Annotated in this window: 115 protein-coding genes, 4 tRNA genes and 2 pseudogenes (2 of these 121 only partly in view); 40 read left to right on the top strand and 81 right to left on the bottom strand. The window is 64.7% G+C overall.

Annotation, left to right across the window (positions count from 1 at the left end; translation table 11 throughout):
* The 19 genes from rpmD to rpsJ form a co-directional block, all read right to left on the bottom strand.
* Positions 1–65, bottom strand: the 5' end (the start) of a protein-coding gene (gene rpmD, locus QFZ36_RS06395) for a 50S ribosomal protein L30 (RefSeq protein ID WP_306634836.1). Its footprint begins 142 nt before the window's first position; only the first 65 of its 207 coding nucleotides appear in the window; it begins with the start codon at positions 63–65; the stop codon falls past the left edge of the window.
* Between the two features lie 2 nt (positions 66–67).
* On the bottom strand, positions 68–790 hold the full coding sequence (rpsE, locus tag QFZ36_RS06400; protein ID WP_306634838.1) for a 30S ribosomal protein S5: 723 nt from the start codon (positions 788–790) through the stop codon (positions 68–70).
* The gene (rplR, locus tag QFZ36_RS06405) at positions 787–1170 is read right to left on the bottom strand and encodes a 50S ribosomal protein L18 (RefSeq protein ID WP_079596676.1); all 384 of its coding nucleotides are present in this window, start codon (positions 1168–1170) and stop codon (positions 787–789) included. The genes rpsE and rplR overlap by 4 nt, the downstream gene beginning before the upstream one ends.
* A gap of 2 nt (positions 1171–1172) precedes the next feature.
* Complete coding sequence (rplF, locus tag QFZ36_RS06410; RefSeq protein ID WP_306634839.1) at positions 1173–1709, bottom strand: 50S ribosomal protein L6; 537 nt, start codon at positions 1707–1709, stop codon at positions 1173–1175.
* An 18-nt stretch (positions 1710–1727) separates the two neighbouring features.
* Positions 1728–2126, bottom strand: coding sequence for a 30S ribosomal protein S8 (rpsH, locus tag QFZ36_RS06415; protein WP_104042534.1), 399 nt, complete (start codon positions 2124–2126; stop codon positions 1728–1730).
* Positions 2127–2211: 85 nt separating this feature from the next.
* On the bottom strand, positions 2212–2793 hold the full coding sequence (rplE, locus tag QFZ36_RS06420; RefSeq protein WP_163161901.1) for a 50S ribosomal protein L5: 582 nt from the start codon (positions 2791–2793) through the stop codon (positions 2212–2214).
* Positions 2793–3155, bottom strand: a complete 363-nt coding sequence (rplX, locus tag QFZ36_RS06425) for a 50S ribosomal protein L24 (RefSeq protein ID WP_013601824.1) — start codon at positions 3153–3155, stop codon at positions 2793–2795. Before rplX ends, rplE begins: the two co-directional genes overlap by 1 nt.
* A 3-nt stretch (positions 3156–3158) precedes the next feature.
* Complete coding sequence (gene rplN / locus QFZ36_RS06430) at positions 3159–3527, bottom strand: 50S ribosomal protein L14 (RefSeq protein ID WP_024366126.1); 369 nt, start codon at positions 3525–3527, stop codon at positions 3159–3161.
* A 1071-nt stretch (positions 3528–4598) separates the two neighbouring features.
* A complete protein-coding gene (gene rpsQ, locus QFZ36_RS06435) occupies positions 4599–4904 on the bottom strand; it encodes a 30S ribosomal protein S17 (RefSeq protein ID WP_091415064.1) in 306 nt (101 codons plus the stop codon).
* Complete coding sequence (gene rpmC / locus QFZ36_RS06440; RefSeq protein ID WP_018760452.1) at positions 4901–5230, bottom strand: 50S ribosomal protein L29; 330 nt, start codon at positions 5228–5230, stop codon at positions 4901–4903. Before rpmC ends, rpsQ begins: the two co-directional genes overlap by 4 nt.
* A gap of 2 nt (positions 5231–5232) precedes the next feature.
* Positions 5233–5649, bottom strand: coding sequence for a 50S ribosomal protein L16 (rplP, locus tag QFZ36_RS06445; protein WP_013601829.1), 417 nt, complete (start codon positions 5647–5649; stop codon positions 5233–5235).
* On the bottom strand, positions 5650–6483 hold the full coding sequence (gene rpsC, locus QFZ36_RS06450; RefSeq protein WP_306634842.1) for a 30S ribosomal protein S3: 834 nt from the start codon (positions 6481–6483) through the stop codon (positions 5650–5652).
* Entirely contained in the window at positions 6484–6849 is a 366-nt protein-coding gene (gene rplV, locus QFZ36_RS06455) for a 50S ribosomal protein L22 (RefSeq protein WP_306634843.1), read from the bottom strand.
* A gap of 38 nt (positions 6850–6887) precedes the next feature.
* Positions 6888–7169 (bottom strand): 30S ribosomal protein S19, encoded by a 282-nt coding sequence (rpsS, locus tag QFZ36_RS06460; protein ID WP_011692805.1) that lies wholly within the window; start codon positions 7167–7169, stop codon positions 6888–6890.
* 12 nt (positions 7170–7181) lie between these two features.
* The gene (rplB, locus tag QFZ36_RS06465; RefSeq protein ID WP_066293289.1) at positions 7182–8021 is read right to left on the bottom strand and encodes a 50S ribosomal protein L2; all 840 of its coding nucleotides are present in this window, start codon (positions 8019–8021) and stop codon (positions 7182–7184) included.
* Positions 8022–8050: 29 nt separating this feature from the next.
* The gene (gene rplW, locus QFZ36_RS06470; RefSeq protein WP_011692807.1) at positions 8051–8356 is read right to left on the bottom strand and encodes a 50S ribosomal protein L23; all 306 of its coding nucleotides are present in this window, start codon (positions 8354–8356) and stop codon (positions 8051–8053) included.
* A complete protein-coding gene (rplD, locus tag QFZ36_RS06475) occupies positions 8353–8976 on the bottom strand; it encodes a 50S ribosomal protein L4 (protein WP_306634846.1) in 624 nt (207 codons plus the stop codon). The genes rplW and rplD overlap by 4 nt, the downstream gene beginning before the upstream one ends.
* A gap of 4 nt (positions 8977–8980) precedes the next feature.
* A complete protein-coding gene (gene rplC / locus QFZ36_RS06480; protein ID WP_013601833.1) occupies positions 8981–9631 on the bottom strand; it encodes a 50S ribosomal protein L3 in 651 nt (216 codons plus the stop codon).
* Between the two features lie 17 nt (positions 9632–9648).
* Positions 9649–9957 carry a 30S ribosomal protein S10 gene (gene rpsJ / locus QFZ36_RS06485; protein WP_043119398.1) on the bottom strand — a complete coding sequence of 103 codons (309 nt, stop codon included), beginning with the start codon at positions 9955–9957 and terminating at the stop codon, positions 9649–9651.
* A 383-nt stretch (positions 9958–10340) separates the two neighbouring features.
* Here rpsJ and QFZ36_RS06490 point away from each other — a divergent pair, with 383 nt between their 5' ends.
* Positions 10341–11777: a GH1 family beta-glucosidase gene (locus tag QFZ36_RS06490; protein ID WP_306634848.1), complete on the top strand. Its 1437-nt coding sequence runs from the start codon at positions 10341–10343 to the stop codon at positions 11775–11777.
* 9 nt (positions 11778–11786) lie between these two features.
* On the opposite strand, the gene QFZ36_RS06495 is transcribed toward QFZ36_RS06490, so the two are convergent.
* The 8 genes from QFZ36_RS06495 to QFZ36_RS06530 all read right to left on the bottom strand — a co-directional run bounded on the left by QFZ36_RS06495 (position 11787) and on the right by QFZ36_RS06530 (position 25152).
* Positions 11787–11912 (bottom strand): hypothetical protein, encoded by a 126-nt coding sequence (locus tag QFZ36_RS06495; protein WP_255470686.1) that lies wholly within the window; start codon positions 11910–11912, stop codon positions 11787–11789.
* A gap of 102 nt (positions 11913–12014) precedes the next feature.
* Complete coding sequence (tuf, locus tag QFZ36_RS06500) at positions 12015–13205, bottom strand: elongation factor Tu (protein WP_104042541.1); 1191 nt, start codon at positions 13203–13205, stop codon at positions 12015–12017.
* A gap of 263 nt (positions 13206–13468) precedes the next feature.
* Positions 13469–15583, bottom strand: a complete 2115-nt coding sequence (gene fusA, locus QFZ36_RS06505) for an elongation factor G (RefSeq protein WP_306634851.1) — start codon at positions 15581–15583, stop codon at positions 13469–13471.
* A gap of 69 nt (positions 15584–15652) precedes the next feature.
* Positions 15653–16123, bottom strand: coding sequence for a 30S ribosomal protein S7 (gene rpsG, locus QFZ36_RS06510; RefSeq protein WP_026531948.1), 471 nt, complete (start codon positions 16121–16123; stop codon positions 15653–15655).
* A gap of 1 nt (position 16124) precedes the next feature.
* The gene (gene rpsL, locus QFZ36_RS06515; protein ID WP_306634852.1) at positions 16125–16499 is read right to left on the bottom strand and encodes a 30S ribosomal protein S12; all 375 of its coding nucleotides are present in this window, start codon (positions 16497–16499) and stop codon (positions 16125–16127) included.
* Between the two features lie 333 nt (positions 16500–16832).
* Positions 16833–20732: a DNA-directed RNA polymerase subunit beta' gene (locus QFZ36_RS06520; protein WP_306634853.1), complete on the bottom strand. Its 3900-nt coding sequence runs from the start codon at positions 20730–20732 to the stop codon at positions 16833–16835.
* 142 nt (positions 20733–20874) lie between these two features.
* The gene (gene rpoB, locus QFZ36_RS06525; protein ID WP_306634854.1) at positions 20875–24384 is read right to left on the bottom strand and encodes a DNA-directed RNA polymerase subunit beta; all 3510 of its coding nucleotides are present in this window, start codon (positions 24382–24384) and stop codon (positions 20875–20877) included.
* Positions 24385–24690: 306 nt separating this feature from the next.
* Complete coding sequence (locus QFZ36_RS06530) at positions 24691–25152, bottom strand: hypothetical protein (RefSeq protein ID WP_306634855.1); 462 nt, start codon at positions 25150–25152, stop codon at positions 24691–24693.
* A 238-nt stretch (positions 25153–25390) separates the two neighbouring features.
* Here QFZ36_RS06530 and QFZ36_RS06535 point away from each other — a divergent pair, with 238 nt between their 5' ends.
* Both QFZ36_RS06535 and QFZ36_RS06540 read left to right on the top strand, forming a co-directional pair.
* Positions 25391–26590 carry an acetyl-CoA C-acetyltransferase gene (locus QFZ36_RS06535; RefSeq protein ID WP_306639126.1) on the top strand — a complete coding sequence of 400 codons (1200 nt, stop codon included), beginning with the start codon at positions 25391–25393 and terminating at the stop codon, positions 26588–26590.
* Positions 26590–27075, top strand: a complete 486-nt coding sequence (locus QFZ36_RS06540) for an aminoacyl-tRNA deacylase (protein ID WP_306634856.1) — start codon at positions 26590–26592, stop codon at positions 27073–27075. Before QFZ36_RS06535 ends, QFZ36_RS06540 begins: the two co-directional genes overlap by 1 nt.
* 78 nt (positions 27076–27153) lie before the next feature.
* Here the strand turns inward: QFZ36_RS06540 and rplL are convergent, their stop codons facing one another.
* The 9 genes from rplL to QFZ36_RS06585 form a co-directional block, all read right to left on the bottom strand.
* Positions 27154–27528, bottom strand: coding sequence for a 50S ribosomal protein L7/L12 (gene rplL, locus QFZ36_RS06545; protein ID WP_306634857.1), 375 nt, complete (start codon positions 27526–27528; stop codon positions 27154–27156).
* 77 nt (positions 27529–27605) lie between these two features.
* Positions 27606–28190, bottom strand: coding sequence for a 50S ribosomal protein L10 (gene rplJ, locus QFZ36_RS06550; RefSeq protein WP_306634858.1), 585 nt, complete (start codon positions 28188–28190; stop codon positions 27606–27608).
* Positions 28191–28485: 295 nt separating this feature from the next.
* Positions 28486–29604, bottom strand: coding sequence for a GNAT family N-acetyltransferase (locus QFZ36_RS06555; RefSeq protein WP_306634859.1), 1119 nt, complete (start codon positions 29602–29604; stop codon positions 28486–28488).
* A 7-nt stretch (positions 29605–29611) separates the two neighbouring features.
* Positions 29612–30745, bottom strand: a complete 1134-nt coding sequence (locus tag QFZ36_RS06560; RefSeq protein ID WP_306634860.1) for a GNAT family N-acetyltransferase — start codon at positions 30743–30745, stop codon at positions 29612–29614.
* Between the two features lie 151 nt (positions 30746–30896).
* Complete coding sequence (gene rplA, locus QFZ36_RS06565) at positions 30897–31604, bottom strand: 50S ribosomal protein L1 (RefSeq protein ID WP_306634861.1); 708 nt, start codon at positions 31602–31604, stop codon at positions 30897–30899.
* A 130-nt stretch (positions 31605–31734) separates the two neighbouring features.
* Complete coding sequence (gene rplK / locus QFZ36_RS06570; protein ID WP_018773647.1) at positions 31735–32166, bottom strand: 50S ribosomal protein L11; 432 nt, start codon at positions 32164–32166, stop codon at positions 31735–31737.
* 129 nt (positions 32167–32295) lie between these two features.
* Positions 32296–33120 (bottom strand): transcription termination/antitermination protein NusG, encoded by an 825-nt coding sequence (gene nusG / locus QFZ36_RS06575; protein ID WP_306634863.1) that lies wholly within the window; start codon positions 33118–33120, stop codon positions 32296–32298.
* Between the two features lie 113 nt (positions 33121–33233).
* The gene (gene secE, locus QFZ36_RS06580) at positions 33234–33518 is read right to left on the bottom strand and encodes a preprotein translocase subunit SecE (protein ID WP_306634864.1); all 285 of its coding nucleotides are present in this window, start codon (positions 33516–33518) and stop codon (positions 33234–33236) included.
* A gap of 81 nt (positions 33519–33599) precedes the next feature.
* A tRNA-Trp gene (locus QFZ36_RS06585) sits at positions 33600–33672 on the bottom strand.
* Between the two features lie 278 nt (positions 33673–33950).
* Here QFZ36_RS06585 and QFZ36_RS06590 point away from each other — a divergent pair.
* Complete coding sequence (locus QFZ36_RS06590) at positions 33951–35168, top strand: pyridoxal phosphate-dependent aminotransferase (protein ID WP_306634865.1); 1218 nt, start codon at positions 33951–33953, stop codon at positions 35166–35168.
* 143 nt (positions 35169–35311) lie between these two features.
* On the opposite strand, the gene QFZ36_RS06595 is transcribed toward QFZ36_RS06590, so the two are convergent.
* Complete coding sequence (locus QFZ36_RS06595) at positions 35312–36001, bottom strand: LuxR C-terminal-related transcriptional regulator (RefSeq protein WP_306634867.1); 690 nt, start codon at positions 35999–36001, stop codon at positions 35312–35314.
* Complete coding sequence (locus QFZ36_RS06600) at positions 35998–37437, bottom strand: ATP-binding protein (protein ID WP_306634869.1); 1440 nt, start codon at positions 37435–37437, stop codon at positions 35998–36000. Before QFZ36_RS06600 ends, QFZ36_RS06595 begins: the two co-directional genes overlap by 4 nt.
* Positions 37438–37561: 124 nt before the next feature.
* Between QFZ36_RS06600 and QFZ36_RS06605 the strand changes: the two genes are divergently transcribed.
* From QFZ36_RS06605 to QFZ36_RS06625, 5 genes are all read left to right on the top strand, one after another.
* Complete coding sequence (locus QFZ36_RS06605; protein WP_306634871.1) at positions 37562–39184, top strand: PspC domain-containing protein; 1623 nt, start codon at positions 37562–37564, stop codon at positions 39182–39184.
* A gap of 1 nt (position 39185) precedes the next feature.
* Positions 39186–39485 carry a hypothetical protein gene (locus QFZ36_RS06610; RefSeq protein WP_306634872.1) on the top strand — a complete coding sequence of 100 codons (300 nt, stop codon included), beginning with the start codon at positions 39186–39188 and terminating at the stop codon, positions 39483–39485.
* A gap of 3 nt (positions 39486–39488) precedes the next feature.
* Entirely contained in the window at positions 39489–39746 is a 258-nt protein-coding gene (locus QFZ36_RS06615; protein WP_306634873.1) for a PspC domain-containing protein, read from the top strand.
* Between the two features lie 183 nt (positions 39747–39929).
* Positions 39930–40955: an ATP-dependent 6-phosphofructokinase gene (locus QFZ36_RS06620; RefSeq protein ID WP_306634875.1), complete on the top strand. Its 1026-nt coding sequence runs from the start codon at positions 39930–39932 to the stop codon at positions 40953–40955.
* Positions 40956–41000: 45 nt separating this feature from the next.
* Entirely contained in the window at positions 41001–41717 is a 717-nt protein-coding gene (locus QFZ36_RS06625) for a GNAT family N-acetyltransferase (RefSeq protein ID WP_306634876.1), read from the top strand.
* Here QFZ36_RS06625 and QFZ36_RS06630 read toward each other — a convergent pair.
* The 6 genes from QFZ36_RS06630 to QFZ36_RS06655 all read right to left on the bottom strand — a co-directional run bounded on the left by QFZ36_RS06630 (position 41679) and on the right by QFZ36_RS06655 (position 47185).
* The gene (locus tag QFZ36_RS06630; RefSeq protein ID WP_306634877.1) at positions 41679–43187 is read right to left on the bottom strand and encodes a DHA2 family efflux MFS transporter permease subunit; all 1509 of its coding nucleotides are present in this window, start codon (positions 43185–43187) and stop codon (positions 41679–41681) included. The two genes, QFZ36_RS06625 and QFZ36_RS06630, sit on opposite strands and share 39 nt — an antisense overlap.
* Before the next feature lie 49 nt (positions 43188–43236).
* Entirely contained in the window at positions 43237–43662 is a 426-nt protein-coding gene (locus QFZ36_RS06635; RefSeq protein WP_306634878.1) for an ankyrin repeat domain-containing protein, read from the bottom strand.
* Positions 43662–44744, bottom strand: coding sequence for a CAF17-like 4Fe-4S cluster assembly/insertion protein YgfZ (gene ygfZ / locus QFZ36_RS06640; protein WP_306634880.1), 1083 nt, complete (start codon positions 44742–44744; stop codon positions 43662–43664). The genes QFZ36_RS06635 and ygfZ overlap by 1 nt, the downstream gene beginning before the upstream one ends.
* 101 nt (positions 44745–44845) lie before the next feature.
* Positions 44846–45601: a flavodoxin family protein gene (locus QFZ36_RS06645; protein ID WP_306634883.1), complete on the bottom strand. Its 756-nt coding sequence runs from the start codon at positions 45599–45601 to the stop codon at positions 44846–44848.
* 39 nt (positions 45602–45640) lie between these two features.
* On the bottom strand, positions 45641–46249 hold the full coding sequence (locus QFZ36_RS06650; RefSeq protein WP_306634885.1) for an FABP family protein: 609 nt from the start codon (positions 46247–46249) through the stop codon (positions 45641–45643).
* Between the two features lie 168 nt (positions 46250–46417).
* The gene (locus QFZ36_RS06655) at positions 46418–47185 is read right to left on the bottom strand and encodes a permease (RefSeq protein ID WP_306634887.1); all 768 of its coding nucleotides are present in this window, start codon (positions 47183–47185) and stop codon (positions 46418–46420) included.
* 339 nt (positions 47186–47524) lie between these two features.
* Between QFZ36_RS06655 and QFZ36_RS06660 the strand changes: the two genes are divergently transcribed.
* From QFZ36_RS06660 to asd, 14 genes are all read left to right on the top strand, one after another.
* Entirely contained in the window at positions 47525–48223 is a 699-nt protein-coding gene (locus QFZ36_RS06660; protein WP_163161846.1) for a winged helix-turn-helix transcriptional regulator, read from the top strand.
* A gap of 49 nt (positions 48224–48272) precedes the next feature.
* Positions 48273–49241 carry a mycothiol synthase gene (gene mshD, locus QFZ36_RS06665; protein WP_306634890.1) on the top strand — a complete coding sequence of 323 codons (969 nt, stop codon included), beginning with the start codon at positions 48273–48275 and terminating at the stop codon, positions 49239–49241.
* A gap of 130 nt (positions 49242–49371) precedes the next feature.
* Complete coding sequence (locus tag QFZ36_RS06670; protein ID WP_306634893.1) at positions 49372–51621, top strand: RNA degradosome polyphosphate kinase; 2250 nt, start codon at positions 49372–49374, stop codon at positions 51619–51621.
* Positions 51622–51632: 11 nt separating this feature from the next.
* Complete coding sequence (locus QFZ36_RS06675) at positions 51633–52601, top strand: NUDIX hydrolase (protein WP_306634895.1); 969 nt, start codon at positions 51633–51635, stop codon at positions 52599–52601.
* Positions 52602–52650: 49 nt separating this feature from the next.
* Entirely contained in the window at positions 52651–53454 is an 804-nt protein-coding gene (locus QFZ36_RS06680) for a thymidylate synthase (protein WP_306634896.1), read from the top strand.
* Complete coding sequence (locus QFZ36_RS06685) at positions 53451–54035, top strand: dihydrofolate reductase (protein ID WP_306634898.1); 585 nt, start codon at positions 53451–53453, stop codon at positions 54033–54035. Before QFZ36_RS06680 ends, QFZ36_RS06685 begins: the two co-directional genes overlap by 4 nt.
* Positions 54036–54037: 2 nt before the next feature.
* Positions 54038–54256, top strand: coding sequence for an NF038396 family protein (locus tag QFZ36_RS06690; RefSeq protein ID WP_306634900.1), 219 nt, complete (start codon positions 54038–54040; stop codon positions 54254–54256).
* 111 nt (positions 54257–54367) lie between these two features.
* Entirely contained in the window at positions 54368–55411 is a 1044-nt protein-coding gene (locus QFZ36_RS06695; RefSeq protein ID WP_306634903.1) for a WXG100 family type VII secretion target, read from the top strand.
* Positions 55412–55435: 24 nt separating this feature from the next.
* Positions 55436–56077 (top strand): hypothetical protein, encoded by a 642-nt coding sequence (locus tag QFZ36_RS06700; protein ID WP_306634904.1) that lies wholly within the window; start codon positions 55436–55438, stop codon positions 56075–56077.
* A complete protein-coding gene (locus tag QFZ36_RS06705) occupies positions 56074–56484 on the top strand; it encodes a hypothetical protein (protein ID WP_306634906.1) in 411 nt (136 codons plus the stop codon). Before QFZ36_RS06700 ends, QFZ36_RS06705 begins: the two co-directional genes overlap by 4 nt.
* 86 nt (positions 56485–56570) lie before the next feature.
* Positions 56571–57014 carry a hypothetical protein gene (locus QFZ36_RS06710; protein ID WP_306634908.1) on the top strand — a complete coding sequence of 148 codons (444 nt, stop codon included), beginning with the start codon at positions 56571–56573 and terminating at the stop codon, positions 57012–57014.
* Positions 57015–57017: 3 nt separating this feature from the next.
* On the top strand, positions 57018–57449 hold the full coding sequence (locus QFZ36_RS06715) for a hypothetical protein (protein ID WP_306634910.1): 432 nt from the start codon (positions 57018–57020) through the stop codon (positions 57447–57449).
* A 9-nt stretch (positions 57450–57458) separates the two neighbouring features.
* Entirely contained in the window at positions 57459–57878 is a 420-nt protein-coding gene (locus tag QFZ36_RS06720; RefSeq protein WP_306634911.1) for a hypothetical protein, read from the top strand.
* An 89-nt stretch (positions 57879–57967) separates the two neighbouring features.
* Positions 57968–59098: an aspartate-semialdehyde dehydrogenase gene (asd, locus tag QFZ36_RS06725; RefSeq protein ID WP_306634912.1), complete on the top strand. Its 1131-nt coding sequence runs from the start codon at positions 57968–57970 to the stop codon at positions 59096–59098.
* 84 nt (positions 59099–59182) lie between these two features.
* Here asd and QFZ36_RS06730 read toward each other — a convergent pair whose 3' ends face one another.
* The 9 genes from QFZ36_RS06730 to QFZ36_RS06770 all read right to left on the bottom strand — a co-directional run bounded on the left by QFZ36_RS06730 (position 59183) and on the right by QFZ36_RS06770 (position 66251).
* Positions 59183–60313: a winged helix DNA-binding domain-containing protein gene (locus QFZ36_RS06730; RefSeq protein WP_306634914.1), complete on the bottom strand. Its 1131-nt coding sequence runs from the start codon at positions 60311–60313 to the stop codon at positions 59183–59185.
* Between the two features lie 26 nt (positions 60314–60339).
* Positions 60340–61407 carry a UDP-N-acetylmuramate dehydrogenase gene (locus tag QFZ36_RS06735; protein ID WP_306634916.1) on the bottom strand — a complete coding sequence of 356 codons (1068 nt, stop codon included), beginning with the start codon at positions 61405–61407 and terminating at the stop codon, positions 60340–60342.
* A 39-nt stretch (positions 61408–61446) separates the two neighbouring features.
* Entirely contained in the window at positions 61447–61884 is a 438-nt protein-coding gene (locus QFZ36_RS06740) for a MaoC family dehydratase (protein WP_306634918.1), read from the bottom strand.
* Between the two features lie 2 nt (positions 61885–61886).
* A complete protein-coding gene (locus QFZ36_RS06745) occupies positions 61887–62348 on the bottom strand; it encodes an FAS1-like dehydratase domain-containing protein (protein WP_306634920.1) in 462 nt (153 codons plus the stop codon).
* 55 nt (positions 62349–62403) lie between these two features.
* Positions 62404–62628: a DUF3188 domain-containing protein gene (locus tag QFZ36_RS06750; RefSeq protein ID WP_306634922.1), complete on the bottom strand. Its 225-nt coding sequence runs from the start codon at positions 62626–62628 to the stop codon at positions 62404–62406.
* A gap of 75 nt (positions 62629–62703) precedes the next feature.
* Positions 62704–63642, bottom strand: coding sequence for a DUF2797 domain-containing protein (locus QFZ36_RS06755; RefSeq protein ID WP_306634924.1), 939 nt, complete (start codon positions 63640–63642; stop codon positions 62704–62706).
* Positions 63643–63671: 29 nt separating this feature from the next.
* Complete coding sequence (locus tag QFZ36_RS06760) at positions 63672–64535, bottom strand: HpcH/HpaI aldolase/citrate lyase family protein (RefSeq protein ID WP_306634925.1); 864 nt, start codon at positions 64533–64535, stop codon at positions 63672–63674.
* A gap of 96 nt (positions 64536–64631) precedes the next feature.
* Positions 64632–65726 (bottom strand): HoxN/HupN/NixA family nickel/cobalt transporter, encoded by a 1095-nt coding sequence (locus QFZ36_RS06765; protein ID WP_306634927.1) that lies wholly within the window; start codon positions 65724–65726, stop codon positions 64632–64634.
* A 12-nt stretch (positions 65727–65738) separates the two neighbouring features.
* Entirely contained in the window at positions 65739–66251 is a 513-nt protein-coding gene (locus QFZ36_RS06770; RefSeq protein ID WP_306634928.1) for a cupin domain-containing protein, read from the bottom strand.
* A gap of 78 nt (positions 66252–66329) precedes the next feature.
* Here QFZ36_RS06770 and QFZ36_RS06775 point away from each other — a divergent pair, with 78 nt between their 5' ends.
* Entirely contained in the window at positions 66330–66971 is a 642-nt protein-coding gene (locus QFZ36_RS06775; protein ID WP_306634930.1) for a TetR/AcrR family transcriptional regulator, read from the top strand.
* Between the two features lie 66 nt (positions 66972–67037).
* Here the strand turns inward: QFZ36_RS06775 and QFZ36_RS06780 are convergent, their stop codons facing one another.
* The gene (locus tag QFZ36_RS06780; protein ID WP_306634932.1) at positions 67038–67979 is read right to left on the bottom strand and encodes an aldo/keto reductase; all 942 of its coding nucleotides are present in this window, start codon (positions 67977–67979) and stop codon (positions 67038–67040) included.
* 31 nt (positions 67980–68010) lie between these two features.
* Positions 68011–69723, bottom strand: coding sequence for a glycoside hydrolase family 13 protein (locus QFZ36_RS06785; RefSeq protein WP_306634935.1), 1713 nt, complete (start codon positions 69721–69723; stop codon positions 68011–68013).
* Positions 69724–69819: 96 nt separating this feature from the next.
* Here QFZ36_RS06785 and QFZ36_RS06790 point away from each other — a divergent pair, with 96 nt between their 5' ends.
* A complete protein-coding gene (locus QFZ36_RS06790) occupies positions 69820–71022 on the top strand; it encodes an ROK family transcriptional regulator (protein ID WP_306634937.1) in 1203 nt (400 codons plus the stop codon).
* Here the strand turns inward: QFZ36_RS06790 and QFZ36_RS06795 are convergent.
* The 7 genes and pseudogenes from QFZ36_RS06795 to QFZ36_RS06825 all read right to left on the bottom strand — a co-directional run bounded on the left by QFZ36_RS06795 (position 71015) and on the right by QFZ36_RS06825 (position 77110).
* On the bottom strand, positions 71015–71671 hold the full coding sequence (locus tag QFZ36_RS06795) for an SDR family oxidoreductase (RefSeq protein ID WP_306634939.1): 657 nt from the start codon (positions 71669–71671) through the stop codon (positions 71015–71017). The genes QFZ36_RS06790 and QFZ36_RS06795 overlap by 8 nt on opposite strands.
* A gap of 83 nt (positions 71672–71754) precedes the next feature.
* Positions 71755–72312, bottom strand: a complete 558-nt coding sequence (locus tag QFZ36_RS06800) for a dihydrofolate reductase family protein (RefSeq protein WP_306634943.1) — start codon at positions 72310–72312, stop codon at positions 71755–71757.
* 54 nt (positions 72313–72366) lie between these two features.
* A pseudogene (yidC, locus tag QFZ36_RS06805) lies at positions 72367–73182 on the bottom strand (membrane protein insertase YidC); the annotation flags it as partial.
* Positions 73183–73300: 118 nt separating this feature from the next.
* Positions 73301–73374, bottom strand: a tRNA-Met gene (locus QFZ36_RS06810).
* 61 nt (positions 73375–73435) lie between these two features.
* Positions 73436–73507, bottom strand: a tRNA-Thr gene (locus QFZ36_RS06815).
* Positions 73508–73900: 393 nt separating this feature from the next.
* Positions 73901–76048: a DEAD/DEAH box helicase gene (locus QFZ36_RS06820; RefSeq protein ID WP_306634947.1), complete on the bottom strand. Its 2148-nt coding sequence runs from the start codon at positions 76046–76048 to the stop codon at positions 73901–73903.
* A gap of 405 nt (positions 76049–76453) precedes the next feature.
* A complete protein-coding gene (locus tag QFZ36_RS06825; protein WP_306634948.1) occupies positions 76454–77110 on the bottom strand; it encodes an MOSC domain-containing protein in 657 nt (218 codons plus the stop codon).
* Between the two features lie 198 nt (positions 77111–77308).
* Here QFZ36_RS06825 and QFZ36_RS06830 point away from each other — a divergent pair, with 198 nt between their 5' ends.
* The 4 genes and pseudogenes from QFZ36_RS06830 to QFZ36_RS06845 all read left to right on the top strand — a co-directional run bounded on the left by QFZ36_RS06830 (position 77309) and on the right by QFZ36_RS06845 (position 81892).
* Positions 77309–77971 carry a Tat pathway signal protein gene (locus tag QFZ36_RS06830; protein ID WP_306634949.1) on the top strand — a complete coding sequence of 221 codons (663 nt, stop codon included), beginning with the start codon at positions 77309–77311 and terminating at the stop codon, positions 77969–77971.
* Positions 77972–77973: 2 nt separating this feature from the next.
* A pseudogene (locus QFZ36_RS06835) lies at positions 77974–79183 on the top strand (glutathionylspermidine synthase family protein).
* Between the two features lie 31 nt (positions 79184–79214).
* Positions 79215–80720, top strand: coding sequence for an APC family permease (locus tag QFZ36_RS06840; protein WP_306634951.1), 1506 nt, complete (start codon positions 79215–79217; stop codon positions 80718–80720).
* Positions 80717–81892: an acyl-CoA dehydrogenase family protein gene (locus QFZ36_RS06845; RefSeq protein WP_306634954.1), complete on the top strand. Its 1176-nt coding sequence runs from the start codon at positions 80717–80719 to the stop codon at positions 81890–81892. The genes QFZ36_RS06840 and QFZ36_RS06845 overlap by 4 nt, the downstream gene beginning before the upstream one ends.
* Before the next feature lie 77 nt (positions 81893–81969).
* On the opposite strand, the gene QFZ36_RS06850 is transcribed toward QFZ36_RS06845, so the two are convergent.
* The 6 genes from QFZ36_RS06850 to QFZ36_RS06875 form a co-directional block, all read right to left on the bottom strand.
* On the bottom strand, positions 81970–82740 hold the full coding sequence (locus QFZ36_RS06850; protein WP_306634958.1) for an SDR family oxidoreductase: 771 nt from the start codon (positions 82738–82740) through the stop codon (positions 81970–81972).
* A 35-nt stretch (positions 82741–82775) separates the two neighbouring features.
* Entirely contained in the window at positions 82776–84086 is a 1311-nt protein-coding gene (locus QFZ36_RS06855; protein WP_306639127.1) for an MFS transporter, read from the bottom strand.
* A gap of 122 nt (positions 84087–84208) precedes the next feature.
* Positions 84209–84718 (bottom strand): winged helix-turn-helix transcriptional regulator, encoded by a 510-nt coding sequence (locus QFZ36_RS06860; RefSeq protein WP_306634961.1) that lies wholly within the window; start codon positions 84716–84718, stop codon positions 84209–84211.
* A 47-nt stretch (positions 84719–84765) separates the two neighbouring features.
* Positions 84766–85929 (bottom strand): cystathionine gamma-synthase, encoded by a 1164-nt coding sequence (locus tag QFZ36_RS06865; RefSeq protein WP_306634963.1) that lies wholly within the window; start codon positions 85927–85929, stop codon positions 84766–84768.
* Positions 85930–86001: 72 nt separating this feature from the next.
* Positions 86002–87387, bottom strand: a complete 1386-nt coding sequence (locus QFZ36_RS06870; RefSeq protein WP_306634965.1) for a cystathionine beta-synthase — start codon at positions 87385–87387, stop codon at positions 86002–86004.
* 20 nt (positions 87388–87407) lie between these two features.
* Positions 87408–87812 (bottom strand): VOC family protein, encoded by a 405-nt coding sequence (locus QFZ36_RS06875; protein WP_306639128.1) that lies wholly within the window; start codon positions 87810–87812, stop codon positions 87408–87410.
* Positions 87813–87966: 154 nt separating this feature from the next.
* Between QFZ36_RS06875 and QFZ36_RS06880 the strand changes: the two genes are divergently transcribed.
* The gene (locus QFZ36_RS06880) at positions 87967–88950 is read left to right on the top strand and encodes a DNA-3-methyladenine glycosylase family protein (protein WP_306634967.1); all 984 of its coding nucleotides are present in this window, start codon (positions 87967–87969) and stop codon (positions 88948–88950) included.
* 46 nt (positions 88951–88996) lie between these two features.
* Here the strand turns inward: QFZ36_RS06880 and QFZ36_RS06885 are convergent, their stop codons facing one another.
* A complete protein-coding gene (locus QFZ36_RS06885; protein WP_306634968.1) occupies positions 88997–89704 on the bottom strand; it encodes a response regulator transcription factor in 708 nt (235 codons plus the stop codon).
* Entirely contained in the window at positions 89697–91733 is a 2037-nt protein-coding gene (locus QFZ36_RS06890; RefSeq protein WP_306634970.1) for a sensor histidine kinase, read from the bottom strand. The genes QFZ36_RS06885 and QFZ36_RS06890 overlap by 8 nt, the downstream gene beginning before the upstream one ends.
* Positions 91734–91911: 178 nt before the next feature.
* Here QFZ36_RS06890 and QFZ36_RS06895 point away from each other — a divergent pair, with 178 nt between their 5' ends.
* Both QFZ36_RS06895 and QFZ36_RS06900 read left to right on the top strand, forming a co-directional pair.
* Positions 91912–92379, top strand: a complete 468-nt coding sequence (locus QFZ36_RS06895; RefSeq protein WP_306634973.1) for a hypothetical protein — start codon at positions 91912–91914, stop codon at positions 92377–92379.
* Positions 92363–93832: a multicopper oxidase family protein gene (locus tag QFZ36_RS06900; protein WP_306634975.1), complete on the top strand. Its 1470-nt coding sequence runs from the start codon at positions 92363–92365 to the stop codon at positions 93830–93832. The genes QFZ36_RS06895 and QFZ36_RS06900 overlap by 17 nt, the downstream gene beginning before the upstream one ends.
* Here QFZ36_RS06900 and QFZ36_RS06905 read toward each other — a convergent pair.
* Positions 93820–95553 carry an AMP-binding protein gene (locus QFZ36_RS06905; RefSeq protein ID WP_306634976.1) on the bottom strand — a complete coding sequence of 578 codons (1734 nt, stop codon included), beginning with the start codon at positions 95551–95553 and terminating at the stop codon, positions 93820–93822. The genes QFZ36_RS06900 and QFZ36_RS06905 overlap by 13 nt on opposite strands.
* Positions 95554–95667: 114 nt before the next feature.
* Here QFZ36_RS06905 and QFZ36_RS06910 point away from each other — a divergent pair, with 114 nt between their 5' ends.
* Complete coding sequence (locus QFZ36_RS06910) at positions 95668–95946, top strand: putative quinol monooxygenase (protein WP_306634977.1); 279 nt, start codon at positions 95668–95670, stop codon at positions 95944–95946.
* Between the two features lie 81 nt (positions 95947–96027).
* On the opposite strand, the gene QFZ36_RS06915 is transcribed toward QFZ36_RS06910, so the two are convergent.
* Complete coding sequence (locus QFZ36_RS06915) at positions 96028–96444, bottom strand: thioredoxin family protein (RefSeq protein WP_306634978.1); 417 nt, start codon at positions 96442–96444, stop codon at positions 96028–96030.
* Between the two features lie 156 nt (positions 96445–96600).
* Here QFZ36_RS06915 and QFZ36_RS06920 point away from each other — a divergent pair, with 156 nt between their 5' ends.
* Both QFZ36_RS06920 and QFZ36_RS06925 read left to right on the top strand, forming a co-directional pair.
* Positions 96601–97524 (top strand): ABC transporter ATP-binding protein, encoded by a 924-nt coding sequence (locus QFZ36_RS06920; RefSeq protein WP_306634979.1) that lies wholly within the window; start codon positions 96601–96603, stop codon positions 97522–97524.
* Positions 97521–98321, top strand: a complete 801-nt coding sequence (locus tag QFZ36_RS06925; RefSeq protein ID WP_306634981.1) for an ABC transporter permease subunit — start codon at positions 97521–97523, stop codon at positions 98319–98321. Before QFZ36_RS06920 ends, QFZ36_RS06925 begins: the two co-directional genes overlap by 4 nt.
* Positions 98322–98349: 28 nt before the next feature.
* Here the strand turns inward: QFZ36_RS06925 and QFZ36_RS06930 are convergent, their stop codons facing one another.
* Entirely contained in the window at positions 98350–98895 is a 546-nt protein-coding gene (locus tag QFZ36_RS06930; protein ID WP_306634983.1) for an acyl-CoA thioesterase, read from the bottom strand.
* Positions 98896–99309: 414 nt separating this feature from the next.
* Here QFZ36_RS06930 and QFZ36_RS06935 point away from each other — a divergent pair, with 414 nt between their 5' ends.
* A complete protein-coding gene (locus QFZ36_RS06935; RefSeq protein ID WP_306634985.1) occupies positions 99310–100299 on the top strand; it encodes a LysM peptidoglycan-binding domain-containing protein in 990 nt (329 codons plus the stop codon).
* 147 nt (positions 100300–100446) lie between these two features.
* Here the strand turns inward: QFZ36_RS06935 and QFZ36_RS06940 are convergent, their stop codons facing one another.
* The 3 genes from QFZ36_RS06940 to QFZ36_RS06950 all read right to left on the bottom strand — a co-directional run bounded on the left by QFZ36_RS06940 (position 100447) and on the right by QFZ36_RS06950 (position 101579).
* The gene (locus QFZ36_RS06940) at positions 100447–100878 is read right to left on the bottom strand and encodes a CBS domain-containing protein (RefSeq protein ID WP_306634987.1); all 432 of its coding nucleotides are present in this window, start codon (positions 100876–100878) and stop codon (positions 100447–100449) included.
* A 186-nt stretch (positions 100879–101064) separates the two neighbouring features.
* A tRNA-Tyr gene (locus QFZ36_RS06945) sits at positions 101065–101146 on the bottom strand.
* 178 nt (positions 101147–101324) lie between these two features.
* The gene (locus QFZ36_RS06950) at positions 101325–101579 is read right to left on the bottom strand and encodes a hypothetical protein (protein WP_306634988.1); all 255 of its coding nucleotides are present in this window, start codon (positions 101577–101579) and stop codon (positions 101325–101327) included.
* A gap of 185 nt (positions 101580–101764) precedes the next feature.
* Here QFZ36_RS06950 and QFZ36_RS06955 point away from each other — a divergent pair, with 185 nt between their 5' ends.
* Positions 101765–102256 carry a YajQ family cyclic di-GMP-binding protein gene (locus QFZ36_RS06955; RefSeq protein ID WP_050054209.1) on the top strand — a complete coding sequence of 164 codons (492 nt, stop codon included), beginning with the start codon at positions 101765–101767 and terminating at the stop codon, positions 102254–102256.
* Between the two features lie 112 nt (positions 102257–102368).
* Here QFZ36_RS06955 and htpX read toward each other — a convergent pair whose 3' ends face one another.
* Together htpX and QFZ36_RS06965 are read right to left on the bottom strand one after the other, a co-directional pair.
* Positions 102369–103238: a zinc metalloprotease HtpX gene (gene htpX, locus QFZ36_RS06960; RefSeq protein WP_306634990.1), complete on the bottom strand. Its 870-nt coding sequence runs from the start codon at positions 103236–103238 to the stop codon at positions 102369–102371.
* Between the two features lie 33 nt (positions 103239–103271).
* Positions 103272–104543 (bottom strand): MFS transporter, encoded by a 1272-nt coding sequence (locus QFZ36_RS06965; protein ID WP_306634991.1) that lies wholly within the window; start codon positions 104541–104543, stop codon positions 103272–103274.
* Positions 104544–104636: 93 nt separating this feature from the next.
* Here QFZ36_RS06965 and QFZ36_RS06970 point away from each other — a divergent pair, with 93 nt between their 5' ends.
* The 3 genes from QFZ36_RS06970 (at position 104637) to QFZ36_RS06980 (ending at position 107372) form a co-directional block, all read left to right on the top strand.
* Complete coding sequence (locus tag QFZ36_RS06970; RefSeq protein WP_306634993.1) at positions 104637–105122, top strand: Fur family transcriptional regulator; 486 nt, start codon at positions 104637–104639, stop codon at positions 105120–105122.
* 7 nt (positions 105123–105129) lie between these two features.
* Positions 105130–106611 carry a catalase gene (locus QFZ36_RS06975; protein ID WP_306634994.1) on the top strand — a complete coding sequence of 494 codons (1482 nt, stop codon included), beginning with the start codon at positions 105130–105132 and terminating at the stop codon, positions 106609–106611.
* A gap of 125 nt (positions 106612–106736) precedes the next feature.
* Positions 106737–107372, top strand: a complete 636-nt coding sequence (locus QFZ36_RS06980) for a DUF2461 domain-containing protein (RefSeq protein WP_306634996.1) — start codon at positions 106737–106739, stop codon at positions 107370–107372.
* Between the two features lie 21 nt (positions 107373–107393).
* Here QFZ36_RS06980 and QFZ36_RS06985 read toward each other — a convergent pair whose 3' ends face one another.
* The 3 genes from QFZ36_RS06985 to exaC all read right to left on the bottom strand — a co-directional run.
* Positions 107394–108959, bottom strand: coding sequence for an amino acid permease (locus QFZ36_RS06985; RefSeq protein ID WP_306634998.1), 1566 nt, complete (start codon positions 108957–108959; stop codon positions 107394–107396).
* Positions 108960–109107: 148 nt separating this feature from the next.
* Positions 109108–109518, bottom strand: coding sequence for a DUF779 domain-containing protein (locus tag QFZ36_RS06990; RefSeq protein WP_306635000.1), 411 nt, complete (start codon positions 109516–109518; stop codon positions 109108–109110).
* A 3-nt stretch (positions 109519–109521) separates the two neighbouring features.
* Positions 109522–110680, bottom strand: the 3' portion of a protein-coding gene (exaC, locus tag QFZ36_RS06995) for an acetaldehyde dehydrogenase ExaC (RefSeq protein WP_306635001.1). The gene runs 365 nt beyond the window's last position; only the last 1159 of its 1524 coding nucleotides appear in the window; the start codon falls outside the window, past its right edge; its stop codon occupies positions 109522–109524.

A 110680-nucleotide genomic window follows, 5' to 3' on the forward strand; every position in this document is an offset into this window, starting at 1 on the left:
CCAATGGCGGACTTGATCTGAGTGATCTCCAACTGGGCGTCGGAGGGAATCAGGTTCTTAGCCATAACTAGGCACCTGCCTTCGGGCTCAGGAGTGCCTTCACCATTGCCGCCGGAGCGATCTCGTCGAGGGGCAGGCCGCGGCGTGCTGCCACTGCTGCCGGCTCTTCGAGGCGCTTGAGGGCATCAACGGTCGCGTGAACGATGTTGATGGCGTTGGAGGAACCGAGCGACTTGGAGAGGATGTCGTGGATGCCCACGCACTCCAGTACTGCACGGACCGGGCCACCGGCGATAACACCGGTACCGGCGGAAGCCGGACGCAGCATGACGACGCCTGCGGCGGCCTCACCCTGAACGCGGTGCGGGATGGTGTTGCCAATGCGGGGAACGCGGAAGAAGGACTTCTTGGCCTCTTCTACGCCCTTCGCGATTGCGGCAGGAACTTCCTTAGCCTTGCCGTAGCCAACGCCGACCATGCCGTTGCCGTCACCGACGACGACCAGGGCGGTGAAGCTGAAGCGACGACCACCCTTGACCACCTTGGAGACGCGGTTGATGGTGACAACGCGCTCTACGAACTGGCTCTTCTCGGCTTCACGGCCGCCGTCACGGCCGCCACGGCCACCACGGTCGCCGCGGCCCTGGCCACGGTCGCCACGCTCGCCGCGACGAGCGCCGCCACGGCGGTCGTCGGCAGCTGCGGGGGCAGTGGTCTCAGCGGCAGCTACGGCTTCAGTAGCCTTCTGATCTGCAGACACAGTGTCCTTTTCCTTGTTTGCTTCCGTCACAGTGACAGCCCACCTTCACGTGCACCGTCAGCGACGGCGGCGATCCGGCCGTGGTACTTGTTACCACCGCGGTCGAAGACAACAGCTTCGATACCGGCAGCCTTGGCACGCTCTGCGACGAGTTCGCCAACGCGCTTGGCCTTGGCAGTCTTGTCACCGTCGAATGCACGAAGGTCGGCTTCCAGAGTGGAGGCGCTCGCTACGGTCAGGCCCTTGGTGTCATCGACAACCTGGACGAATACGTGGCGTGCGGAACGGTTGACGACCAGGCGAGGACGTACAGCCGTACCGGAGATGCGCTTACGGATACGAAGCTGGCGGCGGCTGCGCGAAGCAGACTTGCTCTTGTTCGTACGCTTCTTGTTAATTGAGATGGCCATGGTTACTTACCAGCCTTTCCGACCTTGCGGCGGATGACTTCGCCGGCGTAACGGATGCCCTTGCCCTTATAGGGGTCCGGTTTCCGAAGCTTGCGAATGTTGGCAGCAACCTCGCCGACCTGCTGCTTGTTGATACCTGAAACAGAGAGCTTGGTCGGGGTCTCAACTGCAAAGGTGATGCCCTCCGGTGCGGAGACATTTACCGGGTGGCTGAAACCAAGAGCGAACTCAAGGTCAGATCCCTTGGCCTGAACGCGGTAACCGGTACCGACGATTTCAAGCTTCTTCTCGTAGCCCTTGGTAACGCCCTCGATCATGTTGGAGATCAGGGTGCGGGTCAGGCCGTGGAGTGAACGGGAGGCGCGCTCGTCGTTCGGGCGGGCGACAGTCAGGGTGTCTGCATCCAGGGAGACCTCGATCGGGCTGGCCACAGTGTGGTTCAGCTCGCCCTTGGTGCCCTTGACGCTGACGACAGAGCCGTCAACCTTGACCTCAACGCCGGCAGGAACGGTGATGGGGAGACGTCCAATACGTGACATTATTCTCTTCCTTTCCCGTTACCAGACGTAAGCGAGGACTTCGCCGCCCACGCCCTTCTTGCCGGCCTGCTTGTCAGTCAGGAGGCCGGAAGAGGTGGACAGGATTGCGACACCCAGGCCACCCAGCACGTGCGGCAGGTTGGTGGACTTTGCGTAAACACGCAGGCCCGGCTTGGAAATACGGCGAACGCCAGCGATTGAACGCTCGCGGTTCGGTCCGAACTTGAGCTCGATGGTCAGCTTCTTGCCAACCTCAGCGTCTTCTTCCTTCCAGCTGGCGATGAAGCCTTCTGCCTTAAGGATGTCAGCAACGCGTGCCTTGAGCTTGCTGTACGGCATGGACACGGAATCGTGGTATGCCGAGTTTGCATTGCGCAGACGCGTAAGCATATCTGCGACAGGATCTGTCATTGTCATGGTGGGCTCTTGCCCTTCCTCATAACGGTTTCCGCGGGCTGGCTTCGGTGTGAAGCCGTACCGCCGGACCTTTTATGTAGTTGGTTTAGTCTTCGGCCTTGAACGGGAAACCAAGCGCCTTGAGCAGCGCGCGGCCTTCGTCATCGGTCTTGGCAGTGGTGACAACCGTGATGTCCATACCGCGGACGCGGTCGATCTTGTCCTGGTCGATCTCGTGGAACATAACCTGTTCGGTCAGACCGAAGGTGTAGTTGCCGTTACCGTCGAACTGCTTGCCGGAGAGACCACGGAAGTCCCTGATGCGGGGCAGTGCGAGGGTCACGAGGCGGTCCAGGAATTCCCACATACGGTCGCCACGGAGGGTAGCGTGTGCACCGATGGGCATGCCTTCGCGCAGCTTGAACTGTGCGATGGACTTGCGGGCCTTGGTTACCTGCGGCTTCTGGCCGGTGATCTGGGTCAGGTCGCGGACAGCGCCGTCGATCAGCTTGGAGTCCTTGGCGGCATCTCCAACACCCATGTTCACAACGACCTTCACCAGGCGGGGAACCTGGTTGACGTTTTCGTACTTGAATTCCTCAATGAGCGTGCTCTTGATGGAATCGGCGTACTTGGTCTTCAGACGAGGAACGATCTTCGTTGCCGGAGTCTCGAGAGTCTCAGTCATTAGATGTCCTTCCCTGAGCTCTTGGCCACGCGGATGCGCACTTCGCGCTGCTTGCCGTTGCGCTCAACGGTCTCAGTGCGGAAGCCGACGCGGGTGGGCTTCTTGGTGGACGGGTCTACCAGAGCCACGTTGGAGATGTGGATCGGAGCTTCAACAACCTCGATGCCACCGGTCTTGGTGCCGCGCTGCGACTGACCGACCTTGGTGTGCTTGGTGACGCGGTTGATGCCTTCAACCAACACGCGGTTGGTGTCGGTGAACACGCGCAGGACCTTGCCCTGCTTGCCGCGGTCGCCGCCGCGCTCAGCCTTGGCGCCAGTGATGACCTGAACGAGGTCACCCTTCTTGATCTTTGCAGCCATGGACTAGAGCACCTCCGGAGCCAGAGAAACGATCTTCATGAACTTCTTGTCACGGAGTTCACGACCAACCGGTCCGAAGATACGGGTACCGCGGGGGTCACCGTCAGCCTTCAGGATCACAGCTGCGTTCTCGTCAAACTTGATGTAGGAACCATCCGCACGGCGGCGTTCCTTCTTGGTACGGACGATGACTGCCTTAACAACATCGCCCTTCTTTACGTTGCCGCCCGGGATTGCGTCCTTGACGGTTGCGACAATGACGTCGCCAATGCCTGCGTAGCGACGGCCAGATCCACCGAGAACGCGAATGGTAAGGATTTCCTTAGCACCCGTGTTGTCGGCGACCTTGAGTCGCGACTCCTGCTGAATCACTATTTACTCCTTGCGTCGCGCCGGTTCTCAGACCGAAAATCTTCCTACGGAATGAGCCTTGCGGAACGGTTGATCGGGGTGTCTCTTGACCTGCCTGGATTTTGCCAGACCAGGCCTAAACGCCCGTGCCAGAAGCAGTTGCTCCCATCCGGTCCAGGACAGGTCCTGGGCGCAAGGGGGCACTATGCCGTGGCACGCTTGTTTACGAGGTTGATGACGGCGCGCGAAAGGCGCCATACAAACTCAATATCCTAGCACGTTTTCCGCTCATCCCCATATCACCGCCAGGGCTCCCCCGCAAGACGGATGACGGCGTCCCGCACGGCAACCTTCTAGCCCACTTTTGGTGCCGCTTCCCACGGAAAGACGCCCCCGCCGCCGTCGTCCGCCCCGCAAAAGTGGCCCACCCCGACACCGTCAGACGCGCCATCACCACCTGCAGGGTTACCCGCCACGCACCATCACCACGTGCAGGATCTCCGCCCACGCACCATCACCTCCAGCCGAAGACATTGAGATGCTCTCTCACTCGATGCGCCTTTTCTGCTGGCGCTCGCTCACTTTCCTTAGCGAAGTGAGAGAGCGTTGGCCAAAATCCGGTGTTAAGTGAGAGAGCGTTGCGGGGCGGGACGGACGACGGCGTCACGCACGGCAACCTTCTAGCCCACTTTTGGTGCCGCTCCCCCCGGAAGGACGCCCCGCCGCCGTCGTCCGTCCCGCAAAAGTGGCGCCATCCTGACCGTCAGACGCGCCATCACCTCCTGCAGGATTTCCCGCCACGCACCATCACCTCCTGCCGCCCCAAAGAGGTGATGGCGCGTTCTTCAAAGGGCGACGGGAAGTGATGGGGCGTCCCGTAAAACACGACGGGAGGTGATGGGGGGTTGGGGCGGGACGGACGACGGCGTCACGCACGGCAACCCTTTGGCCCACTTTTGGTGCCACTCCCCCCGGAAAAACGCCCCGCCGCCGTCGTCCGTCCCGCAAAAGTGGGCCATCGTGACGGCAACCCGGTTAAACGAGGAAGCCCCCGCTCCAAGGGAGCAGGGGCTTCCGGCTAAGCAGCAGGTGCTACTTGGCCTTCTCGAGGATTTCCACGAGCCGCCAGTTCTTGGTGGCGGACAGCGGACGGGTCTCGGCGATGACAACGAGGTCGCCGATGCCGGCGGTGTTCTCTTCGTCGTGTGCCTTGACCTTGGAGGTACGGCGGATGACCTTGCCGTACAGTGCGTGCTTCACGCGGTCTTCAACCTGGACAACGATGGTCTTTTCCATCTTGTCCGAGACCACATAGCCGCGACGCGTCTTGCGGTAACCGCGCTGCTCAGCCGTGGCTGCGGTAGCAGTTTCGGTCACGTTCTGGTCCTTTTCACTCACTTGGCATCCTCCTCGGTCTCAACCGTTTCAGCCTTCTCGGCCTTCTTGGTTGCAGCCTTCTTGGACTTCTTCTCTTCTTTGGCTTCCACAACAGGTGCGGCAACCTCAGCACGAATGCCCAGCTCGCGCTCACGGAGAACGGTGTAGATGCGGGCGATGTCCTTCTTTACCGCGCGCAGCCGACCGTGGTTCTCCAGCTGTCCGGTGGCGGACTGGAAACGCAGGTTGAACAGCTCTTCCTTGGCCTTGCGGAGTTCTTCAACGAGACGCTCGTTGTCGAAACCGTCCAGCTGTGCGGGAGCCAGATCCTTGGATCCTACTGCCATTTCTATTCACCACCTTCGCGACGCAGAATGCGTGCCTTCAACGGGAGCTTGTGGATTGCCAGGCGCAGTGCCTCGCGAGCTACCGATTCTTCGACGCCGGAGATCTCAAAGAGAACGCGACCCGGCTTGACGTTTGCGACCCACCATTCCGGTGAACCCTTACCGGAACCCATGCGGGTTTCGGCAGGCTTCTTGGTGAGGGGACGGTCCGGGTAGATGTTGATCCAGACCTTACCGCCACGCTTGATGTGGCGGGTCATCGCGATACGGGCAGACTCGATCTGACGGTTCGTGACGTATGCCGGGCTCAGGGCCTGGATGCCGTACTCACCGAAGGAGACCTTGGTGCCGCCCGTAGCAGCGCCGGAACGACCCGGGTGGTGCTGCTTACGGTGCTTGACTCGACGTGGGATAAGCATTTAAGCCTGTCCTCCTTCTACTGCCGGAGCAGCAGCTTCAGCGGCCGGAGCCTCTGCAGCAGGAGCTGCGTCAGCGGCCGGACGGTCGTTGCGACGGCGGCGGTCACCACGGTCAGCGCCACCCGGGCGGCCCGGGCGATCGCTGGGGCCACGTCCACGGGACGGGGCGGAAGCGGCCTGCTGGGCCAGTTCCTTGGCGGTGACGTCGCCCTTGTAGATCCAGACCTTCACGCCAATGCGGCCGAAGGTGGTCTTGGCTTCGTAGAAGCCGTAGTCGATGTTCGCGCGGAGGGTGTGCAGGGGCACACGGCCTTCGCGGTAGAACTCCGAGCGGGACATTTCAGCGCCACCCAGTCGACCCGAGCAGGCGATACGGATGCCCTTGGCACCTGCACGCTGTGCGGACTGCATGGCCTTCTTCATAGCGCGGCGGAATGCCACACGTGAAGTCAGCTGCTCAGCAACGCCCTGGGCAACAAGCTGTGCTTCCATCTCGGGGTTCTTGACCTCGAGGATGTTCAGCTGGACCTGCTTGCCGGTGAGCTTTTCGAGCTCGCCGCGGATGCGGTCTGCTTCTGCTCCACGGCGGCCGATGACGATGCCCGGGCGGGCCGTGTGGATGTCCACGCGGACACGGTCACGGGTGCGCTCGATCTCAACCTTGGCGATACCGGCGCGCTCCATGCCCGTGGACATGAGCTGGCGGATGCGGATGTCTTCGCGAACGAAGTCCTTGTACCGCTGGCCGGCCTTGGTGCTGTCAGCGAACCAGTGCGATACGTGATCGGTGGTGATGCCGAGTCGGAACCCGTGCGGGTTTACTTTCTGTCCCACTTAGCGAGCCTCCTCTTTCTCCGGGGTAGCGACTACCACGGTGATGTGGCTGGTGCGCTTCTTGATCTGAAATGCACGACCCTGGGCACGCGGCTGGAACCGCTTCATGGTCGGGCCTTCATCAACAAACGCTGCGCTGATGATGAGGTCGCCTTCGTCAAACGCCACGCCGTCGCGGTCCGCGAGGACCCGGGCGTTGGAGATTGCCGACTGAACTACCTTGAATACCGGCTCCGAAGCTGCCTGCGGGGCAAACTTCAGAATTGCCAGAGCCTCATTCGCTTGCAAACCACGAACAAGGTTGACGACGCGCCGGGCCTTCATAGGCGTTACGCGGATGTGGCGCGCAATTGCCTTGGCTTCCATTGCTTTCCTTCTCTCGTCTTTGACGTAAGTGCAGGCGCCTAGCGGCGCTTGCCCTTACGGTCGTCCTTGACATGGCCGCGGAATGTCCGCGTGGGAGCGAATTCGCCGAGCTTGTGCCCGACCATCGACTCAGTGACAAACACCGGGATGTGCTTGCGTCCGTCGTGTACGGCGATCGTGTGCCCGAGCATGTCGGGGATGATCATCGAACGGCGGGACCAGGTCTTGATGACGTTCTTGGTGCCCTTTTCGTTTTCCCTGTCCACCTTCACAAAGAGGTGCTGGTCAACGAAAGGACCTTTTTTCAGGCTGCGTGGCATGTGTCCAGGCTCCTATCGCTTGTTCTTGCCAGTACGACGGCGACGAACAATTAGCTTGTCGCTCTCTTTGTTGGGGCGGCGCGTGCGGCCTTCCCGCTTACCGTTCGGGTTGACGGGGTTACGTCCACCGGACGTCTTACCCTCGCCACCACCGTGCGGGTGGTCAACCGGGTTCATGGCGACACCACGGACGGTCGGGCGGACGCCCTTCCAGCGCATACGGCCGGCCTTGCCCCAGTTGATGTTCGACTGCTCGGCGTTGCCCACCTCGCCGACGGTTGCGCGGCAGCGCACGTCAACGTTGCGGATTTCACCGGAAGGCAGACGCAGCTGGGCGAAGCGGCCTTCCTTGGCGACGAGCTGGATGGATGCACCGGCGGAGCGGCCCATCTTGGCGCCGCCACCCGGACGCAGTTCAACTGCGTGGATAACGGTACCCACCGGGATGTTGCGCAGGGGCAGGTTGTTGCCAGGCTTGATGTCAGCGTTGGCACCTGCCTCTACGAAGTCACCCTGGGACAGCTTGTTCGGGGCGATGATGTAACGCTTGGTGCCATCAACGTAGTGCAGGAGGGCGATGCGAGCCGTGCGGTTCGGATCGTACTCGATTTCAGCAACGCGGGCGTCAACGCCGTCCTTGTCGTGGCGACGGAAGTCGATCAGACGGTACTGGCGCTTGTGTCCGCCACCCTTGTGACGGGTGGTGATCTTACCGGTGTTGTTACGGCCGCCCTTTTTGGGCAGCGGACGTACCAACGACTTTTCCGGCGTCGACCGCGTAATTTCGGTGAAGTCCGCTACGCTCGAGCCACGACGGCCCGGGGTAGTCGGCTTGTATTTACGGATTCCCATAATTTATTTCCTCGTTAAAGTGGTCTCCGCTACGCGAGCGGACCGCCGAAGATGTCGATAGTGCCTTCTTTGAGGGTGACAATCGCACGCTTGGTGTTCTTGCGGGTACCCCATCCGAATTTGGTGCGCTTGCGCTTACCGGCACGGTTGATGGTGTTGATCGATTCGACCTTGACGGAGAAAATCTTCTCCACGGCCAGCTTGATCTCGGTCTTGTTCGAACGGGGGTCCACCAGGAAGGTGTACTTGCCCTCGTCGATCAGGCCGTAGCTCTTTTCCGACACGACGGGTGCAAGCACGACGTCGCGGGGATCCTTGATGGTGGCTGCACTCACTTGGCATCCTCCTCGTTCTTTGCCACTGCCTTGCCCGCAACGAATGCTTCGTAGGCAGCCTTGGTGAAGACAACGTCATCAGACACGAGAACGTCGTAGGTGTTCAGCTGGTCTGAGTACAGAACGTGAACACCGGCGAGGTTGCGCACGGACAGTGCAGCAACGTCGTTGGCGCGCTCGATGACAACCAGCAGGTTCTTGCGGTCGGAAACGCCGCGCAGCGTTGCGAGTGCAGTCTTGGCGGACGGCTTGGTGCCCTCAACCAGTTCGGCAACAACGTGGATGCGTCCGTTGCGCGCCCGGTCAGACAGTGCGCCGCGCAGTGCAGCAGCAATCATCTTCTTGGGGGTGCGCTGGCTGTAGTCACGCGGGGTGGGACCGTGGACAACGCCACCGCCGGTCATGTGCGGAGCACGGATGGAACCCTGACGGGCGCGGCCGGTGCCCTTCTGCTTGAACGGCTTACGTCCTGCACCGGAAACTTCAGCGCGGGTCTTGGTCTTGTGGGTACCCTGGCGAGCAGCAGCGAGCTGGGCAACGACAACCTGGTGCAGCAGCGGCACGTTGGTCTGAACGTCGAAGATCTCTGCAGGCAGGTTGACCTGGACAGTGTTAGCCATTGAACTAGGCTCCCTTCACGGCGGTGCGTACGAGGACGACCTGGCCGCGGGCGCCGGGAACGGCACCCTTGATAAGGAGCAGCGACTTCTCGACGTCAACCGCGTGAACCGTGAGGTTCAGCGTGGTGTGACGAACGGCGCCCATGCGGCCGGCCATTTTCATGCCCTTGAAGACGCGGCTCGGGGTGGATGCGCCACCGATTGAACCGGGCTTACGGTGGTTCTTGTGGGCACCGTGGGAAGCTCCAACGCCGTGGAAGCCGTGACGCTTCATAACACCGGCGAAGCCCTTACCCTTGGTGGTGCCGATGACGTCGATCTTCTGGCCCGCTTCGAAGACCTCTACGGAGAGCTCCTGGCCCAGCTCGTACTCGGCAGCATCTGCGGTACGAAGTTCGACGACGTGGCGGCGAGGCGTGACGCCTGCCTTCTCAAAGTGACCAGCCAGCGGCTTGGTGACCTTGCGGGGATCGATCTGGCCGTAGCCGATCTGAACGGCTACGTAGCCATCAGCTTCTGCGTTGCGCAGCTGGGTGATGACGTTCGAATCTGCCTGGACCACAGTGACGGGGATGAGCTTGTTGTTCTCGTCCCAGACCTGGGTCATGCCGAGCTTCGTGCCCAGCAGGCCCTTTACGTTACGGGTTGCGGTCATAGTCTCTCAGCACCTCCCTACAGCTTGATTTCGATGTTCACGTCTGCCGGCAGGTCGAGACGCATGAGCGAGTCGACAGCCTTCGGCGTGGGATCGATGATGTCGATAAGACGCTTGTGCGTGCGCATTTCAAAGTGCTCGCGGCTGTCCTTGTACTTGTGCGGAGAGCGGATCACGCAGTACACGTTTTTCTCCGTAGGCAGCGGCACGGGGCCCACTACCGTTGCGCCTGCGCGCGTGACCGTCTCAACGATCTTCCGTGCTGAAGTGTCAATGACCTCGTGGTCGTATGACTTCAGCCGGATGCGGATTTTTTGTCCCGCCATGTCGCCTGACTCTCTTTCAGTAAATGCTGCTCTGTTTACTTACGTGTTGTATGGCTGCCGAAGCATTTGAAGTCGTAACCACCACCCGCCGCACAAACTGAATCCGGATGAATCCGGGTTCCTCACCTTGCCGGCGCAACCGACCCCCGCGGTCGGGCGTGTCGCGCTTGGCACGCATACAAATCCGCTAATCCATGGGGAGTGGGTTATGTTTGGTCTTCCACTTGGACCCTGACACCCGGCATTATCCGGATCGGGACGCGAAGAAGCGCTTGAACAACTCATCTAGTATGCCGGATATTGGCTCCAGAAGCGAATCGGCCCTATCGGCAGCCGATGGCGGGAACATTGCCAACGGCAACGCCGGAACGGATGATAGGGGCATGACGCTGGAAAGCACCGAATCCGTGACGGAACTGGCCAGCCGCATGCCGCCGTCGTTCACTTTGGGGGTGGCCGCAGCCGCCTTCCAGATCGAAGGAGCGCTGAGCGCCGGAGGCCGGGGACCGTCCGGCTGGGACGCCTTCGCGGAGAAGCCCGGGAGCATTATGGACGGGCACTCCCCCGCCGTGGCCTGCGACCACTACAACCGCCTCCCGGAGGACATCGCCCTGCTGCAGGAGCTGGGCGTGGACTCCTACCGCTTCTCCTTGTCCTGGCCGAGGATTCAGCCGGAGGGCCGGGGAAGCTTCAACGCCGAGGGGCTGGATTTCTATGACCGGCTGATCGACCAGCTGCTGGAGGCCGGGATCTCCCCCATGGCCACGCTGTATCACTGGGACACTCCCCTGCCGCTGGAACACCGCGGCGGCTGGATGAACCGCGAAACAGCCGAACGGTTCGGTGAGTATGCCGCTGCGGCGGGGCAACGCTACGGGGACCGCGTGGCCCAGTGGGTCACGCTCAACGAACCGGTCTCGGTCACGCTGAACGGTTACGCCCTGGGCGTCCACGCCCCGGGCCATACGCTCATGTTTGACGCCCTGCCGTCCATCCACCACCAGCTTCTTGCGCATGGACTCGGGGCGCAGGCGCTGCGCGCTGCCGGCGTCAAGGGGGATGTGGGTGTCACCAACCTGCACTCGCCGATCCGTGCAGCCTCGCAGAAGCCCGGGGACAGGCTGGTGGCACGGATGTACGACCTGCTGATGAACAGGATCTACGCCGATCCCGTCCTGCTGGGCCGCTATCCCAGCCTGCCGCTGTATGCCAGGCCGTGGCTTCGGTCCATTGGCCGGATCTCCGATGCAGACATGCGCACCATCCACCAGCCGCTGGATTTCTACGGCCTCAATTACTACTTTCCGGTGAAGGTGGCTCTGGGCCGCGGCGTGACCCCTATTCCGGCCAATACGCACAAGGCCGTGGCCCGGCTCCCCTTCCACGAAGTGGGGTATCCCGAGTACAGCAGCACCGGGTTCGGGTGGCCAGTGGCCCCTGACCACCTGGGCGTCCTGCTGAAAGAGCTGAAGGACCGGTACGGGGAAGCGCTGCCGCCGGTGTACATCACAGAAGGCGGAGCGAGTTTCCCCGAACCTGACCAGGTGTCCGGCCCCCTTCAGGATGAGGACCGGGCGCACTACATCTCATCGCACCTGCGGGCTGCGCTGGATGCGACTTCTCCCGGCGGCCCCGCGTCAGACGTGGACCTACGGGGCTACTACGTGTGGACCCTGATGGACAATTTCGAATGGGCCGCAGGGTACTCCCAACGATTCGGGTTAATTCACGTCGACTTTGAGACGCAGGAGAGAACCCCGAAACAGTCGTTCTACTGGTACCAGGAGTTGAGCAAGGCCCGGCGGGCCCTTCAGGGTTAGCGTCCCTGCCTACTGGTTTTTGTTCGCCCGGTTGATCCGCTTGGCGCGGTCAATCTCGTGGCGGAAGTGCTTCTTGGCCCAGAACACACCGGCCACCACCGCAACCGCGATGATCAGGAAAATAAGCCATCCCATGATGAACTCCTTTCGGTCCAGCAACAGTATCAGGGGACTGCTTAAACAAAAGGAACGGCCCCGCTGCATAAGCAACGGGGCCGTCCTTCAGTTCAGCAAGAATTACTTGTTGATCTTGGTAACGCGTCCTGAACCAACGGTGCGGCCGCCTTCGCGGATTGCGAAGCCGAGGCCCTCTTCCATAGCGATGGGCTGGATGAGCGCAACGGTCATCTCAGTGTTGTCGCCAGGCATAACCATTTCCGTGCCCTCGGGCAGGGTGATAACGCCGGTTACGTCCGTGGTACGGAAGTAGAACTGCGGGCGGTAGTTGGAGTAGAACGGGTTGTGACGCCCGCCTTCGTCCTTGGAGAGGATGTAGACGTTAGCCTCGAAGTCGGTGTGCGGGGTGATGGAACCCGGCTTGACGACAACCTGGCCACGCTCGACATCGTCGCGCTTCAGACCGCGGAGCAGGAGGCCACAGTTCTCGCCGGCCCATGCTTCGTCGAGCTGCTTGTGGAACATCTCGATACCGGTAACCGTGGTCTTCTGGACCGGGCGGATGCCGACGATCTCGACCTCGGAGTTGATGGCGAGGGTTCCACGCTCGGCGCGGCCCGTAACAACGGTGCCGCGGCCGGTGATGGTGAAGACGTCTTCGATCGGCATCAGGAAGGGCTTGTCGCGGTCGCGGATGGGGTCCGGAACGGACTCATCCACAGCTGCCATCAGGTCCTCAACGGACTTGACCCACTCGGGGTCGCCTTCCAGGGCCTTCAGGCCGGAAACGCGGACAACCGGTGCTTCGTCGCCATCGAAGCCCTGCGAGCTCAGGAGCTCACGAACTTCCATTTCAACGAGGTCCAGCAGTTCCTCATCGTCAACCATGTCGGACTTGTTCAGCGCGACCAGCAGGTAGGGAACACCAACCTGGCGGGCGAGCAGAACGTGCTCGCGGGTCTGTGCCATCGGGCCGTCAGTGGCGGCAACCACGAGGATTGCACCGTCCATCTGGGCAGCACCGGTGATCATGTTCTTGATGTAGTCAGCGTGACCCGGAGCGTCTACGTGTGCGTAGTGGCGCTTCTCGGTCTGGTACTCAACGTGGGAGATGTTGATGGTAATGCCGCGCTGACGCTCTTCGGGAGCAGAGTCGATCGACGCGAAGTCACGCTTCTCGTTGAGAGTCGGGTACTTGTCGTACAGCACCTTGGAAATGGCGGCCGTCAACGTCGTCTTACCGTGGTCAACGTGACCAATGGTGCCGATGTTAACGTGCGGCTTAGTCCGCTCGAACTTTGCCTTTGCCACAGGTTCCTCCTAGAACGTTTTCAAATGACATACCCTTCAACCGCGCTTGTCGCGGCAGAAACTCAGGTAAGTCTACTTGGGGGGCTTTGGATTGGTGAAATTGCAGATTCAGGAACTAATACTAGTCCCTAGAGCCTGTTCGTGCAGATGGCCGGGAACCGGCTTGACCGGATGGATCCGACCGTACCCGGCCACCTGCACCGGCTGTGCTTTCCGTTACCGGCAAGCGCACCCGAATTTGTTCGCTGCTAGAGTCCGAAAGACTATTCGCCGCGGTTCTTCTGGATGATCTCGTCGGCGAATGCCTTCGGGACCTCGGCGTAGCTGTGGAACGTCATGGAGTACACAGCGCGGCCCTGGGTCTTCGAACGCAGGTCGCCGATGTAGCCGAACATGCCGGACAGCGGGACGTGCGCACGGATGACCTTGACACCCTGTGCATCTTCCATGGACTGCATCTGGCCACGGCGGGAGTTGAGGTCACCGATAACTTCACCCATGTATTCCTCAGGGGTGCGGACCTCGACATCCATCAGCGGTTCGAGCAGGACAGGGTTCGCCTTGCGGGCGGCTTCCTTGAAAGCCATCCGGCCGGCGATCTTGAACGCCATTTCCGAGGAGTCAACATCGTGGTAAGCGCCGTCAATCAGCGTTGCCTTGATGCCGACAACCGGGTAACCGGCCAGGACGCCGTCGTTCAGTGCATCCTGGATACCGGCGTCGACGGACGGGATGTATTCGCGCGGAATACGACCACCGGTCACCTTGTTCTCGAACTCGTAAAGCTCGCCTTCGGAAGTATCCAGCGGCCCAATGGCGATCTGGATCTTTGCGAATTGGCCCGAACCACCGGTCTGCTTCTTGTGCGTGTAGTCGTGACGCGCAACAACATTCTTGATGGTTTCGCGGTAAGCAACCTGCGGCTTGCCAACGTTTGCCTCGACCTTGAATTCGCGGCGCATGCGGTCCACCAGGATGTCCAGGTGGAGTTCGCCCATGCCGGCGATGATGGTCTGGCCGGTGTCTTCGTTGAGGGACACCTGGAAGGTGGGGTCCTCAGCGGAGAGCTTCTGGATGGCCGTGGAGAGCTTCTCCTGGTCACCCTTGGTGTTCGGCTCGATGGCGACCGAGATCACGGGCTCCGGGAAGCTCATGGACTCGAGCACGATCTGGTTGGCTGCATCACACAGGGTGTCACCCGTGGTGGTGTCCTTCAGACCGATGGCTGCGTAGATGTGGCCGGCCGTAGCGCCCTCAACGGGCATTTCCTTGTTGGCGTGCATCTGGAACAGCTTGCCGATGCGCTCCTTCTTGCCCTTGGTGGAGTTGACCACCTGGGCGCCTGCTTCAACGTGACCGGAGTACACGCGGACGAAGGTGAGCTGGCCGAAGAAGGGGTGCGCTGCAATCTTGAACGCGAGGGCCGAGAATGGCTCTTCGGAAGACGGTTTGCGGGTCAGTTCCTTCTCTTCGTCGCGCGGATCGTGACCGATCATCGGCGGGACGTCGAGCGGGTTCGGCAGGTAATCGATGACAGCATCGAGCATCGGCTGAACGCCACGGTTCTTGAACGCGGAGCCACAGAACACCGGGTACAGCTCGGAGTTGATGGTCATCTTGCGGATGCCGGCCTTGAGCTCGTCAATCGAGATCTCTTCGCCTTCGAGGTACTTCTCCATGAGCTCTTCGGAGGACTCTGCAACGGCTTCAACGAGCGCTGCGCGGTACTCTTCAGCCTTTGCCTGCAGGTCAGCCGGGATCTCCTGGATCTCGTACTTGGCACCCATGGTGACGTCACCCTTGGCATCGCCGGGCCACACCAGTGCACGCATGTAGAGCAGGTCCACGACGCCGATGAAGTCGTTCTCGGCACCGATGGGCAGCTGCATAACGAGCGGCTTGGCACCCAAGCGGCTGATGATGGTGTCTACGGTGAAGTAGAAGTCGGCACCGAGCTTGTCCATCTTGTTGACGAAGCAGATGCGCGGAACGTTGTACTTGTCAGCCTGGCGCCAAACGGTCTCAGACTGGGGCTCCACGCCTTCCTTGCCATCGAAGACGGCGACGGCACCGTCGAGGACGCGCAGGGAGCGCTCAACCTCAACGGTGAAGTCAACGTGGCCGGGGGTGTCGATGATGTTGATCTGGTTGTTTTCCCAGAAGCAGGTCACGGCGGCAGACGTGATGGTGATGCCGCGTTCCTTTTCCTGTTCCATCCAGTCAGTCGTCGAAGCGCCGTCGTGCGTTTCGCCGATCTTGTGGTTCACACCCGTGTAGAACAGGATGCGCTCGGTGGTGGTGGTCTTGCCGGCATCAATGTGGGCCATGATGCCGATATTGCGGACCTTACTAAGGTCGGTAAGCACGTCCTGTGCCACGGTGTCTCCCTTTCGGATGGACTACACGTTCGCCGCCGGCCCGTGAGAGCCGGCGGCGTCCGGGAAGTATTACCAGCGGTAGTGTGCGAAGGCCTTGTTGGACTCGGCCATCTTGTGGGTGTCTTCGCGACGCTTCACAGCGGCACCGAGACCGTTGGAGGCATCCAGGATTTCGTTCTGGAGGCGCTCGGTCATCGTCTTTTCGCGGCGGGCCTTGGAGTAGCCAACCAGCCAGCGCAGGGCGAGTGCGGTGGAGCGGCCCGGCTTGACCTCGACCGGAACCTGGTAGGTGGCGCCACCGACGCGGCGTGAGCGGACCTCGAGGGAAGGCTTGACGTTGTCCATGGCCTTCTTGAGGGCTGCTACGGGGTCGCCGCCGGACTTGGCGCGTGCGCCTTCGAGGGCACCGTAGACGATGCGCTCTGCGGTGGACTTCTTGCCGTCAACGAGCACCTTGTTGATGAGCTGGGTAACCAGCGGGGAGCCGTAAACGGGATCTAGTACGAGCGGCCGCTTGGGGGCCGGACCCTTGCGAGGCATATTACTTCTTCTCCATCTTTGCGCCGTAGCGGCTGCGGGCCTGCTTACGGTTCTTCACACCCTGGGTATCGAGGGCGCCACGGACGATCTTGTAGCGGACACCCGGGAGGTCCTTCACACGACCACCGCGGACGAGCACAATGGAGTGCTCCTGCAGGTTGTGGCCAACACCGGGGATGTAGGCGGTTACTTCAATGCCGCCGTTGAGGCGCACACGGGCCACCTTACGCAGAGCCGAGTTCGGCTTCTTCGGGGTGGTGGTGTAGACGCGGGTGCAAACACCGCGGCGCATCGGGCTGCCGGCAAGCGCGGGAGCCTTGGTCTTTTTGACCTTCGGCGTGCGGCCCTTGCGGACCAGCTGGTTAATCGTAGGCACTCTCGTGTTCTCCGTTGGTTTGATCTCTACCGGCGCATCGAGGCGTCAACCGTCACTGCACCGATTTTGGCGTTGTTCCTGCAGCCTGGATGTCTAGGATTGAACTTAGGCGTGCAAAAGCGTGGCATTCGTTGCGCACCTAGCCCGCAACCCGGAAACAAGCTCACACCCAACATCATGAGAACAAAACCAAAATGATGCTGCGGCGGCCTTCATCCACTGCCACACAAACAATTACATAAATTCTAGCACGGCTTGATCCTGCGGCTTAATTGGGTGTATACGAAAGGCCCCGCCCCCACCAGAGTGGGGACGGGGCCTTCCTAGGGACGCTTAGCGGAAGTCGTTGCCCAGGTCGTAGTCATCCAACGGGATGGCGTGGAACTCAGGAGCTCCGTCGCCGCCCAGGGTGTCGTACGAGAAGTCACTGAACGCGCTGGGGCCGGTGAACAGGTTGGCCTTCGCTTCTTCAGTGGGCTCCACGGTGACCTCGGTGTAGCGCGGGAGGCCCGTGCCGGCCGGGATCAGCTTACCGATGATGACGTTCTCCTTGAGGCCGAGCAGCGGGTCGCTCTTGCCTTCCATGGCCGCCTGCGTCAGGACGCGGGTGGTCTCCTGGAAGGAAGCTGCCGACAGCCAGGACTCGGTGGCCAGGGACGCCTTGGTGATACCCATGAGCTCAGGACGTCCGGAAGCCGGAGTCTTGCCCTCGGACACAACGCGGCGGTTGGCCTCCTCGAAGCGGCTGCGCTCGGCGAGCTCGCCGGGCAGCAGGTCCGATTCGCCGGACTCGATGACCGTGACGCGGCGCAGCATCTGGCGCACGATAACCTCGACGTGCTTGTCGTGGATACCGATGCCCTGGCTCCGGTACACGCCCTGGACCTCGTCCACCAGGAACTTCTGTGCCGCACGCGGACCCATGATGCGCAGGACCTGCTTGGGATCGACCGGTCCGTTGATCAGCTTCTGGCCGACGGTGACGTGGTCGCCATCTTCGATCAGCAGGCGTGAACGGCGCAGGACCGGGTAGGCGATCTCTTCGGTTCCGTCATCGGGGGTGATGACCAGGCGCATCTGGCGCTCGGACTCTTCGATGGCGATGCGGCCGGCTGCTTCTGCAATCGGTGCAACACCCTTCGGAGTACGTGCTTCGAAAAGCTCCTGGATACGGGGCAGACCCTGGGTGATGTCGTCGCCGCCACTGGCGGAAACAGCACCACCGGTGTGGAACGTACGCATGGTCAGCTGGGTACCGGGCTCACCGATGGACTGTGCGGCGATGATGCCCACGGCCTCGCCGATGTCCACGGTCTTGCCGGTGGCCAGCGAACGGCCGTAGCACAGGGCACAGGTGCCGACGCTGGACTCACAGGTGAGTACGGAACGGACCTTGACCTCGGTGATGCCGGCCTTGAACAGTTCATCGATCACCACGTCGCCGCAGTCGGTGCCGGCAGCAGCGAGGACCTTGCCCTCGGAGTCCACGACGTCGACGGCGAGCGTACGTGCGTAGGCACTGTTCTCGACGTTCTCGTCCAGGACCAGCTCACCGTTCGAATCGGCGACGGCGATGGGCGTGACCAGGCCACGCTCGGTGCCGCAGTCCTCTTCGCGGACGATGACGTCCTGCGACACGTCCACCAGGCGACGGGTCAGGTAACCCGAGTTGGCGGTACGCAGCGCGGTGTCAGCCAGGCCCTTACGGGCACCGTGGGTGGCGATGAAGTATTCCAGAACCGACAGGCCCTCACGGTAGGAGGACTTGATGGGACGGGGAATAATTTCACCCTTCGGGTTGGCCACCAGGCCACGGATACCCGCGATCTGGCGGACCTGCATCCAGTTACCACGTGCACCGGAGGACACCATGCGGTTGATGGTGTTCATCGGCGACAGGCTGTCACGCATCGCCTGGGCGATTTCGTTGGTTGCCTTGTTCCAGATTTCGATCAGTTCCTGGCGACGCTCGTCGTCGTCGATCAGGCCCTTGTCGTACTGGCCCTGGATCTTGGCAGCCCGCTCCTCGTAACCGGCCAGGATCTGCGGCTTGGCCTTAGGCACCTCAATATCCGAGATCGCAACGGTGACGCCTGAGCGGGTGGCCCAGTAGAAACCGGCATCCTTCAGGTTGTCCAGCGTTGCCGCCGTGACCACCTTCGGGTAGCGCTCGGCGAGATCGTTGACGATCGTGGACAGTTCGCCCTTGTCCGCAACGTTCTCAACCCACGGGTAGTCGGCCGGCAGGGTCTCGTTGAAGAGCACCTGTCCGAGGGAGGTCTCGACCAGCGCGGGCTGACCCTGCTCCCAGCCTTCCGGAGCTTCCCATCCGGCGTAAGGGACAAAGCCCTCAAGACGGATTTTGACCTTGGAGTTCAAGTGCAGCTCGTGCAGGTCGTAGGCCATGATGGCCTCGGCTACCGAGCCGAAGACCCGGCCTTCGCCAGCTGAACCGACACGCTTGGTGGTCAGGTGGTAGAGGCCGATGATCATATCCTGCGAGGGCAGGGTGACCGGGCGTCCGTCAGAGGGCTTCAGGATGTTGTTCGAGGACAGCATCAGGATGCGGGCCTCAGCCTGGGCCTCGGGGCTCAGCGGCAGGTGGACTGCCATCTGGTCGCCGTCGAAGTCAGCGTTGAAGGCGCCACACACCAGCGGGTGAAGCTGGATGGCCTTGCCTTCCACAAGCTGCGGCTCGAACGCCTGGATGCCGAGGCGGTGCAGGGTAGGTGCACGGTTGAGCAGCACCGGGTGTTCGGTGATGATCTCTTCGAGCACGTCCCAGACCTGCGGACGGTAACGCTCCACCATGCGCTTGGCCGACTTGATGTTCTGGGCGTGGTTGAGGTCAACCAGGCGCTTCATCACGAACGGCTTGAAGAGCTCCAGCGCCATCTGCTTGGGCAGGCCGCACTGGTGCAGCTTCAGCTGCGGGCCGACCACGATGACCGAACGGCCGGAGTAGTCCACGCGCTTGCCAAGGAGGTTCTGGCGGAAACGGCCCTGCTTGCCCTTGAGCATGTCGCTCAGGGACTTCAGGGGGCGGTTGCCCGGCCCGGTGACCGGACGGCCGCGGCGGCCGTTGTCGAAGAGGCTGTCAACAGCTTCCTGAAGCATGCGCTTCTCGTTGTTGACGATGATCTCCGGAGCACCCAGGTCAAGCAGGCGCTTGAGGCGGTTGTTGCGGTTGATCACACGGCGGTACAGGTCGTTGAGGTCGGAGGTCGCGAAGCGGCCACCGTCCAGCTGGACCATGGGGCGCAGTTCCGGCGGGATCACCGGGACGGCGTCCAGGACCATGCCAAGCGGGCTGTTGTTGGTGGTCAGGAACGCGTTGACCACCTTGAGGCGCTTGAGGGCACGGGTCTTGCGCTGGCCCTTGCCGGTGGCAATGATCTCGCGCAGCAGGTCGGACTCGGCCTGCATGTCGAAGCCTTCAAGGCGCTTCTTGATGGCTTCGGCACCCATGGAGCCTTCGAAGTACATGCCGTAGCGGTCGCGCAGCTCGCGGTACAGACCTTCGTCACCTTCGAGGTCGGCGACCTTGAGGTTCTTGAAGCGGTCCCAGACCTGCTCGAGGCGCTCGATGTCGGCGTCGGCGCGCTTGCGCACGTTGGCCATCTGGCGGTCGGCGGAGTCGCGGGCCTTCTTCTTGTCGGCAGCCTTGGCGCCTTCACCTTCAAGGCGGGCAATCTCGCCTTCAAGGTCGCGGGCGATGGCAGCGATGTCGCCGTCGCGGTTGTCGATCAGCTGCTTCTTCTCGATGTCGTGCTCAACCTGCAGGTTGGGCAGTTCCTCGTGGCGGGCAGCCTCGTCAACGCTGGTGATCATGTAGGCAGCGAAGTAGATGACCTTTTCGAGGTCCTTCGGCGCCAGGTCAAGGAGGTAGCCCAGGCGGGAGGGAACACCCTTGAAGTACCAGATGTGCGTGACGGGAGCGGCCAGCTCAATGTGGCCCATGCGTTCGCGGCGTACCTTTGCGCGGGTGACTTCAACGCCACAACGCTCACAGATGATGCCCTTGAAGCGCACGCGCTTGTACTTGCCGCAGTAGCATTCCCAGTCCCGGGACGGGCCGAAGATCTTCTCGCAGAAGAGGCCGTCCTTCTCGGGCTTGAGCGTGCGGTAGTTGATGGTTTCCGGCTTCTTAACCTCGCCGTAAGACCAGCCGCGGATGTCTTCCGCGGTGGCGAGGCCGATCTGCATGAGGCCGAAGGAGGATTCGCTGGACATATGGTCCCTGTTCTCTCTTGTTCTCTAAATTCTGAAGTCTTTGCGGCACCGGGGTTTCGACAAGCTCAACCACCGGCCGTTTAGGTGCGGGATGAGGAAGGTGAGGTACGACGGCGGGGCTCACCCGCCGTCGTACGCCTCCTTAGACCTCTTCTACGGAACTGGGCTCTGCACGGGACAGATCGATACCCAGTTCCTCCGCAGCCGTGAAGACTGCGTCATCAGAGTCACGCATTTCAATTGTGGTTCCGTCCGTGGAGAGGACTTCCACGTTCAGGCACAGTGACTGCATTTCCTTGATCAAGACCTTGAAGGACTCGGGAACGCCCGGCTCGGGGATGTTCTCGCCCTTGACGATGGCTTCGTAGACCTTCACACGACCGTGGATGTCATCGGACTTGATCGTGAGGAGTTCCTGGAGGGTGTAGGCGGCGCCGTAAGCTTCGAGCGCCCACACTTCCATTTCGCCGAAGCGCTGGCCACCGAACTGTGCCTTACCACCCAGCGGCTGCTGCGTGATCATGGAGTACGGGCCGGTGGAGCGCGCGTGGATCTTGTCGTCCACCAGGTGGTGGAGCTTCAGGATGTACATGTAGCCGACCGAGATCGGATCCGGGAACGGCTCGCCGGAGCGGCCGTCGAACAGGCGGGTCTTGCCGGAGGAGTTGATCAGGCGTTCGCCGTCGCGGGTCGGGTTGGTGGAGTCCAGCAGGCCCGTGATTTCCTCTTCGCGGGCACCGTCGAACACCGGCGTGGCAACAGTGGTCTGGCCACTCTCGCGCGGCAGGTTCGGCAGCTGCTTGACCCACTCGGGCTCGCCTTCGATCTTCCAACCGGTCTTGGCAACCCAGCCGAGGTGCGTTTCGAGCACCTGGCCCACGTTCATACGGCCCGGGACACCCAGCGGGTTCAGGACGATATCAACAGGGGTGCCGTCGGCAAGGAAGGGCATGTCCTCGATCGGGAGGATCTTGGAGATAACACCCTTGTTGCCGTGGCGGCCGGCGAGCTTGTCGCCGTCGGTGATCTTGCGCTTGGCGGCCACGTAGACGCGGACCAGCTGGTTCACGCCCGGGGGCAGCTCGTCGTCGTTGTCGCGGTCGAAGACGCGCACGCCTATGACAGTGCCGGACTCGCCGTGGGGCACCTTCAGGGAGGTGTCGCGGACTTCGCGGGACTTCTCACCGAAGATGGCGCGCAGCAGGCGCTCTTCCGGGGTCAGCTCGGTTTCACCCTTCGGGGTGACCTTTCCGACCAGGATGTCTCCTGCTTCAACCTCGGCACCGATGTGGATGATGCCGCGCTCGTCCAGGCCTGCCAGGACTTCCTCGGACACGTTGGGGATGTCACGGGTGATTTCCTCGGCACCAAGCTTGGTGTCGCGGGCATCGATCTCGTGCTCCTCGATGTGGATGGAGGAAAGAACGTCCTCGGCAACAATGCGCTGCGAGAGGATGATGGCGTCCTCGAAGTTGTGGCCTTCCCATGACATGAATGCCACGAGCAGGTTCTTGCCGAGGGCGAGTTCGCCCTGGTCCGTTGCCGGGCCGTCGGCGATGATGCCGCCAACTTCCAGGCGCTGGCCTTCGTTCACCAGGACGCGGTTGTTGTAGCAGTTGCCCTGGTTGGAGCGTGCGAACTTGTTGATGCGGTAGTTGGTTTCCGTGCCGTCGTCGTTGAGCATGATGACGAGCTCGGCGGAAACCTCGGTGACCACACCGGCCTTCTTCGCGATGGTGACATCACCGGCGTCGACGGCTGCGGCGCGTTCCATGCCGGTGCCCACGAACGGAGCCTCGGAACGGACCAGCGGCACGGCCTGGCGCTGCATGTTGGCACCCATGAGTGCACGGTTGGCATCGTCATGCTCGAGGAACGGGATCAGGGCGGTAGCCACGGACACCATCTGGCGCGGGGAAACGTCCATGAACTCGACGTCGCCGGCGGGAACCAGAACCGGCTCGCCTCCACCACCACGGGCACGCACGAGGACGGTGTCCTCGGCGAACTTCTTGTTCTCGTCCAGCGGCGCGTTGGCCTGGGCGATCAGGACCTCAGCCTCGTCGTCGGCCGTCAGGTACTGGACGTCGTCGGAAACCACGCCCTCCTTGACCAGGCGGTACGGGGTCTCGATGAAGCCGAACGGGTTGATGCGTCCGTAGGATGCCAGCGAACCGATCAGGCCAATGTTCGGGCCTTCAGGAGTTTCGATGGGGCACATACGTCCGTAGTGGGACGGGTGCACGTCACGGACTTCCATGCCGGCACGGTCACGGGACAGACCACCGGGGCCAAGAGCCGACAGGCGGCGCTTGTGGGTCAGGCCCGAGAGCGGGTTGTTCTGGTCCATGAACTGCGACAGCTGGGAGGTTCCGAAGAACTCCTTGATGGCTGCAACCACGGGGCGGATGTTGATCAGGGTCTGCGGCGTGATGGCCTCGACGTCCTGGGTGGTCATACGCTCGCGGACAACGCGCTCCATGCGGGACAGGCCGGTGCGGACCTGGTTCTCGATGAGCTCGCCGACGGCGCGGATGCGGCGGTTGCCGAAGTGGTCGATGTCGTCGATCTCGACGCGCAGGTCAACTTCCTGGCCGTCGCGGGTGCCCTTGATGGTCTTCTCGCCGGCGTGCAGCGCAACGAGGAACTTGATCATGGCGACGATGTCTTCAACGTGCAGGACCGAAGCTTCCTTGTCGCCAAGGGAGCGGTCGATGCCAAGCTTGCGGTTGATCTTGTAACGGCCAACCTTGGCCAGATCGTAGCGCTTGGAGTTGAAGTACAGGTTGTCCAGCAGCGACTGGGCAGCCTCGACGGTGGGGGGCTCGCCCGGGCGCAGCTTCCGGTAGATGTCCAGCAACGCGTCTTCGCGGGTCTCGGTGGCGTCCTTCTCCAGGGTTGCCCGCATGGAGTCGTACTGGCCGAACTCTTCGAGGATCTGGCCTTCGGTCCAGCCGAGGGCCTTCAGCAGTACGGTGACGGACTGCTTGCGCTTGCGGTCAAGGCGGACGCCGACCTGGTCGCGCTTGTCGATCTCGAGCTCGAACCAGGCGCCGCGGGACGGGATGATCTTCGCGGTGAAGATGTCCTTGTCGCTGGTCTTGTCGGCGGCGCGCTCAAAGTAGGCGCCCGGGGAACGGACCAGCTGGGAGACGACGACACGCTCGGTGCCGTTGACGACGAAGGTGCCCTTCTCGGTCATCAGCGGGAAGTCGCCCATGAACACGGTCTGCTGCTTGATTTCGCCCGTGTTGTTGTTCATGAACTCGGCCTTGACGTACAGCGGAGCCGAGTACGTAGCGTCCCGGTCCTTGCACTCGGCCATGGTGTACTTCGGGTCGGCGAACTCCGGATCGGAGAAGCTCAGGGACATGGTGCCCTGGAAGTCCTCGATCGGGGAGATCTCTTCGAAGATGTCCGAGAGACCGGACGTGGTGGCGACGCTAAGATCGTTTTCTTCAACAGCTTTCGCTACGCGTGCCTGCCAGCGCTCGTTTCCGACCAGCCAGTCGAAGCTGTCGGTCTGGAGGGCAAGCAGATTCGGAACGTCAAGAGGTTCGTGAATCTTTGCGAATGAAAGCCGGCGAGTGGCACCATCAGTGCTGTCGGCGGTGTTAGCGGTTTCGTTATTAGAGGTGCTCGAGGCGACCAAGAGGGATCCTTCCACAGACCTTCAGGCGTTTTCAGATCTCCCCCGCTGTGCACCCTGCGGAATGACTCCGCAGTGCTACCATCCGGTTCCGCTATATGACCCGGGGCCGGTGCTGACCATGCTGTGACGTTGTTGACGGCACGTTGATTGCCAGCTGCCAGGCGAAAGCCCACCGCTATATGAAGGCTGAAGGTAAACAGGGAAGACGCAAATATCTACGATACGGCAAAATAACCTACATGTCTATCCCACATCCGGCCCGATTGCAAGCACTGGTTTTCCCGCCTGCTTCCGGCGGTGGTGTGGCTAGAGAGGGAGGGTGACGCCTTCCGCGGTGCAGGTCCCGGCATTGGCGAAGACAGCATCCCGGACGGCATCCTTGGATTCCTGCCCCGGCGTTCCGCCGGCTTCCGCTGCCGCAGAGTGGTCGATGGCGAGCAGGCTCAGGGAAGCAAAAAGTCCCTTCAGGTCACCGGGGACAGTGTCCTTGGCGTCTTCAGCCTGCAGGTAGATGTCCTCAAAACCGTCCGCGTCGCGGGCCGGGACCGCCTGGTAGTCCGCGAGGAGGGCGTTGAAGAGTTCGCACGCTTCCCTGGTTCCGCCGGCGGAGGGAGCGGCAGGGGGTTGGCCCGCAGAGGCAGCCCTTGAGGAGGAGGACGACGGCGGCACGGCCGTTCCGCTGCCGGCGGCGGGATCGGGGGTGGAGACGGAGCAGGCGGTGAGTCCCGCGATGCCGGCGGCCGCTGCCACGGCCAGGATTTTTTCCACGATGCTGCTCCAACCGTCCCGGGGCCTGGACCTGCTGCCCCCTGCAAAACTGTCCGCCGTCCAGCCTACGCAGCCCGCCGCCGTCGTGCATCCCGCGGAGATGGGGACAACTACCCTGTGCCAGGTGGCACAGGCCCGTGCTGGAATGCCTGTGCCGTCCATAACGTTGAATAATTGGGTGAGCAGCGTCACGGTAGCCTTGGTGGCCTACCACCGGACTAGATCGGGAGAGATAAACATGGGCAACTCCGCGGACAACACTGACGTTGTCATTCTCGCAGCAGCACGTACGCCACAGGGCCGGATCAACGGGCAACTGGCGAGCTTCACCGCCGTCGAACTCGGCGCGCACGCCATCAGGGCCGCTCTCGATGCGAGCGGCGTGGACGCTGGCCAGGTGGAGGCCGTCATTATGGGCCAGGTGCTCCAGGCCGGTGCCGGGCAGAACCCGGCACGCCAGAGCTCAATCGGCGCCGGCATCGGCTGGAACGTCCCGGCCGTGACCGTGAACAAGGTCTGCCTTTCGGGGCTGACGGCCGTGATCGACGCAGCCCGGATGATCCGCGGCGGCGAGGCATCCGTGGTGGTGGCCGGCGGCCAGGAATCCATGACCCGGGCACCGCATCTGCTGCCCGGCTCGCGGCAGGGCTGGACCTATGGTTCCATCCAGGCGCTCGACGCCGCAGCCCACGACGGACTGACGGACGCCTTCGACGGCCAGTCGATGGGCCTCTCCACCGAAACCCGCAATCTCGCGCTCGGCATCGACAGGCCGTCCCAGGACAACGTGGCTGCACATTCCCATCAGCGGGCGGCGCTGGCAGCCAAGAACGGAACCTTCGACGACGAAATTGTGCCCATCAGCGTCAAGCAGCGCAAGGGCGATCCAATCGTGGTCTCCACCGACGAGGGCGTCCGGCCCAACGCCTCAGTGGAATCAATGGCGGGGCTGCGCGCAGCCTTCGTCACTGACGGCACCATCACCGCGGGCAACTCCTCTCCTCTGTCCGACGGAGCGGCCGCCCTGATCCTCTCCTCCCGGGCCTTCGCCGAAGAACACGGCCTGGAATACCTGGCGGTAGTGGGCAAGCCCGGGCAGGTTGCAGGGCCGGACAACTCGCTGCACTCCCAGCCGTCCAACGCCATCCAGAACGCCCTGGGACGTGCCGGCTGGACCACCGCAGACCTTGACTTCATCGAAATCAACGAAGCATTCGGCTCCGTTGCGGTTCAGTCGCTGAAGGACCTGGACTACCCCTTGGAGAAGTGCAACATCCACGGCGGAGCCATCGCCCTGGGCCATCCGATCGGGGCATCCGGGGCGCGTCTGGCAGGCCATGCGGCGCACGAACTCAAGCGGCGCGGCAAGGGCAAGGCCGCAGTGTCCCTGTGCGGCGGCGGCGGGCAGGGCGAAGCGCTCCTGCTGTACCGCGACTGATGGCGGACGCAGTAACCGGCGCCGGCAGGGACAGGTTCCTTGCCGACGCCGCGGCGCGCGGGCTGCAGGTGGACGTCGTGGAAAGGCCCGCCGCCAAGAGCCTGGAAGAGGCGGCCGGCATCCTGGGGATCACGCCAGCGGACATCGTGAAGTCGCTGGTGGTCAAGCATAAGGACGGCTCGTTCCTGTTCGCACTGATCCCGGGTGACCGCCAGATTTCCTGGCCAAAGCTCCGCAGCCTTGTAGGCGTCAACAAACTGTCCCTGCCTCCCGCTGACGTGGCGCTCGATGCCACCGGCTACGAGCGGGGCACCATCACACCGCTGGGCAGCACCAACAGCTGGCCGGTCTACGCGGACGCCACCATCACCGGGCGTCGGATTTCCATGGGCGCCGGCGCGCACGGCTACAGCGCCTTCGTGGACGCCGACGCCCTCACCGGCGCGCTCGGTGCCGTGGTCGCGGATATCAGCGACCCCGCCTGACCCGCCGCAAGACCTGCCTGGGCAAGCAAAAAGCCCCGCCCACAAACGTGGACGGGGCTTTCTGAGGAAAAGGCGTTGTTACTTGAGGGTAACGGTGGCGCCTGCAGCCTCGAGCTGCTCCTTGGCCTTCTCGGCAGCTTCCTTGGTGGCGCCTTCGAGAACAGCCTTGGGTGCGCTGTCAACCAGGTCCTTGGCTTCCTTGAGGCCGAGGGAGGTGATGGCGCGAACTTCCTTGATCACTGCGATCTTCTTTTCGCCAGCGGATTCGAGGACGACGTCGAAGTCGGTCTTCTCTTCAACCTCTTCTGCAGCAGCGCCGGCGGGGCCAGCAACAGCAACAGCAGCAGCGGTTACTTCGAAGGTCTCTTCGAAGAGCTTGACGAACTCGGAGAGCTCGATGATGGTCAGTTCCTTGAAAGCTTCAATGAGCTCTTCGTTGGTGAGCTTCGCCATGGTAGGCGTCCTTCCTGTTGTGGTGCTCAGCGGCACTGGGCCGTGCGTCGCACCGGAGTCTGGTGGGGTAAAGAGAATTAGTTCTCTTCGGCAGCAGGAGCTTCAGCTGCGGGAGCTTCGGCTTCGGCGGCGGGAGCTTCTTCAGCGGCAGGCGCTTCGGCAGCTGCCGGTGCACTGTTCTCTTCTTCAAGCTTGAGGCGCAGTGCGTCGATGATGCGTGCAGCGGCGGCGGCGGGTGCCTTGAGGACACCTGCAACCTTGGCGAGCTGCAGCTCGCGGGACTCGAGTGCTGCCAGTGCGGCAACCTCGCTGGCGTTCAGTGCCTTGCCCTCGAAGTAACCGGTCTTGATGACCAGCTGCTTGTTGGTCTTGGCGAAATCCGTCAGGCTCTTGGCAGCGGCAACTGCGTCACCCTTGATGAACGCGATTGCAGTGGGGCCGGCAAGCTGGCCGTCGAATGCTTCGACGCCGGCTTCCTTGGCTGCAATGGCGGTCAGGGTGTTCTTGACGACCGAGAACTTGGTGTCCTGGCCGAGAGAAACACGCAGCTGCTTGATCTGTGCAACGGTGAGCCCACGGTATTCGGTCAGGACAGCGGCGTTCGATTCCTTGAAATCGTTAGTGATTTCAGCTACTGCTGAAACCTTTGCAGGCGTTGCCATAACCCTCCTTCCGGGGATAGTGCCGGTATGCGACGGTCCCCGCTCAAGAGAGCTAAAACTAAAAACGCCCCGCGCAGATGCACGGGGCTTGGCTCAACGCGGATTATTCCGTGGAGCTTTGCTTCGTTCACCTGCGCTGGCCGCCCTATGTTAGGGTCCTTCGTCCAGAAATCCACTGCTTCCCCCGCGCACAACTGCAGAATTGAGCGATGCTCGGGAGAGTGGATTTCCAACAACCGACGGTCTTTGGTCCTTCAAGTCTACGGGAGAGCCTTCAGTGCGCCAAATCGGGGCGTTAGCTGGTGCTGGTGTGCAGGTGCGGGAGCTCCTTTTGCCAGATTCCTGTGACCCCGGCCGTCTGGAAGCCCAGCTGCTGGTTGACGGTCAGGAGGTACCGGTTTTCCGGGGCGTTCCACGTGTAGATGATCCGCGCGTCGGGAAACTGCTCGGTGAGCCGCTCCATGTTGGCCACCTTGATGAGCAATCCGAGCTTATTGCCGCGGTGTTCCTGCAGAACCAGGGTGTCGTCCTGGAAAACGACGTCGGCACGGTGCGCCAACACGGTGATGGTGGTCAGGCCCACCAGCGTTCCGGTGGCGAGGTGTTCGACGGCGGTGACCACTGTCCGCCGGCCCTGCGCAATGGCAACCTCTTCGGCCTTACGGAGGATGGCGCCGTCGAACACCATCTCCTGCTCAACGGGCGCATCCAGGGCGGGATCGACGTCGGCCCCCGCCTGGTTCTCCAAGGCTGCGACGGCCTCCAGCCAGCGGTCCGGGCAGGTGTCCGTCCAGTGGTGCAGCCGGTAGCGCCCGTTGTTGGCCTCGTCCGCTTCTGCCTGCAGGTCGGCCACGAGCTTCGAGTCCAGCGGGAGCGCGCACGAGCTGAACTGTTCGATGTGCTGCAGCGTGTACCCGGTGCGCTGGGCGAACTCGACTTCGCGGCTTTCCAGGGGCACGAAGCCCTGCCCCGTACCGGGAACCAGCTGGGCTCGTTCGAATTCATGCAGGGACGCGCCGGGGTGGTTGGTGTCCACGAGGATCATGGTGCGGCCCTCCTCCCGGGCCAGCTGCTCCGCTGCCTGCAGCAGCCGCCGGCCCACCCCCTGGCGCTGGAACTCGGGCAGGATGTCAAGGGTGAACTCCGCCAGGTCCAGGTTGTCGGTGAGGGGCAGGGCGATATCAACGGTGCCTACGATCTCCCCTTCCACCTTGGCGACGAGAATGAGCTGCCGTTCGTAAGGGTCCTGGAACTCGAGCAGCTTCTCCAGGGGACCATAGGCGAGGTCGTCACTGCCCCAGGTCTGCATGCGGACTTTCCGTCCAACTTCGACGGCGGCAAGGAAGTCCGCTGCGTCCGGCGCGTCCAGCGAGTCGGGAATCCAAAGCTGCTCGATCTTCACGTCTTTTGCCATAGGCGCATCATCCCAGCCGTTTCTGCCACTCGCCTTCAGAACCTGCAGGCTTGAAGCCAAGCGCGATATTTATGGCCAGCATATGTTGGTTTTCGTTGGCATTCCATGTCAGGACCGATCGGGCTGCCGGCCATCTGGCTTGTGCCCGCCGCAGGTTGGCTACTTTGATGAGCATGCCCAGGCGCCGGCCGCGGTGTTCCGACTCCACCAGGGTGTCCTGCTGCGCGATCGAATCCGGGACGCCAGCGCGCCAGTTCAGGACCGTGTAGGCCACCAGTTGGCCAGTACTCGTGTGGACGGCACCTGTCAAGGCAGACTGAACCCCGCCGCGTATCAATGCCTGTTCCTCCTCCTGGACCCGGGCTGCGTCCCAGTCCTCGCGTTCCCAGTCCAGCCCGGCAACGGGAACGTCAGTGCTCATCGTTTCCTTGAGGCGTGCGTAAGCCTGCACCAGGTCCTCAGGGCAGGTGTCATCCCAGCCGGTAATGGTGTAATCCGCGGCGCGGGGTGCGGCATCGGCCTCCAACCGGTCCAGCACGTCCGGCGGCACGGGCAGTTCAAGGCGGCTGGAGCGCTCAACCTGCTCCAGCTCGTAGCCAGCAGCAACAGCGAAGGCGACAGCCGGCTCGTCCAGCGGCAGTCCCCCTGCCCCGGATTTGGCCGGAAGCAGGGCACTCCCCTCCGTCTCCCTCAGCGGCACCTCGTGGTAGGCGTCCAGGGAGGTCCTGCCCCGGTTCCGGGCAACTGCTTCCGCATGGTCCAGGAGCGCATGGCCCAGGCCCTGCCGGCGGTGGGCGGGGGCGGTCAGGACATCAATTCCGGCGGTGTGGAAGTTCTCGCGCAATGGGAGCGTCACCGAACACATGCCCACGGTTTCCGATCCGAGCCTGGCCAGGTAGAGGTGCCGTTCCTCGTACTCATTGCCCCGCCAATACTCCAGCGCTTCGGGCAGGGTGGGGCACCGGTCCAGGTTGCCCCATACGGCCAGCTCGTGGGCCACCTGCAGGGCATGGCACTCCCGGAAGTCTGCACCGGCATGCCCTGCCCCGGAGGCAGCGCCGCTCACCGGCGGGACCTCGACGGCGGCTATTGACAGCCCTGCATTTCCACCCGCGGATGGATCCGGATCCGGTTCGGCCATTTCTACAGCTTAGGCAGGAACCGGGCCCTTCCGGGATAGCTGCCATTAGTTAAAGCAAGGCCGCCCGGCTAAAACAAAACCGCCCGGCGCGGACGCCGGGCGGTTTTAGTTTGCGGAGGACTGATCCTCCGCGGAAGCTTCAGACGAGGATTTAGGCCTCGGTCAGAACCTTGGTGACGTTCGGGTCAACGGAGATGCCGGGACCGAACGTGGTGGCAACCGTGGCCTTCTGGATGTAGCGGCCCTTGGAAGCGGACGGCTTCAGGCGAAGCACCTCTTCCAGTGCTGCTGCGTAGTTCTCAGCCAGCTTGATGACGTCGAAGGACACCTTGCCGATGATGAAGTGCAGGTTGGAGTGCTTGTCGACGCGGAAGTCGATCTTTCCACCCTTGATGTCGTTGACGGCCTTGGTGACGTCGGGGGTCACGGTGCCCGTCTTCGGGTTCGGCATCAGGTTACGCGGACCCAGGACCTTACCGAGGCGGCCAACCTTGCCCATGAGGTCAGGGGTGGCAACGGCGGCGTCGAAGTCGGTCCAGCCGCCGGCGATCTTTTCGATCAGGTCGTCGGAACCAACGAAGTCGGCGCCGGCAGCGATTGCTGCCTCAGCCTTGTCGCCCGTGGCGAAAACCAGGACGCGGGCGGTCTTACCCGTGCCGTGGGGCAGGTTGACCGTGCCGCGGACCATCTGGTCAGCCTTACGGGGATCGACGCCGAGGCGGAATGCAACCTCAACGGTGGCGTCGAACTTGGACGGGTTGGTGTCCTTGGCCAGCGTTACTGCCTCGAACGGCGCGTAGAACTTCTCCGCGTCGATCTTGGCGGCTGCTGCCTCATATGCTTTGCTGCGCTTTGCCATGCTGCTTATTTCTCCTTGTGCAGTTGTGGTCTGCGGACCGCGCTGGGCCCTGCCACAGTCGAGGATCCAGTAAGGATCCTGCGACAATCAATGTTTCTGTTACCGGTTGCCCGGTGGTGGAAGGCTGTTATTAGCCTTCGACCGTGATGCCCATGGAGCGGGCAGTGCCGGCGATGATCTTCGCTGCGCCTTCGAGGCTGGTGGCGTTGAGGTCTTCCATCTTGGTGGTGGCGATCTCGTTGACCTGGGCCTGGGTCAGCTTGGCAACCTTGACGGTGTGCGGGGTAGCTGAACCCTTGGCGACGCCTGCAGCCTTCTTGATGAGCTCTGCAGCCGGCGGGGTCTTGGTGATGAACGTGAAGGAACGGTCCTCGTAGACCGTGATTTCCACGGGGATGACGTTTCCGCGCTGGGCTTCCGTCGCAGCGTTGTACGCCTTGCAGAATTCCATGATGTTGACACCGTGCTGGCCAAGCGCAGGACCGATCGGCGGAGCCGGGTTAGCGGCACCTGCCTGGATCTGCAGCTTGATGAGGCCGGTGACCTTCTTCTTGGGAGCCAATGTAGGGTCCTTCTCTCAATAACGTCCTGGGGCACAGGAGCGTGCCTCAGGTTTTTGGCCGCCATGGCGAGGCGGCCGGCCGTTCCGGCGCTGCTAAGCGGGCAGCGCCGGGACGAATTCTTTGGGTTGTCAGATCTTGGTGACCTGGTTGAACGCCAGGGTGACAGGCGTTTCGCGTTCGAAGATGGAAACCAGCACCACGAGGGTCTGGGACTCGACCTTGATCTCGGAGATGGTGGCGGGAAGGGTTTCGAACGGGCCTTCCTTGACGATGACGGACTCGCCAACTTCGAAGTCGACGTCCACCGGGGCCTGGTGCTGCTTGTTGACCGGCTTGCCCTTCTCGGCCTGCTCTTCTTCGAAGACCGGGGCGAGCATGGAGAAGACCTCGTCCAGGCGCAACGGCACGGGGTTGTGGGCGTTGCCCACGAAGCCGGTGACGCCGGGGGTGTGCCGGACGGCGCCCCAGGAGGCATCTGTCAGGTCCATGCGGACCAGGACGTAGCCGGGGATGCGGACGCGGTTGATGACCTTGCGCTGGGCGTTCTTGATCTCAACGACTTCTTCCATGGGCACCTGGATTTCGAAGATGTAATCTTCCATGTCCAGGGTCTGGATGCGGGTCTCCAGGTTTGCCTTCACGCGGTTTTCGTAACCAGCGTAGGAGTGAATGACGTACCAGTCGCCTTCCTGGCGGCGCAGCTTGGCCTTGAACTCCTCGGCGGGGTCGACGTCGGCCTTGGCGGCGGCAGCGGCGAGGGCGTCGGCGGACTCTTCCTCGGACCCGGCGTCGTCCGCCTCCGCGTCATCATCGGAATCGGCGTCGTCATCGGATTCGGCGTCGCTGGCTTCGGGCGCGGAGGACTCAACCTCAGACTCGTCACCGGCTTCTGCCGTGATGTCCGCGGACTCTTCCAGCTCAGTCTCGGTTACCTCGAGCTCCTGCTCAGACACTTGGTCTCCTGCTTCCTCATTGCCTAACATGCCTATTTAAATGGCTCAATTCCGCACACCGGTGTTTCCCTCCGGTTTCCCGGATGGAACACGCAGCTGCGGATGGTTCAGCCTTAGCTGTCCTTGGGGCCGGTACCGCCGAAGATCCAACCGACAGCACTTCCGAAACCGATGTCCAGCAGGCTGACGATGACCATCATGATGGCCACGAATACCAGCACCACGAGCGTGTAATTGATCAGTTCCTTGCGGGTTGGTGCAACAACTTTCTTGAGTTCGCCGATGATCTGGCGGACAAAGAGCGCAATGCGGGCGAAGAAGTTTGCCTTGGCTTCCTTCTTAGCTGGGCGGCCCTTGGAGCTGCTGGCAGCTGTTTCGGTCACCTGGTCCTCGCTCATCTTTGCAATGTTGGATTACCCGGCCCTGATCAGAACCATGGTTGCTGCGCTTGCCCCGGATTTTCACCGGGGCAACTTGCGCAGGGCAGACAGGACTCGAACCTGCAACCTGCGGTTTTGGAGACCGCTGCGCTACCAATTGCGCCACTACCCTATGGATTGAATTTCACCCTGACCGCGACGAACCGCCAGTTTGCACTGGGGCGCACGCCATCATCCGTGTTTTCAACACCGGTGAACCAGTCTACGCAACAACTTCGCGTTCGTCGAACCGGCCCGTTTCCGGCCCTTCATGTTGCCCAGACGGAACGTTCACTGCGTGGCAGTCACATTCAAAACCGGCAACCCGGAGGGTCCGGTGAACAGCATAGAGTAGAACTCGTCGAATCCCACATTCCAGCCTTCGGGCTGCAAGCGAAGAACGGACCTGCCATGTCTGCCGCCCGCGTTTCCCAGCGCATATCCGCAATTGCCGAATCCGCAACCCTTGCCGTTGACGCCAAGGCGAAGGCGCTGAAGGCAGCTGGCCGGCCGGTTATTGGGTTCGGCGCGGGCGAACCGGACTTTCCCACTCCGGACTACATCGTGCAGGCGGCCATCGAGGCGGCCAGCCAGCCGAAGTACCACAGGTACTCCCCCGCCGGCGGGCTGCCCGAGCTGAAGAAAGCCATTGCCGAGAAGACCCTGCGGGACTCTGGCTACGCCGTCGACGCCTCCCAGGTCCTGGTGACCAACGGCGGGAAGCAGGCCGTCTACAACACCTTCGCCACCCTGGTGGACCCGGGCGACGAGGTCATCGTCCCCACCCCGTTCTGGACCACGTACCCGGAAGCCATCCGGCTCGCCGGCGGTGTGCCTGTTGAGGTTTTCGCCGGCCCCGAGCAGGACTACCTGGTCAGCATCGAGCAGCTTGAGGCGGCCGTTACCGACAAGACGAAGATCCTGCTGTTCGTCTCGCCGTCGAACCCCACCGGTTCGGTTTACTCGCCGGAACAGGTGGCAGAGATCGGCAAGTGGGCCGCTGCCAAGGGCCTGTGGGTGGTGACCGATGAGATCTACGAGCACCTGACCTACGACGGCGTTCCCTTCACCTCCATCGCCACCGCCGCCCCGGAGCTGGGCGACAAGGTGGTCATCCTGAACGGCGTAGCCAAGACCTACGCGATGACCGGCTGGCGTGTGGGCTGGATGATCGGCCCGGCCGACGTCATCAAGGCCGCCACCAACCTCCAGTCCCACGCGACGTCCAACGTCTCCAACATCCCGCAGGTGGCCGCCCTCGCCGCCGTGTCCGGGCCGCTGACCGCAGTGGACGAGATGAAGGTTGCCTTCGACCGCCGCCGCAAGGCTATCGTCGCCGGCCTTAACGCCATTGAAGGCGTGGAATGCCCGACGCCGAAGGGCGCCTTTTACGTGTACGCGGACGTCCGCGCCCTGCTGGGTAAGGAATTCCCGACGGCGTCCGGCACTTCCACGCCGCAGACCTCGGCCGAGCTGGCTGCCTTGATCCTGGATGAGGTTGAAGTGGCAGTGGTTCCGGGCGAGGCGTTCGGGCCGTCCGGGTTCCTCCGCCTCTCGTACGCCCTGGGCGACGAGGACCTCGCCACCGGCGTGCAGCGGCTGCAGGACTTCCTGGGCAAGGCCCAGTAGGACGCTCTCTCACTTAACGCAGGAAAAACCCGAACGCTCTATCACTCTCTTCAGGAGAGTGATAGAGCGTTCCGGGTTAAGCCGCATCAAGTGAGAGAGCGTCGGGGAAAAACGGGCGTTAAGTGAGAGAGCGTTTGGCTGGGCTAGAGGAGGCGGCGCTCGGCTGCCCACTTGGTGAGCTCGTGGCGGCTGGACAGCTGGAGTTTGCGGAGCACGGCGGAGACGTGGGTTTCCACTGTTTTGATGCTGATGAAGAGCTCCTTGGCCACTTCCTTGTAGCTGTAGCCGCGGGCAATCAGCCGCATGACCTCGAGTTCGCGGGCGGAGAGCCTGTCCAGTTCGTCGTCGGCTATATCTGCGGGGGCGGTGCCAAAGGCGTCCAGCACGAAGCCCGCAAGGCGCGGCGAGAAGACGGCGTCTCCCCCGGCCACCCTGTACACGGCATCAGTAATTTCCGCCCCGGAGATGGTCTTGGTGACGTAGCCGCGGGCTCCCGCCCGGATGACGGCCACAACATCTTCGGCCGCGTCTGACACGCTGAGCGCAAGAAACCTGGTGGTGGACAACAAGGCGGCCGAGCCGGCGATCACTTCGCGCCCTCCACCACCCAACCCGCCGGGCAGGTGGACGTCCAGCAACACCACCTCCGGCCGTTCCCGGGCAATCACGGCAATGGCCTGCTCCACCGTTGCTGCTTCCCCCACCACGTGGATACTCGGATCCAGGTCCGCTTTCAGGCCCGAGCGGAAGATCGCATGGTCGTCGACGATCACCACCCGGACGGGTGTGGTGGGCCGGACGGGGCCCGTACCGGCTCCCTGGGTGGTGTTCATGGTTTGCCTTCCGTGGTGTCCTGCGGAGCGGCCGGGTAGCCGAGCCGCACTTCTGTGCCTTCTGCAGTGCTGGTGATGGTGGCCGTACCGCCGTGGCGGTTCATCCGGCCGATGATCGATTCCCGGACGCCCAGCCGGTCCTCCGGCACGTGCTGCAGTTCAAAGCCCGGGCCCCGGTCCTTGACGAACACTTCTGCCCGGCCGCCGGACACCTCCAGATAAACCGACACCGTCCCGCCACCATGCCGGGAGGCGTTCAGCATTGCTTCGCGGCTGGCCTGGATCAGCGCCTCGTGGCCCTCGCTGACCTTGGTGTCCCCCACGCTTACCACCTCCACGGCATGGCCCAGCCGGTCCTCCACCTCGGCAGCAACAGCCTTGATCCGGTCCGACAGCTGCCCCGCGTCCTTCTCCGGGTCGGTGAACAGCCAGCCCCGGAGCTCCCGTTCCTGGGCACGGGCCAGCCGGACGACGTCGTGCTCGCTGGACGCCCGCCGCTGGATCAGCGCCAGGGTCTGCAGCACGGAGTCATGAAGGTGGGCAGCAATCTCCGCACGCTCCGTTTCCCGGATCCGGCCTGCGCGCTCCGCTTCGAGGTCGCGCCAGAATTTCAGCGCCCACGGAAGCAGGACCAGCACTACACCGCCAAGGACAGCCACGGAGGCCAGCAGTGCCAGCCAAGTCTGTTCCCACGAACCGGAACCGGAGACCATCACCAGGACGCCGGCCACTACCAGCGCCAGGCCGGCGGCGAGCCGGGCCCACCCGCCGGCCTGGTCCGCCTTGGTTTTGTCCACGAGCCCGGCGCGGCGTGTTTCGTCCAGCTGCATCCACGCGATGGAGGCCCCGCCCAGAACTGCCGCCGCCGGAATCAGGGTGCCCAGCGGAACGTCCACGCCGAGGATCTGGGCGATCAGGATGCCCGCCACCAGCAGCAGCCCGACGCCGAGCAGGATTTCCTTGCCGTACCGCATGTCCCGGAACCGGAACCAGGGCGGCCGCGGCGCCTCAGAAGTACTTCCTGCGGGGCGCCCCGGCACAGCATTGGAAGGGTCGTCAGGGGTGGGCGTGAAGGTGCCCGGGCCAGGCATGCCTGGGGACGGAACGCCTGGCCTGGCTGTCGGGACACCCCCTGGAACACCGGTCCTGACACCGCCCCGGGCAACCAAGGGGACGGCCTCCTGGCTCACGGCGGGGGCAATGGGCGACGCCGGGCGGCGCGCCTGCCGCCGCGCGCTTTCGTCCGCCGTGGGCACCATGATCCACAGCCAGGCGTAAAAGACAACGCCGGCACCGCCAGCCAGGCAAGCCAGGGCCATGCCCACCCGGACGTTGCGGACCGGCCAGCCCAGGTGCGCTGCCAGGCCGGAGCACACACCCGCGATAAAGCGGTCGCTGCGCCGGACCAGCGGGGGCCGGATAGGGGCGGTTGTCATGGATCAATCCAAACACGGATCAGGGTCTCCCGGACCCGGTTCCGGCCTGAACCGGGGGCCACTCAGGGACCGTTCAGGGTGTCCCCCAGTAGAGCTGATGCGCTGCGAACGGAAGGATCGACGTATGAACTCGCAAACCCCCACCCCTGATGACGGCCACCCAACGGAGCCCCTCCCTGAACGGGACAATGCACATCCCACCGAGCCCCTGCCGCCAACCTCCCCGGCGTCCCCGTCCCCGCAGCCGCAGGAACCGGCGCCGGAAGCTGCCAGCGCACCGAGCAGCGGTTCCACCACAGGATCCAGCAGCGAATCCAGCCAGGACACCCCCGGCGGGGCGTACACCGGCCCGTCCGCCGGTTCCTACTCCGCGCCGAACACCGGCAGCTACGCCTACGCCGGAATGCCCGGCCAGCAGGCCGACTTCTTCGGCTGGGTCCGCAGCCACGGCATCAGCCGCGGCCAGGACCGCTGGATCGGCGGCGTATCCAGCGGTGTTGCCCACCGCATGGGAATCGACCCGCTGATCATCCGCGGCCTCTTCATCGTCCTCACCCTCTTCGCCGGCATCGGCGTCCTCCTCTACGGCCTCGCGTGGGCGTTCCTTCCGGAGCCCGACGGCCGGATCCACGTCCAGGAAGCAGGAGCCGGCCACTGGAGCAGCGGCATGACCGGTTCCCTGATCGCCACCATCCTCGGCTTCAGCGGGCTGGGCGGCGGCTTCTGGGGCTGGGGCAACCACGGCTTCGGCGCCTTCCTCTGGACCATCTTCTGGGTAGGCGGGGCCATCTACCTGATCTACTACCTGGTCCAGCGGAACAAGGCCGCAACCGGGACCCCGGCAGCACCAGCAGCGGCAGGCACTAACGCCTACGCTTCGGGTTCCGCCACAGCAACAACTCCTCCCTACTCCGACGTCGCAGGAACCGGTCCCTTCACCGGAAGCCCCTACGGCGGCACCTCCACCGGAACCCCGTCCGGCAGCGGCTATGACGGCAGCGGGTACGGGAGCGGCGCCTACGGAGGCGGCAGCGGGTCCGGCGGCAGCGGCTGGGACAACGGACACACGGGAGGCACCCGGCCGCCCCAAGGTCCCCCACCGGCACGCAGGGTTCGTCCCGCAGGCCCGGGTGCTCCCGCCGTCGCGATCATTGCCGGCAGCGCCCTGCTTGCAGGCGCAGGACTCAAAGCGCTGGATGTCACCAACATCATCAGCCTCGGCGACTCCGCCAATGCCATCGCCTGGGCCAGCGCGGCAGCCGTCCTGGGCCTGGGGATCCTTGCCATGGGCCTGAGAGGCAGGACGTCCGGCATCCTCTCGTTCTTCGCGGTGGCAGCGCTGATCATCGGCGGCATCTTCAACGTGGTGGGCAACAACGGCGACCGCGTCCGCTTCCAGGAAGTCAACTGGACGCCCACCACCACGCAGCAGGCGAGCGACGGGCTGAACATCACGGCTGGCCGCGGCACCGTGGACCTTACCGGGCTGGCCCTGGGCGCCCCGCTCCAATCCGAGGTTCTGGTCCCGCTCGACATCACGGCCAGCAACGTCACAGTGGTCATTCCGGACACTGTGCCCGTGGACATCAAGGCCGACATGACCCTCGGCAACCTGAACGAGGGCGGAAGCCAGCGCAGCGGGATCTCCACGCGGCAGAGCAGCTACAACACGGACAAGCCCGGCAGCCACCTGGTGATCCAGATCGACGGCACCGTCAGCAACATCACCATCAAGGAAGGCAACTAAGATGAGCAGCCAAACTCCGGCCCGGGACCCCTACGTTCCGGACCCGTACCTCCCGGGAAGCACGACGGCGGCAGGCACCTCTGCTGCCCCACCGTCCGGGGCGAGGGTGGGCACCGTGGTGTGGGGCCTGATCGTCCTGGCCCTCGCCGCACTGATCATCATCGCCCAACTGGGAATCGTCACCCTGAACGGGACCTACGTCCTGATCGGCCTGATGATTGGGGCTGGCGCGGCCCTGGTGGTGGGCGGACTCCTTTCCGCCCGGAAACGTGACAACAGCCCCACAACAAGGAAGTCTTGAACCATGGACAAGTTTTTCAGCATCGTCAGGGGCCTTGGCCTGAAGCGCGGACCGGAACGCTGGCTTGGCGGCGTGCTGGGAGGAATCGCGGCCAAGGTCAACGTGGACGTGGCGTTCGTCCGGATTGCATTCCTGATCTTCTGCCTGCTCCCCGGGCCGGCCGTCATCTTCTACCTCCTCGCCTGGGTTGTCCTGCCGGACCAGCGCAACGTCATCCCGCTCCAGACCTTCCTCGAGCGGCGGTCCATCAACCGCCCCTGAGCACGCTGGCACGAAGGCTCCCGCTCCATTCCTGGAGCGGGAGCCTTCGTGCGTCCCCGTGACTGCTTCAGCCGGGCCAATGTAACCGGTTTGTGTCGTACCCCACACCCGCCACTAGACTCTATGTGAGCTCAGCGTGGCGCTCTGCCTGTATACCTTCTCCCCAGGATTTGAGCCAGAGACATGAAAATTGGAATTCTCACCAGCGGTGGCGACTGCCCCGGGCTGAACGCCGTGATCCGCGGAGCCGTCCTCAAGGGCATTGCCATCCATGGTCACGAATTCGTGGGTTTCCTTGACGGCTGGCGCGGCGTCGTCGAGGGCGACATCATCGATATCCCCCGCACCATGGTCCGCGGCATCGCCAAGCAGGGCGGCACCATTTTGGGTACTTCCCGCACCAACCCCTTCGAAAACGGCGGCGGCCCCGATGTCATCAAGGCCCACATGGACCGGCTGGGCATTGACGCCATCATCGCGATCGGCGGTGAGGGAACCCTGGCTGCTGCCAAGCGCCTCACGGACGCCGGCCTGAAAATCGTGGGTGTTCCCAAGACCGTGGACAACGACCTCGACGCCACCGACTACACCTTCGGCTTCGACACCGCTGTGCAGATCGCCACCGAAGCCATCGACCGGCTCCGGACCACCGGCGAATCGCACCACCGCTGCATGATCGCCGAAGTGATGGGCCGCCATGTGGGCTGGATCGCCCTCCACGCCGGTATGGCAGCCGGCGCCCACGCCATCCTCATCCCGGAGCAGAAGGTCAGCATCGAGCAGATCACCGAATGGGTGAATGAGGCCCACGCCCGTGGCCGCGCACCGCTGGTAGTGGTCGCTGAAGGCTTCGTGCCCGAGCACATGGAAACCCCGCACTCCGAACGCGGCCTGGACACCTTCGGCCGGCCCCGCCTGGGCGGCATCGCAGACCAGCTCGCCCCGGAACTCGAAGCCCGCACCGGCATCGAAACCCGCGCCACCATCCTGGGCCACATCCAGCGCGGCGGCGTGCCGTCAGCCTTCGACCGCGTCCTCGCCACCCGCCTGGGCATGGCCGCCATCGACTCCGTGGTGGAAGGCTACTGGGGCACCATGGTGGCGCTGAAGGGTACGGACATCGAGCACGTGGCCTTCCACGAAGCCCTGGGCCAGCTCAAGACCGTGCCGCAGAAGCGCTACGACGAAGCCGCCGTCCTCTTCGGCTGAGGTGTCCTGTTCAGCTGCGCCGGCTGCCCGCCCTAGGCTGGGGTTATGACACTTGACCCCGGTTCTGCCGCCATCATCCAGCTTGCGTGGGCCCGGCGCCTGGGACTGGACGACGACGCTTTCGGTACTGCCCTGGCCTCCGGCGAGCGGATTGTCCGTGCCGACGAATCAGCCCGCACCGTGGAGTTCGTCCGGCTCTTTGGCAGTTCGGCGCTGGTGGGTCCGCAGTGGGTCATCGACGCCGCTGCGGACATTCGGGACGAGGAGATGGCCCAGCACGTCACCCTCCTGACGCTGACCCGGTCCCACGGCGGCCACGGGCTCGGCGCCGCGGCGTTGTTCTTCGCGGACGACCTGCCGCTCAAGCAACCCCCGGAAGAGATGACCGTCTCGCACGGCAACCCGGAAGCCATCGAACTCGAGGGCCGCTGCCCGCCGGATGACGTCAACGAGGTGGGCCTTTCAGACCTCGAGAACCGCTACACCATCGTCCACGAGGTGGAGGGCCGGCGCGTGCCCCTGGCCTGCGGTGCCTACTCTGAATGGGTGGGACTGCTGGCCCACCTTGGGGTGCTGGTGGACCCCGAATGGCGCCGCCGCGGACTGGGGTCGCTCGCCGTGTCCATCGCGGCCCACGAAGCCTTGGCGGCAGGGCTCACGCTGCAGTGGCGCACCGACGTCAGCAACACCGGATCCCTGGCACTGGCCCGGAAGCTCGGCCTGTCAGCCGGCGGAATCCAGACCAGCGTCCACCTTGGCTGAGGGGGCGCCCCAGTGCTGGACCGGCTGGGGTTTGGCAAAGAACAGTGCCACGGCCGCGCCCACCAGGATCACTGCGGCGGGCAGCAGGATGGACTGTCCCATCGCCGTCGCGAATCCGCTGTGGAGAGCCTCCGGCAGGCTCCCCGAGAAGCCGATGCCCTCGCCGGCACCTCCGCCCGGTCCGCCCGAAGGAAGCTCGGCAGCCAGCCGGGACTGGATCAGCACGGCGATGGCAGCGCTGCCCAGCACCGCGCCGATCTGGCGCGTGGTGTTGTAGACCCCTGAGCCGGCGCCGGCCTGCCGCGGCGGAAGGTTGCGCGTGGCGGTGGTGCTGAGCGGCGCCCAGATGCCCGCGTTCGCGAATCCCAGGACAGCACTGGGCAGCAGGAACATGAGGATCGGGGTGTCCGGCTGCATCAGGGCCGAGTTCCAGACCAGCGACACAGCCATCAGGGTCAGGCCGCCAGCGGCAAGATACTTGGGATTGACGCGGTCCACGATCTTCCCCACCACGGGCGCCATGCCGCCGGAGATCAGTGCCATGGGCACCATCAAGAGGGCCGACTGGGTGGGTGTCAGGCCGCGGACCAGCTGGTAGTAGAAAATCAGCGGCAGGGTGAAGGCAGTCACCGTGAAGCCCACCAAGGTGATTCCGAGGTTGGCGAGGGAGAAGTTCCGGTCCCGGAAAAGACCCAGCGGCAACAGCGGTTCGCCCTTGTTGAACCGCTGCCACAGGACAAACAGGACCAGGACGGCGGTTCCCGCGATGATCAGGCCCCACACGGTGACAGGCCCGCTGATGGTGCCCCAGTTGTACGTCTCGCCTTCCTGGATGCCGAACACCAGCAGGAAGAGTCCGACGGCGCTGAGCAGGACGCCGGGGATGTCGAACCGGTGCGGGTGGGTAGTGAGGACGGGAACATTGCGCCAGGCGAGGATAAAGCCCACAACGCCGACCGGGACGTTGATGAAGAAGATCCATTCCCAGCCCAGGCCGTCCACCAGGACGCCGCCCAGGATAGGCCCGACAAGGGTGGCCATGCCGGCGGTTGCTCCCCAAATGGACATGGCCGCCCCGCGGCGGTCCGGCGGGAAGATCCGCGTGATGACGGCCATGGTCTGGGGAGTCATGATCGCCGCGCCAAAGCCCTGTAGCACCCGCGCCGCAATGAGGGTCTCCACATTGGCGGAAAGACCACACCACAGCGAGGCCAGCGTAAACACCACCAGGCCGAGCAGATAAAGCTTCCTGGGACCGAAACGGTCGCCCAGCCTGCCGGTGATCAGCAGCGGCACCGCGTATGCCAACAGGTAGGCGCTGGTCACCCAGATCACCGAGTTGATGTCCGCGCCCAGGCTCTCCATGATCCGCGGGTTTGCCACGGACACGATGGTGCTGTCGATCAGGATCATAAAGAACCCGATCACCAGCGACCAAAGGGCAGGCCACTGCTTTGCTACGTTTTCCACTGGGTCATCTTTCGTCAGGTTGTTGCTGCCGGGCGGGACCCGGAGGTGACTAGCCCAGGAGATCCAGGATCTCTGTCCGGGCGAACATTTGGGCGGCGGCGCGGGCCGACGGCGATCCTGCGTCCGGGTCTGCTCCGGCGTCCAGCAGGACGCGGGCAACCTCGGCGTAGCCCTTGAAGGCGGCTCCCGCCAGCGGGGTCTGGCCCCGGTCGTTGGCGGTGTCCGCCTCGGCGCCGTGTTTCAGGATCAGCTGAACAGTGTCTGCGTGGCCGTGGTAGGCGGCCAGCATCAGCAGGGAATCACCCGCCGCATTCGTCAAAGTGGCGGGAGCGCCGGCGTCGAGATAGGCACGCAGGAGCGCGGAGTCCCCCTCCCTGGCCGCCTGGAAGAGCGTGTGCGCCAAAGCCAGCGCTTCGTCGTCGGGCGCTCCAGCGGCTTCGGGCGGGTCGGACGGTGCAGCGGTGTTGTCAGTCATCAGCGTGGCCCCTTGAGGAATCCGGTCTGGCGCCCCACTACCTGGCCGGCGTCCGGGGCAACAATGAGTTCCTGGGCGGCAGTGTACGGCTCGTCCCCGTCCAGGACCGTCAGTATTTCATCCGCCGCCACGGAACGCTTTATGACTGCCAGGGCAACCGGGCCCATCTCGTAATGCTGGGCCACCGAGGTCACCGTTCCCACCTTCCGCTCCCCCACCAGCACAGGGCTGCCGGCCTGGGGCAGGGTGTGCTGTGATCCGTCCAGCTGCAGGAAGACGAGCCGCCGCGGCGGGTGCCCCAGGTTGTGGACGCGGGCGATGGTTTCCTGGCCCTTGTAGCAGCCCTTGGCCAGGTGGACGGCCGTGCGGAGGAGGTCCAGTTCGTGCGGGATGGTCTTGTCGTCCGTTTCGGCGCCGATCCGGGGACGCCAGGCAGCCAGGCGCAGCGCTTCGGCGGCGAGGACCCCGGCCAGCGGTCGTCCTTCCACGGCTTCCTCCAGCTCAGCAGCGGGAATCAGGTACTCGAACCACGGGCGCTCGAACCCGGGATGGTCAGCCGGCGGAATGGTGGCGTAGGAGTAGCCGCCGGGCCCGACATTGGGCCAGGGGTCCTGCCAGACGAGCCGTTGCGCCCACTCGGGGATGGCCTTGGTGCTCCCCACCACGGCCCAATCGGCCGAAACGTCGGCGATCTCCACCCGCAGCATGAACTTCATCCTGTTAAGGAACTCCGCCAGCGGGGCAGCTTCGGCGGCCTCCACGATCAGCCAGGTGGTCCCGCCGTCGTCAACCACCCTGGCTTCGAAATCGATCCTGCCCTGCACGCTCAGGAGGAGCAGCTCGCTGGACTCCCCCGCCTGCAGGCCGGTGACCTGCTGGGAGGACAGCGTGTTGAGCCAGCTGAGGCGGTCCGGCCCGGTGACCGTCACAACGCCGCGGTGGGAGAGGTCGACGACGGCGGTTCCGGCTGCGAGGGCGCGCTGCTCGCGCAGCGGCTCGCCGTAGTGGGCTGCGACGCCGGCGTCCGCGCCGGCCGCCTCAACGGCTCCGGGGCGCGACAACAGAGGGCTGGGAGTAGTCATACTGGGGGCAACGTCCTTTGGTCAGGGAGTATTCCGGGCTTCGACAAGCTCACTGAGCCAGGGGCCCACGACCGCCGGGTTCCCTGGCCGAGCTTGCGAGGTCAGGGAGCGGTTGGGGAGCGGTATTCCGGGTTTTCAAAATCGAAGCGGGTTCCGGCCGCCCATTCCTTGGGGAGGTTGCCGTATGCCGGATAGCCGCCGGCGTCTTTGAGGGTCCGGGCAAGGTGCAGGAGGTTCCAGGTCATGAAGGTGGCGTTCCGGTTGGTGAAGTCGGTTTCGGGACCGCCGGAACCTTCATCCAGGTAGCTTGGACCGGGACCCACGGGCCCGATCCAGCCCGCATCTGCCTGCGGCGGAATGCTGAAGCCGATGTGCTGCAGGCTGTACAGGAGGTTCATGGCGCAGTGCTTGATGCCGTCCTCGTTGCCGGTGATCAGGCAGCCGCCCACCTTGGGGTAGAACGCCCATTGCCCCTTGCTGTTGAGTTCGCCGGAATGGGCGTAGAGGCGTTCGATGAGCTTTTTGGTCTGGGAGGAGTTGTCGCCCAGCCAGATGGGCCCGGCCACCACCAGGATGTCCGCTTCCTGCACCGCCGGGTACAGCTCCGGCCATTCGTCCGTGGGCCAGCCGTACTGCGTCATGTCCGGGTAAACCCCGCTGGCAATATCGTGGTCCACGGTGCGGATCACCCGGGTGCTGACACCCTGCTTTTCCATGATGCGCCGGCTGATGGTGATCAGCCCGTCCGTGTTGGACGTCTGGGGCGACAGCTTCAGGGTCCCGTTGAAGAAGACAGCCTTCAGGTCGCTGTAATCCTGCGCGTTTCCGGAGGCTTGTGCGGTCTGAGGATCTTCCATGCGGGTGCCCCTCTTTCGTTCCTCCGGACCTGTTGGGGGTCAGGAAACTTTTTTGAGGAAAGCAGACGCGTGGGCTTCCAGCCCCTTGCCTTCCTTACCGCCAACGGCTACATCCCAGCGCCACAGCAGGTTTCCATCCACCAGGCCGAAGATCCGGGTGGCAGCACTATAGTCCTTGGAGTGGCTCCCGCGCATCACCATGTCCGTGGTGAGCTGGATCTGCGGGCCCTTGATTTGCCCGTAGTACAGCTCCGAAATGCCCCCCGGGTGGGAGATGGACACGGAGATATCAAAGCCGCCCTCGCTGTTGCGCAGGGCTTCCACTTCGTCCGCGCTCTTCAGCACGGGAACTATGTCCGCCGGAATCAGGCCGGGGCCGCCGTCGGCATCCAGCTGTTTGCGCTCCAGTGCCCAGAAGCCGGTCTCGACCGTCAGCGGCCGCAGGCGCGTGCCATCGTCGTCGGTCAACCAGCTCTCCGCACGGTACTGCAGGTACGGCAGCCCGTTGTGTGTGAAGGACACGTGCTGCAGGAAGTGCTCGGAGTCCTCGTCCCCGCTGCCCAGCCGGCCGCGGCCCTCCCACTCACCAATGAGCCAGGAAAGCGGGACAAGTTCTGGAGTCAGGTCTGTGGGAATCTCAATCGGCACAGCAATTACCTCGGAAAACGGCTAGCTCCGGAATGGGTCTACTTCTGGCCTTTGAAGAGGCGGTAGACCACAAAGCCGGCGAACCAGGCCATGGACAGGCTGGCGATGCCGAGCAGGACAAGGAAGAAAATTTCAAAAGCAAGTACGGACATGATGCCATCCTAACTGTTAGTAGATGAGTAGTTTGTCTATGAAGTAGGCCAGCGAACCGACCGCCGAGACAGGCGCCAGCCCCATGCTAAGGGCAGCGGGGACATTTAGCGGAGCCCCCCGGAGCGTTACAAGGCGGCGGAAGCTCACCAGCACTGCGCCCACCACCACACCAAAGATCGCGGCGGGGAGCACGGCGATGTCGGAGAGAACCAGCCCGGCGAGCGGCCCGGCAAGTCCGGCCAGGACAATTCCCAGGGGCGCCACGATACTGTCGGGCCAGCGGATCAGTCCCGCCAGCAGGGCAACCGCCGCGCTGACGGCTGCCACGAGCAGCATCTCGCGGACGCCGTTGAACCTGGCGCCGGCGATCCATCCGGCCCCCAGGCAGGACAGCAACACACCCACTGAACAGCCGAGCGTGGACTCCAGTCGCTGGGCCTGCCCAGTGCCGCGGATGAGCTGGACCACAAAAACGGCCATGATCCCAAGGGCGATGAAGGGCGGCGTCCAGTCCAGGAACCCGGGAGCCGGGGCGTATGCGGCGGCGAGGGCTGATCCGGCGCCGGCCAGGCCGATCACCGCGGCGAGGGTCTTTTTGGCGGGAATCCTGAGGAAGTGCGGCCAGCCGATGCCGACTCCGGCGGCGATGAGCACGGCCACGGCCACCAGGGCCTCGCGGGACCCATACACCCCGGCGATGATCGCTGCCAGTCCGACAATGCCCGCCACACCGATGGTCCACGAGCCCACGGAACGCACGGGTGCCTGAAATTCGGCCGTCATTCGGATCCCGGCCGGGGCTTAGTCTGTGCACTCACTGCGCTGCATCCCATCCTGCGTTGACGTTGGAAGGCGGCGCGCGCCCTCAGTGCCAGGGCATCCGGCCCTGCCCCAATCCTGCCTTATGTGAACCGGTTATGTCGCAAAACGTACATTCACCGGGGGCTAATCCATAGCTCCCGCGGACCCTGCGGGTATACTCAAGGCTCAGCTAAGTTCCCTGCTGGGGTGGCCGGATCGTTGCTGTTCGCAGCGGCCCAAAACCGGGGCAGGGAGCCAGTACCGGCCGGTGAGAATCCGGTTCAGTCGCTCAACGATGCGCGGACGGCCCTTGGAGGAACAATGTCGCACATCCTGTTATTGACGAACAGCACCGGTTCTTCGGTGGACATTCTGCCTGCCTTGGAATTGCTGAACCACCGGGTGCACATCCTCCCCGCCGAGCCAACGGCCCTGCTGGAGACTGATCCGTGCGACATCGTGCTGCTCGATGCACGCAAGGACCTGGTGGGTGCCCGGTCCCTCACCCAGCTTCTCAAAGCCACCGGCCTGAGCGCCCCGCTGGTGCTCATCCTGACGGAAGGCGGCATGGCCGCCGTTTCCTCCGCCTGGGCCGTTGACGACATTGTTCTCGAATCAGCCGGGCCCGCCGAGGTGGAGGCCCGCATCCGGCTCTCCGTCGCCCGGGCCGTCCCCGAGCAGGAGGACACCCCTTCCGAGATCCGGGCTGCGGGCGTCGTTATCGACGAAGCAAGTTATACCGCACGGGTGAACGGTGCGCCCCTGAACCTCACATTCAAGGAATTCGAGCTCCTGAAGTACCTGGCGCAGCACCCCGGCCGGGTGTTCACCCGCCAGCAGCTGCTCACCGAGGTGTGGGGCTACGACTACTACGGCGGCACGCGCACGGTGGACGTCCACGTCCGGCGCCTGCGGGCCAAGCTGGGGGCAGACCACGAAAACCTCATCAGCACTGTCCGCAACGTCGGCTACCGGCTCACCCTGGTCCGGCAGCAGGAAGACGAGCTGACCGAAGCCTGAGCCGCTTCGCCGCGACCGGTATCCGGACGATCCCGTATAGCCTTGCGTCATGACTCCAGCGCACCCTCAGAAGTGGCCCGTCCAGGTAGTCCAGGGCGGGGTTGACCAGCAACTCCTCAAAGACTGCCGCAACCTCCTGGCAGCGGCGGAAGAGTCGGACGGCAACCCGTCCATCTCGGAACAGACCCTCATCAGCATGCGGGCCGGGGACTCCTCCGAGCATAAGCTGCTGACCCTGGCACTGTACGCCCCGGACGAGGACTCGGATCCTTCCTCCGGCCAGGACCTGGCCGGGTTCGCCGCCGTGGTGGAACAGCCGGACGGTACCGGCGTGGTGGAGATCGCGGTTCATCCCAGCTACCGCAACCAGGGCGTCGCGGACCGCCTGGTGGGCGCCCTCCAGGACCGGCGCGGGTTCAGCGGATTGAACGCTTGGTCCCACGGCAACCATGAAGCGGCCGCTGACCTTGCCGCCCGTTACGGCTACGTGCCGGTGCGCGAACTATGGAAAATGCGGCTGACGACGGCGGCGGCGGACCTTCCCGACGTCGTCCTTCCGGACGGCGTGAGCATCCGCGCGTTTGTGCCGGGTCAGGATGAGGACGCCTGGCTGGCGGCCAACCGCGCCGCCTTCGCGCACCACCCCGAACAGGGCAGCCTCACCCGGGCGGACCTTGACGCGCGCATGGCCGAATCCTGGTTCGATCCGGCGGGCTTCCTCCTGGCTGTTGACGGGGACGGCCGGCTGCTGGGTTACCACTGGACCAAGGTCCACCCCCGGCACGGCGCCCACCCCGCCATCGGGGAGATCTACGTAGTGGGGGTGACGCCGGAAGCCCAGGGATCAGGTTTGGGCAAGGCCCTCACCGTGGCGGGCATCAAACACCTGCAGGCCCTCGGGCTGCACGCCGTCATGCTGTACGTCGACGCCGACAACGCACCGGCGGTGGCCCTGTACCGCCGGCTGGGCTTCAGCCGCTGGGACATGGACGTGATGTACGGTCCGGCGGCTGGTTAGTCCAATCGCCTGACGCATGCCGGGCCGGGGCACTGAATCGAGGACCTTCCCGCAATGAATGCTTGTAAGGTTGAAACAGAACCGCGCCGGCCGGAAACGGCAGCATCAAGCGCCAGGTAAAGGAGATGCCATGAACCCGGAACCTTCCGGAGCAGCCACGTCCCAAGAGGCGCCAGTCCCGGTGCGTGCGCGCTTCGGCTCCTCGGAGGTACCGGCGTCGCGGGCCACGCAGGACCGGATCGACATCCCCGACTTTGCGCCCAACCTGGAACCGGATGGGGACATCCGGCCGGACCGTTTCCTGGACCGTGAATTGAGCTGGCTCAGCTTCAACTCCCGGGTCCTGGAACTGGCCGAGGACCCTACCCTGCACCTGCTGGAGCGCGTCAGCTTCCTCTCCATCTTCGCGTCCAACCTGGACGAGTTCTTTATGGTCCGCGTGGCCGGCCTGAAACGGCGCATCGCCACGGGGCTCGCTGTCCCCTCCCCCGCCGGCCTGAGCCCGGTGGAGGTGCTGGAAAAGATCGGCGAGGAGGCGCACCGGCTCCAGCAGCGACACGCCCAGGTCTTCGCGGACCAGATCCGCCCGGCTCTGGCCTATGAGCACATCCACCTCATGCACTGGAATGAACTCGATGACGCGGCAAAGCAGCAGCTCAGCCAGATGTTCGCCGAAAAGGTGTTCCCCATCCTGACGCCCCTGGCTGTGGACCCGGCGCACCCCTTCCCCTACATTTCAGGACTTTCGCTGAACCTGGCCGTGGTGGTCCGGAACCCGGTGAGCGACAAAGAGCTCTTCGCCCGCGTGAAGGTGCCGGACCAGCTGCCGCGGCTCATCTCCATCGACGGCCCGCGTGCCGGTGCTGTGGCCGGCCGGGTGGCCCGCTTCATCGCGCTTGAGGAAGTTATTGCCGTCCACCTGGACAGGCTGTTCGCCGGCATGGAGGTCCTGGAGCACCACACCTTCCGTGTTACCCGGAATGAGGACGTGGAGGTGGAGGAGGACGACGCCGAAAACCTCCTGCAGGCGCTGGAAAAGGAACTCCTGCGCCGGCGCTTCGGCCCTCCCGTCCGGCTTGAGGTCACCAACGACATCAACCCCAACATCCGGGCGCTGCTGATCCGCGAACTGGGTGTTGAGGAATCCGAGGTCTACTCGGTCCCCGCACCGCTGGACCTCCGCGGCCTGTCGGTCATTGCCGGCATCGACCGGGCGGACCTGCACTACCCCAAGCACGTCCCGCACACCTCCCGGTACCTCAACGAGTCCGAGACGTCCAAGGCAGCCAACGTTTTCGCGGCCATGCGCCGCCGGGACATCCTGCTCCACCACCCGTACGATTCGTTCTCCACGTCCGTCCAGGCGTTTCTGGAGCAGGCGGCAGCGGACCCCAAAGTGCAGGCCATCAAGCAGACCCTGTACCGCACCTCGGGCGATTCCCCCATCGTGGACGCCCTGATCGATGCCGCCGAGGCCGGCAAGCAGGTCCTCGCCCTGGTGGAGATCAAGGCCCGCTTTGATGAGCAGGCCAACATCTCCTGGGCCCGCAAGCTGGAGCAGGCGGGCGTGCACGTGGTGTACGGCATCGTGGGCCTGAAAACGCACTGCAAGCTCTCGCTGGTGGTGCGCCAGGAAGTGGACGGGCTGCGCCGGTACTGCCATATCGGCACCGGCAACTACCACCCCCGGACGGCCCGCTACTACGAGGACCTCGGCCTCCTGACGGCCAATGACCAGGTGGGCGAGGACCTGTCCAAGCTGTTCAATCAGCTCTCCGGGTATGCGCCCAAGTCGACCTTCAAGCGTCTTTTGGTCGCTCCGCGCTCCGTGCGCTCAGGGCTGATTGACCGGATCGAGACCGAGATCCGCAATGCCCGGGCCGGGCTCCCCGGCCGCGTCCAGATCAAGGTCAACTCGATGGTGGATGAAGCCATCATCGACTCGCTGTACCGGGCATCGCAGGCCGGCGTGAAGGTGGATGTGGTGGTGCGCGGCATCTGCTCGCTGAGACCGGGCGTTCCGGGGCTCAGCGACCACATCACCGTCCGCTCCGTCCTGGGCAGGTTCCTGGAGCACTCCCGCGTGTTTGCCTTCGCCAACGGCGGGGACCCGGTGGTCTACATTGGCTCGGCGGACATGATGCACCGCAACCTGGACCGCCGGGTGGAGGCCCTGGTCCAGCTGGCCAGTCCCGACGACATCCAGTATGTCCTTGACCTGATGAAACGGTACATGGCGCCCGAAACCGCGAGTTGGCACCTGGATAACGAAGGCAAGTGGACGCGCCATCATCTGGGCGAGGACGGCAGGCCCCTTGAGGACGTCCAGTCCTTCCTGCTGGCATCACGGCCACGGCAACGCAGCCTGAGCCGACGGTAAGGGCCGCGGTTTTGTCGAGCGACGCACTCGTAGCAGACCAGACAGACCACCCAGGCGAACCGGTAGCCGTCACGGCTGCCGGCGCCCTGCCGTGGCGCCTCAACAAGGATCAGCTTGAAGTCCTGTTGATCCACCGGCCCCGCTACGACGACTGGTCCTGGCCCAAGGGAAAGATTGACGCCGGTGAGACCATCCCTGAGTGCGCCATCCGCGAAGTGCGGGAGGAGATCGGGCTGTCCGCCTCACTGGGCATACCGCTGCCCCCCATCCACTACCACGTGGCTTCCGGCCTGAAGGTGGTCTACTACTGGGCCGTCAGGGTCAACGGCGACAAGCTCGTGCCCGACGGCAAGGAGGTGGACAGTGTGATGTGGTGCGCCCCCGATAAGGCTGCCCGCCTGCTGTCCAACCCGTCCGACGTCGCCCCGCTCGAGTACTTGCAGGACGCCCATGAGCGCGGCGGGCTGGACACCTGGCCCCTCATAGTGCTCCGTCACGCGAAGGCGAAGCCCCGCTCGTCCTGGTCCAAGGCGGAGGGGGAACGCCCGCTCGCGGCCACCGGAAACCGCCAGGCGAAGGCTGTGGGCCGGCTGCTCCAGGCGTGGAAGCCGCCCCGGGTGGTCACCAGCCCGTGGCTCCGGTGCGTGGCCACGGTTGCCCCCTACGCCAAGGCGGCCGGGGCCAAAGTGAAACTGGCGGAAGCGCTGACCGAACACCGGCATCAGCGGAACCCGAAGAAAACGGCGGCAGTCGTCGAAGCCCTGTTTGATAAGCAGCGGCCGGTAGTTGTCTGCACCCACCGCCCGGCCCTGCCCACTGTCTTCGGGCAGTTGACCAACCACATGCCGCAGTCCCTGGCCGCACTCCTTCCGGCGCAGGAACCATACCTGTCCCCCGGCGAGATCGTCGTATGCCACGTGGCCCCGGGCGCCAGCAGCAGGATCGTGGCCGTGGAGCAGTTCAAGCCGTTCGACGACTGACCTGTAGCGCGCGGCCACCCTTTGAATCAATCAAAGTAGACTGGTAGCCGTGAGCATCCCAACGCCTTATGAAGACCTCCTGCGCGATGTCCTGGCTTCCGGCACGCACAAATCGGACCGTACCGGGACCGGAACCACCAGCGTTTTCGGGCGCCAACTGCGCTTTGACCTCTCGAAAAGCTTCCCGCTGATCACCACCAAGCGGGTGCACTTCAAGTCCGTGGCAGTGGAGCTCCTGTGGTTCCTGCGCGGTGAAACCAACGTGAAGTGGATGCAGGACCAGGGCGTTACCATCTGGAATGAATGGGCAGACGCTGACGGGGACCTCGGCCCTGTCTACGGTGTCCAGTGGCGCAGCTGGCCCACGCCGGACGGCGGCCACATCGACCAGATCGCGGAGCTGATGGAGAACCTGAAGTCCAACCCGGATTCCCGGCGGCACATCGTGTCGGCGTGGAATGTATCGGAACTCCACGACATGGCTCTGCCCCCGTGCCACGCGTTTTTCCAGTTCTATGTGGCGGACGGCAAACTCTCCTGCCAGCTGTACCAGCGCTCCGCGGACATGTTCCTGGGCGTGCCGTTCAATATCGCCTCCTACGCACTGCTCACCTGCATGGTGGCACAGCAGGTGGGGCTGGAGCCGGGCGAATTCGTCTGGACCGGCGGAGACGTGCACATCTACGAGAACCACATGGACCAGGTCCTCAAGCAGCTGGACCGGGAGCCGTACGAGTATCCGCAGCTGAAAATCACCCGTAAGCCGGCCTCCATCTTCGATTACACGCTGGAGGACTTCGAAGTGGTGGGCTACCAGCACCACCCCACGATCAAGGCCCCGATTGCGGTATGAGCACCGAGAACTCCACCGATCCGCTGTCCTTCACGGAAGAGCTGGCCGCTTCGGTGACCGGCGTGGGCCTGGTGTGGGCGCAGACGCCCGACGGGGTCATCGGCAAGGACGGCGATATGCCCTGGCACCTGCCCGAAGACCTGAAGCACTTCAACCGCCTCACCATGGGCCATCCCGTGGTCATGGGCCGCAAGACGTGGCTGTCCTTTCCGGACAAGTTCCGTCCCCTTCCGGGCCGCACCAACATAGTGGTCACCCGGCAGAAAAGCTGGGCCGATACGCCGGAGGCGGAGGGCGCCGTCGTGGTTCCCTCCCTTGATGACGCCCTGCTTGAGTCGCAGTTCGTCGACGGCGGCGCAACCATCTGGATTCTGGGCGGCGGCGAGATTTTCCGCCAGTCCACCGAACTTGCGAACGTCGCGGTGGTCACCACCATTGATGTTGATGCCGACGGCGACACTTTCGCCCCCGAGCTTGGCATCGGGTGGGAGGCTTCTGCCTCCGTCCCGCCGGACGGTTGGCTGACAGCTGCCAACGGCACACGCTACAGGTTCACCAAATGGTCACGGACTGAGGGCTAGGCATGTTGAAGAAACCGGAAACCCTCTTTGTGCTGGGCTACATGCTGCTCCCGCTGCTGGCGCTGCTGTCCGCCATCGTGGGGTTCACCATGATCCTTGGCGGCAACAAGATCGCCGGGGCCATCGTGCTGGTGGTGGTGACGCAGGTGTTCGCCTTCGGTGCCTTCTTCGCGCTGCGGGCGCGTAAGGCTGCCGTGCTTGAGCAGTCTGACCGCGGATAGCTGCTTCGGCAGCGCATGGGGAGGACGCCCCATGGCGGGCGTCGGCGGCCGTAGCTAGGCTGGTGCCTGCATCTTGAGGCGCAGCCGTTTGAACATTTGGGGGAATACCTGGTGGCAGGGAATTTGTGGGGGGCCGACGTCGCCGAACTCCGGACGCTGGCGCAGCAGTTCGGGAAGGCGTCCGATACTTTGCTCCAGCAGTCGGCGCTGTTGAACAACCAGATCAACAACAATCCATCCTGGAAGGGCCAGGATGCTGTTGTGTTCCGGTCCGAGTGGAACGGCAGCCACCGGGCCATGCTCCAGCAGGCTGCCTTCGCGCTCAAGCAGGAGTCGAAGAAGCTGCTGGAGAACGCGAACCAGCAGGAGGAGGCCAGCAGCAACGCTGCGTTGGGTGGCTCCGGCGGTACCGTTCCTGTGGGCCCGGGTTCCCCAGGGCCTGGGGGGTCCGCTGCCCCATCTCCTGCAAATACTTTGGGGCCTGACTGGCTGGCCAAGGGTTCGCCGTTCCGGGACGGATGGGGCCTGCGCAGCCAGGTCAAAGCAGGTTTGGATTTGCCGAGAAACGTCTTTGGGCTGGCCGTCCTGGGACACCAGGGAGCACAGGTCCTTGCGGACGCCAGAGCGTGGAAGATGCTCCCCGCACGAAGCATCACCTACAACCTGTTGGACTCAGGTTCCGACCTTCTGGGTGCGAAAAACCTGTTCAAGTACATCCCTCCACTCAGCAATTACAGGGGCTTCTTTGAAGAGGCGCCCTTGTTGTTCAAAGGGCAGGGCCCTGTCTTGGAGGCCCTGGGCAAGGGCGGCCTCGGCCGGGGGGTGGGGTGGCTGGGCGTTGGGCTGAGCGGTCTCGACACTGCGAGGTACGTGGCGGAAGGCAAAACCGGCGACGCTGCGTGGTCGGCTGTAAAGACCGGCTTGGGCGTGGCCTGCTTCCTCCCGCCTCCTGCGGGAACGGTCTGCCAAGTGGCAAGCGCGGGCATCGCGATCTACGAGATACCCGCAGTTAAGACGTTCGTGAACGGAGCGGTAAAGGATGCTGGTGAAATCGTTGCCAAGAAGGCTGTTGAAAGCGCAGCGTTTGTCACGGAAACCGGAAAGAACCTGGCCGACATGGGCAAGGGCGCAGCTAAATTCCTCGGAATCGGTTAGCTCAAAATCTAAGGAGCTCGAAGGATGACCCCCATAGTGCAAGAGGAAACGGCTACGGATACAGCCGTTGGTTTCGGCTTTGCCGAGATTGCCTACATGCTTAGATTGTTTGGAACGGCTCCCGCTAAGAAGTCGGCTGAAGTCCTTCGCCTCGAAGCCGAAGTAGACGCCGAGCGCCTCTGCGCGGCCGGCGCTTCCTCGCTGATCGGGCGAGGCTTCGCCACCATCGGTGAAGACCTCGAACTTCAAGGACCCGCTGTTGCCGTTGCTTATGCGCTGGCAAAAGCGAACCGCTGGACGGAAATCACCCTCATCACCCCTGAATTCACCGACACGGTGGTCCACGTTGAGTCAGACAGGGTCGCCCTTCTGCTTCAGCCGAGAACTCTCGAGTCATGGTTTGTGTTCGCCCAGGACCCGGCTGTCTCCGGCGCGGAGGCCGAGTTGTCCATTGTTGAAGAACACGTCCGCAACCATCAGGAGGGGACCGCCTTAATCCGCGGGCGCATGATCGGCGGCGAAACCCACTTGCTTATTAGGCCCGACAACGGCGGCTGGGCGATTGGCAAAGTCCTTGATCCCACCCAGGACGTCGTTGAGACGATGGGCCTGGACAGCAAGGACCTCTTGGGCCGAATCAGGACTACCCGCGGTGAAGCGGCATGAGTGAGCCGAAAAACCAGGCCCAACATGGCCGCAGGAAAGGCTACTACGCCCGTCAGGTGGAGGCCGAGGCAGCACGCCAGGGTCTTACCGTTGAGGAATACGGAGTCTACAAGGGAGACGTCGGCAGCGCCGTCAAGCCGATTAGCTCAGCTGGCGGCTTACTATTCATTAGCATTCTCATAACAGTGATCATGGCCGTTGCAGCCACCCTCATCGTCAAGTTGTTTGTGGATGGCACAGAGGAACCCAATTGGGGCCAAATCGTGTTTGCTGCTGCCTTCGGCCTTTGGATTGTTCCAACCACTTGGACCTACTACTTCAAGGAGCGCAAGGCAGTACGCCTCCGGAAGGCAGCCGGAAAAACACTTCAACCTCCTACCCGCCGCTCAAGCCAGACGGACTGGTAGCAACTAGTTAGGGAGTGGTTCTCATGGAAACTGGGCAGGCTGCAGGAAGACTGGTCATCGATCGCCCATACTTTTACGCAACCGGCATGGAGCGCACTGTCCACGCCTATACGAAGGACGAATGGGGCATTGGCGGCTCACAGCCGACCGGCAACTACTCGGTCCACACAGCCACAGGCTTGGTCATCGTGACGATCCTTCTGACCGTGCCGGCGCTAGGCGCACCGTTCATGCTGATCATCGGTGCGATCAGCCTCAACGTGATTTTCGCCCTCTTCGGGCTGGTGGCTACAGTTCTCTTCACCGGCGGATGGCTCTTGGCCATCAATAATCTTCGCCGCGAGTGGCGGGCTTCGAGGCAGCGCAAGGCCAGGGGGCTGCCGAAGCCCCGATTCGCGCTGACCGATGACCAGGCCCGCACCTGGTTTGAAGCGAACCCATCAGCTATCGCCATCACGCGGAAGAATTTTCCCGACAGCACGCGCCCCTTCCCGGGCGAAGACCCGTACGATGCCGCACCCGGGTTCTGACCCATGCAAGAAATAACGGGCAGCAACCCGGGCAGCGGCTCGAACCCGGACGACCAGGTCCGCGCCTCCCACGAGCAGGCGCTGGCGCGCGGTGAAAAACGAATCCTCTACCGCACAGTCGACGGCAGGCTCCACAGTTACGCCAAGGACGAGCTGGGAGTGGTCACGGCCAGTTCCCACCCCCAGGTGCGGTCTGCCGCCGGCTTTCTGGCGATGGCTGTCTTCTTCGCTGCCGTGGCAGTCTTCTCCATCCTGTTGGTCGTCGGGCCCACCGGCCAAGGCCAGGATCCGATGTGGAACGGGCTGTTCCTGACGGCCGCCGGGCTGGGAGGCGTCCTGTACGCCGTGCGGATGGCGGGAGTGGCAGCCAGGGCAAAACGCTTGCGCGCGGAGCGAGAAATCCCCGAACCCACCGCCCGCCAGTTCGACAGGTAGGCTTCCAACGTGGTGGATTTGAACCGAGACCGGGAGCGGCACAACGACGCCGTATACGCCGAGCACAAGGCGGCGATCGCCCGGGGTGAAAAGCGTGTGCTGCGTAAGACTGAAACTGGCGAGCTGCACAGCTACCCCGCCGACGAGATCGGCTTTTCGCCCGGCCGTGGACAAGTACAAGTCCGATCCTGGTGGGGCATGGGAATCCTCACCACCGTGATGAGCCTTTTGGTCATTCTTTCTCTGGTAATGCTGCTAGCGCCGATGGGCCGCGGCGAGCCGCCCTTTTGGGACGCATTGTTCCTCACCGCTCTCGGAGGTTTTGGAGCCTTTTATACCTTCGGCATGGCGAGGGATGAGTACCGGGCCAAAAAGTTGCGGAAGGAGCGGCAGGCACCGGAGCCGGGCGCAGGTCATGTCTCGCAGTAACCCGCCGACCAAGCCGCCGTCGTCACCTCTGCGCCCAGGCGTGACGTAACCGACTGCGCCGTACCGGTTCCGAAGTCTAAACTGTACGAATGACTACAGCAGCTACCCCTTCCGTCGGCCTGGTCGGATGGCGCGGCATGGTCGGTTCCGTCCTCATGCAGCGCATGCAGGACGAGGGCGACTTCGCCAACATCAACCCGGTGTTCTTCTCCACCTCCAACGCGGGAGGTGCTGCGCCTTCCTTTGCTGACGGCGCCGGCAAGCTCGAAAACGCGTTCGACGTCGACACGCTGGCTAAGCTGCCCATTATCGTCACCGCCCAGGGCGGCGACTACACCAAGCAGGTCCACGGCGAACTGCGCAGTCGCGGCTGGGACGGCCTCTGGATCGACGCCGCCTCAACCCTGCGGATGAACGACGATTCCATCATCGTCCTGGACCCCATTAACCGCGACGTCATCGACAAGGGCCTGATCAACGGCACCAAGGACTTCATCGGCGGCAACTGCACCGTCTCCTGCATGCTGATGGGCCTGGGCGGGCTGTTCAAGAACAACCTGGTGGAGTGGGGCACCTCCATGACGTACCAGGCTGCCTCCGGCGGCGGCGCCCGGCACATGCGTGAACTCCTCAGCCAGTTCGGCACCCTCAACGCCGAGGTCAGCACCGAACTGGACGATCCCGCATCCGCAATCCTGGACATCGACCGCAAGGTCCTGGCCCACCAGCGCACCGAAATCGACGCCACCCAGTTCGGTGTTCCCTTGGCCGGCTCCCTGATCCCCTGGATCGACGCGGACCTGGGCAACGGACAGTCCAAGGAAGAGTGGAAGGCCGGGGTGGAGACCAACAAGATCCTGGGCACCTCCAGTGAGAACCGGGTGATCATGGACGGCCTGTGCGTCCGGATCGGTGCCATGCGCTCACACTCCCAGGCACTCACCCTCAAGCTCCGTGAGGACCTGTCCGTTGCCGAGATTGAGAAGCTGCTCGACGAGGACAACCAATGGGCCAAGGTAGTGCCCAACAACAAAGAAGCGTCCATGGCAGAGCTGACCCCGGTGGCAGCCTCCGGAACGCTGGACATCCCCGTGGGCCGCATCCGCAAGATGGAGATGGGCCCGCAATACATCAGCGCCTTCACCGTGGGCGACCAGCTCCTCTGGGGCGCCGCCGAGCCGCTGCGCCGCATGCTCAACATCGCCACCGGGAACCTGTAACCCGGATTCTTCCCAACTGCGGCCCTGACCCGCTTGGACCGTGCTTCCCGGCACCGCTCAAGCGGGGCAGGGCCGCTGTTGTGTTCAGGAGACCAGGAACGCCTCGTAGCGTTGGGCGGCGCGGGTGAAGGCAGCCAGCGCCGTAACCCCGAGGGGCTTGCTCTCATCAAAGAGTTCAGGCACGACGGCGGCACTCGCTCTGGTGCCTGCGCGGGCCCACGTGCCGATCACCTCTCCGCCGGCAACCACAGTCTTCTTGAACACGCCGTTGCCGCCGGGGACGATCTTGTTGAAATACTCCGGTTTCAGGACGAGGCTCCGGTCCGTATAGCCCAGCACGAATTCGTCGAAGCCGGGCAGCAGGAGGACGGAGCGCTGGCCGGGCACACCGCCGTCGAGCAAAGACGCCGTCTCCGGGGACAGCCAGTAGCTGGTCCCCTCAAACTCAAGCTCCACCAGCTGGTCTTTGACGTCCTCGAAGGCGGCCCGGACCTCGGTCAGCGGAATCTGCGTCCACCAGGCGAAGTCCCGGATAGTGGCCGGCCCGTGGCTCCGGAAATAGCGCAACGCGAACTCGGCGATCGCCTCCTGCCGCTCAAGCCGGCGCGAAACCGGGATCCAGCTTTCGAAGTCGACCAGCAGCTGCTGGTTTCCCGCCAGGGGCCCCTGCACCAGCCAGCCGTGCCGGCATAAAGTCCCCAGGATATGGATGCCGCGCTGGCCCTGGGTGGGTTGCCCGGCGGCGTCGAAAATCTGGAAGAGCTCCGCGCGGCTGACGGAACCGCCGCCGGCCACCCGTTCCAGCGCCAGGTCCCGGCATTTCTCGATGTCTGCCCACGCGATGCCCAGTTCGCGGTGCCGGGCCGCGATGCCCTTGGTAAGCCGTTCTGCGGTGAGGTCGAGCATCCAGTGCAGGTCCTCGGGCGCCACCAGGTGCAACGTTCCGCGCATCGGCCAGGAGCGGACTACCGCACCGGAATCAAGGGCCGAACGGATATCGGCCAGACCCGCCCCGGGAACCCTGACACCCACGGCCCAGATGGCCGCCTGCAGATCCTGGGCCTGCATCGCCGTCATCCAGCGGACAGTTTCAGCTATGGAAGCCGCACTGGGGGATTGCTGCGGAACGGTGTAAAGCGGAAGCAACCGTTGGGACGCCAGCCGAAGCCTGCCCAGAGTTCGACGGTCAAGACGCTTCCCCACCTTTGCAGCCATGGCCCCATCCTATGGTCCGGGCCGGGCTACAGTTCCAAGCCGATCAGCAGCGGCTCCGGATGCAGTTCAATGCCAAAGCGCCGTTCGACGCCGGCACGCACCTCCCGCGCCACCGCCACCACGTCCGCAGCGTTGGCTGAGCCGCGGTTGGTAATGGCCAGCGTGTGCTTGGTGGACAGGGACGCCCGGCCGCCGCTGACGCTGTCCGGCTCAAGTCCAAAGCCTTTGGTGAAGCCGGATTGATCGATCAGCCAGGCAGCAGAGAGCTTCACCAGCCCGTCCTGGCCGGCCGGATAACGCGGGGCACCTTCCGGCAGAGCCTCGGCCACGTCCGCCGGGACGATCGGGTTGGTGAAGAATGACCCCGTGGAATAAGTGTCGCGGTCCTCCGGATCCAGCACCATGCCCTTCGAAGCCCGCAGCCGGAGCACTTCCCGGCGGACGTCCGTGGCGTAGGCGCGCTTCCCCTGCTCCACCCCCAGGGACCGGGCAAGCTCCGCATACCGGATGGGTGCACTCATGCGCCCAATGGGCAGCTGGAATTCAACCGTCAGCACCACATAACGGGGTGAGCCGTTGACGGTGGTCTGCTTGAGGATGGAGTCCCGGTAGCCGAACTTCAGCTCGGAGTTGGTGAAGGTCTTCACGGCGTTCCGCTCGCGGTCCCAGGTGCGCACGGCGGCGATGGTCTGCGAAACGTCCGAACCGTAGGCGCCCACGTTCTGGACCGGGGTCGCCCCCGTGGAGCCGGGGATGCCGGCCAGGGCTTCGATTCCGGACCAGGCGTGAAGGACAGCGTGCTCCACGAGCTTGTCCCAGTTGTGCCCCGCCTGCACCACCACGGCCACCCCGCCGCAGGAGTCCTCTGCGTTGACGATGAACCCTTCCGAGGCGATCCTGACGACCGTACCGGGGAACCCGTCGTCGGAAATCAGCAGGTTGGAGCCGCCGCTGATGATCAGCAGCGGCTCCCCTGCCGCGTCCGCGGAACGGACGGCGTCGATGATTTCAGCCTCGGTGCGGGCCTCGATGAACGTGCCCGCTGGGCCTCCGACGGCGGCCGTGGTGAGCTGGGATAGCAGGGTGGAAGTCACCAGACAACCCTATCGGGAAAGTATGGCCCGCTTTCCGGCTCAGCTGAGCTTAACGACGGCCTGGGCCTTTATCAGGACCTTCTGGCCCGCCGCAACAACGGTGAGGTCGATACGGGCTGTGTTGGCCTCGGCGTCGAGCTTTCCGATGAGGCCGCTGACCTCGATGGTGGCGCCAGGTGTTTCGGTTCCGGTGGTGTCGGTGACCAGGACAGGCTTGGTGAAGCGGGTCTGGAAGTCCACGACGGCGGCCGGGTCGCCCGCCCAGTCAGTGACCAGTTGCACGGCGGAGCCCATGGTGAACATGCCGTGGGCGATGACCCCGGGCAGTTCCACGCCGGTGGCGAAGGCTTCGTTCCAGTGGATCGGGTTGAAGTCACCGGACGCCCCGGCGTACTTGACCAGGTCGGTGCGGGTGACCTCGACGGTGCGGCTGCCGATCTCCTGGCCCGGGCTGAGTTCGTGGATGCTGAGGCTCATGGCTACTGTCCCTCTCCGCGGACCAGGATGGATGACGTGGTGGTGGTGACGGGCTCGCGGGAGTCACCGGCGCCGAGGGCGAAGATCTCCGAGCGGGTGGTGATCATCGCTCCCCCGCCCATGGCCCGGACGCCGTCCACATGCAGCTCCGCCACCAGCCGGTCACCGGCGAAGATGGGGCGGTGGTGGGTGAACCGCTGGTCGGCGTGGACCACGCGGGAGAAGTCGATGCCGGCCTCCGGATCCTCGATGAGCTGGGCGTCGGCACGCTGGGCGATGATGATGGCGAAGGTCGGCGGGGCAACAAGGTCGGCGTGGCCCAGGCCCTTGGCTGCGTCCACGTCGAAGTGTGCAGGGTGGGTTGCCTTGACGGCGCGGGCGAACTCGCGGATCTTCTCGCGGCCAACGTCGTACACCTCTGCGGCAGGGTAGCTTCTGCCCTGCAGGTCCGGATTGATAGTCATGGGCCCAAGCCTATCGTCAGGCCCTGGAGGGCCCCGAAAGGTTACCGGCCTAAACTTAGCGGCGAAGGTTCTTCCGGATGGCCTGGCCGCGGACCACAATGCCCGTGACGTGCAGGACGAGTCCCAGCCCGATCAGCGGAAGCGACGCCATGGCCAGCGCCTGGTTGCCGCTGGTGTTGCCGATGAGGTTCAGGATGATGCCGACGGCGATCAGTGCCATCGCGCTGAAAACCAGGACTTTGTAGCGGGTTGGCGCGGTAGCCCAGAATTCGTTCAGCACCTTGCCAGTCTACCGGGCGCCCCTGAAGGCGGAACGATCAGGAGGGGGACCAGGACAGCCGCCGACAACAGGCTCTCAGAACAGCGCTTCCTGGACCGCCGGGACGTCAGAGCGGTGCTCGCCCAGTTCGATGGTACGGCCTTTGAGCCGGCCCAGGTCCAGTACGAATTCCAGGTCGGTGTCATCAAGGGCGGCCAGCACAAAACTGCCGCAGACGGAGCGGATGGTGAAGCCGTGCGCCCCTGAGTCCAAAGCGTGCGGGTAGGTGTGGCGGGCGGTCCCGGAGCACAACCGCCCTGCCAGCGGCGGCCTGCTCCAGGTTTCCCTCACTACCTCAAAGCCGTCTTCATCCGCAGAAGATAGAATCTGGCGCGCCTCTTCGGCCAGCGCCATGTTGCGGGAACTCAGTAGGTTTGCGGGCGCCGGAGCAGCCAGCGCGGCGGCTTTTGCGGCCGACCGCACCTGCTGCGGCAGCCCGCCGTCGCGCGTTACCAGGTCCTCCAGCACCCGCACCACCCGGCCGTCGGCGGCATGTGCAATGTAGCTGGCAGCCACGGCGCCCTGTTCGGCGAGCCGCTGCCACTTCCGAAGACCTGACGCGGTCCCCACCTTGCTGGCCCCGCTGGCGAAGGTGGCCACGTAGAGCCAGTGCGGCTGCATGAGGTAACTGCGCAGCCCGGGCGGGACGCCGCCGCCGCGATGGAAGTCGTGCATGAGGCGGAAGTCGTCCGCCACAAAGCACCGCTCGCACTGGTGTCCGCGGGCAGCCGGGGACCGGCCTTTGCACAGGATGTGGTCCCGATGGGCGGGGCCGTGCACCCGGTGGTGACCCAGGCAGGACTTCCCTTCTGCGGCGAGCCGGAAGCCCAGGCGCGTGCCGTCGTCGAGCGCTGTTTCGGTGAAGGTGCCGTGCGGGGCCTGCAGCCGCAACACAGGAGCAGCTCCAGGCGCCCCGGGAGCCTCAGGCGGCGCAGGCCAGAAGACCCCGTGGACCAGATAGGGCGTATCGGTCACGGGGTCTCCTGAAACGAAATCCGCGGGTGCTACAGCGCGGGCTGCACCCCAAAGGCTACCGCGAGCTTCATGATCTTCTCGGCGCGGCCCAGGCGGGGCAGGTCCGAGCCGTCGCGGATGACGCGGCCGTTGGCTTCGAAGTCGGCCATGAAGTCGGTGGCCCAGGCGACGTCGGACGGCGTGGGACTGATGACCTCGTTGATGACGGGGGTCTGGTCGATGGCCAGGCACAGCTTGCCGGTCATGCCCATCATCACGGTGATGCCGGTCTGCTCGCGCAGAATGGGGTGGTTGGTGCCCACGGTGGGGCCGTCGATGGGGCCGGGAAGGTTGCCCACCCGGCTGGCGACGACGAGCTTGGCGCGGGGGTAGGCCATGGCCTCGGCGGTGGCGGCCATGCCGGTATCGCGGCGGAAATCACCGGAACCGAAGGCGAGGCGGAACGCACCCTGGGCCTTGGCGATATTGTTGGCTTCCTCAATGCCCACGGCGGATTCCACCAGCGGAATGACGGGCGTTTTGCCGTCCATGCGGTGGAAGCTTTCGGTGACCTGGTCCGCCGACTCGGTCTTGGCCAGCATCACGCCGAGCAAGCCCGGGGTGCCGCGCAGGCCTGCGAGGTCATCGGCCCAAAACGGGCTGGTGGCATCGTTGATGCGGACCCAGGCCTTGCCGCCGGCGGTGAGCCAGTCGATCACGTTGTTCCGGGCATGGTCCTTCTGCGAGGGGTCCACGGCATCTTCAATATCCAGGATGATCGAGTCGGCGCGGGACACTGCCGACTGGTCAAAAAGCTCCGTCTTCATGGCATTCACAAGGAGCCAGGAGCGGGCGATCTCTGCTGGGATATTGCGTTCCGGCCTTACGGTCTCGGTGGCGATGGTAGACGTCATGTATCTACCGTATCCGTCTTGGAAGCAGCACGAGGCAGAAAACGGCCAGCTCGGGAGGATCAATACGAACTAAACGGGTTATGACCGAAGTTGCTGTCAATCCCCGGGCTTGGCACTGGCAATATCTCCGCTGGCTCGCCCCGCTTGAAGGCCCGGCTTCCTGCCGCCATGGAACCGGCCGGCGCAGACCGCCGCAAGCCAGACAAGTACGAACAGGCCAACCACCGCATAACCGAGTCCCGTCAGGTCCAGGCTCACAGCAGCCAGCGACGTCATTTGCGCTGTTCCTACCGTCAGCGCGACGACCGCAGACAGCCCGGTGAGTACGGCGTTGTACTTGAGCCGCCGCTCCGGGCTGGAGTATGCCCTCCCGTAGGCGAGATTCATGAACCACCCATCCAGGGTGTCGAACAGGCACATGCCTGCGGCGAAGAGCGTCGGGAGGATGAGGATGGCGTACCAGGGAAGCGCGGTTGCCGCCGTGCCCACCGCGACGACGAGCAACGCGACCTCGGTGGCAGTGTCAAACCCCAGGCCGAAAAGTAGGCCCACCAAATACATCTGCCACGGCTTGGTGATGCTCCGCATGACCGGCCGCAGGATACGGGCCATCAGTCCGGCGGGGGCGCCGTCCCGGGGACCCGGCGGCCGGCCGTCCCGGGCGCCACGGAGGTCCGCCACGGTGTTGAGCAGGATGAGCACGTTGAGGGCCGCCAGGAGATAGAGGAAAACTCCCGATACCGCGGAACCTGCCAACCCCAGGGCGTCGCGCAGCGGCGAGGTGTTTTCCCCGAGCATGCCGCCCAGGTAGTGCGCTCCCGTGGCCAGCAGAGCGCAAAGGCCGCAGACAATGCTCGAATGGCCAAGCGAGAACCAGAACCCCACCGACAGCGGCCGGTGGCCCTCGCCGATCAGCTTGCGTGTGGTGCAGTCGATGGCTGCGATATGGTCGACGTCGAAGGCGTGCCTCATGCCCAGCAGGTACGCGCCGGCGCCGATCCCGACGCCGAAGACTTGCGTGGGGCCGATGTGCAGGTTCTGCGGAACAATGCTGAACACCAGAACACCCCAGCCCACCAGATGCAAAACGATGATGGTGACGGCCATGGCGGTGACGGCAGACCCACGTTTCCCGCCCCTGAAGCCGCTGCCGGCGGGTTCCGCGTGGTCGAGTGCAGCCAGGATGCCCATGCCCTGGTCCTGTCAGCGCATCGGCGGGGTGAGCCCGTACCGGGCGATAATTTCCGGCAGCCAGGGCGGTTCACCGAACTGAAGCCCGTATTCGGCGGCCATCTTCCCGATGAACTCGGGATCCGGCGGACCTGCTTCAAAGTGATCCGCCAGTCCCCAGAAGAAGTGCTCGAACCCGGCCGGGCTGATGATCTCGATCATCCGCGCGGGTACTTTGCCGGCGTTCCACATCGTGTGCAGCTCCCCCCGTGGTTTCGTGATGTAGCCACCGGCCCCAAGCACCGCTTGACGGTCCCCGGACCGGAATCCGATCTCGCCTTCAATGACGATTGAGTACTCGTCTTCCCTGGTATGGCTGTGCGGCGGTACCAGGGCCCCGACGGGGAACGGGTGCTCCACAATCGAGATCTGGTCGTTGGTGTCCTCGCCAAAGAACTTGAAGACGACTCCGATCGTTCCGAGATTGCCTTCCCGGCCCTGGCCCGGCTGCACGACTGTTAGCCGTGGAGCCTTTTCGAGTTCCATAACAGGCCACCCTTCCAATTTCAATATACAATGGTGTATACCGAAATTGTCCGCCCGGAAGGGAGTAGAGTCAATACATTGAGTGAACACCCTCGTTCATCCAAAAACCGCCGCTACGAGATGGGCAAAAGAACCGAAAAAATAAGCGGTACCCACCAGCGCATTATCGACGCGGCCGTGACGCTGCACGGTTCCATCGGACCGGCCCGCACCACCATCGCAGGGGTCGCGGAAAAGGCAGGCGTCACCAGGTTGACGGTCTACCGGCATTTTCCTGACGACAATGCGCTCTTCTCCGCCTGCTCCTCGCACTGGCTCTCGCAGCAGCAACTGGCGGACCCCGGGGAGTGGTCCCGGCACAACGATCCTCTCGAACGCCTGACCGTCGGATTGTCCGATCTGTACCGGTTTTACCGGGACGGGGAGTCCATGCTCACCCGGATTTATGGGGACTGGAATGCGCTGCCCGAAACACACCGCACAGGTCTCGAGTCCAGGAACGCCCTCTTCCGCGATGTCCTGGCGGAGCCGTTCCCCGAGCCGAACAGGAATCCCCGGCTATACGCCACCCTCAGTCATGCCATTTCCTTTTGGACATGGCGGTCCCTGTGCCATGACAACCGGCTCTCGAATGACGATGCGGTCGAGCTCATGTCGATCTTGATTACAACAGCAGCTAGGCAGGCGGGCAGAGGCTGCATTCAGGCGCTTCGACGGTGAAATAGATAGCAGCAGGTGCCGTTATGAGGCTCCATAACGGCACCTGCAGTTAAGCGGTTGGGTGGGTCAGGGGATGTTACTGCCCCGCGCGGTCACCCAGAGCCGGTACCAGTCCGCCCGGCTCATGGCTTGGGCCACGCGCGCGGCGTCGGCACACGCCCGGATCCGGCCGGGATTGACAGTTCCGATCACCGGCGCGATGCCGGCCGGATGCTTCATCAGCCATCCCAGCAGCACCGATTCACCGGAGCAGCTGTACTCCCCCGCCAGTTCCGCTACAAGCTCCGCGGTTGCGGCCTCGGCGGACGTCGGACTGTCCGGCTCCGCGCCCGTGTACAGGCCCCTGGCCAGCGAGCCGTAAGCCTGCAGGGTGATGCCGTTCCGTACGCAGTACTCCAGGGTGCCGTGCGGGAAGCTGTAGTCCAGGTGCTCGGCATGGTTCACCAGCACCTGGCTTTCCAGCCACGCCCGCTTGAGCAGGCTCATCTCCAGCTGGTTCGCCACCACGGGGGTTTCCAGCCGGTCCTGCAACGCCTCGATCTGCGCCCCGGACATGTTGGATACCCCCAGCTGCCGGACCTTGCCTTCCGCCATCAACTGCCCGACGGCGGCAGCCACCTCCGCCGGGTCGGCCAAGGGGTCCGGGCGGTGCAGCAGGAGGATGTCCACGTAGTCCGTCCGCAACCGCTTCAGGCTTTCGTTGATCCGCTCCAGGATGGCTTCGCGGCTGAGATCGTAATGGGTTTGCAGGCCGCGTTCATTCAACCTGATCCCGCACTTGGTCTGCAGCCGGATCCGGTCCCGGAGTCCAGGCGTGGCGGCCAGCACCTCGCCGAACACCGCTTCGGACTTGCCGCTGCGGTAGATGTCCGCATGGTCGAACAGTGTGATCCCGGCATCAAGGGCGGCCTCGACGGCGGCACCGGCCTCGTCCACATGCTCACTGCCATGCGGCTCGTTGGACCAGCTGCCGCCCAGGCCCATGCAGCCGTATATAAGTTCCTGCATCAGGCGGGCCGGCCCGTCGGGCGTGCCGGCATCAGCGCAGCCATGCGGTGGTGTTGGCGGGCAACTTGCCGTCTTCAAGCGGGGCACTGCTGACCAGGACGCTTCCTGCCGGCAGGTCGACGGCGGTGTCCCCGAAGTTGGTCACGGACTGCCAGCCGTTGGGGCGGCGGAAGTGCAGGACCTCCGGGTTGCCGGTCTCCACCCATTCCAGCTCCTCGTCGGTCTGCAGCTCACGGCGGAGTTTAAGGGCCTTACGGTAGAGCTCCAGCGTGGAGCCATCGGTCCCGTCCTGGGCCTCGACGGCGTACTTGCTGAACCAGTCGGGCTGGGGCAGGTGTGCGCCGCCATCACCGAAGCCGAAGGAGGTCCCCTCAACCCTCCACGGCAGGGGCACGCGGCAGCCGTCGCGGCCGATCTCCACGCCCTTGTTGCGGAAGAAGGAGGGGTCCTGGCGCTCGGATTCGGGGATCTCGGCCACTTCCTGGAGGCCCAGCTCCTCGCCCTGGTAGAGGTAGGCCGAGCCCGGTACGGCGAGCATCAGCAGGGTGGCGGCGCGGGCGCGGTGTTCACCGAGCTCCACGTCCAGCTCCTCTTTGGGGCCGCCGGCGAGCAGCCAGTCCTTGCCGTCCTGGCCCTTGCTGTGCGCCTTGCCCTTGGACAGCTGCGGCAGTCCGTAGCGGGTGGCGTGGCGGACCACGTCGTGGTTGGAGAACACCCAGGTGGAGGAGGCACCCGTGGCTGCCGCCTCGGCGAGGTTGCGGGTGATGATCTCCTTGTACTCGGCGGCGTCGAAGTCGGACTGCAGCAGGTCGAAGTTGAAAGCCTGGCCAAGCCCCTGCGGGCTGGCGTAGCGGGCCCGGCGGGTCGCGTGGACCCAGGCCTCGGCGACGGCGGTGCGCGGCGGGTTGTACTCGTTGAACACCTCGCGCCATTCGGTGTAGATCTCGTGGACTTCGTCGCGGTCCCAGAAGGGGTGCGAACCGTCGTCGAATCCGTCCACACCGGTGTTGGCCGCGCTCAGTTCCAGCTTGGACAGCAGCGGTTCGGTGAGGTCTTTGGTGAGGGCATGGGCCACGTCCACCCGGAAGCCGTCAACGCCGCGGTCGGACCAGAAGCGCAGGGTCTTGAGGAAGTCCTCCCGGATTTCCCGGTTGGACCAGTTCAGGTCCGGCTGCTCCTTGGCGAAGATGTGCATGTACCACTGGCCGGGGGTGCCGTCCGGTTCGGTGATGCGCTCCCAGGCGGGGCCGCCGAATACGGAGTCCCAGTCCGACGGCGGGAACTCGCCGTTGGGGCCCTTGCCGTCACGGAAGATATACCGGTCGCGGGCGGGTGAGCCCTTGGGCGAGGCGAGAGCTTCCTGGAACCACTGGTGCCGGTTTGAGGAGTGGTTGGGCACGATGTCCGCGATCAGCTTGATGCCGGCTTCGTGCAGCGCCTTGGCCATCTCGTCAAAGTCCGCCAGGGTTCCCAGCTTGGGGTCCACGTCGCGGTAGTCGTCCACGTCGTAGCCGCCGTCAGCGAGCGCCGAGGGGTAGAACGGGCTCAGCCAGACGGCGTCGATCCCCAAGGACTTCAGGTACGGGACCTTGGCGGTGATGCCCTGGAGGTCGCCGATGCCGTCACCGTTGGAGTCGGCGAAGCTGCGCGGGTAGATCTGGTAGACGGAGGCCTGGCGCCACCAGTTCGGATCGGCCAGGCGGTCGGAATCGGAGAGGGTTGCCAGCGTGGCGGTGGTGGACAAGGGGTGATCCTTTGCTGCTTGTCGACTATATTTATATTGATTCTAAATTTAGTTTCCCAAGTATTATGTGGCTGCATGCGCAGAAAGGTCAACAGCATGGCTGAAACCACCGCCACCCCGCAGCTGTTGCGCCGGGTCAGCGCCGGGGCAGTCCTTGAATTCATGCGCTCCGCCACCATGGTCACGGTCACCGAGGTCATGGAGGCAACCGGGCTGACCCGGGCAACCGCCATCGCGGTGTGCGAGGACCTCAAGGAGCGCGGCTGGATCCGGGAACTGGAAAACCAGCGGGCCTTCGGCGAGTACCAGAAGGGCCGCCCCGCCAGGCGGTTTGAGCTTAATGAGCGCGCCGGCTACGTCCTGGGCATGGACATTGGCTACTCCAAGGTGACGGTGGTCGTTTCAGACCTCCGTGGCGAAACGGTGGGCAGGTCCAGCCAGCCCTTCGACGTCGCAGACATCACTGCCAGCCAGCGCACAGCGTTTATCGACACGGTGGCCATGGCGGCGCTCGGCGGTGCAGGGGCACGGCCTCAGGACGTACTCGCGGTATGCGCCGGGATTGCCGCCCCCGTCGACCGGCACGGCGATGTGCTGGCCACGCAGAAGTTCTGGGGCCTGTTTGATATCGACTTGCGGGCTGCCCTGAAGGAACTGCGCGGCTGGACGGTGCTGCTCGAAAATGACGCGAACCTGGCGGCCCTCGGCGACCGCTGGCTGGGCGCGGCTGCCGGCGCGGACGACGTCGTGGTGATCCTTGCCAGCGAACGCCTGGGTTCCGGAGTGATTGAAGGCGGCCGGCTGGTGCACGGAAGCCGGGGCAGCGCCGGCGAGCTGGCCTACCTGGACCTGGTGGAAGGCGTGGGTGATACCTTCGGCATCGCCCACCTGGCCAGGAAGTGGGCAGCGGAAGCGCTGGCGGGCCCAGCGGCCAGCACGCTGCGGTCTTTCGCCCCCCAGGAGGTCGAGGCTGAGCACGTTTTTGCCGCCGCCGCCGAGGGGGACGCCGTGTCACTGGAGATCCTCGACCGGATGGCGGACAGGATGGCCCGGGTGATCGGTACGGTAGCCACCATGCTCAACCCGGAACTGGTGGTGATCGGCGGCGCCGTGGCCAACTCTGCCGGCGTGCTGCTCGCTCCCATCAGTGAGCGCCTTCGGGACTTCACTGCGACTCCGCCCCGCGTTGCCGTTTCACCATTGGGGGACGCAGTTGTCACTGTTGGCGCGGTCCGCGGTGCGCTGGACTTCGTCGAGGCGAACTCCCTGGACCTGGACCTGGCCAGGAGCCCTAGCTGAGGTTCCCCAATGCCGCCGAAACCGGCAGCGTGCCGTCACGGAACTCAATGGTGCGGCCCGCGGTCTCGGGCAGGTCCAGCACCGCAGCGGCAACAATGGCCGTATTGGTCCGGGATGTTTCCCCGCTGCCCCCGGGCGAGGGGTTCACGTCGATGCGCCCGGTGCCGGGATTGTCGGTCAGCGAGCCGGGCCCGAGAATGGTCCAGGCCAGGTCCGTGCCGCGCAGGTACTCGTCCGCCGCTGCTTTGGCTTCCGCATAGGCGAAGAAGCTGTTGCTCTCCGGGACGCCGTGGTCCTTGCCGGCTCCACGGTAGGAGACCATCACGTACCGGTTGACCCCTGCCTGCGCCGCTGCATCCATCGACCGGATGGCAGCGTCCCGGTCCACGGCGTACGTCCGGCCCGGGTTCCCGCCGCCGGCGCCTGCGGACCAGACCACGGCGTCGTGGCCCTGCAGCGCCCCGGCGATGGCCGCCGTCGTCGAATTCTCCACGTCCAGGACCGACGGCGTTGCGCCGGTTTCCGCGACCTCAGCGGCCTGGTCCGGGTTGCGGATGAACGAGGTGACGGCGTGCCCCTCTTCCGTGAGCAGGCTGGACAGATGGAGGGCCACTTTGCCGTGGCCGCCGATGATTGCGATTCTGGTCATGGCCCCATTCTGTCCCACCGCCGTGCAGATGCCACACCGGGGTGGCGAGGCAGGCCCGGGCACCGGTGGGGTCAGGGACGGGATCAGGCCGGGCAGCGGTAGCGGAGGTACACCACACCGTTGCTGAACCGGCGCTCCTCAAGGAGATCGAGCCGCAAGTTCAGCCCATCGGGCAGGAACCGCAGGCCACCGCCTACCGCCACCGGGTTAAGGAAGATCTGGCATTCGTCCACAAGCCCGGCACGGAGCGCGGCGGCGGCAAGGGTTGCGCCGCCAATGCCGATGTTTTTGTCAGTGCCGTCCTTCATCGCCCGGACGGTCTTGGGGTTGAATGTCCTCTCGATCCTGGTGCGGTCCGTGGACGCGGTGGCGAGGGTGGAGGAGTAGACAACTTTGTCTGCCCCGCGCCAGATCCGGGCGTAGTCCTGGATAACGGATGGCTCACCGGCCGTGTCCCATGTCTCCCAGACCGACATGACTTCGTACATGCGCCGCCCGAAAAGGTACGTGCCGGCGTCGCGCTCCAGGTCGTTCACGAAAGCATGGACTTCCTCATCCGGCGCGCTCCAGTCGAAGTTGCCCTGGCTGTCCGCCAGGTAACCGTCCAAAGAGGTGATGCCGGAGTAGATGAGCTGGCCCATGCGCCCATTCTGCCGGTGCCGGTGGGTTTGCGTAAGGGCTGCCGCTGACTAAGCCGCGGCCGGCCGGCCATCACCGCCGGCGGGCGCCCGGTCCCGGACGAAGAATTGCTGGGCCATCGTCCAGATGTTTGTGACAGTCCAGTAGACCAGGACCCCGATGGGGAAAAGGATGCCGCCCAGGCCGAACACAAGCGGCAAGCTGTAGAGCAGGATCTTTTGCTGCCGCATAAAAGGTGTTTCCGGGGCGCCCCAGGACGCGCTCCGCGCGAGGACCAGCCTCTGGGTGAGGAACTGCGCCGCGATCATGGCCAGGATCATCAGGACCGTCAACACCACGACGGCGGTCTGGTCACCGCCGCCGTGCAGCACTGACGCGGTGAGCGGGGCACCGAAGATGGCGGACTGGTCGAACTGCGCCACCTGGTCACGGCTCATGGCACCCGCCCCCTCCCCCTGGCTGGCCAGGGTGCTGATACCGGACAGGACCTGGAACAGCGCAAGGAAGAACGGCACCTGGATCAGCAGCGGCAGGCATGCTGAGAAGGGGTTGGTCCCATGCTTCTTGTACAAGGCCATCTGCTCCTGCGCCATCGCCTGGCGGGAGACGGCGTCGCTCTTGCCCTGGTACTTTTCCTGCAGCTTCATGAGGTCCGGCTGCAGGAGCCGCATCCTGCGCTGGGCGTTCACCTGCTGGAGGAACACGGGAATCAGCGCCGCGCGGATGACCAGTACGAGCCCGATGATGGACAGCGCCCACGTCCAGCCACTTGCCGGCGGCATGCCTAGGGCACTCAGTCCGTCATGGACGCCAACCATAATCGCGGACACAAGCCACCTGAATGGAACCATGATTTCGTCAAGAAAGCCCATACGTTTCCGTCCCTCAGATGCCGCAAAGCTACGGCGAAACGGGGAGCTTGTCACGCTGCGGGCCATGGTCAAACAGGAAAGCCCCCGGAATCTTGGGGGATTCCGGGGGCTTAGCCTGTAGCGGTGGGGAGGCTCGATCTCCCGACCTCACGATTATGAGTCGTGCGCTCTAACCAACTGAGCTACACCGCCACGAATGAGAAAAACCTGCGTCAAGCCGGTCAAAACCGCCTTGACACAGGCCCTCATCCAGAGCCCCCCACCGGAATCGATCCGGTGACCTCGTTCTTACCAAGAACGCGCTCTACCACTGAGCTAGGGGGGCAACGAGTAAATACTCTACCGGAAGATTTCACCACCAACAAATCGGCATCCGCACCGGCCTGGAGGCCGCGACACAGTTGCGCCGGAAGGCTTTTTCACCCCTGGATTCCCCGGAAATTCAAGGGAAACAACACCATTCGGCGGCAGCTGGAGAGCCTCCGGAACAGGACATTCCCGTGCGGTCAGTGGCGGATGTGTCCATCCCCACACTCCTGCTCGAGGCTGCTCTGCAGGTAGGGGCCTCATGCCCGGCCGGCGCGGGCGGATTCGGGCAGGAGCTGCGGCAGGCCGCCGTCGGTCGCTTGAACCGGTCGCTTAAACGCCGGTCGCTTAAACACCGGTGGGCCGGCTCGAAAGCCGGCCCACCGGGGGAACGTGTCAGACTAGCTGACGGTTACCACTTGCCCTTGCGGTTGAAGTCGCGCTGGCCGCCCTCGTTGCCGCGGGGCTTGCGGGAGCCGTCGCCGTGGCCGCCGAAGCGGGAGTCGCTGGCCTGGCCGCGGCTGGAACCGCTGTCAGCACTGAAGGAACGCTCGCTGTACGAACGGCCGCCGCGGTCCGCGGAGGAACGCTCGCCGTCGCTCTTACGGAATTCCTTCTTGAATCCGCCGTTGCCCTTGAAGTTGCCGCCACGGTCACCGCCGCGGTTGCCCTGGTAGGCGCCACGCTCGCCGGAGGGCTTGCGGCCGTTGTCCAGCTCAAGATGGATCAGCTCGCCGCCGATCCGGGTGCGGGACAGGGCACGCAGCTGCTCGGCGCTCAGGTCCGCCGGGAGCTCCACGAGAGAGTGGTCCGAGCGGATGTCGATTCCGCCGATCTGGGCCGAGGAGATGCCGCCCTCGTTGGCAATGGCACCCACGATGGAACCGGGCATAACGCGCTGGCGGCGTCCCACGGCGATCCGGTAGGTGGCATTGCCCTCAGTGAGGGTGCGGGTCGGTCCACGTGAGCCGAAGCCGTCCTTGGACCGCTCGCGCTTCTGGAACTCGGGAGCTGCCGGCAGTTCCTTGACCAGGAGCGGCTGACCGCCCTGCGCCATCACGGCAAGCGCAGCAGCGATCTCCGCGGCCGGCACGTTGTGCTCTTCCTCGTAGGAAGCGATGAGGTCGCGGAACGCTGAAACGTCCTCGGAAGCGAGGGTCTCTGTGATCTTCTCGGCGAACTTGCCCAGGCGCAGCGTGTTCACGGTCTCGGCCGTCGGCAGGTGCATCTGCTCCACCGGCTGGCGGGTTGCCTTCTCGATGGAACGCAGCAGGTACTTCTCCCGCGGCGTCATGAACAGGATGGCGTCACCGGAACGGCCTGCACGGCCGGTGCGGCCGATGCGGTGGACGTAGGACTCCGTGTCGTGCGGGATGTCGTAGTTGATCACGTGGCTGATCCGTTCCACATCCAGGCCACGGGCGGCGACGTCGGTGGCCACGAGGATATCGATGCGGCCTTCCTTCAGCGCGTCCACGGTGCGCTCACGCTGCTGCTGCGGAATGTCACCGTTGATCGCCGCGGCTTGGAAGCCGCGGGACTTCAGCTTGTCAGCCAGGTCCTCGGTAGCCATCTTGGTGCGCACGAAGGCGATCACGCCGTCGAACTCTTCAACCTCGAGGATGCGGGTCATCGCGTCCAGCTTGTGCGGGCCCATGACCTGCAGGTACCGCTGGCGGGTGTTGGCGCCCGTGGTGGTCTTGGACTTGACGGAGATCTCGGCCGGGTTGTTCAGGTACTGCTTGGACATGCGGCGGATCTGGCTCGGCATGGTGGCCGAGAACAGTGCAACCTGGCGGTCCGACGGCGTCTGCTGGAAGATCTGCTCCACGTCTTCGGCGAAGCCCATGCGCAGCATCTCGTCGGCCTCGTCCAGCACCAGGTACTGGAGTTCGGACAGGTCCAGGGAACCCTTGGAGATGTGGTCGATCACGCGGCCGGGGGTACCCACAACGACCTGGGCGCCGCGGCGGAGGCCGGCGAGCTGCGGGCCGTAGGCGGAACCGCCGTAGACGGGCAGCACGGTGAAGTCATCGATGTGCTTGGCGTAGGAGGTGAAGGCCTCGGCAACCTGGAGCGCCAGCTCACGGGTGGGAGCCAGCACCAGGGCCTGGGTCTTGCGGGACGGGCCATTGAGGTCGTGGAGTTCGGCCAGGCGGGACAGCGCCGGTACTGCGAATGCTGCAGTCTTACCGGTGCCGGTCTGGGCGAGGCCAACCACGTCGCGGCCTTCGAGCAGCAGCGGGATGGTGGCTGCCTGGATGGGTGACGGCTTTTCGTAGCCGACATCCTGCAGGGCGGCAAGGACGCGGCCGTCGATGCCGAGATCGGCGAAGCGAACGCCGTCTTCTTCGGATTCCTCAGCCTTGGCTGCGGGTGCGGAAGTCTCGGCTGCGGGTGCCTCTGCTGCGGGAGCTTCGGACTCTGCTGCGGGGGCAGCGGGCTCTGCTGCGGGGGCAGCGGGCTCTGCTGCGGGTACAACGGCCTCGGTGAATTCGACGGCTGCAGTCTCGACGCCGGTGTTCTGGGCGTCGGTGGTTTCGTTTTGATTTTCGGGCATAGGGAAATATTCCTCATCCATAGGGGGCCAGGCGGCACTACCCGAGGTGAGCGGAGCCGCAGTACGTGTGCCGTGGGTGCCGGGCAAACGTTGACCGGCCGGTCACAGAAGTCCGGCGCTTTCGCAATCCCGTGGCAGGACTTCGCGCTGCATCTCTTGGCTGCTATCCCAGCAGTCTGTACAGCGTTTTCTTTAGCCGGCTCTCCCTATGAAAATGCCCGCATCACAGTTGCGGGCCCCAACACTTGCCAGTCCTGCCTCAAAAATTGGGCAGGAATAAGGGATTTCCGGAGTGGGGGATGTTTCAAGTGTAGGGCACAGACCAGCCCCAGCGGTAATCGAAGTACGACGACGGGCGGTGAGCTTGCGCACATGCCTCACCTTCGGGCCTGCCCGGCGGTGCCGCTACCGGGCCAGCTGCCGCTCCAGCGCCTCGAACTTCTTCCTGAACTCCGGCTGCTGCAGCCGGATCTCACCACCGGCGTCAGCGTCTTTCAACGCTTCCATGGACTCAAGGTCCGGTGCGCTGAACCATCCGCCGACAGTGACGCCATGCTTCGGGACATGCAGCTTGTGGATGTGGTCGCCAGCGCGGATGGTGCCGACGCGCAGCACCCGGAGATAGGCGCCCACGCGGCCTTCGCCCGTAAACCGCTTCACGAACTGCGGCTCCCCCATCCGGCGCTGGAAGGTGGCGCAGGGCGTCCGCGGCGAGGTGACCTCAACCTCCACGTCCAAGCCGATCTTCCAGCGCTCCCCGATGACGGAGTTAGTGGGTTCGATCCCGGCCACGCGCAGGTTTTCGCCGAAGATTCCGGGCGGGAGCTCGCGCTGGAGTTCACCGGCCCAGTAGTCGGCGTCGGTCTGGGAATAGGCGTAGATTGCCTGGTCCGGTCCGCCGTGGTGGACGCGGTTGGCCTGGATGTCGCCCTGGAGGCCCAGCTTGTGCACCTTCACCGGACCTTTCACGGGACGCTTGTCGATGGCTGTGACTCCCACGTTGGAGGCGTCCGGGAGAAGCTGGTGCACACTGCAGACGGCAAGTACTGAGGCGGTTTCCATTGCACCAGTGTAGGGTCCGGCCCCTTTGCCCGGCGCAACCCAACTGGGTAGCAGTTAATGTCGTTTTGGGGCGTCAAAACGACATTAACTGCTACCCAGTTGGGCCCACAGACAACCGCAGGGATTACGCTGATTCGAGGATTGCAATTGGGGGTGCAGCGCTGTGCCCGATTCATGTGGACTACTGAGGGGGACGCCATGGACCCGAACAAGGATCCAGAGCACGAGCCACAAGGCGGCGCCGGAAAATCCCAGGGCGGCTCGGCCAATGACGGAGGCGCTGCGGGTAAGACGCCGGACCAGGCAGGCAGTGCCCCTGGCGAAGGCAACTCCCCCAAGCCACCCCCCTGGCAGGTCCCCAAGCCTGAACTGCGCCCCGACCTCCTGAACCAGCCCGTCACCCCCGTGGACCAGTTCGCCCGGGACCGCGAGAAGCAACTCAACGAGGCAGCGGCACGTAAAAAGCGCTCCCAGCGGCGGACCGTAGTGGTGGGGCTGGGCGTCACGGCCCTGCTGGCCGGCACCATCACCGCCGTCGTGGCCAGCAACCAGGATGACCCCGAATACGCGCAAGTGTGTTTCAACGACGAAACCGGCGAGCGCGTGGAGGACGCCAGCTGCAACAGCTCGGCAGGGAGGTCCGGCGGAATCTACGCCTGGTACTTCTTCTCCCGCGGCGCCTACGTCCCGCCCTTGGGACAGAACCGCTCCACCGCGCCCAACTACACAAGAACGGTCCCCAGCGGCGCGAAGGCCTCCACCGGATACAGCCCCCAGGGCGGCACTGTCAGCCGGGGCGGCTTTGGCACCACGGCCAAGAGCGGGACCAGCGGCGGCGGCGGCAAAGTTTCGGGGGGTTAGGCGTGAAGCGGTTGTTGAGCGAGCCCAGGCCCGGGTGGAAGCAGAAGATCGAAGAACAGGGCCTGGTGTTCTCCACCACCACCATGGACGACGGACGCAGGATCGAATACTGGAACGAGTCCGCATACTACGAATTCACGATGGACGAGGTGGAGACCCTCGAGGTAACGGCCGAGGACATGCACAAAATGTGCCTGGAGGCGGCTCGTTTCCTCGCCACCGGGGCCATGGGCCACATCGGCATCGGCCCGCAGGCCCTGGAACTGGCTGCGCAATCCTTGCAGGCCGGGGATGTAGACGTGTACGGCCGGTTCGACTTCATCTACGACGGGCAGGGCGGCCCGGCCAAGATGCTCGAGTACAACGCGGACACCCCCACCGGGCTGATTGAGGCGGCCGTCGCCCAGTGGTTCTGGCTGCAGGACGTCTTCCCCGAGAAGGACCAGTGGAACGGCATCCACGAGGCATTGATCCGCCAGTGGAAGAAATTCCAGTTCCGCACCGGCATGAGCACACTCCACGTGGCGCACTCGGAAGTCGAGGAGTCCGGCGAGGACTGGATGACTGCCGGCTACATGCGGGACGTAGCCGGCCAGGCCGGGTGGACCACCATCGGCATCAACATGTCCGATATCGGCTGGGACCCCAACCTGAACCGCTTCGTGGACCTGGACAACTTCATGATCAGCACCATCTTCAAGCTGTACCCCTGGGAACTGATGATGAAGGAACCGTTCGGCCACCGCCTGCTCGAACGCGCCCACAACCCCCGCTGGGTGGAGCCGGCCTGGAAGATGCTGCTCTCCAACAAGGCACTCCTCGCCGCGTTATGGCACCTGTACCCGCAGCATCCCAACCTGCTCCCGGCGTACCTCAACGAACCGGGGCCGCTGAAGGAATGGGTGGCCAAACCGCTGCACGGCCGCGAAGGCGACAACATTCGAATCCACGCCCCGGGCATCAACCTCGAACAGCCCGGCGGGTACGGCCGCGAGGGCTGGTGCTACCAGCAGTACCATCCCCTGCCGGACTTCGACGGAAACCATCCCGTCCTTGGCCTGTGGGTGGTGGACGGCGAATCCGTGGGCTGCGGCATCCGCGAATCGGACGGCCCGGTCACCGACTACTTCTGCAGGTTCGTGCCCAAACACCATTGACGCTCCGGCCCCGCTCTCGGCCGCCAACTCCAGCAAGGCAGGTATCGCACTATGAGCCCCCTGACACTACCGGGCCCGGTGACCGTATGAGCGCAGAAACCACGACGGCGGGAGGCCCGGGCGGAGCGCCCGGCGCCGGCGTCCCGGCCAAGGGGCTCCGTGCCGGAATCCTGGACCTCGGCGACTCCGTCATGCTGGGCCTGGCCTCAACCGCGCCCGTCTATTCACTGGCCGCCACCCTGGGCCTGATCGTGGCGGTGAACGGGGACTACACTCCCCTGATCCTGCTGCTGGGCTTCATCCCCGTCCTGTTTATCGCCTACGCCTTCCGGGAACTGAACAGCGCCATCCCGGACTGCGGCACCACGTTCACCTGGTCCCGGCGGGCCTTCGGACCGTGGGCGGGCTGGCTGGGCGGCTGGGGTGTTGCGCTCGCCGGCATCATCGTCCTGGCCAACCTCGCCCAGGTGGCCGGCCAGTACCTGTGGCTGCTGGTAGGTGACGGTTCGCTGGCCGAAAACAAGGTGCTGGTGACCGCCACGGGCGTGGTGTTCATCGCGGTTATGACGCTGGTCAACTACCGCGGCATCCGCCTGGGCGAGCACGTGCAGCGGGTCCTCACCTACGTGCAGTACGTATCGCTGGGCATTTTTGCACTGGCCATCGTGGTCGGGATCATCCAGGGCTCCGCCGGCGGCGACACAACCATCCAGCCCTTCGATTTTGAGTGGTTCAACCCAGCCGGCGCCTTCGCGGATCCCGGCGCCGTGGTGCACGGTGCGCTGCTGGCGCTCTTTATCTACTGGGGCTGGGATACGTGCCTGGCGGTCAACGAAGAGACGGAGAACCCCTCCACTACTCCGGGCCGCGGTGCGGTGATCTCCGCGTTCGTCCTGGTGGCCATCTATGTCTCTGTTGCGCTCCTGGTGATGATGTACGCCAGCTTGGGCACCGAAGGGATCGGGCTGGGCAACGAGGCGAACCAGGACGATGTCTTCCTGGCCATGAAGGACGTGGTGCTGGGACCGTGGGGCTGGCTGATCGTCGTCGCGGTTTTGGCGTCGGTCCTCTCCTCCACCCAGACCACCATCCTGCCCACCGCCCGCGGCACCCTGTCCATGGGAGTCCACGGCGCCCTGCCCGCAAAGTTCGGCGAGGTGCACCCGAAGAACCAGACCCCCGGCTTCTCCACCCAGGTGATGGGCGGGGCGGCGATTGCCTACTACGTGGCCATGAGCTTCCTCAGCGAAAACCTGCTCTCGGACTCGATCAGCGCCATCAGCCTGTTCATTGCCTTCTACTACGCCCTCACCGGTTTCGCCTGCTTCTGGTTCTTCCGGGACACGCTGCGCCAGTCGGCGCGGAACCTGTGGTTCCGGGGCATCCTGCCGCTCGTGGGCGCGCTGCTGCTGACCGCCGCTTTCTTCATCTCCGCCGTGCAGATGTGGGACCCGGCGTACGGCGATACCCAGATCTTCGGCGTCGGCGGTGCCTTCATCAGCGGCGTCCTGCTCCTGGCGCTGGGCGTTGTGCTGGCCGTTGCCTGCCGGTTCCTGCCCTCCACCCGCGGCTACTTTGTGGGGAAGGCATGACACCGGACCCTTCCGACATACTCGCCCTTGATTCCCTGCTCACCTCTGAGGAACTGGCCCTCCGGCAGAGGGTCCGGGACTTCACGGACCAGCGCATCAGGCCGGACATCGCCCGCTGGTATGACGATGCCGTCTTTCCCCTGGAGCTCGCCCCGGAATTGGGTGAGCTCGGGGTGCTGGGAATGCACCTGAAGGGCTACGGCTGCCCAGGCAGATCCGCCGTCGAATACGGTCTCGCGGCGATGGAACTGGAGGCCGGAGACTCCGGCATCCGTACGTTCGTCGCGGTGCAGGGTTCGCTGGCCATGACCGCCATCCACACGTGGGGCACCGAGGAGCAGAAGCAGGAGTGGCTCCCCCGGATGGCTGCCGGGGAGGTCATTGGATGCTTCGCCCTGACCGAGCCGGCGGCCGGTTCCGATCCGTCCTCCATGACCACCTTCGCCCGTCGCGACGGCACGGGCGACGACGCCGGCTGGGTACTGAACGGGGCGAAGCGGTGGATCGGGCTGGCATCGGTGGCCGGGGTGATGGTGGTGTGGGCCATGACCGACGACGGCGTGCACGGCTTCCTGGTCCCGGCCGGCACCCCTGGCGTGACGGCCACACCCATCCAGCAGAAACTGTCCATGCGCGCGTCCATCCAGTGTGATGTGGTGTTCGACGAGGTCCGGCTGGGACCGGAGGCCCTGCTCCCCGCGGCGCGCGGGCTGCGCGGCCCGTTCACCTGCCTGAACGAAGCGCGGTACGGCATTGCCTGGGGCGCCATGGGTGCTGCCCGCGATTCCTACGAGGCAGCCCTGGCGTACTCGCAGGAGCGGCTCCAGTTCGGCAAGCCGCTGGCCGGTTACCAGCTGACCCAGGAAAAGCTGGTGAACATGCTGCTGGAGATCCAGAAGGGCACGCTGCTGGCGCTCCACCTGGGCCGGCTCAAGGACGCCGGCGCTCTGCGGCCGGAGCAGATCTCGCTGGGCAAGCTGAACAACGTGCGGGAAGCCATTCGCATCGCCCGTGAAGCCCGGTCCATTCTGGGTGGCAACGGGATCACCCTGGACTACTCGCCGCTGCGGCACGCCGCCAACCTGGAGTCCGTTCGTACTTACGAGGGCACGGACGAGGTCCATACCCTGGTCCTCGGCCAGCACATCACGGGCATCAACGCGTTCCGCTGACCCCCGCAATCCCAACTAGGTAGCGCTAAGTGTCGTTCTGGCGCCCCATAACGACACTTAGCGCTACCTAGTTGGGGTCAGGCCGAGAAGCCGCCGTCGGCCTTGATCAGCTGGCCGGAGACCCAGCGGCCCGCGGGCGAGAGCAGGAACGCCACCGTCCCTGCGACGTCGGCCGGAGTCCCGAGGCGGCCGGTGGGCTGCCGGGCCGTCAGGGCCGAGCGAACCGCGTCATCCATCCACCCGGTGTCCACCGGCCCGGGATTCAGGACATTGGCCGAGATTCCCATCGGACCCAGCTCCCGCGCGGCCGCGATGACGATTCTGTCCAGCGCCCCCTTGGAGGCGCCGTAGGGAAGGTTGAATGCTGTGTGGTCACTGGTCAACGCAACGATCGCTCCGCCGTCGTCCGTTGCCTGCCGGGCGAACGCGGCAATCAGCTGCCAGCTGGCCCGCGTATTGACGGCGAAATGCCGCTCAAAGGATTCCAGGCTGGTGTCTAAAACTCCCGAATCAACGGACTCCGCATGGCTGAGCACCAGACCCTGCAGCGGCCCGGCCACCCGGGCGGCTTCCGCCAGCAGCCGCTCGGCAGCAGACGGGTCCTCCAGGTCCGCGGGCAGTGTATGCACGCGGGCCCCGATCGCCTCCAGCTCGGCGGTCAGGCGCACGACGTCGTCCGGTTCGCTCCCCCAGGGCATCCGGGCGTCGTAGTCCTGCCAGTACGCCAGGACCAGGTCCCAGCCTTCAGCCGCCAGCTGCCGGGCGATCCCGGCGCCGATGGAGGCAAGCCGGCCGGCGCCGGTGATGAGGGCGACGCTGCGGGCTGGGGCTTCCGGTGGGGTTTCCATGGCCCCAGCCTAATGGCGCCCCTGCTGCCCGCAGGCTAGGTGGAGGCGCCGGCGGGAGCAGGTATCCGCGAGCCGGCATGCTTGCGGATGGTGGCACTGATGACCGCCGCGATGGTGCACATCGCCGCCGCCCCGAACCAGGCATACGTGTACTGGCCGGTCGAATCCCGGATGGCGCCGGCGGCCAGGGCGGCAGCGGCAGCCCCGAGCTGGTGGGCCGCGAACACCCAGCCGAACACCACGCTGCCGTCCGCACCGAAATGCTCCCGGCAGATCGCGGCCGTCGGCGGGACGGTAGCCACCCAGTCCAGGCCGTAAATCACCACAAAAACGATCATGCTCGGCTGCACTTCGGCGCTCAGGAGCAGGGGCAGCACCAGGAGGCCGATGCCCCGGAACTGGTAATAGACGGCCAGCAGGATGCGGGGATTGAAGCGGTCCGTCAGCCAGCCGGATGCGATGGTCCCCACGATGTCGAAGATCCCGACGACGGCAAGCAGGCCCGCTGCGGTGGTTTCGGTCATGCCGTGGTCGTGGGCGGAGGGGATGAAGTGGGTGCCGATCAGTCCGTTGGTGGTGGCGCCGCAGATTGCGAACCCGGCCACCAGGGCCCAGAAGGTCCGTACCCGGCTGGCCCGCCGAAGGACCTGCAGGGCACGCACCGCGGCGTTGCTCCGGCGGCCGGGCTCCACGGGAGGGACCTGCGGGACCGGAACTTGCGCGACGGGCGCCTGCGACGAGGCTTCCGCCGGCAACGTTTCCCCATAAGGCAGCACCCCGGCGTCGGCCGGAGAGTTCTTGAGGAACTTCAGCACGAGCGGGACCACAGCCAGGGCGCCCGCCGCAATGAGCAGTGAAGCCTGCCGCCAGCCCGGGTTCTGGGCCAGCATGGCAATGAAGGGGAGGAAGACCAGCTGGCCGGCTGCGCTTCCGGCCGTCAGGATGCCGATCACCAGGCCGCGGCTCTTGACGAACCAGGTATTGGTGATGGTGGCGGCGAACACCAGCGCCATGGACCCGGTCCCCAGCCCGATCAACAGGCCCCACGTCAGCAGGATCTGCCATGACTGGTTCACCAGCACAGTGAGGGCGCTGCCGGCACCGATCAGCACCAGCGCAGTGGCCGTGACCTTGCGGATGCCAAACCGCTCCATCAGGGCGGCGGCGAAGGGGGCCGTCAACCCGAACAGCACGAGGTTGATGCTGACGGCGGCAGACAACACGGTGGTGGACCAGCCGAACTCCTGTTGCAGCGGCACCATCAGGACACCGGGCGCGGCGCGGAAACCCGCGGCTCCCACCAGCGCGAGGAAGGCGACGGCGGCCACGATCCACGCAGGGTGCAGGCGCCGGCGCCGTTCCGGCGAGGGGACGACGGCGGCGGCTGCGCTGGCAGTTCCGTCAGCAAGGCCCGGGCTGGCTTCCGGGGCGGCGCCTGTGGCGGTTCCGGTTACGGTGTTGTCGGCGCTCACGCGGCTGTTCCCTTCGGGGATGTAGCGGTGGCGAGTGCCACCGGGGAGGCTGTCCTGGTCTGGCTGTGCCAGCTCGTGTTGGCCGCGGTCAGCCGTTCACCGCAGGCGGTGCACGTATCGGCGGAGCTGGTGCGCTGCCCGCAGCCGCGGTGGATCACATACATATGCGCCTGTTCGGACGGGGCCGGCAGGTGTTTCTCCGACCAGATGGTTACCGCGTTCAGCACCGGGAGGACGTCTTGGCCTTTTTCCGTCAGGACGTACTCACTCCTGGGGCGGCCGCCATCGTCGTACGCCCTTTTGGTCAACAGCCCCGACTCAACGAGACCTGCGAGGCGCTTGGTGAGCACGGAGTCCGCCACCTCCAGCCGGGACTTCATGGCGTCGAAGCGCCCGTTCCCAAAGAACACCTCCCGGAGCACCAGGATGGTCCAGGGGTCACCCAGGATGTCCAGGCCGCGCGCCAAGCTGCAGTTGCGCCGGGACCAGTCAGATCGAAGTGCCATACCGGCACCCTAGTTGACTTTCTTGAAGAAAGCCAGCGTTCCCCGGCTTAGGGGATGGACGAAAAAGCCTGTTCCAGGTCCGCTACCAGGTCCTCCACGTCCTCGATGCCGCAGGAGAGGCGGAGCAGGTTCACCGGAACAGCGAGCTCGGTGCCCTTGACGGACGCGTGGGTCATTTCCGACGGATAGTTCATCAGGGACTCGATGCCGCCCAGGGACTCGGCCAGGGTGAACACGGAGGTCGATTCGGCCACCTTCCGGGCAGCCGCTTCGCCGCCCTTGAACTGGACCGACACCATGCCGCCGAAGCCGCGCATCTGCTTCTTCGCGAGCTCGTGGCCGGGGTGGGACGGCAGCCCCGGGTACAGGACGGCCTCCACTTCGGGGCGCTCCAGCAGCCATTCCGCCACCGCCTGGCCGTTGAGGCTGTGCCGGTCCATCCGCACGCCCAGCGTTTTGAGGCCGCGGGTGGTGAGGAAGGCATCCATCGGACCGGAGACCGCGCCCACGGCAAACTGCACGAAGCCGATCTTCTCCGCAAGTTCGGCGTCCTTGACCACCACGGCGCCGCCCACCACGTCGGAATGCCCGCCGATGTATTTGGTGGTGGAGTGGACCACCACGTCGGCACCCAGGGCGAGCGGGTTCTGCAGGTAGGGGGACGCGAAGGTGTTGTCGACCACCAGCAGGGCGCCGGCGTCGTGGGCCACGGCGGCAAGGGCCTCGATGTCCGTGATCTTCATCAGCGGGTTGGACGGGGTCTCCACCCACACAAAGCGCGTCTTGTTCGCGGCGACGGCCTGCGCGACGGCGTCGAGGTCGGCCATGTCCACGGCGGTGTTGCCGATCCCCCACCCGCCCAGCACCCGGCTGATGAGCCGGTAGGTGCCGCCGTAGGCGTCGTTGCCCAGCACGATGTGGTCCCCGGGCCGGGTCAGCGCCCGGATGAGGGAGTCCTCCGCTGCCAGGCCGGAACTGAAGCTGTACGCGTGGGTTCCGCCTTCGAGTGCGGCGAGCTGTTCCTGCAGGGCGTCCCGCGTGGGGTTTCCGCCGCGGCCGTATTCATAGCCGTCGCGGAGCCCGCCGATGCCGTCCTGGGCGTAAGTGGTGGCGAAATGGAGGGGCGGGATTACAGCACCGGTGCGCGGCTCAAAGTCTTGGCCGGCGTGCACTGCGCGGGTGTTGAAACCTTGGTTCTGCGAGGCGGACATGATGCTCCTTCTTGTGCGTGACGGGGTTTCGACAGGCTCAACCACCGGATGGCTGGGCTCAACCCGGGACGGTCAGTTGCTGAGGTAGGCCAGGAGGTCGTGCCGGGTGAGGATGCCCACCGGCGCACCGACGAACGTGACCATCACGGTGTCCACGTCCGAGAGCAGTTCTCTGGCGGCCGAAATGGTTTCGAGGGAACCGATAACGGGCAGTTTGGGGCCCATATGCTCGGAGATCTTATCCGTCAGTTTGGCCTCACCTCGGAACAGCTTGGCGGTAAGGGTGCGCTCATCCACCGCTCCCAGCACCTCACCCATCACCACCGGGGGCTCCTGGGACAGGACCGGGATGTGGCTGACGCCGAACTCGTTCATGATGTTGATGACATCGCGGACGGATTCGTTGGGATGGATGTGCACCAGGTCCGGCAGTTCGCCGTTCTTGGATTTGATCACCTCGCCGACGGAGGTCTCCTCGCCGCCGGAGAGGAAGCCGTAGGAGCGCATCCACTGGTCATTGAAGATCTTGGCCAGGTAGCCGCGTCCGGAGTCGGGCAGGATGACGACGACGACGGCGCTCTCGGGCAGGTCCCGCGCCGCCTGCAGCGCGGCCACCACGGCCATGCCGGAGGATCCGCCCACCAGGAGGCCCTCCTCGCGGGCGAGGCGCCGGGTCATGGCGAAGGAATCGGCGTCGGTGACGGCGATGACCTGGTCCGGGACGGACTTGTCGTAGTTCCCCGGCCACATGTCCTCCCCCACGCCCTCCACGAAGTACGGGCGGCCGGTGCCGCCGGAGTAGACCGAACCTTCCGGGTCCGCGCCGATGATCCGGACCAGCCCGCCGTCGGACTCCGGCCTGTCAGCCGAAACCTCCTTGAGGTACCGGCCAGTGCCGGTGATGGTGCCGCCGGTGCCCGCGCCGATCACACAGTGGGTAACCCTGCCGTCGGTATCGCGCCAGATCTCCGGGCCGGTGGTCAGGTAGTGGCTGCCCGGCGCTGCGGGGTTGGAGAACTGGTCCGGTTTGTACGCGCCGGGCGTTTCGCGCACCAGCCGGTCCGAGACGCCGTAGTAGCTCTGCGGGCTGTCCGGCGGTACGGAAGTAGGTGTCACCACAACCTCCGCACCGTACGCCTGCAGGACGGCCCGCTTGTCCTCGCCAACCTTGTCCGGCACCACGAAGATGCACTTGTAGCCCTTCTGCTGGGCCACCAGCGCCAGGCCAACGCCGGTGTTGCCTGAGGTGGGCTCGATGATGGTGCCGCCGGGCTGCAGCTTGCCGTCCCGCTCGGCATCCTCGATCATTTTGGCCGCGATGCGGTCCTTGATGGATCCGCCCGGATTCACGTACTCCAGTTTCACCAGGACAGTGGCTTTGACGCCTTCCGTCACGTGGTTGAGCTTGATGAGCGGGGTATTGCCGATGAGGTCCAGGACGGACTGGGCGTACTTCATAGGTACAAAGTTACCGCCTACTACTCGCGTGCCTGCCCCGTCTGTTCCGGAGCAAGATTTTCCCACAGCCCCATCACGTTGCCCTCGCTGTCCTTGAAGTACGCAAAGGAGCCCATCCCTGGAATGGTTTCCTTGGGTTTGACCACGGCACCGCCCAACGACGCAACGGTCTGGAGCGTTGCGTCGATGTCTTCCACGTCCACGGTGATGACCGGGTTCTTGAGGTCTGCCTCCCTGGCCATCATGCCGCCGTTGATGGCGCCCGGTTCAGTGGGACGGCCGGTCTCATCCATCGCTGTGGTGACCACCATGTTGTAGTCCATGCCGGGGACGGGGTCGATCCGCCAGCCCAGGGCCTCCTGATAGAACTTCCTGGCCCGTTCCTGATCGTCCGCGGGGATTTCGAAGTGGACCACTCCGCCCATTGCGCTCACCTGGCTCTCTGAGGTCATGGCGCGGCCTTTCCGCGCCACATGGTGGAGTCTAGTCCTGGCGGGAACACTGGATAAGGGTGTTTTTTCATACTGACCCGAGCACCTCCGGGTAACGTTGTCGGCCCCGCGTGGGACGATGGAAGACATGACGATCGCAGAGGCACCCGCGCGGCTGGCGGCCGCCGCAGATGCCTCAATCCGCTGGTATCCGGGCGGCCCGTATGACCTTGCCCGCACCCTGGGCCCGCTCCTGCGGGGCAACAGCGACCCGTCCTTCAGCGTCCAGGGCGGCGTCATCTGGAGTGCCTTCACCACGGCCGCCGGGCCGGCCACCCTGCGCCTCAGTCCTGCAGGCAGCGCGGACCCCGAGTTCCGGGTGGACGTCCAGGCGTGGGGCCCGGGAGCCGGCGCTGCCATCGGCTCAGTCCCCCGGCTCCTGGGCGCGGATGACGACTGGCAGGAGTTTGACCACCCGGTCTTCCATGCCACACTCCCCCACATGGTCCGGGAGGCCCGACGGCGAAGCCTGGCCCTCCGGCTCCCATCCAGCGGGCGGATGATCGACCAGCTCGTGCCGATCATCCTCGAGCAGAAAGTGACGGTGATCGAGGCCCGCCGGGCCTACCGCTACCTGGTGCACCGCTACGGCTCCCCCGCACCGCAGGCGGGAATATTGGCTCCCGCTGGCCTGATGCTCCCGCCCACGGCGGCGCAATGGCTGCAGATCCCCAGCTGGGAGTGGCACAAGGCCGGCGTGGGGCCGCAGCGCTCGGCCACCGTCATGCGCGCGCTGCGGTCCGCCGCCGCGCTTGAACGCCTGGCCTCCCTGCCGTCCGTCGAGGCCGCAGCGAAGATGCAGACCATCCCGGGCATCGGCATCTGGACCGCCGCGGAAGTGGTGCAGCGCACCCACGGCTGCCCGGACTCGATCTCCGTGGGCGACTACCACCTCGCCGCCTACATCGGCGCAGCGCTGACCGGCCGCCGGACGGACGACGCCGGCATGCTCAGGCTGATGGAGCCGTGGATCGGGCACCGCCAGCGCGTGGTCCGGATGATCCAAAGCACCGGCTTCCGCAAACCCACCTTCGGCCCGCGGATGACCATCCAGGACCACCGCCGGCACTGAACCCGCCACCAAGCCCAACGTCAGCCTCGGTCCTGCCCAAACCAAACTACGACTGCCCGCGCTCTCCGTGAGTCGCTTCGCGGCTGTCGTTTTGCAGGAGGGCGAGCACGGCAGCCACCCTGCGGTGCACGCCAGTGGCAGGAAGGTGCAGCTTGGTGAAGATGGCGTTGACATGCTTCTCCACAGTGGATGAGGAGAGGTACAGGGATTGCTCTATGCCGGCATTGGTCCTCCCCTGTGCCATCTCGCGCAGCACGTCCAGCTCCCGGGGAGACAAGTCGGCGAGCGGGTTCGGTGCTCCCGCGCTACGGCGGCGCACCAGGGTGTCGACGATTTGCGGGTCGATGACTGAACCGCCGGCGCGCACCTCGCGGAGGGCATGAACCAGGTCCTCAAGATCTCCGACCCGGTCCTTCAGCAGGTAGCCAAGGCCGGCCGACCCGTCGGCGAACAGCGCGAGCGCGTAACTCTCGTCTGCATGCTGTGAAAGCACGACCACGCCGGTGTCCGGGTGCACAGCCCGAATGGTACGGGCCGCCTCGATGCCCTCCATATGGTGGCCGGGCGGCATCCGGATGTCGGTAAGGACCGCATCCGGGGAGAAACGGCGGACGGCATCAAGGAGTTCTGTTGCGTTGCCTGTGCAGGAGACAACGTCGATCTCGCCCGAGTCCTCCAGCAGACGGCGGATCCCCTCGCGGACCAGGTAATTGTCCTCGGCGATCACCACCCGCAGCACACCCGGCTCATCCATGGCGGAGTCCCTCGCGCTCGAGAGGAAGGTCCACCAAGACCGTGGTACCGGACGGCTGGTTGCCCGTGACGTCCACCGTTCCCCGCAGGGCAGCCACCCGGTCACGGATATTCGCCAGGCCGCCGTGAGTTGCCGGCAGCAGCACATCAATCCCGCAACCATCATCCTTAATCGCGATTGTCAGATGCCCGTCCTTCCGGACGAGCCCCACCGATGCCCGCGCCGCGTTCGCGTGCTTCGCAGTGTTGGCCAGCGCCTCACGCACCACGTAGTACGCCGTCGTCTCCACCTCCTCCGCGAAACGCTCCGCGCGCAGGCCGGCATCAGCGTCCACCGCCAGCGGGATGGGGAACCGCGCCACACTCGACTCAATTGCTGCCACCAGTCCGTTGTCACTCAACACCGGCGGGTGGATGCCGTGGGCGAGTTCCCGCAGATCGGTAAGTGTTTCCCGCGCCTGGTCCTGCAGGGACACCAGCTCCCCCGCCGTCAGCTCGCCGCGCATCAGCCGGTTCCGGGCGAGGCGGAGCCCGGCGATCTGTGCCACCACATTCTGCTGGATCCCATCGTGCAGGTCCCGCTCCAGGCGCTTCCGCTCACCGTCCTGTGCGGCCAGGAGGCGCTCCCTTGATGCAGTCAGGTCATCGAGCTGCCGGGCGAGCTGGGCGCTAAGCCTGACGTTGGCGACGAATGCCGCCGCCTGGCTCGCGACGGTATTGAGCAGCACGCGCTCCGCTTCGCTGTAGTTCCCACCACGGCGCGGGCCGACGTCAATCCGCCCCAGTTTCTCATCAGCCCGCTTGAGCTCACAGGAAGCGGCCGCCGCTCCTTGCCCACTGCCCGCCAAGCCGGTCGGTTCCGGCTCGAAGCCGGAACCGGGCCCGGCAAGGAAGATCCGTACCCAGGTGGCATCGAGGCCATCCCGTACGGCTGCAGCCAGCCGGGTAAGCAGATCGCCGGGCTCCACGGACTGCTCCAACCGGGAACCCAGCTCACTGAGCAGCATGAGTTGGCGGTCCCGGTCGCCAAAAACGGAGCGCTGGATCCACTGCTGCAGCCAGCCGCGCACGGGCAGCAGGCAGACGGCGAGCACTATCGTGAGGAGGACTGCCCCCACGGGACTCAGGGTGTCTGCGAGCAGCACCGCGGGCGTGGCCGCGGCGATCCCGTACAGCACAACAATCAGGAGGCTGGAGGAGCGTGCCGCCAGCCGCCCACGGTCAACCGCGGCAATGTCAAAGGCGCCATAACGGAGGATGCCGTGAATGGCCGCGATCGGGATCGTAATGAGCGAAATGAACACGGCTGCCGTGATGAACGGGTTGGAAGGCCAGTACAGAAACATTCCATAGCTGAGCACCGTGGCAATCACTACCCACGTCATGATCCGGGTTCGGGCACGAACGCCCTCATCCCCGAAGACGGCCCGGCTCAGGAGCACGCCGACCCCGAAGAACACGGAGGGCCACTGGAAGGCGACCCAATACACCGCGGGGGCGGCCCAACCGAGCCAGGGCACTGCAATCGGGTTGGGAATCGCGTCGCTGATCTCAAGGAACTGCGGCACGAGGATATGCGGGTTGGTCAGCAGCGAGAGGGGCGTCACTGCCACAGGAACCCACAGGAGGCCGACGGAGATGCGCTGCCACCGCCGTTCCGGAACACCTGTTGGAAAAGTCGCGAACATGCTGACCAGGCCTGCACCCGCCACCGCATCCCCCATCAGCCCTATCAGATTCACGACCGGGAACCAAGGCTCCCCGGTGAGCCCGTTGTTCTGGCTCGCGAATGCTTCGTAGGCCGAGCCAACCGCCATGCCCGTTACGGCGGCGGCGACGAAGATCGCGGACCGGGACGATGACACCGTGAGCAGCCACATTCCGAAGACGAACATCGGCAGCACTCCGAGCAGCGGCCAGCTGAGCCCGTGACCGCCCGATTCGACGAACCCGCGAATGATCACGACGTAGAGCAGCGCAGCCGCCCCGATCAGGGCAAGCGCACCAACTAATCCCCATCTGCGGAGCACAGTCCTAATGATCCGCCTCAGGCGCGCTTCCCGGGAGGGGGTGCCTACCAAACCCCCATGGTGGTTGGCCTCCATCTACCCTGGGGCCATCCGCGTTCCAGGGAACTCCTTCCGCGCCTAGCGTCATACCCACAGCGGATGCCACTGACGGTGGCCGCTCGAACAGGAGGAGGACGTCATGCGCAGAACCTACTCGGTCATCGCCTGGATCATCGCCGGCGGCGTCGTGGTGCAGGCCGCTTCGATCGCCTTCGGCTTCGGCGGGATGGTCCGGTTTGTACAGGACGGCGGCGTGGTCGACAAGGCCCTCATCGAGAGTCAACAGGCGACATTCACGGGTGATCTTGGCTTCCCGATCCACGCCATGGTCGGCGGGATGGTCATCCCGATCGCCGCCCTCGCGCTGCTCATCATCTCGTTCTTCGTGAAGGTGCGGGGAGTACGCCTCGGGGCGGCCATAGTGTTCGGCCTGGTGGCGTTGCAGATCACCCTCGGTTACTCCATCACCGATATGCCCTACCTCGGCCTGATCCACGGTGCAAATGCCCTCGCCGTGCTGCTTACCGCCGTCAACGCGGCGCTGCGCGTGAGGCGTTCCGCCATGGTGGGCCCTGCGGTACCCGCCGCCGATGTCACCGCGCCCTGACCTGGTCCGGCGCCTGGCAGCAGGCATCGCGGTAGCCAGCGTCGTTGGCCTCGGCGCCCTCTGGTGGAGTTCGACCCTCCTGGGCGAGTACTCGGTGATGGCTATGGGCAGCGGGAACGCCGCCCATGTCCACGATTCAGGCTCAGTTGGCCAGGCGGGTGCCGTCAGCGTCAGTGCGCTGGCCGCGGACCCGCTCCGGTCTCCTGACGTTCGCGTCGAGCTCGTCGCGCGCCAGGGGACGGTCGATATTCCCGGGGGGCGCCCGTTCATGGGCTACACCGTGAACGGCACCTCCCCAGGGCCCACAATCCGCGCCCGGCAGGGAGACCTCGTGGAGGCGGTGTTCGTCAACGAGTCGGTGGAGGCCGGCGCTACCCTGCACTGGCATGGCGTTGACGTGCCCAACGCGGCGGACGGTGTCGCTGGGGTCACCCAGGACGCAGTTCCTGCCGGAGGCCGCCACGTTTACCGGTTCGTCGCGAAGGACGCCGGCACCTACTGGTATCACTCTCACCAGATGTCGCATGAGCAGGTTGAAGGCGGCCTGTTTGGTGCAGTCGTCATCGAGCCCGTCCACCGGCCGGCAAACGGAGGCGACATCGACGCCGTCGCACTGCTGCACATTTACGGCGGCCAGCATACCCTCAACGGGGGTTTGCAGGATGAACATCTGCCGGCGGGAGCGGGCTCCACGGTGCGGGTGCGTGTCATCAATACCGACCAGGGCACAGCGGCAGTCTGGTCAGCCGCTCCCTTCCGTGTGGCGGCCACCGACGGGCACGAGGTGAACGGTCCAGCCGTCGTCGAGAGTCGGACGCTGCTCATCCCCGCGGGCGGCCGGGCAGACGTCACCATGCAGGCCCCGGCTGCTGGCTCGGTGCGCCTTCAGGTAGGCGGTGCCCGGAGTGTCACCATCGGTGATCCGGCTGCCATGGCTCCGCCCTCACGCCAGCCCGGCGGGACCGTCGACCTGCTGGCGTATGGAGCCCCAGCATCGCCTGCATTCGACGCCCGGCAGCCGGACCGCACCTTCGACTACGTAATCGGGCGCAGTTTTGGCCTCATCGATGGCCGCCCCGGCAACTTCTGGACGATCAACGGCCAGCTCTTCCCGAACGTGCCGATGTTCCATGTGCGCGAGGGGGACATGGTCCTGATGCGCATCAAAAACGACACATCCGAAGTGCATCCGATGCACCTGCACGGCCACCACGCCGTTATCCTCTCGCGCGACGGCCAATTGGCGTCGGGGAGCCCCTGGTGGGTCGATTCGCTGGATGTCCACCCCGGCCAGTCCTACGAGATAGCCTTCCTCGCCGACAACCCGGGGATCTGGAGCGACCACTGCCACACCCTGGCACACGCCGTCGACGGCCTCGTAGCGCACCTCATGTACGAAGGCGTCACCACACCGTTCACCATCAACGGCGCGCGGGGCAATCAGCCCGAGTAGGGCGCAACGCGGGGTCGCAGCCCCAGCCGGGCCACCGCCTCTTCGCGCATCTCCACCTTCCGGACCTTCCCGGAGACGGTCATCGGGAAGCTTTCCCGCACATCCACGTAGCGGGGAATTTTGTAGTGGGCCAGCTTGCCCCGGCAGAAGGCGGCAACATCGGAAGCATCCAGCGGTCCGGCCCCGGGCTTGAGGATGATGCAAGCCATGAGCTCCTCCCCGTACTTGGTGTCAGGCACCCCGATGACCTGCACATCCTGGATGTCCGGGTGGGTGTAAAGGAACTCCTCGATTTCGCGCGGATAGATGTTCTCGCCGCCCCTGATCACCATGTCCTTGATCCTGCCCTCAATGACCACGTAGCCGTCGTCGTCCATCCGGGCAAGGTCGCCGGTGTGCATCCAGCCGTCGGCGTCGATGGCCTCGGCGGTTTTGTCCGTCTGGTTCCAGTACCCTTCCATCACGGCGTAGCCGCGGGTGCACAGCTCCCCGATCTGCCCGCGTTCCAGGACGTCGCCGGAGCCCGGATCAACGATCTTGCTTTCCAGGTGCGGCATGGTGCGTCCCACGGTTTCCGTCCGCTGCTCCAGGGTGTCGCCGTCCCGGGTCATCGTGGACACCGGCGAAGTTTCGGTCATCCCGTAGCAAATGGCAACATCGCGCATGTTCATCTCCGAGATGACCCGGTTCATCACCTCGATGGGGCACAGCGAGCCGGCCATCACCCCGGTGCGGAGCGTGGACAGGTCGTAGGAGGCAAAGTCCGGCAGCGCGAGTTCGGCGATGAACATGGTGGGCACCCCGTACAGCGACGTGCCGCCGAAGTCCTGCACCGCCTCAAGCGCGGCAGACGGATTGAAGCCGCGGCCCGGGATGATGGTGGCCGCGCCATGGCTCAGCGCATTCAGGTTGCCAATCACCATGCCGAAGCAGTGATAAAACGGCACCGGGATCACCACCCGGTCGTGTTCGGTGTACCCCAGCAGCTCCCCTATCGAGAAGCCGTTGTTCAGGATGTTGTGGTGGGTAAGGGTGGCCCCCTTGGGAAAGCCCGTGGTCCCGGAGGTGTACTGCAGGTTGATGGGATCGTGCGGGTTGAGTTCAGCCATGCGTGCCTTCAGGGCGGCATGTCCGACGCCGTCCGCCCGCCTCAGCAGCTCAGCGTAAGTAAGCTCCGCGTCGCTGAGCGGGACGGCGCCGTCGGACCCGTCCCCGCCGGTCCCCTCCCAGCTGGAACCTTTCCCGCCGGGCAAGGGAAGGAACACGAGCTCACGCAGGTCGGGGCATTCGGCGAGCGCCTTGCGTGCCATGCCCACATAGTCACTGTTCTGGTCCGCGGGCGCCGTGACCAGCATCCGCATGCCGTTCTGCTTCACTACGAACTCCAGTTCGTGGCTGCGGTAGGAGGGATTGACGTTGACCAGGATCGCGCCCACCTTGGCCGTTGCGTACTGGAGCAGCGTCCACTCGGCGCAGTTCGGGCTCCAGATCCCCACCCTTTCCCCTTTGGCGACGCCCAGGGCGAGCAGCGCGCGTGCCAGCCGGTCCACGTCGTCGTTCATTTTGGTGTAGCTCCACCGCCTGGCGTCAGCGCCGGGCACCGGGGCCGCCTCGATCAGTGCGTCGTGGAGCGGGAACCTGGCCACCATCTGTTCGAAGTTCCCGCCGATGGTCTCCTCGAGCAACGGGACGTCAGTGTCCCCGGCTGTGTAAGCGCGCATGAGGGCACGCTACCAAGCGCCTCCCGGCAATAAAAGCATTTGGGCTGCGCAACAGTGGGATGGCCGGCGTAAACAGGAGCGGGGCCGCAGGCGGTGGCCGGTATTGTGAAAACCATGAGTTCTCCCATTGACCTGCAGGCAACGTTCATCCCCAACGACGGCGAGTTTTACCGTGTAAAGCTGGCCCTGGAAATCGCCATTGACGAGGTGGTGAACGAACCCGGCTGCATCCGTTACGAGCTGACGGAAGCCACCGAGGACAAGCTGGTCCTGACCGAGCAGTGGGCTTCGGAAGAAGACCTGGCGAAGCACTCCAAAGGCATCGCCGTCCAGGACCTGAACGAGTCCCTGAGCGCCCTGCTGGCCGAACCCGTCCAGCTGGAACGCCTCTAACACCCCTCACCTCGTTAACGCGGAAGCGGCGCCCTCCTGATGGAGGGCGCCGCTTCGAAGTTTAAGGAAAGGGTGTTGGGATCATGCTTCGGGAATCTGGGTGCCGTCCTGGCGGCCGGGCGCGGCCGCAGCGGCTTCCTCCCGCTGGCGTGCCACGTGGGCGTGGACCTCTTCCATGTCCAGGGCCTTCACGGCGTCAACCACCTGTTCCAGCTGCTGGGCGTTCAGGGCGCCGGGCTGAGAGAACACCAGCACCTTTTCGCGGAAGGCCATGAGCGTGGGAATGGACGAGATGCCGGCCTCAGCTGCGAGCTGCTGCTCAGCCTCCGTGTCCACCTTGGTGAAGAGGACATCCGGGTGCTTCTCGGAAACGGCCGAGTATGTGGGGCCGAACTGCTTGCAGGGGCCGCACCATTCTGCCCAGAAATCCACCAGGACAATGTCATTGCCCTCAATGGTTGATGCGAACTGTTCGCCGGTGATGTCAAGGGTAGCCATGTTTCAACGGTACGCTCGGCGGCGCGGGATGTCGCGGCAGGAGCCCCCTGTTCGCTTCCCGCGTCATCGGGAATAACCCGGCGACGTCATGTACAGCAGCTCCGCAAAGCCTTATCTTGGGGTCATCAGCTGCTCTGCCGCAGCAAAGGAGGGCCCATGGCCATTGCTGTCTCCGCCCGCTCCCTTGTGAAGAAGTTTGGCCGCCGGGAAGTGCTGCACGGTGTTGACTTCGAGGTGGAGGCCGGCACTGTTTTCGGGGTCATCGGGCCGAACGGCGCGGGCAAGACCACCACCATGCGCTGCCTCCTGGACATCATCCGGCCCAGCGGCGGCGAAGTGCGGGTGCTGGGTGTGGATCCCCGGCGGGGCGGGCCGGAGCTGCGCCGCCGCATCGGCTACCTTCCCGGCGAGTTGTTCCTCGAAGGCAGGGTAACGGGGCGCAGGCTGCTGGCCCACTATGAGGCCATCAGCGGCCCGGTTCCGGCCGGCCGCATTGACGCGCTCGCCGAGCGGCTGGGACTGGACCTGGACCGCCATACACGCAAGCTGTCCAAAGGCAACAAGCAGAAACTGGGTCTGGTGCAGGCGTTTATGCACCAGCCGGAACTGCTGGTGCTTGATGAGCCCACCAGCGGCCTGGACCCCCTGGTCCAGCAGGAGTTCCATGCCATGGTGCGCGAGGCACGGCACCAGGGCCAGACCATCTTCCTCAGCTCCCATGTCCTCAGCGAGGTCCAGCAGACTGCGGACACGGTCGCCATTCTGCGGGACGGGCGGATCATCACGGTTGAATCCGTCACCGGACTGCGCGAAGGCGCGGTGCGCCGCGTCCGGTTCACCGCGCATGGAATAGCAGCGCGCGACGCCGTTGCGCTGCTCACTGGCGTCCCCGGCGTCGGGCAGGTGGAGGTGCTTGAGGCCGACGGCGCCGTCACGCTGTCCGCCACCCTGGAAGGAGCCATCCAGCCGCTGGTCCGGATGCTTGGCCAGTTGGAACTGACGGACCTCGTCCTCGAAGAGCCCGACCTGGAGGAAGCCGTGCTGAGGATGTATGCCGGCCCGCGGGAGGCGCTCCGGTGAAGACGTCCCTTCCACTGTTCCGCCGGGCCTTCTTTGATCCATGGCGTTCCACTCTTGCCTGGGCGGCCGGCCTCGCCGCGGCCGCGTTCCTGTACCTGCCGCTGTACCCGTCCATCGGCGGCAGTGCCCAGATGCAGGAATTGATGGACGCCCTGCCCGTCGAGATGACCAAAGCGCTGAACTATGACCAGATCGCCACGGGTCCCGGCTACACCCAGGCCACGCTGTTCGGGCTTCTTGGCTTCCTGCTGATGACCATCGCATCGGTGGCGTGGGGCGCCGCCGCCGTGGGCGGCGACGAGGAATCCGGCCAGCTGGAGCTGACACTCGCCCATGGAGTACGGCGCGTGCAGGTGGTGCTGGAACGCGCCCTCGCGCTGCTGCTGCGGTTGCTCATTTTGGCAGGCGTGGTCTTTGTCCTCGTGTCCTTGCTGAACGGGCCGTCCCAGCTGGGAATTGAGCCGGACAACCTGGCGGGGGCCACGGTCCTGTTCGCCGGGCTGGCGCTGCTTAGCGGCACCGCTGCTTTGTGCGCCGGCGCCGTCACCGGCCGCCGGACGTATGGCATCTCCGCCGGCGCGGCGGTGGGAGTTCTCGGATACGTGTTCAACGCCGTCGGCCGGCAAAGCCGGGATGTGGAGTGGCTGCTGGACATCAGCCCGTACCACTGGGCCTACGGCAATTCGCCCGTAGTCAACGGAGCGGACTGGGCAGCGGCCGCGTGGCTGTGGGGTCTCTCGGCGGCACTCGTGGCGATTGCCGCCGTCGCGCTTGAACGGCGGGACGTGGGAGTCTAAGCCGCTGGGGCGATTTCCCGCGTCGGCGTTAGCCCCAGACGTGCGGCGCCGGCGTCCGGCTCCCCGGCAGGGCGCTGGAAGCCCGCCACTCATGGACCCATTCGGGAAGGACCAAGTCCGCCGGGGGCTGGCCGAACTCCCGCAGGATCTCCTCCTGGCTGACGGGCCGGCCCCTGTGGACCAGCCGGGTGGCGATGTGGGCACGGGCGTACACCTCGCCGTCGGCCACCATGCGCTGCTCGAAGTAGATGGCCTTGGCATCCAGGCCAATGATCCGCGTTTCAATGGTGTACTGCTGCCACAACTGAAGGGATTTGCGGAACGAGATGGTCTCTGCGGCCACCACCGGACTCCAGCCGCGGCGGCGCATCCGCTTCCACACACCGCTACGGACCATCAGGTCGAACCGGCCCAGGTCCATCAGGGACAGGTACATCCCGTTGTTGACGTGCAAGGCGATATCGATGTCCGTGGGCAGCACGCGAAGGGGCAGCGACGAGTGGCCCCAAACAGTCAGCGGTGGCCTCCGGGACGAGGTGATGAGCAGCAGGAGGGTTCTCAACAGCAGGTGCATGCCTACATGTTACCTGCGAGTAACATCGGGGCTGCTGAAGGGCCGCCAAGACCGCTGGCATTCCGGCCTGCTGCGGCAGGTAGTACCCACAGCGGTTTTGCGTATCCGGGAGAGCACTCCCAAGTACCCGCCCAAAATATTCGGGTAATCATTACTGGTGCCCGCACCTCCGGCGCTTCCTAGACTCGGGATTCCTAGGACCGAACATGTGCTGGCCTTTTCACCGGGTGGCTTCCGGGTGGCAGCGCCTTCTCGCGGAGCTTCCGTATCTTCTGGGTATGCGGACGCCTCCATCGTGCGCCGGCGGCGGCCCGGCTTGAGGCTGGGCCGCCGGTGCATCACACGCCGATCCGTCCTGCCCCGCTCCCTGCGCCTTGCAGCTGCCTGGGTGAACCGAATCCCGATGGGCTACCCATGAACCAGCCATATCTTTCTTCTCCCGATGCTCCAAGCCGCAGTTTCGCCACCGATGTCCCCCGCTCCGACTTGACGGCTGGCCGCCCCACCATCAGCAACAAACTCTGGGCCGGGATGGCCACCGCCGCCGTTATGGCGGCAGTGGGAGTGGGGGCGCTTGCGGCACCGGCCACCCTCGCTCCAGCGGCTACCACGACGGCGGCGGCTCCCGTTGCCGAGGCCGTGGCCCAAGCGCGGGGTACTGTCGCTGATGCTGCGGGTGCCGGTTCTGCGGAGTCTGTCCAGGCGCCGGCGGAAGCGCCCGCTGCTGCCCCGCCTGCGGCGGAGGCACCGGCGGAGGCAGCACCGCCGCCACCCGCCGTCGAGCCCGCGCCTGCCCCTGAGCCGGCACCCACACCCGCCGCCGACGGAAACCAGTACCACGTGGTTCCCGGCGATACCGTCGGTTCCATTGCGGCCCGGTTCGGGGTGGACACGAACGCCATGCTCGCCGCGAACGGTCTGGGGCAGTACACCATCATCATCCCCGGACAGACGCTGGTCCTGACCGGCCCGGCCGTGGCCGTACCCATCGCGGCACCTGCTCCTGCACCTGGTCCTGTTTCGGCCCCGGCGCCAGCAGTTGTTCCGGCGCCCGCCCCGGTTGCGGCCGCTCCTGCCGTCCGGACCATTTACGTTGCCGGAGCCGGCGGGCAGTCCATGGTGGATGCCTGCATCGGGCCCATCCATTTCACCCCCAACGACGGCTACTCCCTCTTCATCACGGAGCACGATTTCTGCGGCGGCTGGGCACGGTTCTCCGGAATCGGGGTGGGTGAGACGGTGAGCATCCCGGGCTACGGGACTTACACTGCGACGGCGCGCGGGCAGGTGCCCAACCCGGGGACCACCAACGACGTCATCAATGTGTTTGGCGGTTTCCCCCGTGCAATCCTGCAGACCTGCATCCCGGGAACCAGCCAGATGCTCCTGATTGCCCTGAACTGATAGGCCTGTCGCTGCCGGCCACCTGTATTCCTCAGCTTGTCCCCGGCTCCTAACCTTCAAGGCGGGGATCCGCGGACAAGGCCAGGAGCGGGCATAACTAACGCCACGGAGCGGACCCCGTGGCGTTGGGTTAGGAAAACTTGCCGGTTAGGCGTTCATCGGTTTGCGTTCCGAGATGTGCTCCACGAGCTCGCCGATCCGCTGCTCGGAGTAGTTGCGGGCGATGTCTCCCTGGCTGATGATCCCCACCAACTTGTGGTCGGCGATGACCGGAAGACGGCGGACCTGGTGGGTCTCCATCATTTCGATGGCCGCGTCGACGTTCGCATCGGCGTCAACCCAGTAGGGCCTGCCCGAGGCGAGGTCACGGGCCATCATCTCGCGTGGGTCGCGTCCAGCGGCAACACACTTGAGCACAATGTCACGGTCGGTGATCATGCCCCTCAACTTGCCGTCGTCACCGCAGATGGGCAACGATCCACAGTCCAGGTCCAGCATCATCCGCGCAGCATCTGCGAGCGATTGGCTTTCCTTAATACACTGTGCGTCCGTAGTCATGAATTCACGTACGGCACTCATTGGTTCTCCTTTATCGATGGCTGAATCGACGCAGGCATCGGGGCACGCGCGCCGATGGTGCCAGCCTACGCCCGGACCCTGCCGGTGTCGACGGCAGTTTTTCTGCCTTTTGAACGCCGCTCCGGCACCTGTAAGAAGACACGAAAAAGCCTCCGGAACCTGTGGTTCCGGAGGCTTTTCCTTGGGTGGCAGATGAGGGATTCGAACCCCCGTAGGCGTTGCCAGCTGATTTACAGTCAGCCCCCTTTGGCCGCTCGGGTAATCTGCCGAACTTCAAAAGAAGTACCCGTAGATGCAGTCTTCGGAGCGTCCGTTTCCGGGCCGTTCCGCTTCCAGTAACCGCGGGCAAGACAACTTTACAGAACTTCCGCCGAAGAATCGAATCGGCGCGCAAGAGCCCGGAATGGCGCGGATTTCAGGCCCTCAAGGGCGCTTTGGAGCCACGCTCAGGCCTCACCCAGAATCCTGCCGGCCAGCTTTGCCTCGAACTTCACGGCCTGCTCCTCGGTGATCTGGTTCAACTGCACCGCCCGGCGCAGGTCCTCGCTGATACCCTCCATCCGGGAAGAGGCATCCGCTACCGGGCTGAGAATGATGGAAGCTGCCACCGCCGCTGCCGCCACTGAGGTTGCTGCTGTTGCTACCGCACCGGCTGCAGCCGAGGTGGTTCGTGTGACGTAGCGGATGGCTTTGCGGTGCATGGTGTTCCCTTCGTGCGCTTTCCTACTCCTTCAACTCTGGCCGGGACTCCTGCGTTCCCTCCGGGTGTCCGCTTTGAGGGAACTGTGAATACCGCCCCTACCAACGCGGGCATCCGTATTAGGCTTGAATGCAGTGATCCAGGCCCTGCCCAGTGCGCAGGGCTCCCACCAGCAGAAGGAGAGTCATGGCAGGCGAGTCAACGTTCGACGTCGTAAGCAAAGTCGACAAGCAGGAAGTGGCGAACGCGCTGAACCAGGCGCAGAAGGAACTCGCGCAGCGGTACGACTTCAAGGGCGTGGGCGCCGAGGTGGACTTCAGCGGTGAGAAGATCCTAATGAAGGCGAACTCCGAGGAACGTGTCCTGGCAGTGCTGGATGTGCTGCAGTCAAAGCTCATCCGCCGCGGCATCTCACTGAAGTCCCTGGACACCGGCGAACCCTATGCCTCCGGCAAGGAGTTCCGCCTCGAGGCTTCCATCAAGGAGGGCATCGCCCAGGACCTGGCCAAGAAGATCAACAAGCTGATCCGCGACGAAGCCCCCAAGTCAGTCAAGTCCCAGATCCAGGGCGACGAACTGCGCGTCACATCCAAGTCCCGTGACGACCTGCAGGCCACCATGGCACTGCTGAAGGACTTCGACGAGGCCGACCTGCAGTTTGTGAACTTCCGCAGCTAGCAGCCCCCGCCGGCGGTTGTCGACGCGCAAAATTTCTGCCGCCACGCAAAGAGGCCGGCGCACCCGGAATACGGGCAGCGCCGGCCTCTTTGCGTGTCGAGGGGAACTTGAATCAGTGCAGCGGCCGGCCTGCCATCCGCTCCAGCCTCGAAATCCGGTCCCGCATGGGCGGATGCGTCGCGAACAGCTTGTTGATGGCACCGCCGCGGAACGGGTTGGCGATCATCAGGTGCGAGGCGTTGACCAGCCGCTGGTCGTGCGGAAGCGGCGCGATCCTCACGCCCTGCTCAATCTTGCCCAGGGCTGAGGCGAGCGCCAGCGGATCGCCGGTCAGCCCGGAACCGTCTTCGTCGGCGTCGTACTCCCTGGTACGCGAGATGGCCATCTGGATCAGGGATGCCGCAAAGGGGGCGAGCAGCGCCATGGCCAGCATCGCCAGCGGGTTCGAGTTGCGCCGGTCGCCGCCGCCAAAGAACAGCAGCATCTGGCCCACCGAAGTGATAACGCCTGCGACGGCGGCGGCCACTGATGAGGTGAGGATGTCGCGGTTGTACACGTGCATGAGTTCGTGCCCCAGGACGCCGCGCAGTTCGCGGGCGTCCAGGAGCTGCAGGATTCCCTCGGTGCAGCAGACGGCCGCGTTCCGCGGGTTCCGGCCGGTGGCAAAGGCGTTGGGATTCATGGTGGGCGAGACGTAGATCCGGGGCATCGGCTGGTTGGCGCGCACGGACAGCTCCCGCACAATCTGGTACAGCTGCGGCGCCTGCGCTTCAGTGACCGGGTAGGCCTGCATAGAGCGGATGGCGATCTTGTCGCTGTTCCAGTAGCCGTAGGCGGTGGTGGCGACACCGAGCAGCGCCATGATCCAGATGGGTGCGGAGCTGCGGGTTCCGGCGCCCATCAGCGCCCCAAGGCCCAGCAGCACCGCCCACAGCACACCGAAAAGCGCTGCCGTTTTCAGGCCGTTGTAGTGTTTGTGCATGTTTCCTCCTCGCTCTCCTATGGGAACGGCTTTCTAGGGAGCCGGGTTCCGGGCGTCGTATTTTCGGAACCCCGGCTGCAGCCTCGCCGCCAGCGACGCCCCAACGATGCACAGCACGCCGCCCAGCAGCAGTACCCGGCCCTCGGCCGTCATTCTGGTGGCGCCGCCGGCCAGCAGGTCACCGATCCTGGGACCGCCCGCGACCACCACGAGGAACACGCCCTGGAGCCGCCCGCGGAGATGGTCCGGTGCGGCTGCCTGAAGGATGGTGTTGCGGAAGACGCTGCTGATCGAGTCCGCGATTCCCGCCAGCGCACAGCACAATGCCGCCGGGAGCAGCCAGAACGTGGCACCCCCGTCCGGGGAGCGCCCGGCCAGCAGCACCACCATGCCGAACGCGGCGATGGACGCGCCCCATCCCATGACCGAGAAGACCACCGCGCTCCCCTGCCACCGGACACCGCCCATCGGACCCGAGAACAATCCGGCCAGGAACGCTCCCACCGCGGTTGAAGCCAGGAGCACGCCCACCGTCGCTTCCCCGCCGCCGATCATGAGGGCGCCAATGGCCGGCATCAGTGCGCGCGGCTGGGCCAGGATCATGGCAATCAGGTCGATCACGAAGGTCATCCGCAGGTTCGGACGGGTACCGAGGAACCGGAACCCCTCCACGACGGACCGGATGCCTGCCCTGCTCCTGCTTCCCGACGGCGGCAGGGGCGGCAGCCGGTAGACGGCCCACAGCACAAAGGCGAAGCTGGCGAAGTCGATGGCGTAGGTCCAGCCGAAACCCAGCCATGCCACCAGCACGCCTGCCAGCAACGGGCCGGCTGTCAGGGCAAGGCCGAAGGACATCATGCTGAGGGCGTTCGCCGCCGGCAGCAGCTCCTGGCGGATCAGCATGGGGAGGATGGCGCTGCGGGCAGGTTGGTTGATGGCCTGTGCGCCGCTCTGGACCGCCACCAGGAAGTACAGAACCCAAACGTTGCCCGGGTGCAGCCACGACTGCAGGGCGATCAGGCCGATGGTCAGCCACAGCACGGTGGTGGCCAGCAGGGCGACGCGGCGCCGGTCGTGGGAGTCGGCGATGGATCCGCCCAGGAGGCCGCCGATGACAAGGGGTACCAGTGCGAAGACGGCCAGTAGCCCCACATAGAGGCTGTCCTGGGTCAGCCGGTAGACCTCCAGGCTTACGGCCACCAGGGTGAGCTGGCTCCCGACGGCGGATATTGCCGAGCTGATCCAGAGCCGGCGGAAGGCGGGGCTCTCCTTGAGCGGCGTGATGTCAGCGAGCAATTTCCCCACTCTGCAACCCTAATGTCGCCGGGATGCTTACCGCTCACCGAGGTTAGCCAAGCCTTATTGCGAGAAACTCAAAATAAGTGTTTCAATGGATCCATGACGGAGCACTTTGACGGCCAGGAGGCATGGGCTGGCGCCCTGCGCGCCCACGGCCGCAGGGTGACCAAACAGCGGTTGGCGGTCCTCGCCGCCGTCGAACGGCATCCGCACTCCCCGGCCGAGAGCATCCTGGCCGCTGCCCGCGCGGAGCTGCCCGAACTGACGGCACAGTCCGTTTACGTGGTGCTGGGGGACCTGACGGACCTGCACATGCTGCGCCGCTTCGAGCCACCGCACTCGCCCGCGCTGTATGAAACCCGCGTCGGCGACAACCACCACCACGCCGTCTGCATCAGCTGCGGCCGCGTTGAAGACGTGGACTGCGCCGTGGGCCACGCGCCCTGCCTCACGCCCCACTGGGACGAAAACGCCAAGCCGATGACCATCCAGATCGCCGATGTTATGTACCAGGGCATCTGCCAGGACTGCCAGCAGTCCCAACAACTTCCTTCCAATCGTCCCTCGCAAGAAACAGAGAAATAGGAGAACAATGACTGCCATTTCAACAACCCAGTCAGGTGCCCCCGTTACGTCCGACGCGCACTCGAAGGCAACCGGTGCCGACGGTGCGATCATCCTGACTGACCACTACCTGGTGGAAAAGCTCGCCCAGTTCAACCGCGAGCGGGTGCCGGAGCGCGTAGTGCACGCCAAGGGCGGCGGCGCATTCGGTACGTTCAAGACCACCGAGGACGTCTCCAGGTACACCAAGGCAGCCTTCCTCCAGCCCGGCGTCGACACCGAGATGCTCATCCGCTTCTCCTCCGTGGCCGGCGAGAACGGCTCCCCGGACACCTGGCGCGATCCCCGCGGCTTCGCCGTGAAGTTCTACACCTCCGAGGGCAACTACGACCTCGTGGGCAACAACACCCCCGTCTTCTTCATCCGCGACGGCATCAAGTTCCCGGACTTCATCCACTCCCAGAAGCGCCTCCCGGGCACCCACCTGCGCGATGCCGACATGCAGTGGGACTTCTGGACCCTGTCCCCCGAGTCCGCCCACCAGGTCACCTGGCTGATGGGTGACCGTGGCCTTCCGGCTTCCTGGCGTGAAATGCAGGGCTACGGCTCGCACACCTACCAGTGGATCAACGCCGAGGGCGAGCGTTTCTGGGTCAAGTACCACTTCAAGTCCAACCAGGGCGTGAAGTCCATGAGCAGCGAGCAGGCAGAGCAGCTGGCCGGCTCCGACGCCGACTTCTACATCCGCGACCTCTCGGAGAACATCGAAGCCGGCAACCTCCCGTCCTGGGACCTGCACGTCCAGGTCATGCCGTACGAGGACGCGAAGACCTACCGCTTCAACCCGTTCGACCTGACCAAGGTCTGGCCGCACGCTGACTACCCGCTGATCAAGGTGGGCACCATGGAGCTGAACCGGAACCCGGAGAACTACTTCGCACAGATCGAGCAGGCCACCTTTGCGCCGTCGAACTTCGTGCCGGGCATCGCCGCTTCCCCGGACAAGATGCTGCAGGCCCGCATCTTCTCCTACGCGGACGCACACCGCTACCGCGTGGGTACCAACCACGCGCAGATCCCGGTGAACCAGCCGAAGAACCAGGTCAACAACTACAGCCAGGACGGCGCCGGACGTTACCACTTCAACGCCCCCTCAGTGCCGGTCTACGCCCCCAACTCCGTTGGCGGCCCGGCTGCTGTTGAGCCGCAGAACCCGGCCGGCGGCTGGGAGAACGACGGCGAGCTGACACTTGCCGCGCACTCCCTCCACACGGAGGACAGCGACTTCATCCAGGCCGGCACCCTGTACCGCGAGGTTTACGACGACGGCGCCAAGGCCCGTCTGCTCGAGACCATCACCGGTGCAGTGGGCGGCGTCAAGAGCCCCGGCATCAAGGAACGCGCGATCCAGTACTGGACCAACGTTGACGCCGAACTCGGCGCCAAGTTGCGCGCCAACCTCGGCGCAGTTCAGTTCTCCGAGGCAGAAGCGGCCAACAAGATCGGCTGATCCAGCCCCTTCCTGAGTTGCTGAAAACCACCCCGTCACGGTTTACGTGGCGGGGTGGTTTTTGCTTTTCCACATATCCGGTTCTGTTCATGGCAGCCGCCGGCCGGTGTCCCTAGGATCGACGCATGACAACTTTCCAGGGCATACCTGCCGGCGCGTTCGAGTTCTACAAAGAGCTCCAGGACAACAACAACCGTGAATGGTGGCTGGAGCACAAGGACAGCTATGAGGCGCTGGTCCGGGAACCGGTCACGTTGCTGCTCGCCGAGCTGGAGCCCCGGTTTGGTCCCGGCAAAATCTTCCGGCCCAACAGGGACATCAGGTTCTCGCAGGACAAGTCACCCTACAAAACAGCCCAGGGCGCTTTCGCGTCCATCCAGGAAGGGGTGGGCTACTACCTGCAAATCAGTGCGGAAGGGCTCCTGGCCGGCGGCGGCTACCATTCCCACACGCCCGCCCAGCTCGCCAGGTACCGCAATTCAGTTGATGCCTCAGGAACGGGCGAATCACTGCGGCACATTGTGGAAGCCGTGGGCGCTGCCGGTTTCATGGTGGAGGGCGAGAAACTCAAGACCGTCCCGCGCGGGTATCCCCAGGACCATCCCAGGGCCGAACTCCTGAAACACAAGTCCCTTTCCGCGGCCACCGACCTGGGGCAGCCCGCATGGCTGGCCACCCCCAGCGCGGCCAAGGAGATCGCCGCGCTCTGGGATGAGCTGCGGCCCCTGGTGGACTGGGTTGGCCGGCACGCGGCACCGTAGCTTCAGCCTGGCGCGGCCGGATCAGGCGCGGGAGAACTCGTCCTCGTCGTCCCCGGCCGCCCCAGCAGTAGCTCCGGCCGCAACGGGAGCACCGTTGACGGCCGTGCTGGCGTCACCGAAGCGCTCGTTGAGGCGGGAGTGGCGCTGGCCGTAGGAGAAGTAGATGGCCAGGCCGATCGCGAGCCAGATGGCGAAGAAGATCCAGGTCTCCACGGCCAGGTTGGTCATCAGGTAGAGGCACAGCACTGCGGACACGATCGGCAGGACCTTGCCCAAGGGCACGCGGAAAGCGGGCTTGAGGTCCGGGCGCTTCTTTCGCAGCACCAGGATGCCCAGGCTCACCACCACAAATGCGGACAGCGTACCGATGTTGATCATTTCCTCGAGCAGGTCCACATTGGTCAGCCCTGCCACCAAGGCAACAGCGGCGCCGCAGATGATCTGGAGGCGGACCGGCGTCGAGCGCTTTTCACTGGTCTTGGACAGCGCACGGGGTAGGAGTCCGTCGCGGCTCATTGCCAGGACCACGCGGGACAGGCCCATGAGGAGCACCATGATCACGGTGGTCAGGCCCACCAGGGAGCCGAAGGCAATGACCTTGGCGGCGGACGTGTCGCCCACTGCTTCGAATGCGGTAGTGAGGGTGGGGCTCTTCGCCTCGGCCAGTTGGGTGTAGGACACCATGCCGGTCAGGGCCAGGGATACCAGGATGTACAGCAGCGTCACCACGGCGAGGCCACCGAAGATACCCCGGGGCAGGGTCTTCTGCGGGTTCTTGACTTCCTCCGCGGACGTGGCCACCACGTCGAAGCCGATGAAGGCGAAGAACACCAGGGCAGCCCCGGCGAAGATGCCCAGCGTGCCGTACTGTGCCGGGGCGGCTCCGGTGAGGAAACCGAAGAATGACTGCTTCAGAACGTCGGCCGCGCCGGCACCGCCGGTCGGCTCGGCGGCGGGGATGAACGGGCTGTAGTTTTCGAGCTTCACGTAGGTGAAGCCCACAACGATCACAAAGAGGACCACGGCGATCTTGATCAGCGTGAAGATGTTGCCCACGCGGGCGGAGAGCTTGGTGCCCAGCACGAGCAACACCGTGAAGACGGCCACGATCAGGAAGGCACCCCAGTAGAGGTCCACCCCGCCCAGGGAGATTGCCGGCGGAATGTCGGCACCCATCAGCGCGAACACCTTGCTGAGGTAGATGCCCCAGTACTTGGCGATGACGGCTGCGGCGGTGAAGAGTTCGAGGATCAGGTTCCAGCCGATGATCCAGGCAAGGAGCTCACCCATGGTGGCGTAGGTGAAGACGTAGGCGGAGCCTGCCACAGGGATGGCAGTGGCGAACTCGGCGTAGCACATGATGGCAAGGGCGCAGGTGACGGCGGCGATGGCGAAGGACAACGTCACGGCAGGGCCGGAGAAGTTGGCTGCAGCCTTGGCACCGACGGAGAAGATACCGGCACCCACAGCCACCGCAACGCCCATGATCATCAGGTCCCACGTGCTGAGGGACCGCTTGAGCTTGCGTCCGGGTTCATCGGCGTCGGCGATGGACTGCTCGATAGATTTGGTCCGGAGAAGGTTCATAGGGGGATCACAATCCTGATTTCTGATGGAAACAGACCTATCAACGATAGTGTCCATCCACTGGACGGTCCCAATTGTTCCGAATGGTGAGACGGGAAAAGCCCGGCCTGATGTTCGGGCCGGGCTTCTCCGCACGAAATTTATGCTCCTACACTTGCCAATCCATCAGCGTGGACCGGATGAGGAACCGCTTGCCCTCCGGCGCTTCCACGGAGAATCCGCTGCCCCTTCCGGGGACCACATCAACGGTCAGGTGTGTGTGGCTCCAGTAGTTGAACTGCTCCCGCGACATCCAGAACTCCAGCGGCCGTGGTTCCAGCCCGTCGGACACATCGAACAGGCCCAGCAGCACATCCGAGTCGCCGGTGAGGAAGTCCCCCACGGGGTAGCACATGGGCGAGGACCCGTCGCAGCACCCGCCGGACTGGTGGAACATCAGCGGCCCGTGCCGGAGCCAAAGCTTCCGCAGGAGCTCCACGGCCGGCGGGGTGAGCGCCACCCGGGAGAAGTCCTCGCCGGGCAACACCGCCGCCGCGTTGATCGCGTTTGTAGGAACCATGGCCTAGAAGAAGCCCAGCTTGTTTTCGTTGTAGCTGACCAGCAGGTTCTTGGTCTGCTGGTAGTGGTCCAGCATCATCGCGTGGTTCTCACGCCCGATGCCCGAGGACTTGTAGCCGCCAAAAGCAGCACCTGCCGGGTAGGCGTGGTAGTTGTTGACCCAGACGCGGCCGGCCTGGATCTCGCGGCCGGCGCGGTACGCCACGTTGCCGTTGCGGGACCAGACACCGGCGCCCAGGCCATACAGCGTGTCGTTCGCGAGGCCCATGGCGTCGGCGTAGTCACTGAACTTCGTGACTGCCACCACCGGGCCGAAAATCTCCTCCTGGAAGATCCGCATCTTGTTGTGGCCTTCGAACACCGTGGGCTGGACGTAGTAGCCGCCGGCCAGGTCACCGGGAAGTTCGGCCCGGCCGCCGCCGGTGAGGACCTTGGCGCCCTCCTGCTTTCCAATGTCGATGTAGGAGAGGATCTTTTCCAGCTGGTCGTTCGATGCTTGCGCCCCCACCTGCGTTGCCGTATCCAGCGGGTTGCCCTGGATCATTTTTTCCACGCGGGCCACGGCGTCGGCCATAAAGGACTCGTAGATGTCCTCCTGCACCAGCGCGCGGGACGGGCAGGTGCAGACTTCGCCCTGGTTGAAGGCGAACAGGGCGAAGCCCTCCTGCGCCTTGTCGTAGAACGCGTCGTTGCTCTCGGCCACATCGTTGAAGAAGATGTTGGGGCTCTTGCCGCCCAGCTCAAGCGTGACCGGGATGAGGTTCTGGCTGGCGTACTGGCTGATGAGCCGCCCGGTGGTGGTCTCCCCGGTGAACGCGATCTTGCGGATGCGCGGGCTCGAGGCCAGCGGCTTGCCGGCCTCCACGCCGAAGCCGTTGACCACGTTCAGCACACCGGCGGGCAGCAGGTCGCCGATGAGTTCCATCAGGACCAGGATGGACGACGGTGTCTGCTCCGCCGGCTTGAGCACCACCGCGTTGCCGGCGGCGAGCGCGGGAGCGAGCTTCCACACGGCCATCAGGATGGGGAAGTTCCAGGGGATGATCTGGCCCACGACGCCGAGCGGCTCGTGGAAGTGGTAGGCGGTGGTGTCGTCGTCGAGCTGGGACAGCCGGCCCTCCTGCGCCCGGACAGCGGAGGCGAAGTACCGGAAGTGGTCGGCG

This window comes from Pseudarthrobacter siccitolerans, from assembly GCF_030823375.1.
Taxonomy (GTDB): domain Bacteria; phylum Actinomycetota; class Actinomycetes; order Actinomycetales; family Micrococcaceae; genus Arthrobacter; species Arthrobacter siccitolerans_A.

Excerpts from the sequence above, each read along its gene's own strand:
- rplR (WP_079596676.1), bottom strand. The coding sequence starts at position 1,170 with ATGGCCATCTCAATTAACAAGAAGCGTACGAACAAGAGCAAGTCTGCT.
- rplF (WP_306634839.1), bottom strand. The coding sequence starts at position 1,709 with ATGTCACGTATTGGACGTCTCCCCATCACCGTTCCTGCCGGCGTTGAG.
- rpsH (WP_104042534.1), bottom strand. The coding sequence starts at position 2,126 with ATGACAATGACAGATCCTGTCGCAGATATGCTTACGCGTCTGCGCAAT.
- rplE (WP_163161901.1), bottom strand. The coding sequence starts at position 2,793 with ATGACTGAGACTCTCGAGACTCCGGCAACGAAGATCGTTCCTCGTCTG.
- rplX (WP_013601824.1), bottom strand. The coding sequence starts at position 3,155 with ATGGCTGCAAAGATCAAGAAGGGTGACCTCGTTCAGGTCATCACTGGC.
- rpmC (WP_018760452.1), bottom strand. The coding sequence starts at position 5,230 with ATGGCAGTAGGATCCAAGGATCTGGCTCCCGCACAGCTGGACGGTTTC.
- rplP (WP_013601829.1), bottom strand. The coding sequence starts at position 5,649 with ATGCTTATCCCACGTCGAGTCAAGCACCGTAAGCAGCACCACCCGGGT.
- rplV (WP_306634843.1), bottom strand. The coding sequence starts at position 6,849 with ATGGAAGCCAAGGCAATTGCGCGCCACATCCGCGTAACGCCTATGAAG.
- rpsS (WP_011692805.1), bottom strand. The coding sequence starts at position 7,169 with ATGCCACGCAGCCTGAAAAAAGGTCCTTTCGTTGACCAGCACCTCTTT.
- rplB (WP_066293289.1), bottom strand. The coding sequence starts at position 8,021 with ATGGGAATCCGTAAATACAAGCCGACTACCCCGGGCCGTCGTGGCTCG.
- rplD (WP_306634846.1), bottom strand. The coding sequence starts at position 8,976 with ATGGCTAACACTGTCCAGGTCAACCTGCCTGCAGAGATCTTCGACGTT.
- rplC (WP_013601833.1), bottom strand. The coding sequence starts at position 9,631 with ATGACCGCAACCCGTAACGTAAAGGGCCTGCTGGGCACGAAGCTCGGC.
- rpsJ (WP_043119398.1), bottom strand. The coding sequence starts at position 9,957 with ATGGCGGGACAAAAAATCCGCATCCGGCTGAAGTCATACGACCACGAG.
- QFZ36_RS06490 (WP_306634848.1), top strand. The coding sequence starts at position 10,341 with ATGACGCTGGAAAGCACCGAATCCGTGACGGAACTGGCCAGCCGCATG.
- QFZ36_RS06495 (WP_255470686.1), bottom strand. The coding sequence starts at position 11,912 with ATGGGATGGCTTATTTTCCTGATCATCGCGGTTGCGGTGGTGGCCGGT.
- rpsG (WP_026531948.1), bottom strand. The coding sequence starts at position 16,123 with ATGCCTCGCAAGGGTCCGGCCCCCAAGCGGCCGCTCGTACTAGATCCC.
- QFZ36_RS06520 (WP_306634853.1), bottom strand. The coding sequence starts at position 20,732 with ATGTCCAGCGAATCCTCCTTCGGCCTCATGCAGATCGGCCTCGCCACC.
- QFZ36_RS06535 (WP_306639126.1), top strand. The coding sequence starts at position 25,391 with ATGGGCAACTCCGCGGACAACACTGACGTTGTCATTCTCGCAGCAGCA.
- QFZ36_RS06540 (WP_306634856.1), top strand. The coding sequence starts at position 26,590 with ATGGCGGACGCAGTAACCGGCGCCGGCAGGGACAGGTTCCTTGCCGAC.
- rplL (WP_306634857.1), bottom strand. The coding sequence starts at position 27,528 with ATGGCGAAGCTCACCAACGAAGAGCTCATTGAAGCTTTCAAGGAACTG.
- rplJ (WP_306634858.1), bottom strand. The coding sequence starts at position 28,190 with ATGGCAACGCCTGCAAAGGTTTCAGCAGTAGCTGAAATCACTAACGAT.
- QFZ36_RS06555 (WP_306634859.1), bottom strand. The coding sequence starts at position 29,604 with ATGGCAAAAGACGTGAAGATCGAGCAGCTTTGGATTCCCGACTCGCTG.
- QFZ36_RS06560 (WP_306634860.1), bottom strand. The coding sequence starts at position 30,745 with ATGGCCGAACCGGATCCGGATCCATCCGCGGGTGGAAATGCAGGGCTG.
- rplA (WP_306634861.1), bottom strand. The coding sequence starts at position 31,604 with ATGGCAAAGCGCAGCAAAGCATATGAGGCAGCAGCCGCCAAGATCGAC.
- secE (WP_306634864.1), bottom strand. The coding sequence starts at position 33,518 with ATGAGCGAGGACCAGGTGACCGAAACAGCTGCCAGCAGCTCCAAGGGC.
- QFZ36_RS06590 (WP_306634865.1), top strand. The coding sequence starts at position 33,951 with ATGTCTGCCGCCCGCGTTTCCCAGCGCATATCCGCAATTGCCGAATCC.
- QFZ36_RS06595 (WP_306634867.1), bottom strand. The coding sequence starts at position 36,001 with ATGAACACCACCCAGGGAGCCGGTACGGGCCCCGTCCGGCCCACCACA.
- QFZ36_RS06600 (WP_306634869.1), bottom strand. The coding sequence starts at position 37,437 with ATGACAACCGCCCCTATCCGGCCCCCGCTGGTCCGGCGCAGCGACCGC.
- QFZ36_RS06605 (WP_306634871.1), top strand. The coding sequence starts at position 37,562 with ATGAACTCGCAAACCCCCACCCCTGATGACGGCCACCCAACGGAGCCC.
- QFZ36_RS06610 (WP_306634872.1), top strand. The coding sequence starts at position 39,186 with ATGAGCAGCCAAACTCCGGCCCGGGACCCCTACGTTCCGGACCCGTAC.
- QFZ36_RS06615 (WP_306634873.1), top strand. The coding sequence starts at position 39,489 with ATGGACAAGTTTTTCAGCATCGTCAGGGGCCTTGGCCTGAAGCGCGGA.
- QFZ36_RS06620 (WP_306634875.1), top strand. The coding sequence starts at position 39,930 with ATGAAAATTGGAATTCTCACCAGCGGTGGCGACTGCCCCGGGCTGAAC.
- QFZ36_RS06625 (WP_306634876.1), top strand. The coding sequence starts at position 41,001 with ATGACACTTGACCCCGGTTCTGCCGCCATCATCCAGCTTGCGTGGGCC.
- QFZ36_RS06635 (WP_306634878.1), bottom strand. The coding sequence starts at position 43,662 with ATGACTGACAACACCGCTGCACCGTCCGACCCGCCCGAAGCCGCTGGA.
- ygfZ (WP_306634880.1), bottom strand. The coding sequence starts at position 44,744 with ATGACTACTCCCAGCCCTCTGTTGTCGCGCCCCGGAGCCGTTGAGGCG.
- QFZ36_RS06645 (WP_306634883.1), bottom strand. The coding sequence starts at position 45,601 with ATGGAAGATCCTCAGACCGCACAAGCCTCCGGAAACGCGCAGGATTAC.
- QFZ36_RS06655 (WP_306634887.1), bottom strand. The coding sequence starts at position 47,185 with ATGACGGCCGAATTTCAGGCACCCGTGCGTTCCGTGGGCTCGTGGACC.
- QFZ36_RS06660 (WP_163161846.1), top strand. The coding sequence starts at position 47,525 with ATGTCGCACATCCTGTTATTGACGAACAGCACCGGTTCTTCGGTGGAC.
- mshD (WP_306634890.1), top strand. The coding sequence starts at position 48,273 with ATGACTCCAGCGCACCCTCAGAAGTGGCCCGTCCAGGTAGTCCAGGGC.
- QFZ36_RS06670 (WP_306634893.1), top strand. The coding sequence starts at position 49,372 with ATGAACCCGGAACCTTCCGGAGCAGCCACGTCCCAAGAGGCGCCAGTC.
- QFZ36_RS06685 (WP_306634898.1), top strand. The coding sequence starts at position 53,451 with ATGAGCACCGAGAACTCCACCGATCCGCTGTCCTTCACGGAAGAGCTG.
- QFZ36_RS06690 (WP_306634900.1), top strand. The coding sequence starts at position 54,038 with ATGTTGAAGAAACCGGAAACCCTCTTTGTGCTGGGCTACATGCTGCTC.
- QFZ36_RS06700 (WP_306634904.1), top strand. The coding sequence starts at position 55,436 with ATGACCCCCATAGTGCAAGAGGAAACGGCTACGGATACAGCCGTTGGT.
- QFZ36_RS06705 (WP_306634906.1), top strand. The coding sequence starts at position 56,074 with ATGAGTGAGCCGAAAAACCAGGCCCAACATGGCCGCAGGAAAGGCTAC.
- QFZ36_RS06710 (WP_306634908.1), top strand. The coding sequence starts at position 56,571 with ATGGAGCGCACTGTCCACGCCTATACGAAGGACGAATGGGGCATTGGC.
- QFZ36_RS06715 (WP_306634910.1), top strand. The coding sequence starts at position 57,018 with ATGCAAGAAATAACGGGCAGCAACCCGGGCAGCGGCTCGAACCCGGAC.
- asd (WP_306634912.1), top strand. The coding sequence starts at position 57,968 with ATGACTACAGCAGCTACCCCTTCCGTCGGCCTGGTCGGATGGCGCGGC.
- QFZ36_RS06730 (WP_306634914.1), bottom strand. The coding sequence starts at position 60,313 with ATGGCTGCAAAGGTGGGGAAGCGTCTTGACCGTCGAACTCTGGGCAGG.
- QFZ36_RS06740 (WP_306634918.1), bottom strand. The coding sequence starts at position 61,884 with ATGAGCCTCAGCATCCACGAACTCAGCCCGGGCCAGGAGATCGGCAGC.
- QFZ36_RS06745 (WP_306634920.1), bottom strand. The coding sequence starts at position 62,348 with ATGACTATCAATCCGGACCTGCAGGGCAGAAGCTACCCTGCCGCAGAG.
- QFZ36_RS06760 (WP_306634925.1), bottom strand. The coding sequence starts at position 64,535 with ATGACGTCTACCATCGCCACCGAGACCGTAAGGCCGGAACGCAATATC.
- QFZ36_RS06765 (WP_306634927.1), bottom strand. The coding sequence starts at position 65,726 with ATGGGCATCCTGGCTGCACTCGACCACGCGGAACCCGCCGGCAGCGGC.
- QFZ36_RS06770 (WP_306634928.1), bottom strand. The coding sequence starts at position 66,251 with ATGGAACTCGAAAAGGCTCCACGGCTAACAGTCGTGCAGCCGGGCCAG.
- QFZ36_RS06780 (WP_306634932.1), bottom strand. The coding sequence starts at position 67,979 with ATGCAGGAACTTATATACGGCTGCATGGGCCTGGGCGGCAGCTGGTCC.
- QFZ36_RS06790 (WP_306634937.1), top strand. The coding sequence starts at position 69,820 with ATGGCTGAAACCACCGCCACCCCGCAGCTGTTGCGCCGGGTCAGCGCC.
- QFZ36_RS06795 (WP_306634939.1), bottom strand. The coding sequence starts at position 71,671 with ATGACCAGAATCGCAATCATCGGCGGCCACGGCAAAGTGGCCCTCCAT.
- QFZ36_RS06800 (WP_306634943.1), bottom strand. The coding sequence starts at position 72,312 with ATGGGCCAGCTCATCTACTCCGGCATCACCTCTTTGGACGGTTACCTG.
- QFZ36_RS06820 (WP_306634947.1), bottom strand. The coding sequence starts at position 76,048 with ATGCCCGAAAATCAAAACGAAACCACCGACGCCCAGAACACCGGCGTC.
- QFZ36_RS06825 (WP_306634948.1), bottom strand. The coding sequence starts at position 77,110 with ATGGAAACCGCCTCAGTACTTGCCGTCTGCAGTGTGCACCAGCTTCTC.
- QFZ36_RS06830 (WP_306634949.1), top strand. The coding sequence starts at position 77,309 with ATGGACCCGAACAAGGATCCAGAGCACGAGCCACAAGGCGGCGCCGGA.
- QFZ36_RS06840 (WP_306634951.1), top strand. The coding sequence starts at position 79,215 with ATGAGCGCAGAAACCACGACGGCGGGAGGCCCGGGCGGAGCGCCCGGC.
- QFZ36_RS06845 (WP_306634954.1), top strand. The coding sequence starts at position 80,717 with ATGACACCGGACCCTTCCGACATACTCGCCCTTGATTCCCTGCTCACC.
- QFZ36_RS06850 (WP_306634958.1), bottom strand. The coding sequence starts at position 82,740 with ATGGAAACCCCACCGGAAGCCCCAGCCCGCAGCGTCGCCCTCATCACC.
- QFZ36_RS06860 (WP_306634961.1), bottom strand. The coding sequence starts at position 84,718 with ATGGCACTTCGATCTGACTGGTCCCGGCGCAACTGCAGCTTGGCGCGC.
- QFZ36_RS06865 (WP_306634963.1), bottom strand. The coding sequence starts at position 85,929 with ATGTCCGCCTCGCAGAACCAAGGTTTCAACACCCGCGCAGTGCACGCC.
- QFZ36_RS06870 (WP_306634965.1), bottom strand. The coding sequence starts at position 87,387 with ATGAAGTACGCCCAGTCCGTCCTGGACCTCATCGGCAATACCCCGCTC.
- QFZ36_RS06875 (WP_306639128.1), bottom strand. The coding sequence starts at position 87,812 with ATGGGCGGAGTGGTCCACTTCGAAATCCCCGCGGACGATCAGGAACGG.
- QFZ36_RS06880 (WP_306634967.1), top strand. The coding sequence starts at position 87,967 with ATGACGATCGCAGAGGCACCCGCGCGGCTGGCGGCCGCCGCAGATGCC.
- QFZ36_RS06885 (WP_306634968.1), bottom strand. The coding sequence starts at position 89,704 with ATGGATGAGCCGGGTGTGCTGCGGGTGGTGATCGCCGAGGACAATTAC.
- QFZ36_RS06895 (WP_306634973.1), top strand. The coding sequence starts at position 91,912 with ATGCGCAGAACCTACTCGGTCATCGCCTGGATCATCGCCGGCGGCGTC.
- QFZ36_RS06900 (WP_306634975.1), top strand. The coding sequence starts at position 92,363 with ATGTCACCGCGCCCTGACCTGGTCCGGCGCCTGGCAGCAGGCATCGCG.
- QFZ36_RS06905 (WP_306634976.1), bottom strand. The coding sequence starts at position 95,553 with ATGCGCGCTTACACAGCCGGGGACACTGACGTCCCGTTGCTCGAGGAG.
- QFZ36_RS06910 (WP_306634977.1), top strand. The coding sequence starts at position 95,668 with ATGAGTTCTCCCATTGACCTGCAGGCAACGTTCATCCCCAACGACGGC.
- QFZ36_RS06915 (WP_306634978.1), bottom strand. The coding sequence starts at position 96,444 with ATGGCTACCCTTGACATCACCGGCGAACAGTTCGCATCAACCATTGAG.
- QFZ36_RS06920 (WP_306634979.1), top strand. The coding sequence starts at position 96,601 with ATGGCCATTGCTGTCTCCGCCCGCTCCCTTGTGAAGAAGTTTGGCCGC.
- QFZ36_RS06930 (WP_306634983.1), bottom strand. The coding sequence starts at position 98,895 with ATGCACCTGCTGTTGAGAACCCTCCTGCTGCTCATCACCTCGTCCCGG.
- QFZ36_RS06935 (WP_306634985.1), top strand. The coding sequence starts at position 99,310 with ATGAACCAGCCATATCTTTCTTCTCCCGATGCTCCAAGCCGCAGTTTC.
- QFZ36_RS06940 (WP_306634987.1), bottom strand. The coding sequence starts at position 100,878 with ATGAGTGCCGTACGTGAATTCATGACTACGGACGCACAGTGTATTAAG.
- QFZ36_RS06950 (WP_306634988.1), bottom strand. The coding sequence starts at position 101,579 with ATGCACCGCAAAGCCATCCGCTACGTCACACGAACCACCTCGGCTGCA.
- QFZ36_RS06955 (WP_050054209.1), top strand. The coding sequence starts at position 101,765 with ATGGCAGGCGAGTCAACGTTCGACGTCGTAAGCAAAGTCGACAAGCAG.
- htpX (WP_306634990.1), bottom strand. The coding sequence starts at position 103,238 with ATGCACAAACACTACAACGGCCTGAAAACGGCAGCGCTTTTCGGTGTG.
- QFZ36_RS06970 (WP_306634993.1), top strand. The coding sequence starts at position 104,637 with ATGACGGAGCACTTTGACGGCCAGGAGGCATGGGCTGGCGCCCTGCGC.
- QFZ36_RS06975 (WP_306634994.1), top strand. The coding sequence starts at position 105,130 with ATGACTGCCATTTCAACAACCCAGTCAGGTGCCCCCGTTACGTCCGAC.
- QFZ36_RS06980 (WP_306634996.1), top strand. The coding sequence starts at position 106,737 with ATGACAACTTTCCAGGGCATACCTGCCGGCGCGTTCGAGTTCTACAAA.
- QFZ36_RS06985 (WP_306634998.1), bottom strand. The coding sequence starts at position 108,959 with ATGAACCTTCTCCGGACCAAATCTATCGAGCAGTCCATCGCCGACGCC.
- QFZ36_RS06990 (WP_306635000.1), bottom strand. The coding sequence starts at position 109,518 with ATGGTTCCTACAAACGCGATCAACGCGGCGGCGGTGTTGCCCGGCGAG.